The organism is Mucilaginibacter sp. OAE612 (assembly GCF_041806395.1).
Lineage (GTDB): Bacteria > Bacteroidota > Bacteroidia > Sphingobacteriales > Sphingobacteriaceae > Mucilaginibacter > Mucilaginibacter rubeus.
This window is the reverse complement of the sequence record NZ_JBGMUW010000001.1, coordinates 1,671,893-1,787,235: the sequence shown is the minus strand read 5'-3', so window position 1 is coordinate 1,787,235 and position 115,343 is coordinate 1,671,893. Positions and strand designations below refer to the sequence as shown.

Here is a 115,343-nt window from a genome sequence, read left to right as displayed (position 1 = left end):
TGCGTTGCCATTCCGCAAATGAGGTAAAACCCGTGTAAAGCGCCCCAAACAATAAATGTCCAATTAGCGCCATGCCACAAACCGCTGATCATAAACACGACAAATAAATTTAAATACAACCGGCCTTTGCTAACCCGGTTGCCTCCTAAGGGTATATACACATAATCTTTAAACCACGTAGAAAGTGAGATATGCCACCTGCTCCAAAACTCGCTTATGCTTTTTGCAAAATAAGGCCGTTTAAAATTTTCCATCAGCTTAAAGCCCATCACCCTGGCACTGCCTATCGCAATATCCGAGTAGCCCGAAAAGTCGCAATAAATCTGGACTGCAAAAAACAATGAAGCAAGCACAATTGTGGCCGAGCCGTGTTCAGGATAATTGTTGAAAACAGTTTTTACATATATAGATAACCTATCGGCAACTACAACCTTTTTAAAAAAACCGATGAGCATTCGTTTTAGCCCTTCAGAAACATCCAGGGCATTAAAATGATGTTCGGTTTTAAATTGCGGTAACAGATTTTGAGGACGTTCAATTGGGCCGGCAACTAATTGCGGATAAAACATTACGTATAAAGCATAAATACCGAAATGTCGTTCGGCCTTTTGATGGCCCCGGTAAACTTCAATAGTATAACTCATGGCCTGAAAAGTGTGAAATGACAACCCTATCGGAAGCAGGATCTGTAAAAACGGAATCGGGTTAGTGTACCCCATCCAGTATAGCAATCCCGATAAATTGGCATTAAAAAAATTGAAATACTTAAATACCGCCAGTACGCCAATATTTGCCGTAAGACTTAATATTAACAAAAGCTTCTTCTTCTTAAGGTCATTAACTTTTTCCAGGTAAATGCCTGCGGTATAGTCGATAATTATTGTAAAAAACAGGATAAGGATATAAATGGCTTTAAAGAACATATAAAAATAGCAGCTTGCTATAAGCAGCAGCAGCCACCTAAATTTGTGGGGCACAAGAAAATATAAAGCCGTTACCACAGGAAAAAACAGCAGAAAAGTAAATGAGTTAAATATCATCGCCAGGTTCTTTTTGGTTAATTAAACCTAACTGAAAATAAAATGATATAAAATAGCGACACTGCGATCGTAAATCATTCTGTAAAATCACGCAACAAACTTCACAGCCAAAATCTGATCAGCACATTGCAAGTTCAGGAATACATACACTGTAACCCCAAAGTGAATTGATTCTCCAACCATTTGATAAAAAATCTTTAACCGGCTTATCATATAACACAACAACTAAAATGTAAAGCGATTTATATCCTTTTACAGTTTAAACGTGTAAAATGGCGTCAGATTTACAATTTACGGGCAATTGAACTTAGCTCATACTTTATTGATAGTCAATTAAATAATTTTACTCACCAAGTAACAAATAAACTTAATTTATCATTTAAAGACCTAAAACTATGTGCGGAATTGTTGGTTACATCGGATCAAGAGATGCGTGGCCCGTTGTGTTGAACGGCCTCAAACGATTAGAATATCGTGGTTATGATAGCGCCGGTATTGCTATCATAAATAATGTAGGCTTCAATGTGTATAAAAAAACCGGAAAAGTGGCGTGTCTTGAGGCTCACACAGCAGATAAAGACAAAAGCGGGCATGTTGCAATAGGACATACCCGGTGGGCCACACATGGCGCCCCATCTGATGCAAATTCGCATCCGCATAGCTCAAACGATAACCGCCTGCACATTATCCATAACGGGATCATCGAAAATTACCTGATCCTTAAAGAAGAACTACTTGCCCGTGGGCATACCTTTAAAAGTGAAACAGATACAGAAATCCTGATCCACTTAATTGAGGAAATTCAAAATATCGAACAAACTGATTTACTGGAAGCTGTCCGATTGGCTTTAAATACAGTGATAGGTGCTTACGCTATAGTTATCCTGGACCGGGAAAACCCCGATCAGCTGATTGCCGCCCGAAAAGGCAGTCCATTGGTTATTGGTGTTGGCCATGGCGAGTATTTTATTGCATCAGACGCCACTCCTATTATCGAGTACACCAAAAACGTAGTGTATTTAAAAGATAACGAAATAGTACAGGTTAAACCCAGTGGGCTTTTAATAAAGAAGCTTGACAATGTTGTTCAAACCCCATTGATCCAGGAGTTAGAATTAAAACTTGAATCGTTAGAAAAAGGCGGCTTTGAGCACTTTATGATGAAGGAAATCTTTGAGCAGCCGCGTTCTATAAGGGATTGCATGCGTGGTCGCATCTTTCCGCTTGAAGGCAAGGTTGAGTTAGGTGGCATTAAACAATATACCGACAAGCTTAAAAATGCCGAGCGGATAATTATTATTGCCTGCGGTACCTCGTGGCATGCCGGCTTAACAGGCGAATACCTTATTGAAGAATACGGACGCATTAAGGTAGAAGTTGAATATGCTTCCGAATTCAGGTACCGTAATCCCATAATTACTGATAAGGATATTGTAATGGCGGTATCCCAATCGGGAGAAACTGCCGATACATTAGCCGCCATTGAAATAGCTAAAGAACGGGGTGCAACTATCCTGGGGATCTGCAATGTTGTTGGCGCTTCAATTCCGCGCGTAACTGATGCAGGGGTTTACACCCATGCCGGCCCGGAAATAGGCGTTGCCTCGACAAAAGCCTTTACAGCGCAGGTTACTGTTTTAACTTTAATTGCTTTATATATTGCGCAGCACAAAGGTACTTTAACACCAGGCAGGCTCACTAATTTATTAACGGAGCTTGATACCATACCCGATAAAATACAAACGCTGCTGCAGGATAATGAATTGATTGAAGACATTGCCTGCAAAATAAAGAATGCCCCTAACTGCCTGTTCTTAGGGCGTGGTTTCGGTTTCCCGGTTGCTTTGGAAGGGGCTTTAAAACTGAAGGAGATCTCCTATATCCATGCCGAAGGTTATCCCGCCGCCGAAATGAAGCACGGGCCAATTGCGTTAATTGACGAGCAGATGCCGGTGATCTTCATCGCCACAAAAAACTCATCGTATGAAAAAGTGATCAGCAATATACAGGAGGTTAAAGCCCGGAAAGGAATAGTAATAGCTATTGTTACCCGTGGTGATGTTAAAGTGAAAAACATGGCCGATTACTGCATTGAAATACCCGATGCCGACGAAGCCTTTTTACCACTGCTGGCCACTATCCCGCTACAACTTCTCTCCTATCATATAGCCGTAAAACGGGGCTGTAATGTTGATCAGCCCCGTAATCTGGCTAAATCGGTTACAGTAGAATAATTTGGAATAATTAACCAACAAACTCCATAAAAAAAGCAGGCTCAGGCCTGCTTTTTTTATGTGCTGTTATTTCTGGGTGTAACCACTATTATATGAACGTGTAGCCCCAAATTCCCAACTCAGACACTTTTTTCTCATCCCTTTACACATGCCTGCATTACTGCTTTACATGTTCTGTAAAGACTAAGATACAGGTTTACAAAAAAACGGCAATCGACTAAAACCGTATACTATCGATGCCCAAATAGATAAATTTGACTAACCAAATAAACCAGTTCAAAATAGTTCCCTAAACTCTCTTAAACTATTGATGATGAAAAAAATTAATATATACTGTTTCATTACAACATTGCTATTGATAACCGGATGTGCCGGAAGTCGGGATCTTGTTTACTTCAGCAACATGGCAAATACAGGTGCAGCAAATAACAATACAAGCGGAACAGTAGTCATTCATCAGAAAGACATTTTAAATGTAACTGTTACCAGCTTAAATCCCGAATCGAATATGTTATTCAACGGTAACAAAAATGTAGGCTTAAACAATCAATCAACCCGCGGCGGATATAAAGTAAACGAAAATGGATTTGTGAATTTACCGCTTATAGGTGACTATAAAATTGAAGGGCAAACCATTGAGGAAGCACAGACTGAAATAGCTAAAAAGCTATCGGCTTTTGTTAAAAGCCCGGTAGTTGACATCCAACTCCTAAATTTTAAAATAAGCGTGATAGGCGAGGTTAACAAACCATCAACATTTATAATAACTGATGAAAATGTAAACTTACTTGAAGCATTAGGTATGGCAGGGGATATGACAGTTTATGGACGCAGGGAAAATGTATTGGTGATCCGCACAGAAAACGGACGCAGAACAATGAACCGCCTTAACCTTAATAAAGTTGAATCAATGGATTCGCCTTACTTCAACCTTAAACAAAATGATATTGTTTATGTGGAGCCCGACAAATCAAAGGCGGTTGAGTATAGCCAAAGCACACGCTTAGCACCAATAGTAGTAGCCTCAATTTCGGCATTGGCCGTATTGGCGGCGGTACTGTTAAGAAGATAAAATACAGTTTTAAAGATACCTAAGAATAGCTGACATGGATAATAATTTTATTTTAAAAGAACCTTTGCCGGGCAACAAGTTCAGGAACAACATTAAGCCTTATTTAAATGGCTGGTATTTATTCCTGATAAGCATGGTTATGTGTTTTGCAGCAGCCTGGACATACCTTAACTACGTTACCCCGCTGTATAAAATAACAAGTACACTGCAAATCCCTGACGATAAAAAAGGCGATGGTATTTTAAAAGCTACTGCTTTTAGTGACCTGAACATGTTTCAGGAAACTAAAACCGTGGATAATGAAATGGAGGTATTACGATCAAAAGATTTGATTTATAGCGTATTCAAAAAACTTAACCTGGAAACTTCCTATTTTGATGAAAGCGGCTTTAAAGTAAAAGAACTGTATGGTAATGAGCGGCCTTTCACCGTTACTGTAAAGAGAATAGGGAAAACCGGCTATTTGAAAAAACTATATATCCAGCCATATTCACAAAGTAAGTTTTTGTTAAAAGAGGAAACCAAAACATGGATTTACAGCTATAACCAACTGATTAATCATAAGGATTATTCCTTTAAAGTAGAAAAAGGGCCGGCCCTTGCAGATAATGACACGCCGATACTGATCCAGTTTAAAAACCTTACCGGGCTGGCAGCAGCTTACAGCGCCGGATCATTACAGGTTAACCCTGTAGTTAAAGAATCAAACACCTTAACCTTAAGCCTGGTTGATGCTGTGCCCGAAAGAGGGATTGATATTTTGAACAACATCATATCTACCTATAACGCCGAAAACGTTGTTAAGAAAAACGTTACAGCCGTAAACACCATATTATTCATTGATAAACGATTACATGATTTAGAACGGGACCTGTCATACACCGAAGGTGACATTGAAACTTTCAAGCAAAGGAATGGAGCTGCAGAGATCAATGCAAGCACACAGGTAAATCTGACAAAATCTGCAGAATATAATCAACTGCTTGAAGAATCAAATACTCAGTTGGGTATTGTGAATTCCATTGAAGCATATTTAAAAAACTCGGCTAACCAATACGATGCTGTACCCAGTACCATGGGATTGAAGGATCCGGCGTTAAATACACTGGTTAGCCGTTTCAACGACCTGCAGTTGGAAAGGAACCGCATGCTGGGCAGCGCAAACCCTGCCAACCCTCTTATTGAAAACTTGAGCAACCAGATAGCCAGCCTTCGTGTAAATATCATGGAAAACCTCAGTAATATTAAAAAAGGCTTCTCAATCAGCCACAAATTGCTCAGCCAAAATTCTGCCCAGTATGACTCCCGCATCCGCTCGGTTCCGTCGCTTGAACGGGGGCTTTTACAGCGGAGCCGTGAACAGGGGGTAAAAACTAATTTATACCAATACTTGTTGCAAAAAAGAGAAGAAACGGCGTTGTCGTTATCAGCTACAATTCCTTCATCGCAATTGATTGATAAACCTGCCGCTAATCCGATAGCTGAATTTCCTAAGCAACAGCTCACCTATTTATTCGCTATTATAGCCGGGTTATTTATGCCGGGAATTTACATCTTCCTGAAAGATAAATTTAGCCTGAAAATCAGGAATCAATCAAGCCTGCTGAATATAAAAGGCGTAAAGATCCTGGGCGAATTATGCCATAATAATGAAGGTCAGAGCCCTGTAGTTATATCTAACGGCAGTAATACCAACATTTCAGAACTGTTCAGGTATATCAGGAGCAATATTGGCTTCCTGAACCAGGGAACACAGCACAAAACCATGCTTGTTACATCGTCTATGAAAGGCGAAGGCAAAACCTTTTTCAGCATCAACCTGGGCTTAACGCTTGCCATGCTCAATAAACGGGTATTAATTATGGAGTTTGACCTGCGCAAGCCAGATTTGCTTAAAAACATCAACATGGAGCAAACCAAGGGCATTACAGATTTTTTAATGGGTGATACCAATTCACCGGCCGAATGCATCCAGGCTTATAATGAATCAGATAACCTTTTTGTAATGGGAAGCGGCAGTAAAGCAATTAACCCCGCCGAGCTATTGTCAGATAAACGGCTTGACCTGCTTTTTAACTGGTGCAAAACAGAGTTTGACTATATCGTGCTTGACACATCGCCTGTTGGTGCCGTTGCCGATGCTTTTAGCCTGGCTAAATACGCCGAGTTGAGTATTTATATTGTACGGTATAATTATACCAATACCGAGCAATTAAGTATCCTCAGAGATATTTATGATAATGATAAATTAAATAACCTTATGGTAGTGTTTAACGATGCGAAAAAAGAAAACCGGGAGGCGTACGCCTACGGTGGCTATGGATACGCATCGGCATATGGCAGTTGATAGCTATCATTTTTACAATGGCATAAGGTTAATGCTAATACGTGTTATAAACTTTTAGTTAGACTGTTTTACTGCTGTTCCATGTGACTGGATTGGCGGAGTCTTAAGCAACGTAAGTTGCAGTTGTTATGAACCAATAACCGGGTAACCGGAGAACGATATAAGCCGTTAGCTTGCTTTTTTACGGTTTGGCCAGTGTGACTGGATTGGCGAAGCCGCAGAGAGACTAAGACACCTGTTATATTTTATAGTAAACGGGAAAAACCGGCGAATATTATAAACTATTAGTTCGATTATTTTTTATTAACCGCCTAACCATGTGACTGGATTGGCGGAGCCACAGCCAGCACAGGCTGCGTCCGTAATAAATCAGATAACCAGGTTAGTAATTTTCAATTACTATTTTTTAAAACCATCATCACTTGCGCCATGTGAGTGAGTTGGCGAAGCTATAATAAGCCCTTATTAATTCCCCGATCCAACTTTATTCATTTTATGGAAACCCAATTAAGAACACCGCAATTTCGCATGACAAATTATCATGAAAAAAAATGGCTTGTTATTTACACCAAGCCCCGATGGGAAAAAAAGGTGGACAAGCTTTTAAAGCAAAATGGCATTGAATGCTATTGCCCGGTCAGAGATGTAGTAAGCCAATGGTCTGACAGGAAAAAGGAGATCAGTGTTCCTCTGTTTAGCTCCTACGTATTTGTTCATGTCGATGCTTATGAGCAGTCAAGGGCGCTTTACGTAATGGGGGCGTTAGGCTTTGTTTACTATATGGGTAAACCTGCTGTAGTGAGGGACAACGTAATAGACGAGATCAGGACAAATCTTGTACGCTACAAAGACATGGAAATTGTGAGCCTTAACAACCTCAGTATTGGTGATACAGTTAAAATAAAAGATGGCGCTCTTGTAAATCAAATGGGTAAGGTGTTGCAGATACAGGGTAAAAATGTATTAATGATTTTTGAAACCATCAATTGCGCTTTGGTAACACGTGTTTCAATCCAAAACTTATCAGTTCATAACATCAGCAGAAATCATGAAAATTGAGAATTACCAACCTAAATTAGGCATTATCGGTCTTGGTTATGTAGGCTTGCCCCTGGCCGTTGAATTTGCAAAAAAATACAAAGTTATTGGCTATGACATTAATGTAGATCGCATTAATGAGCTCAAATCGGGCATTGATCACACCTTAGAGATCGACCCCGATCAATTAAATGCTGTAATTACCCCTGTTTGTACAACCGCAACCGGTTTATACGTTACTGATGAAATTGAAAAACTACAGCAATGTTCCATATTCATTGTAACTGTGCCAACCCCTGTTGATAAAAATAACCGGCCTGATCTCTCACCGTTAATAAACGCCAGCAGGGTTGTAGGCAAAGTGTTAAAAAAGAATGATATCGTGGTTTACGAATCAACCGTATATCCTGGGGTAACAGAAGATGAATGTATGCCTATTTTAGAAAAAGTATCGGGGCTTACCTATAATGTTGATTTTTTTGCGGGCTACTCGCCTGAAAGGATCAATCCCGGAGATAAATTACATACCGTTTCAAAAATCCGCAAAATTACATCAGGCTCTACTCCGGAAACAGCCGAAACTGTAGATAAGCTTTACCAATCAATTATTACAGCCGGCACATTTAAAGCGCATTCGATAAAAGTAGCTGAGGCTGCTAAGGTAATTGAAAATGCGCAACGCGATATAAATATTGCATTTGTGAACGAGCTGGCCATGATCTTTAATAAACTGGGTATCGATACCCATAAAGTATTGGAGGCGGCGGGCACTAAATGGAACTTTCTGAATTTTCGCCCGGGCCTTGTTGGCGGCCACTGTATCGGGGTTGACCCATATTATCTTGCACAAAAGGCCCAGGAAGCAGGGTATCACCCTGAAATTATTTTGGCTGGCCGGCGTATCAATGACTCTATGGGTGCATATGTTGCCGATCAGTTTATTAAACAGATGATTTGTCGCGGTACTTCAATAACAGATAGTGAGGTGCTGATACTTGGTTTCACATTTAAAGAAAACTGCCCCGACGTAAGGAATACCCGTGTGATAGACATTGTTAAACGGTTGAAGGAGTATAAAGTAAAAGTGCATATCCATGATCCCTGGGCCAACGCGGCACATGCCAAAAAAGAGTATGGCATCATCTGCGAAAACGGCGAATCAAAAACCCGTACCTATGACGGGGTTTTACTTGCTGTTGCCCACGAAGAGTTTAAAGAAATGAATGTAAAAGCGCTTTGCAAACCCAATGCAGTATTGTATGATTTGAAGGCATTTTTACCAGAAAACGTTGTTAACGCCCGGCTTTAAAAATTTATGACCTACAAACAAAGAGCCGTGTCCGGCATAGTATGGGCGCTGTGGCAGCAATTAAGTTCAAAGGTGGTGAGCTTTGGCATATCCATTTTTCTGGCACGGATCCTGGAGCCGTCACAATTTGGTTTGATAGCTATGCTGTATCTTTTTATATCGATAGGCAATAGCCTTTTGGACGGCGGCCTTACAGCCTCGCTGATCCGAACCACCAATGCAGATCAGCGCGATTATTCAACCGTTTTCTATTTTAATATCATTGGCAGCAGCATTCTTTACCTGATACTTTTTATAACTGCGCCGCTCATCGCCGCTTTTTATCACCAGCCACTGTTAACCTCTGTTGTGCGCGTTTACACCTTAATTTTAATTATAAACGCGTTTTTTGGGGTACAAAGCACCTTACTGGTCAAGGATCTGAAGTTTAAAAAACAAACCAACATTCAAGTCCCGTCGGCCATTGGCGGCGGAATATTGGGTATCATACTTGCAAAATTAGGATACGGAGTTTGGAGCCTGGTTTGGATGGGCTTATGCACATCTTTTTTATCAACGGCCATACATTGGATCACTTCAAGCTGGCGACCGGCACTGATATTTGATAAGGCTTGTTTTAAAAAACATATCCATTTCGGCTACAAAATGACATTATCAGGTTTAATTGATACCGTTTATCAAAACATTTACCTGATAATCATAGGTAAGTTCTTTTCGGCAACCCAGCTTGGCTACTACAGCCGGGCCGATTCGATAAGCCAATTACCGATAAGTAATATTTCAGCAGCTATAAATAAAGTTACTTACCCAATGTTCGCAGAGATCTCAAACGACCCAATACAACTAAAAAATGTATATAAACGGCTTATGCAGCAGGTAGTATTCTGGAACGCACCGGCACTTATATTGCTCAGCGTTATTGCCAGGCCTTTGTTTCACATTTTGTTGACCGACAAATGGCTGCCAGCCGTTCCGTTTTTCCAGTTGCTATGCATAGGTGGCATCATGTACCCGCTTCATTCATACAACTTAAATGTTTTGAAAGTAATGGGGCAAAGCGCATTATTTTTAAAGTTAGAGGTTATTAAAAAGGTTTTAAGTGTAGTCGGCATCCTGCTCTTTATTCCCTTCGGGATTTATGGGTTATTATACTTTCAGTTACTTTTTAACATAATAGCCTACTACATCAATTCCATTTACAGCGGGCGCTTAATTGACTACCCGGTTACCGAACAGGTGAAAGATATTTTGCCAACAGTAACGTTGGCCGGAAGTATCGGCCTCTGCTGTTATTTTCTTGACAAGTTGCTGATCAATGATTTTTTCATCCCGACTATGCAAATTGGCATATTACTCATAGTATTCATTGCGGTTTATTATGGTGCCAGTTTATTAATTAAGCTCTCCGCTATTAAAGATTTTAACCAATTAATCCTAAAAAGATGATTCCAGTAACCAAACCATTTCTCCCTGCCGAAAAGGAGTTCAGAGCCTATGTTAAAAGTATCTGGGAAAGGCAATGGCTCACCAACAACGGCCCCCTTGTGAACACGCTCGAATTAAAGTTAAAACAATACCTGGGCGTTAGTCATATGCTGTTTGTTACAAACGGTACAATAGCTTTGCAACTGGCCATCAAAGCCCTTAACTTAAGCGGAGAAATTATCACAACGCCATTTTCATTTGTTGCTACTACAAGCACTATTGTATGGCAGGGTTGCGAACCTGTATTTGTGGATATCGACCCTGAGACGCTGAATATTGATCCGGCTAAAATAGAAGCAGCCATCACACCCAACACATCGGCTATACTGGCAACACACGTATTTGGTAACCCATGCGATATAACAGCCATACAGGCTATTGCTGATAAACATAACCTTAAGGTGATCTATGATGCCGCGCATTGCTTCGGTACTTTTTATAAAAACCGCTCCGTATTTGAATATGGCGACATCAGTGTAACCAGCTTTCACTCAACCAAATTATATCACACTATCGAAGGCGGCGCTGTATTTACCCAGGATCCGGAGTTATTAAAAACCATGGCACTGATGCGCAACTTCGGATATTCAGGTGTTGATACTTTCTCGGAGGAAGGCATCAACGCCAAAAACAGCGAGTTTCATGCAGCAATGGGTTTATGCAACCTGCGCCATGTTGACGAAATACTTAAAAAAAGAAAGTATTTGTATGAGCAATATCTGCAGCGCCTGGAAAACCTGGATGTTCAGTTTCAAAAACTTGAAAACGAACAGGATTACAATTATGCATATTTCCCCGTTGTTTTTCAAACAGAGGCCCTCATGCATCAAAGTAAAGCAAAATTAGAGTTGGCACAGATTTATTGCAGGAGGTATTTTTACCCCTCACTGTCATCATTGCCATACGTAAAAAGCCAACCAATGCCTGTTTGCGATTCCATAGCGTCACGGGTGGTTTGTCTTCCTTTATATCATACGCTGTCGCTGTCAGATCTCGACCTTATTTGCAGGTTGTTGCTCCGCGCACAAAACTTCGACAACAACTTTAAACCGAAACATTTTGGCACACTGGTGACAGATAAAATTGAATCTGAAATAAATGTAAGGGCAGCGAATGTAAATGGAACGGTATGAATGATGAAGAAATAATGGTAAGTGTTCTTTGTATTACTTACAACCATGAAAAATTCATTTCCGAGGCTATCCGAAGCTTCTTGATGCAGAAAACCAACTTTAAGTTTGAGATCATCATTGGCGACGATTGCTCGACAGATAAAACCCAGTCAATAATTAAATTTTACTCAGAAACCTATCCCGGCAGGATCAAGCTTATAGCCTCCCCTACCAACTTAGGCACGCATAAAAATTTAATTAATTGTGTTACACAGTGCAGGGGCAGGTACATAGCTCTTTGCGAGGGCGACGACTACTGGATAAATGAATATAAACTGCAAAAGCAGGTTGATTTTTTAGAAAACAATGCCGACTTCGTTATTTGCTGCCATTACCACAAAGTGATAAACGTTAATAACAAAACACTTTACGTACATCCTAACCCCACACCGCTAATACATACATATGCCGATTTGCTGGCGGGGAAACAGGAAGAAACAAAAACGGCAACAGTTGTTTATCGCAATATTCCCGAAACTCATCAGTTGTTCGCTGCCCCCTGGTTTTTTGAATGTTTTGCCGGCGATAAAATGTTTAAGCTATGGGCCACCCAGCATACCGGCGGTAAAATTTATGTAATACCCGAGGTAATGAGCTGTTACCGCAATCATGAAGGAGGTGTGTGGAGCATGATCAACGCCAAAGCACGCATGGAAATGGTTATAAGTGATTTCAATTTAATCATCAAGAATTTCACATACTCCGCGATCGCTAAAAAAAGACTTTTGCTGCTTTACATAAAACGCTATCTGCTTTTTGAATTACAAAACAAGCGGTTTCGTAAAGCTTACGATACGGTAAAATACCTGCTATAACTGCCCAGCGCATTTAACATTAACATGAACATACAAGCCGCCCCTTTTTCAAAACCCGTTCTGTTTTTCATTATTCCGTCGCTTAGAGGCGGAGGAGCAGAAAGAGTTATCATTTCGCTTGCTAATTATTTTAATAAAAACAACTTCCAGTCGGTACTTATTTCTTTAAACAATGATGTTCCAGCATATGAAATTGATAATGATGTTAAGGTATTTTACCTTGCTGACCGTCAAAAAAATTTGTTTGTTTACAGGTTATATCATATTGCCGAAACTTTTTTTAAACTTATCAAGTTATTGCGGGCTCAAAAACCGGTGTGCGCTTTATCATTTATCACATCCGCCAATGTTTGGACTGGCATTACCTGTTGGTTTACCCGGGTGCCTTACATTGTTTCAGAGCGCACTTCGCCCGATAGAAGCGTTATCAGGTTTAACTATTTGCGTAAACAACTGGCTTTAAACTTATATAAAAGAGCCGAAGCGGTTGTAGTAAGTGCTAAAGGAGTTGAGGACTGCCTGCTTAAGGACAAAGACTTTAAAGTGCTCACAAACATCGAGCGCATAACAAATGCTGTTACTATTTTCCCATTACCGTCAGAGGAGAAGGTTCACCATCGGAGGTTTATTTTGGGAGTTGGCCGTTTGGCCTATGTAAAAGGCTTTGATATCCTTATTGAGGCCTATGCAAAATCAAGCCTTACCGACGTCGATCTGATAATCGTTGGCGATGGCGAAGAACGTGCTAACCTCGTTTGCCAGATCTTTAATCTGGGGTTAAGAGAACGGGTATTGCTACCTGGAAGCAAAAACAACCTTCAGGATTATTACAACCAGGCCGAAATGTTTGTCTTACCATCGCGCAACGAGGGATACCCTAATGCTTTAGTTGAGGCTATGAGCTTTGGATGCCCTTCCATAGCAGTTGATTGCAATTTTGGACCTTCGGAGATCATCAACAACGGCCAAAATGGGATATTGGTAAAAAGAGGATCAATAAGTGATTTAGCCGATGCAATGCACCGTTTGGCCAACAATGAGGTTGTAAAAACAACTCTTGGAAATCAGGCCCGCGTCATATCTAAAACCAACCATCCTGATAAGATACTGGGAGAATGGGAAACGTTAATCAAAAAGCACGTCGCTGCAACTGCAACAGCGGCACAACTAACAAACAGCCAACCAGCTTTATAAAACTATCAAACTGTTAATATGCTACAGTACTTAATTCGTTTGGATGATTTATGCCCGACAAATAACCTCCAAAAATGGCAACGTTTCTTCACCCTGTTTGACAAGTATGGCATAAAACCCATAATTGCTGTTATACCGGCAAATAAAGACCCAAAGTTAAAAGCCTGCGGTAATTTCAATCCTTACTACTGGCAGTTGGTGCGCGAGCTTCAAAATCAAAATTATGTGATAGGCATGCACGGTTTTGATCATTATTACATAAATCACAACTCCGGCTTGCTGAAGATGAATAACCGGTCGGAATTTGCAGGCTTACCATTGCAAACACAAAAAGAAAAAATAAGAAAAGCGGCAGAAATTTTCAAACGTGAAAATATCAACCCCACTGTTTTTATTGCTCCTGCACATACTTTTGACCGTAATACATTGCTTGCTTTACACGAATACACCAACATTAAAATAATAAGTGACGGCCTGCTTAAGTCACCTTATGTAAGATTTGGCTTTAATTGGGTGCCTGTTCAACTATCAGAAGTTGAACAAAAAACAAAATACACCTGGACATTCAATTATCATCCCGAAACCTGTTCTGACAAAACGTTTGCTGAGCTTGAAATTTTCATAGAAAAAAACCATCATCTTTTTGTTTCATTGGATGACCTCGATTTTTCAAATTATACCTGGGCAGATGCTCTTGCTGAAAAATATTGCATTTATAAACGATTAGCCCGTGATTACGCTCAAAAAGCAATCGCTTTTTTGGAACGGGTCCCTGCCGGAAACTAACTCTATTAAACCTGATATGAAAATTTCTTTTGCGCCACCTTACATTGACCAGGCTGTTATAAACGAGGTTATGGACACGCTTAATTCTGGCTGGATAACCACCGGGCCCAAAGTAGCCGCACTTGAACAGCAAATGAAGCAGCTTACAGCTTCGGATGCAGCTGTTTGCGTAAACTCCTGGACATCAGGAGCTATCCTGATATTGAAATGGTTCGGCATAAAGGAAGGCGACGAGGTTATCATACCAGCATACACCTATTGTGCTACCGCCTTAAGTGTACTGCATTGCGGGGCTACGCCGGTGATAGTTGATGTTGATGACGACTGCTGCATCTCCACAGAAGCTGTGATCAAAGCAATAACCCCAAAAACAAAAGCAATTATCGCTGTTGACATAGCCGGCTGGCCATGCAACTACGAAAAATTAAAGGCGATTATCAATAAACCGGAAATTAAAAAACTATTTGTTACTGAAAGTCCCAAGCAAAAGATTTTAGGTAGGATCCTCTTAATTGCCGATGCAGCGCACTCAATCGGTGCAACCATAAATGAATTACCGGCAGCAAAGTATAGTGACGTATCGATATTTTCTTTTCACGCGGTAAAAAACATCACTACAGCCGAAGGAGGTTGTATCTGCATCAATTTACCTGCCCGCTTTAATTCGGCTGAAGAATACCGGTATTTAAAACTATATACTCTTAACGGCCAAACCAAAGATGCCTTCACCAAAAGTAATGGCGGCGGCTGGAAATACGATATCCTGTTTATGGGCCTCAAAATCAATATGCCCGACATTTGTGCCGCGATAGGCCTCGGCCAGCTCAGAAATTATGAGGCCAGCTTGCTCCCTATGCGCAAGCATGTTGCATCCGTATATTGTGACAGGTTCAAATCAATGGACTGGTTTGTTGAACCGCCACTAAAAAACGAGCAAAGGGAATCATCCTACCACTTGTTTGCCCTGCGGGTCAAAGGCATATCAGAGACACAGCGTGACCAGATAATTGAAAGTATTATGGCTGAAGGGATCATGGCCAATGTACATTTTACCCCGCTGCCAATGCTTACTCTTTTTAAAGATCTGGGTTATAAGATCGCTCAGTATCCATCAGCTTATGCTCTTTACGCAAATGAAATCTCGCTGCCCATTTATCCTCAACTTACCGGCGAGCAGATTGATTTCATAATTACAACCGTCATAAACTCGGTTAACACTGTGCTGGATGAGTGTAAAGAACTTGCAAAAGTGGAATTATAAAATAGAGTTATGATTAAACGGCTTTTTGATATTGTCATATCACTTATAGCACTGATAATGTTGCTCCCATTGTTTATTTTAATTGCCATAGCTATTAAAATAAATTCGAGGGGAAGCGCATTTTATAAACAAACAAGGGTTGGGAAAGATGGAAATGAGTTTGAACTGTTCAAATTCCGGACCATGTACATAAACTCGGACAGGGCCGGATTATTAACCATAGGCAGTAAAGATTACCGGATCACCAGTGTTGGTTACTGGCTCAGGAAATATAAACTTGATGAACTGCCGCAATTACTAAACGTGTTAAAAGGTGACATGAGCTTTGTTGGCCCGCGCCCCGAAGTACGGAAATATGTAAACCTGTATACACCTGCTCAACTAAGGGTATTAAGTGTTAAACCGGGAGTAACAGACTGGGCATCCATCAAATATTTTGATGAAAATGATATCCTGGCCGGCAGCGATGATCCTGAAGATATGTATATCAAGGTAATAGTTCCATCAAAGATCAGCAAGAATCTCGAATACATCGACAATCAGGATCTTTTCATGGATCTGAAGATAATACTATCTACAATAAAACGAATTTTTCAATAGTTCCACTTTATTATGCTGCTTAAAAAGTGCCTCTTTTATGGTTTAATGCTCTTCTATCTGTACACACTTGCTTTTAACATTTTCATGACAGATACTTTGAGGATTCCTGCGCCTGTAATTTTTTGCATGCTGCTATTCTTTGTGCAAAAACCTTTGCTGGATTTCGGCTATACCAAGGAGTTAATAATTTTTTTAATCGGCGTTTTTTTATATCAGGTAGTAGGGATGAACAATTATATTACCTTTTTTGCCATTCTCCTTACTATAATACCATGTTCGTTATACTTCAACTATTTTGTTGGTGCAAATAAATCGCGCTATTACGCTTCAATATTAATGTTTTTCTTTCTGCTCATGTGCTCTATGATCATTATGGTACTTGATCACAGCATGGCAGGCATCATTGATCCGATCAGGAGCATGCTATTGGGCGAGCCGGTTAAACAAAGTCCAGCTGGCCTGGCAGTAACGCAATTCAACTTCGGGTACCAGGTTGTAGCCATTACCACGTTTGCCTTTATTGCATCATGCACTACCGGGCAATATCTTATAGTAAGAGCATTGGTTTTAGCGGCCTGCATTGTTTGCATTTACCTTGGCATGAACAGGTCGGCATTTATAAGCTTTGGAGCCGGTGTAACGCTCTTCCTGTTTATTTACTATCGCTATAGAGCCGTTTTCCTGGTTGCAGCTACAGTGATCATATGTTTTGGGTTGTACACTTATGTATTAAAAGATAACACTGATGACAAAAACAACATCCTGTCAAAAAATCAGGCTAAAGAGGCAAATGATTTTAACAGGGCCGACATGGCTGCCGAAAACCTTAAAATATTTGCTGACTATCCTTTCGGACTTATATTTTATGGTAAAACCTGGAACGACGTAACTTACCGGAACCCCTTGTTCACTTTCGGATTATCATCGCACAATGCCTACCTGATGTTTATTACCCTGCTTGGCCCGTTTTTGGGGCTGGGGTTGCTATGGGCCATATATTACAAAACTGTCCGACTGTTTTGGCAAACTATAAAAAACGTAAAGCATAAAGGGAGTGCAATTTATGTAGCTATATTTTTCACTTTTATAGCAATTTCATTAAACGCGCTGTCACATAACGGGTGGCTGATGAGCGTGGACGGCCCTACTATATTTATTTATTTCGCCGTATTACACTACAACAGGTTGAAAGACCCTGTAAAACAAACCGAACCAGTGCAGGAAGAATTAGCTGTCGCTTAAAACTTGATCCAGATTTTTATTTATAATGAGAAAAAAGATTTTCCTTGTTCTTGGCTCGCTTGGCACAGGTGGTTCTGAGCGTGTTTACTGGCTGTTATCGCAATATTTCAACAAACCCGATTATGAGGTAGTTGTAGTATTGCTTAATGGAGACGAGTGCAGTTTCTCAACAGAAATAGCAGGTATCAGATTTTTAAACCTGAAAACAATAAAGGCTTCACGCTCATTTTTTAAACTTCGCAAACTGCTGAAAGATGAAAAACCATACGCTGTTTTTTCAACTACCGATCATATTAATATCCTGGTAGCCTTTGTTTCAATGTTTGTTAAAGTGCCTAATTTAATAGCCAGGGCATCTAACAATCCGCAGCAAATGGCACAGTTTTATGGGTTTAAATCCCGTTTTTACAATTACTTTTCCAGGTTTTTGTTTGTACGCTTTAACTCAATAGTTTGCCAGTCGGAAGAAATGAAGCAATCCATTGCCCGGTTTTATAACATCAACCTAAACAAGCTTATTGTTATTCATAACCCGGTTATTATAACGAATGCAATAAAACCTCAAAACCAAATTTCGGGACTAAAGAGGCTTATTGCAGTTAACCGGCTCATCAAAGAGAAAGGATTATTTCGCTTGCTTGAGGTTATGAAAGCACTGCCTCAAAACTATGTTCTAACTATAGCCGGCAAGGGCCCGCTGATGGATACCTTAAAAGCAGAGGTACAAAATATCGGCCTCAACGAACGCGTGAAGTTCATCGGTGAAATTAAAAATGTTGCCGATGTTATTTCTAAGCATGACTTACTGGTTTTAAGCTCATTTACCGAAGGCTTCCCTAATGTAGTGCTCGAAGCACTGTCGGTAGGCGTTCCGGTAGTTACATTCAGAGTTGGTGGTGTTAACGAACTGATAAGGGAAGGCTTTAACGGTTTTATAGCCGAACAAAATGATCTTTGCACACTACGCCATCAAATTATCAGGGCATGCAATCAAACCTGGCAGCATCCTAATATCAAAGCCGATATCGTTGATCGCTTTAGTCTCGAGAAAATAGGCATGGAATATGAAACCCTGCTTGCTAATTAAACAAAACTATTAACCCCTTAGCGTTTTTTTATGTGCGGCATTTACGGATCAACAGTGAGATATGACGATAACATCATATTTCAAAAACTGGCAAGGGCCGATTTCAGGGGGCCCGATTATTCTGGCTTTGAACACAATGGTCCGGTTACCCTGGGCCATAACCGGCTGGCTATTGTTGATCTGGACCACCGGTCAGATCAGCCCTTAACTTACAATCACCTTAAAGTTGTATTTAATGGCGAAATCTACAACTATAAAACCTTAAAGGTAAAGCTCACAGCCCTGGGTTACAGATTCCTGACCGATTCCGATACAGAGGTTATTACAGCCGCCTATCTTGAATACGGCGAAAACTGTGTCAACCATTTCAACGGGATGTTTGCCTTTGTAATTTTTGACACCCGTACGCTCCAGCTTTTTGGCGCCCGCGACAGGCTTGGCAAAAAGCCGTTTTATTATACCCAAAATGGTTTAGATTTTGAATTTGCCAGCCAGCCATCGCAAATATGTATAGGCCGGAATGTAACTATCAATGAACAGGCTATTAACGAATATTTTGTATGGGGATACGTTCCCGAACCCAAATCGGCCTGGAACGAAATCCAAAAGCTTGAGGCCGGGCATTCATTTTGTTTTGATTGCAACACCGGCAGTTTCAGAAAAAGAAAATACTGGGAACTGGACTTAAACCATGCCGAACGCTATGAAGGAGCATATCAGCAAGCACAAGCCGATTTAACCCGGCTGATTACCAACGCTGTTGATATACGCATGCATGCCGATGTGCCCCTTGGAGTATACCTTTCAGGCGGTATCGACTCATCACTTGTTGCGGCTATAGCTTCAAAAAACTATGATAATGTAAAAACCTTTTGCATAAAATTCAGAGAAAAAGGTTTTGATGAAAGCGTTTTTGCACAAAAAATTGCCGATCATTTAAAAACAGATCACCATACAATTGAATGTAATAAAGAAGAGGGCCTTGAACTAATTGAGAGTTTCGGCCGCTATTATGATGAGCCTTTTGCCGATTCAAGCGCCATCCCATCCCTGCTGTTAAGTAAACACACCAAAAAACACGTTACCGTGGTTTTAAGCGGTGATGGCGGCGACGAAAGCTTTTTAGGATACAGCCGTTACAAATGGTTTAATATGGTTAACCAGCTGTTTAAATGTCCGCTGGCGCTGCGTAAAAAAATAGCCGATGTAATTAGCATCTCTCCTAACTATCGTCATAAGCTAATTGCAATGGGGATCTGCAATCCCGAGGTTAAATCACTTTACGGGCTTATGCTGGGCGGCCTGGAATACTCCTGGCTCGAAAATCCTAACATTGGCCTGCAGGTTCCCTTCATGGACATCTGGTCGTCAAAATCAACAAGCATGCTTCAAAAGCTGTCGGCATTTGATACCAAGACCTATTTAAACGGTGATATAAATACTAAGGTTGACAGGGGCACAATGGCCTTTTCGTTAGAAGCAAGGGCGCCGCTTATGGATTACCGGGTAATTGCATTTGCGCAAACCTTGCCCGACAGCTATAAATTTAAATACGGCATTCAAAAAAGGATTTTGAAAGATATACTATACCAATATGCGCCGGCGCAACTGTTTGACAGGCCAAAATCCGGCTTTACAATGCCGCTAAGCCATTGGTTTAAAAACGAACTGAGAGATCACGTGATGGATCATCTTTCAATCAGCGAGCTAAAGAACATCCCCGGTATTAATGTACAAAAATCATTTGCTATGATAAACGATCACATGAGCGGCAAATGGAACAGGGCAACCCAGATCTGGAAACTGCTTGTGTATACACAATGGCTTAAAGATCAGCGTTCAAAAGCAATTTCAACATACCAGGTAGCTTAAAACATTCTAACCTTATGATCCAGATTAACAACAGGGCTATGCGTATAGTACCATACACAGTTGTGTGGTTTGCCGCTAAGCCCAATTTATGGGGTTGCCTGTTAAAATACTATAAACAAAGTAAAAGCAGCGAAACTGTTCCGGGATATCGTAAAGAGGATTTTTTTACAAAAATAATTGATATAACCGTACCTGTACCTGCTATTGAAGCCAATTTTGACAAAAACACAACATACGAAATACGCAGGGCCCTTAAAGATGGCGTATCAACCGTGATGGGTACCGGCATTAAACCCTTTATTGACTTTTACAATGCATTTGCAGTTACCAAGGGCCTAAAAAAAATCAATAAAGAATTTTATAAATACAAACCGCACCTGTTTATCTCCAAAGCGGTTTACCAGGACCAGGATATTGTTATGCACGCTTACATCCGCGATCATTCATCGCAAAGAGTAAGATTATTGCATTCGGCTTCCCTGTTCAGAAATGAAAATGACAGCCAGTTAAGAGCTGTCACAGGCCGGGCAAACCGCTTGCTGCATTTTGAAGATATCCGCTTTTTTAAACAGCTTGGGTTTAAAATATATGATTTGGGCGGCTATGCTTACAATACATCGGATGCCGAACTTTTAAAGATCAACAAATTCAAAGATAGTTTTGGTGGAAGCCTGCTGCAGGAAACCGATTATCTGCCTATATCACTAACGCTCCTGTCATTTTTAAAAAAAACATTTCGATTATGAAAGACCTTATCTCCTCATTCATTTCATTTATTCACAGAGTGTTTAGTTATGACAAATGGAATATAGGTTATATATCACAATCTCCAGAAAACCTTATCCACACTCAACAGCTAAACGGAAAAATCAATTGGTTATCAGAAGATAAGGCGGATTATACGGCCGATCCTTTTACTGCAAATATCAACGGCCGTTTACATCTCTATTATGAAGAGCTTAATTTCTGGAAGGGAAAAGGCGAAATCATGATGACGGATAACATGCATTTCAAAAATAAGAAAAAAGTAAATGGCATCATGGAAGACGAAATACACCTCTCTTATCCTCACATGTTCACTGATAGTAACCGGCTATACTGTATTCCGGAAACAGGCAGAGCTAAACAGGTGGCTCTTTATCAAATTGATATGAACAACCCTTATAAGTTTGAAAAGATCAGGGTATTGCTGGAAGGCCAGGCATTTGTTGACAGTTCCATTATCCATTATAACAACAAATATTGGCTCTTTACAAGTGTTTCGGGTGAACAGGGTGTACTGTACTTATTTTATGCCGACACACTCGACGCTCCATTTAAGGCACATAAACAAAACCCGATAAATGTGGCGTCAAACGTGAGCCGGTCGGCAGGGAGGCTATTTGTAGTTGGGCAAAAACTTTATATGCCCAGCCAAAACCCTAAAAGGTGTTATGGAGGCTCGGTAATGATCAATGAAATAACCACTATAACCGAAACAGATTTTCAATACCATACTGCTTTTGAACTACTTCCCCAGGCACCTTATGACGAAGGGTTGCATACTATAAATTTTGAAGATGGATTGTTGATTGTTGACGGAAAACGCAAAGTATTGAGTGCAATGGGCCCCTTTAAAAAAGTGATCAGGAAACTGAAGACCCTTAATAACGCTAACTAATGCCCAAGATGAAGCCTAAATTACTTTTTGTTTCAATTACCAACAAGGCAAACGGCGCCGAGAACATACTGCTACAAGCCGCCCGTGCGAGTAACGCTTCTCTGCTATTTTTAAAGAAAGTTGAAAGCGGCGGGTTAAATATTCCCATCGATCAACAAGTGGAATATGTGAGCAACGGAAGCATATTAAGTGGCTTTTCAAGGTTAATAAAAAGCTTAAGCCCTTACCGCACAGATCATATTATTTTTAGTACACATCCTTACTTAAATGCTTTCCTGGGTTTTTTAAAGCGCATTGGATATTTAAAATCAAAACTCATAGTAAGGGAATGCTCTTCTGTTTTAACCCGGTACAGCGGTTTAAAAAAATTGAGTTACCAGATAGCATATTGGCTTGGCTACCCCGGGGTAAATTTGGTTGTATGCCAAACCAACAGCATGCGGGATAGCTTTGTACAGCATCTCCCATACATCGACAAGCGAAGGGTTATCATTCAGAAAAACCCGATCGATATTGAACAAAACCTAATAAAGGCCGAAGAAGCACTGCCCGCTGCCGATGCCACTGCTGAATTTATTTGCGCAGCCGGGCGGCTGATTCCTGAAAAGGGTTTTGATATACTAATTATGGCTTTTGATGAAATTAAAGCTTCCCAGCCCCATTTGCAGCTCCTGATATTTGGCGAAGGCCCGGAGCAAGCTTCGCTTCAGAAACTGATCAGTGAATTAAAATTGGAAGGCCGGGTAGTATTAAAAGGATGGGTCGCAAACCCAATGCCTTATTTTAAGCATGCAAAAGCCTGCGTTATATCATCAATAAAAGAGGGCTTTCCGAACGTATTGTTGCAAATGATGATCCTGAACCCTGTTGTAATCAGCACCAATTGCGCGGGAGGTATCGATGAGATCCCGGGCATTTACCTGGCTGAAGCCGATAATGTAAACTCGTTAACAACAACGGTAAACACCGCCCTCAGCACTAATAGCAATCATAAAGACCTTATAATGCAATACGTAGAAGACCGCACCCCCGAAATATTCATCAAGTCGATACTGAATGCACTGGTATAAACAGCCCCTGACTTATACATAGTAGCGCAACAACTTTAACTAACTAAAATAAAATTTTTATGAAAACAATTATTAAATCCACCCGAAATGTTGTGTTGCCTATAATAACAATTGTAGCCATGCTATCTGCTATTAACGGCTGTAAAAAAGCCGACCAGCCAACACCAACTCCAACACCGCCTACAACTACTCCTCCGGTTACAACACCACAGGACGAATCTATCAAATCGATAAGCTTGATAGGGTTGAGAGTAGATAGCGGCTTTTGTTACAAAATTGGCTATGATTTACCTGAAATTGGGGATTCAAACACCTCTCCAACTGTTTCAAAGCTCAGGCTGTTTGAAAATGGCGTTGAACTGGGGCCGGCCCACTCTACCCACCATGATATCCGCAGTTTTGGACTGGGACAATTTAGCCATTGGGGCAACACATTGTATTTCTCAACGTCGGACAATAGTAATCCACTTACAAACGGGAGAAAATACACTTATACCATGAAGTAAGATTTATCAAATCACACTCAAACGCGCGCAATTTGATAAACTCCTTACTCAAAAGTATTCTGCAACAAGTACATCTACCTCCTTTTTCGTTACCATTCCTGATTCTTTTTCATACAGGCATTTACAATTAGTTAAGCGTTCGCGCTTATAATCAACCAATAATCAACGCCTTTCTCTAAGGCTTTCATTTAAACCTAATTTCACTTATTTATGAAAATTTTAATTACCGGCACTGCGGGATTTATCGGCTATCATTTAACCCAAAAATTACTTAAACGCGGTGACACCGTTGTAGGCATTGATAATATTAACGATTACTACGATGTAAAGCTAAAGCACGCCCGATTGCTGGATGCCGGCATAAAAGTATCAGGAATGGTTTATAACAAACCTGTTTGCAGCACAAAACATCCAAACTATACGTTTATAAAACTGGATATAACGGATAAAGAAAATCTGCAGCAGCAATTCCAAAACTATCAGTTTGATGCCGTTTGTAACTTGGCCGCACAGGCCGGTGTACGCTACAGTCTTACTAATCCTGATGTTTATATTGACACAAACGTAAAAGGATTTTTAAACATCCTGGAATGCTGCAGGCATTTCAAGATTAATCACCTTGTTTACGCCAGTTCATCAAGCGTTTATGGTTTAAACAAAAAAATGCCCTTCAGCGAGCATAATATTGCCGACCATCCGGTTTCATTATACGCAGCATCAAAAAAAGCCAATGAAATGATGGCCCATACCTACAGCCATTTATTTAATCTGCGAACTACGGGGTTACGTTTTTTTACAGTTTACGGGCCGTGGGGCCGGCCGGACATGGCTTTATTTATTTTTACCAAAGCAATTCTGGAGGGCAGGCCTATTGAAGTTTTTAACAACGGCAATATGCTTCGCGATTTTACCTACGTAGATGACATTGTTGAAGGCATTACACATGTTATTGATCAACCGGCTGAGATCAATTTTCTGTGGGATGCCAAAGATCCCGATCCGGCTACATCATCTGCACCTTTCAGGGTGTTTAACATTGGCAGAGGAGCACCGGTTAACCTGCTTGATTTTGTAAGCGAAATTGAGGCACAGGTGAACAAAAAAGCAATCAAAACACTAATGCCGATGCAGGATGGCGACGTTGCCGAAACCTGTGCTGATGTTTCAAATTTAGATGAAATGCTGAACTACAAGCCCCAGGTTTCTGTCCATACAGGGGTTGAGCGATTTATTGCATGGTATAAAAAATATTACCATATTAAAAGCACCAGCCCTGAGCCAGTCCTTGTTCACTAAAATACATCCCCGATAACAGTGCATTGTCTTTGACCAGCATTACATCCCCAATTAAATCCTCGCTCATAACCTATTGCTTATTATACCATCATGGCAAGCAAAAAAGTGCTGATCGCCTGCGATTCGGCCAAATCGTTGATTGATTTTAGAGGTAAATTAGTTGAGCTGATGCGGAGAGAACATACTGTTTATGCTTTTATCCCTGCGATACCGCCCGAGCAACGCGCAAAACTGGCTTTGTTAAACATCGTTTTATTTGAAAACAATCTAAACGGAAGTAATGTATCGATCTTATCTGATCTGAAATATGCGTTGAAACTTTACCGGCTCATCAAACAGCTAAAGCCGGATGTTTTTTTTCCATACACCCTTAAACCGGTTATATATGGAACACTTGCAGCCAAACTGGGCGGCGTGCGAAAAATAACCCCAATGCTTTCGGGCCTTGGTTATAACTTTGTTAGCGGTAACACATCTTTAACAAGCAAAATTACCCGCTTCCTGCTTAGGTTCAGCCTTAAAAACAGGCAGGGGTTGTCTGTCATATTTCAAAATAAAGATGATGTACAAACTCTGCTTGATTCTAAAATAATATCAGCAAAACATCAAACCGCAGTAGTTAACGGATCGGGAGTAGACTTGAGCTACTATACCCCTACCCGGCCGGACATTAATAACATAAGCTTTATCATGGTATCCAGGCTAATCAATGCCAAAGGGATCCGCGAATATTTTGAAGCAGCGCAAATTGTATTCCTAAAGCATCCGCAGGTAACGTTCAAGCTAATCGGATCCTATGATGATAATGTTGACGCCATTCACCCCGACTTATTTTCGGAGATAAAGCACCGGAGTGTAATTAACTACCTGGGTGCCGTTGATGATGTAAGACCATATATAAGCAGTTCGTCTGTTGTGGTACTGCCTTCATACTATCGGGAAGGAATTCCACGGTGTTTACTTGAAGCCATGGCTATGGCGCGTGCCATTATAACCTGCGATTCTGTTGGTTGCAGGGAAACTGTTGATGCGTCACCCAACAGCAATGGATTTTTAATACCCGTAAAAAACACAGCCGAACTTGTGCACAAGATGGAGTATTTCATAACCAACAAGGAAGCTATCAGCAGTTTCGGGCTTAACGGACTGGCCTTGGCAAAGGAAAAATTTGATGTGCATAAAGTAAATGCTATGATGATGCAGATTATGGACCTGAATTAATTAGCCGAAAATCAACAATACAAATTCATGAGAAATAGACTTAACTACGGAGACAGGCATTTTGAAGATTTCCGCGTTGCGATGCGTGATTACGGATGGGTTATTTTTGAGAATGCATTAGACAGCGATTTTGTTGCAGTTATTAATGAGGATTTAAAGGAAGCGTACGTAAAACGACGAGCCATTCAGGAAAAAAATGGGATAAGCTCTAACATGGCCGGCACACTTCATCACCTTGTTGAAAAGGACAATTTCAGCTTGCCGTTTATTGAAAAAATGTATTGTGCCGATGAAATAGCTTATTTTTTGAGTGGTAATTATATACTGAATGGTTTTAATGCTGTAATACACACCCAGCAGCAACATCCTTATGTAAGTAACATGCACCGTGATGTGCGCACATTTTTAGGCGATACGAAATTATTAGTGCAAATGATAGTTACCCTTGATGATTTTACCGCAGAAAACGGTGCTACCTATTTTCTGTCGGGCTCACATAAAACAGATATCAAACCTAACGAAAATTATTTCTACGAAACCGCCGAAAGGGCTGTAACACCAAAAGGAAGCATCATCCTTTTCGACTCCAACATATGGCATGCTGCCGGAGAAAACAAAACAATTAAGCAACGCCGGGCATTAACACTGGGATTCACCCGCCCTTTTATTAAACCACAAATGGACTACCCAAGGGTATTAGGTTACGACTTTATTGATAAGCTTAGCTCTGATCAGCGGCAGGTATTGGGTTACAATTCACGTATCCCGGAAAGCCTGGAAGAATATTATCAACCCATTCATTTAAGAATGTATAAAAGCGACCAGGGATAACAACTTTATTTTTCACACTCAATTTACAGTCATGCAAAAAAATAAAGCCGCGTTAAAACCGATAGGCGGGTATTTGGAGCTGGAACTGCCCAAAGGGAATGAATACTATCCCGATTTGGTTAGGTTAAACACAGGACGTAATGCGTTAGAATACATATTGATACAAAAAAAATATCATAAAATTTATATTCCTTATTTCACCTGCGATGTACTGCTTGAACCAATTGCACGAACAGGTATTCAATACCAGTTTTATCATGTTGACCGGCAGTTAGATCCCATCATCGATTTTGAGATCGAGCCTGACGCCTGTTTTTTATATACCAATTACTTTGGCATAAAACAAACAAAAGCATTAGAGCTTAGCGGCAAAATCAAAAATCTTATAATTGATAATTCGCAAGCCTTTTTTTCAGAGCCCCTTGCCGGCATTGATACATTTTACTCGTGCCGTAAGTTTTTTGGCGTTCCAGACGGCGCATACTTAAGCATTAAAAGAAAACTTACTAAAAAGTTGCCCATAGATAGCTCAGTAAACCGATTTTCGCACCTTATAAAAAGTATAGACGCAGGTATAGAAGCCGGGTATTCTGACTATATAAACAACAGCAAGGATCTGGAAAACAACGAGATCAGGTCCATGTCGTTATTGACCCGAAAGATACTTACAAGCATCAATTACAACGAATGTGTATTTGCAAGGCAACGAAACTTTAATTTTTTGCATAAGCACCTTGCTGAATTTAACCTGCTCAAGTTTGATGCCGCTGATGAGCACACAGTACCGTTGGTATACCCTTTTTTAACTAATGACCGGCACTTAAAAGTACATCTGATCCAGAAAAAAATATATGTTGCTACCTACTGGCCTAATGTATTTAAGTGGACTAAGAAAAACACCAACGAAAATTACCTGGCCCGGTGCTTAGTGCCATTACCAATTGATCAACGGTATGACCTTCAGGATATGTTTTATATGTTAAATACGCTAAGACTTTTTTTATGACCATTTCAGTTTACATACGCCCCCTTGTAATAGAAGATGCGTCCGTATCTTACGCATGGCGTAACGACCCATTGATATGGGTATATACAGGCTACAAACCCACTCATTATATTAGTTCGGAAATAGAAACAGCCTGGTTACGTGAAAAGCTGGCCAAGCCCGATCAGCTTAGATTTGCAATTTGTGTTAAAGAACTTAATACATATATAGGGAATATACAACTGCTCGATATTACTGATCATGACGCAGAACTGCACCTGTTTATTGGTAACAAACTTTACTGGGGTAAAGGAATTGGTTACCAGGCAACAGTGCAGATGATACGATATGGCTTTTTAATAAAGGAACTGGATGAGATTTATTTAAAGGTACACCCTGCAAATATCGCGGCAATCACTGTTTATGAAAAGGCCGGATTTGAAATTACAGGTAAGGTAAATGATTTGATTACAATGAGTATTACCAAAAGTAAATTTGTTTGCCTTCAAAATCAACAATCATAATTTACTATCTCCTAAACTTTAATTCAATGATTAAGATCTTTACCCTGCTCAATAAAGAGGAATGGATTTCTTACGTCGGTAATTCGGCCGAATATGATTTTTATCATACATGGCATTATCACTCCCTTGAAACAGCGGGAGATCCTGTTCTATTTATTTATGAGGAGTCAGATACCTATATCGGCTTCCCCCTGCTGCAGCGAAAAATTCCGGGTTCTGATTATAGCGACCTAACCTGCGTATATGGTTTTTCGGGCCCGTTTTCAAACAAAAGAATTGATGAGATAGATGAGGAGCTGATGGAAAATTTTAAAAGCGCTTTCAACAATTTCCTTATAAAGGAAAAGTACGTATCTGTTTTTGTAAGACTTCATCCTTTTTATAAGCAGCAAAAATTACTGGATAAATTTGGAGGTGTTCACGAAAACGGAAAAACGGTAGTATTTGACCTTTCAGTGCCTATTGATGAACAGCGCAAAAAATACAGGCAATCAACCATGGATGCTATTAAGCATGCATGGAAAAGGGGGTTTAAAGTAAAGGACGAAACAAATGCTGACGGCATAAACACCTTTGTCGAAATTTATACCGAAAACATGAAACGCGTTGGCGCCAGCAGCTACTACCTGTTTAACGAAAAATACTTTTCAGAAATATTAAACACATCTGAATATGAAGCCCGTTTGCTAACTGTTTACTACAACGACATTGCAATTGCAAGCACTATAATAACCTTTACAAATGGCATTATTCAAGCCCATTTAGTAGGTGCCCGCGCAGAATATTTACATCATAGTCCAACCAAATTTCTGGCCGATTGCATAACGCAGATAGGCAGAGAAAAAGGAATGAAATATTACAACCTGGGTGGTGGCCTTGGATTTAAAAACGACAAGCTCTTTGACTGGAAATGTGCCTTCTCCGACCTCCATCTTGACTTTAAAACATGGAGATATATTGCCAATCCCGAAATATACCAAAAGCTTTTGCAGGATAAGGGCATTGAAGAAAATGCCGAAGTAGACTTTTTTCCACTATACAGATACGCTTAAGATAATACCTAAATAAACCAGTTATGATATACCTCAAAAATTTGTTGTTCCAGGATAAGTTCCATTCAAGATGGCTAATCCTGGTAATTGACCTGATGGTAGTTTTGTTATCATTATGGACATCACTATATTTTAAAAACCGGCTTCAGTTTGATCCCATCAGTCTTTATTATATGCTCTTTTATTGCAGCAATGCGGTGTTGGTTTTTATGATAATGAAAATACATACCTGTATTATCAGGTATTCCAACACACGCGATATGATGCGGATTTTAATAACCGTACTGGCAAGTAACGTTACTTTTCTGCTGTTTTATCATTTGTTCTTCGCTTTCTATCTTAAAATAGATGTCAGCGGATTGATGGACGTGCTGCTGATCAATTTCTTTATCACTTCGTCTATGCTTATGTGTATGCGTATTATTATCAAGGATGTTTTTAAATACATTGAGGCAACAAGCTATAAAGTTGAAAAAGAAAATGTACTGATCTACGGCTCCAACGAACCTTCCATACTAATTAAAAATGCCCTTGAAGCGCAAAAAGGATTTATACTCAATGTTCAGGGCTTTATCGACACCGGGGTTGACAGAATATCAAAATGCATTGAGCAAAAGCAAGTTTATCCTATCAAATCAATTGATATGCTAAAAAAACGCTACGATATAAAGTCAATGCTGATAACATCCGAGGATATAAAAATCGATGGAAAACGAAAAGCGGTTGAAAAATGCATTGAACTTGGCATAAAAGTAATTATTGTGCCGTCATCAGACCAGTGGATCAACGGCAAGCCAAACCTAAATCAGTTTAAAGACTTAAAAATAGAAGACCTGTTGGAGCGAAAACCCATAAAAATCTGCAATGAACATATTTTAGATGACATTAAAGGTAAAAGGATTTTGATCACGGGTGCTGCCGGTTCAATAGGTTCTGAGCTGGTAAGGCAAGTGTTAATGTATAGTCCCGAATTTGTTGTATTATGTGACAGGGCCGAAACCCCGCTGCATGATATTCAAATGGAAATTGAAGATGGTTTGTACGGTAACCGCACCAGGATCTTTATTGCTGATATTCAAAATGCCGGTCGTATAAAAACACTATTTAATTTATACAGGCCTCAAATAGTATTTCATGCGGCAGCTTACAAGCATGTACCGATGATGGAAAATAATCCAACCGAAGCTATTTTAACCAACGTATGGGGCACAAAAATCCTGGCAGATATTTCAATAGAATTTAATGTCGAAAAATTTGTAATGATCTCAACAGATAAAGCGGTGCGTCCAACAAACATCATGGGGGCCTCAAAACGGATAGCCGAAATGTATATTCAATCGTTAAATAACCTGTTGTTTGAAGAGCATTTTTTTAACTCCGATCCGTCAAAAGGCAACCAAACCAGGTTTATAACAACCCGCTTTGGCAATGTCCTTGGGTCAAACGGCTCCGTGATCCCTCGCTTTAAAGCACAAATTGAAAAAGGTGGGCCCGTCACTGTTACCCATCCGGATATCACAAGATACTTTATGACTATACCCGAAGCTGTACAACTGGTACTTGAGGCAGCCGTAATGGGCAAAGGAGGTGAAATATTTTTATTTGACATGGGCGAGCCGGTAAAAATCGCCGATCTGGCGGCGAATATGATAAAAATGGCTGGTCTTGTTCCGGGAAAAGATATCCAGATTGTTTATACCGGATTGCGGCCTGGCGAAAAACTATATGAAGAGTTGTTAAACGCGGAAGAAGAGGTAATACCTACTTATAACAAAGACATCAAAATCTCCAAAAATATCCCGGTTAGTTACGCTAAGATCAATAATTTAATAAAGGACCTTTTGGAACTTAACCTGCATAATGAAGTTGATTTGATGGTATCGAAAATGAAAACCATATTGCCTGATTACATCAGCAACAACTCCCAATATGAAAAGCTCGACATAAAATTGATTGATAAACAAATGGTAAATTGAGCTTTTTTTTAATTTATATGATTTATCTTATAGGTTATCAATAATAATTTGCAGATTTAAGCTAATTAAAACCTAAGATCCCATTTACATCACGATGGGTAAAGCTGATGATTGTTATTTTTAAAGAGGAAATCTAATGTCCTTTGATCCGAATTCTGATTTTTTTGAGATAGCGTTCAACGTGACGGAGCATACAGAGGCTATGCTGGCTTATTGGGATAAAAACCTGATTTGCCGCTATGCCAATAAAGCTACCGCCGATTGGTTTGGGATAACCCCGGAGCACATGATCAATAAATCACATCTTTCAGAAATTTTAGGAACATTATTTGAAATACAACTTCCTTATATTAATGGTGTGTTAGGCGGTAAAATACAGGTTTTTGACCAGGTAATTCATTTGTATTCAGGCAGAGCAAAAAATGTGCGGGTAACTTATCATCCCAACTATGTTGAAGGTGAAATAAAGGGATTTTATGCACATATGGCAGACATTAGCCCGCTAAATAATAAATCCCACGATAATAATAAAACAGGGGTAGAAAAACTACCGGAGTTTGTAACTCAAAATGACCAGCTCCTTGAAAATGTTGCAAAAACACTAAATGAGAATGTGTTTATCGGATTTCCGAGTATCTCTGCACTTTCAAAAAAACATTTTGTATCCGAGTCAAAATTAAAAAGGGATTTTAAGCAAAGTTTCGGCAGAACTATTTTTTCCTATTACCGGTATCTGCAAATGGAAATTGCAGACAGGTATATCAGGGAAAAGCGCTGCAATAAAAACCAAATGGCAGTAATGCTTAATTTTTCCAATCCGTCGAATTTTTCGGCATGCTACCATAGATATTTAGAAGAAAAATCATCCGATAGTGAGCTCATCGAAACACAAAAAGAAGATAATACGCATAATAAAATGCTTATAGAACAGGCCCCTATTGCTATTGCCATGTTCGATAACCAGATGCAATTTATTGCGGCTTCAAAAAGATGGATTGCCGAATATAAACTTGAAAACACAGGTTTTATTGGAAAAAGTATTTATGAAGTTTTACCGGCTACAAAAAAGAAATGCGAAAAGCTCCATAATCATTGCTTAAAAGGTAATATATATCAATGTGATGGCCTGCTCTTAAAAAAGAATGATGGTACCCGCGTTTGGTTAAAGTGGAATATTCACCCATGGTTTACAACTTCGGGAGAAACAGGCGGACTATTTATCCATACCGAAGATATCTCCAAAATTAAAGCCATAGAGAAAGAAAACAAACAGGCCGAGAAGCTTTTAAAAAGAGCTGCAACCTTGTCAAAAATAGGTACCTGGACTCGGGATCTGCTTACCCATACTATGCAGTGGGATAACGTTATAAAAAGCATCCTTGAAGTACCTGAGTACTTTGTACCTGATATAAAAACGATATGGAAGCTTTTTAAACAAGGTAAAAGCGAGCGGCTTAGTAAAAAAGCTTTAAAAGACGCATTAAAATACGGAAGCTCTTTTGATATTGAAGTTGATATGATAACCGCCAAAGGTAATTCAAGAAAAATAAGAATTATTGGTTATCCTGAATTTCAAAATAATAAGTGTAAAAAGCTATCTGGAATATTACTGGATATCACTCCTCTTTCACCTTTTAAAACGGCCAACTTTTTGACGGATTGAGCTGTTTAGAAAAATACTTTATCGTGATGATCTCCAACCGGAAGACAAAAAAAATGATAATTCGCCATTATTTTATGAATTTATGCGTTTGCATTAGCTCCATGCGCTAAATTTATCTTATTTTGAAATAAATTACACCATTAGTAAAATTAACTAAAATAACACTTCATTGGATGGATAACAGTTTAATAACTTAACTACCACTCACAAAACCTGGCAAATATTGGCCCCAAAAACGTGCAGAGCCATTTTTACCATTCCCAATTAGTGTATATTAACGCCTTCTACAGGTATAATTTGGCCTTTTATAGGTTGAATTAACAACGGAAGTATACATAAATTTAATTCACAAACGATGATACGAATTATCAAATAAGGCCATCGTTTGTTTATTGATAAACAAATGTGAAGCACTAAATACTAAACAAATGAATAACCTAAACTCAAATCATGATTCAGAAAAAGCCGAGAACCGATATTTACGATCATAAGTATCTATAAATAACTTGCAGTTTATTATAACCTAAATTTAATTATGCTAACCAACTAAAATTGACACCTAATCGAATCTAATCTTATGCACAGCAAAGTTTATTACCCTGTTAGCTCATATATCAATAATGATCAAAGATCTATTGGTATTAATGACACTCAAGATTTACATTTTGGCAAAATTGTAGAGCGAATTGTTAGACGTGACCATATGGGGATAAGTGAAATCGCCCGGAAACTCAACGTAAGCCGCAGAACCTTATACAATTGGTTCAACACCAAAAGGCTTAGCTTTGATATAATTTGTCAGATCGGAATTGTTATCGAACATGATTTTTCAAAGGAATTTCCCAACGAATTTGCCTTGAGATTTAACTCGCCGAATGCCGAAAAGGATATCGAAACCCATGAGGCAAAAGACGCTCCGCTTGATGCCATATATTATTGGATGGACAAGTATATTAAATTGCTTGAAAAATTCAATGAAGCCTTGCGTAACGAGAACACATTAAAACCAGATTGACAGGTCCATCGGTATTACAAAATTATTATATTGACAAAAGACCTTTACTTTTTTATATTGTTATAAGTTGGTTGTTGTAAACAGCAATCAATTTTTTGTTGCTTTTTTATACATCTACCTCCACCTATTTTCCAGCCTCTGTACTTACTAAATATTCCTAAGTCAGCCACTTTGGCTATTTTTTAAAATTCACCATCATGCTTTTTAATTCCTTTGGGTTCGGAATATTTCTGATTGTGGTTTTTGTGCTTTATTGGTTTGTACTTAACCGAAAACTGCAACAGCAAAATTTGTTACTGCTCGCTGCAAGTTATTTTTTTTACGCATGCTGGGACTGGCGGTTTCTTTTGTTGTTAATTTTTTCTACCCTTTTAGATTATTTTACCGGGCTAAAAATGTACCATGCAAAAACACATGGCCTAAAAACCTTTTGGCTTTGGTTAAGCATATCTGTAAACCTGGGTTTTTTGGGTGTTTTTAAATACTACAACTTCTTTGCAGCATCGCTTGCCGGCCTATGCGCCAGTATAGGGATTCATTTAAGCCCGTTTACTCTAAATGTAATCCTGCCTGTCGGTATCTCTTTTTATACATTTCATGGTTTATCATATGTAATTGATGTTTATAAAAACCGTATTAAAGCCGAACGGAACTTCATTGACTATTCATTGTTCGTAAGTTTTTTTCCGCTTTTGGTGGCCGGCCCTATCGAGCGGGCAACACACCTTTTGCCCCAGGTAAAAACCAAGAGAGAGTTTAACTACCAGGAGGCAATTAATGGGCTGCGGCAAATTCTATGGGGCCTGTTTAAAAAAGCTGTAATTGCCGATCAATGTGCCGACTATGCCAACATGATATTTGCAAATAGTTCGCATTATCCAGGCAGTACCCTGGTTTTAGGCGCTATATTTTTTGCATTCCAAATCTATTGCGATTTCTCGGGGTATTCTGATATGGCATTAGGCATAGCAAAACTTTTTGGATTTGAACTGCTGAGAAATTTTGCATTCCCGTACTTTTCAAGAGATATGGCCGAGTTTTGGCGCAGATGGCATATCTCACTATCGTCATGGTTTAGAGATTACTTATACATACCTCTTGGGGGCAGCAAAACAGGCACCTGGCTCAAAGTAAGAAACACATTAATCATTTTCTTGGTTAGCGGTTTTTGGCACGGCGCCAACTGGACCTTCATCATCTGGGGCCTTCTAAATGCTTTATTCATTCTCCCTTCTATCCTTTTAAAAACAAACAGAAACCACCTCGAAATTGCAGCCAAAGGCAAAGCTATGCCAACGTTCACCGAATTCATGCAAATGGGAGCCACATTTCTGCAGGTAATTTTTGCTTGGATCTTTTTTAGGGCTGATAGTGTTACACAAGCCTTTAAATATATCGGCCGGATTTTTTCACGATCGCTTTTTTCCATACCTCAATTAGATGTTAACAAAGCACAATTGCTTGAAGTGATCATTCTTATCCTATGTTTTATAATAGTTGAGTGGCAGGGGCGGGAAAACCAATATGCCATTGAGAAGTTAAGCTGGTTAAGAAAAAGAGGGTACAGATTGACCTTTTATTATACATTGGTTGTGGTGATTTTTTTATTTACAGGAAAAGAGCAGCAGTTTATTTACTTTCAATTTTAAGCAATGCACCGCTTTTTAATTAAAACCATATCATTTGTTTTAATGAGCTGCCTGCTCATATTGGCTATTGCCCTGATTCCGGGTTATATGGTAAATAAATTTTCAAAGTTTAGTGTAAAGAAAGACAATACTATTGCACTTTTTGGTCATTCACATTCAGAATGTGCCTACAATGATACCCTGATACCCAAACTAACCAATCTGTCGCACTCAGCCGAATCTTATTTTTACACCTTTCAGAAGGTTAAAAAATACCTGTCGCAAAACCCTCAGATAACCACTGTACTTATAGAATTTTCAAATAACCAGATTGACACAAAAATGGATGACTGGACATGGGGGTACACCTACATGTCAAATATGTTTCCGCAATATGCCTCTTTTATGAGCCTGGCCGATTTTGAATTGCTGGCTAAGCATAATTCAAAATATTTTATGAATTGTGTAGGCATAGCTGCGCGTACCAATTTTATTAAAGCACTTTCATTCAATTATGATTACACAGGAAAAACAGGAGGATATTTCAAAATAGAAGGTTCCAGGCCTTTACCTTCAAATAATCCGGCGGGTAAAATTATTAAAGCAGCATCGAATAAAAGTGCAATCTCAACAACCAATATTCAATATCTAAGGAAAATAATAGATTATTGCAACGGCATGCATAAAAGTGTTTTCCTGATCAGGAGCCCGCAACATCCATTGTATGAGTACAGAAATAATGAGGCAGAGTTTTCGCGGATCCGTGAGCGTTACTTTAGCGATATAAAATTCCTGGACTTCAATAACTTTCCGCTAAAAAATGATGACTTTGCCGATTTTGGGCATTTGAATTTCAAAGGAGCTTTAAAGTTTTCAGCGTACATCAATCAGCGCATTATGAACGGGATGCTTAATACCGTTAATACCGCATCCCTAAGTCAGCTTGATAATAAAACGGTCAGCGGCAATTAATAATAACATATCAAACAACTAACTAACAGCGCCTGGTACAAATGTATCGGGCTTTTTTTTGTCTTATAAGCTATCCGACGAACTATTACAGGAGGTTGCCGGCAATTTTAATAGCAGGTTAATAATAAAACGCCGATCAGGGACGGAGCTTTATTATTAACTAAACTGCATTTAAATAAGCAACATTATAAATCAACAACGTAGATAGCCAGGATATTAAAAACCCCGCTTCCTCCATCCTTAGTAATCCCGGCTTTGCCGCACTTTATTTAGCCGGGGCATACGCGCCGGTTTTTAACCAGGTAAGCCAGGCTTTCTTAAATGCTGCGTGGCTCATTGGTGGAAGTTTACGGCCCTCCCCCGGTTTCCAGGCCCAAAGCACCAGTCCATCATCTGCATGTGCAATGAGCTTCTGCATGTCCTTATGTCCGTTTTGCTTCGGATCTATGATTTGTTTTGCCAATTGGCGGGGTGTCCTCCCCTGGAAAACCATTTTCATATCGGCCGGTGGGAGATGCCAATTGGGATTGCCCGGGGGCGTGTGCAAGCCCGAAGTATTTGTTGGCTGATGGCAATTGGCGCATTTCATGGCATAAACACCCTTACCATCCACCCCTCTTTTGGGAAACATGGTGTGCAAGTGATTATCGTCGCCCTGCAGTGGTATATTACCTGATGGATGACAATTCATACAGCGGGCACTCATCAATACAGTGTAAACTTGTTTAAAAGCTGCAACAGAAGCCACACTATCTTTAGGTAGTGCAGCATAATTAAATGTTGATTTTTCCTCTTTGAACGATAATATGACCGCACTTGACATAAACAAAACGATCATGGTGATTATTAGTTTTTTCATGCCTGTTTTTCGAGTCGGTTGTTAACGATAGGTAAATTGTAAATCCGTTTTCCGGTTGCTGCAAAAATTGCATTAGCTAAAGCCGGTGCTGTTGGGGGAACCGCGCATTCTCCGGCACCCCCCATTTTTTCCTTGCTATCCACAATGTAAACATTGATCCGGGGTGCCTCGTGCATCCGGGTGATCCGGTAATCATAAAAATTATTTTGTTGTAATTCTCCATTAACGAACGTCAGCTCGCCGTACATTGCCATCGAGATACTGAAAATGATCCCGCTTTCCATTTGGGCTTTTACACCGTCGGGGTTCACGGCCAGGCCGCACTCAATTGCACAATCTACCTGATGTACTTTCGTAACTCCTTTTTCAACGCTTACTTCGGCTATAATCGCTACAACACTGCCAAAAGCCTCATGTACCGCGATGCCTTTAAACCGTCCTGGAGCCAGTGTTCGGCTCCAATCGCCTTTTTCGGCCACAAGGTTAAGCGCAGCCAGGTGCCTTGAATGATTTTTAAATAAGCCGCGGCGGTACTCCACAGGGTCGATACCTGCATTTTGGGCAAGCTGGTCTATAAGCGTTTCCATTACAAATGCAGTGTGCGTACCACCTACAGACCGGTACCACAAAACAGGCACTACTTCTTTAGTGGTGTGAAGGCCGACAAAATGATTTGGTATCTCGTCCAGATATGGTGATCCTTTTACGCCTTCCACCGTTGTATCATCTATTGCCGGAGGCGGACCAAAAAGCACTGCCGCATCCGCCATAATTGACTGACCTGCAATATTATGGTTCCAGGCAATGGTAAGACCGTCCTTATCTACGCCAATCTTTACATTATGGACATAAAAAGGCCGGTAAAAGCCGCTCTTCATATCATCTTCGCGTGTCCATACCATTTTTACCGGTCTACCGCTTGCTTTCGCAATATGAACCGCCTCCGAAACAAAATCGCAGGCAGGTGTAGCACGTCTGCCAAAGCCTCCCCCAAGGAATGGTATATTTACTTTTACCTGCTCCGGCTTATATCCAAGAATTTTTGCTGCGGCAGCCTGTTCTCCGCCTGGCAACTGTGTACCTGTCCATATCTCGCAGCTATCATTTTCAATCTTTACTGTGCAATTCAGTGGTTCCATAGGTGCGTGGGCCAGGTAAGGAAAAACATATTCTGCCGAAATGGTTTTTACCGCTTTTGTAAACGCTGCTTTAACATCGCCTTTTTCCTGAACCGGGAGGCCATCCGATGCAGCCAGTTTTCGGTAAGCCGCGGTCTGCGTACCGGTATTTAACTGCACGCCGGCGCCATAATCCCAGGTTATCTGTAAGGCCTTCCGTCCCTGTTGGGCGGCCCAGAAGTGGTCGGCAATGACAGCCACACCCGTCGGAATTTGTACAACCTCCCTTACGCCGGGAACTGCTTTCGCCTTACCGGCATCAAACGATTTAACTTTACCACCAAAAACAGGTGCGTGGGCAACAACTGCGGTAAGCAATCCGGGAAACTGGATATCCAAGCCAAATTTTGCGGTACCATCAGTCTTTACTCGGGCATCCATCCGTTTGCTTCCTTTGCCGATGTATTTCCAGTCGGCGGGTGAACGCAGCGGAACCTTTGCAGGTACAGGTAACTTTGCGGCATCATTAGCTAACTCGCCATAAGTGTATCTTTTGTTCCCGGCAATAACAAACCCATCTTCCGTTTTGCAGCTTTCAATAGCAATCCCCGAACGGGTAGCGGCTGTTTGAAGCAAGAGCGTCCGTGCGGTTGCGCCGGCATTACGATACCTGTCAAACTCAGACCAGGTAGTACTTGACCCGCCGGTAATTTGAGCACCGTAAATAACATGGTTAAACGCCTTATTGGCACCGCCATGTTTAATATTGATTTTTTTCAGATCCACATCAAGCTCATCCGCGATAAGCATGGGCAGTGTAGTCCAGATCCCCTGCCCCATTTCCACATGGCTCAGGTATACCGAAATGCTGTTGTCTGTACCTATATTTAAAAATGCATTAGGGGCAAACACATTTAAATCAGCCGTACCTGCAAGGGCAGCAAGCTTATTGGCCTTCGGAATAGTAAATGAGATGAGCAAGCCACCGCTCAATAATGCACCTGATTGTATAAAGTTACGCCTGTTCATGATTTTGCTCCTTCCCGCTGCAGTTCTGCCGCTTTGTGTATAGCCAACCGGATGCGGGGATAAGTACCGCAACGGCAAATATTACCTGACATCGCATCATCAATATCCTGATCTGTTGGGTTGGGATTTTCCCGCAGCAAAATAGCTGCAGACATGAGTTGACCCGACTGGCAATAGCCACATTGCGGAACATCGAGTTCGGCCCAGGCAATTTGCAAAGCGTGGTCATTTAATTTAGACAGTCCTTCAATTGTAGTGACCTGCTGCCCTGCCGCACGGCTCACTTTTGTTACGCATGACCGTACAGCTTCGCCGTTCAGGTGTACAGTACATGCTCCGCACTGCGCCACACCACAACCGAATTTGGTGCCGGTAAGGCCTAAAAGGTCACGAATAACCCACAATAAAGGCATGTCCGGGTCAGCGGCAACCTCCCGCTGTTTCCCATTGATTGTTATCGCTATCATATTGAAGAGTTTAAGTTAGGCTTGAGATCGGGAATTAATAATTAAATTTAAATATTTCTACCAGGAATACCAGTGTAAATCAAATAGTTATTTTTCTTTAGATCTATTGCAGGTTAAATCTGGCGCCAGGGTGAACCGCCCCGGCCGTTTCTCAATTCAATGTTCTATATTCCTGGCGTGTTTGGCCGCTTACCTTTTTAAATGCCGGTGTAAAATGCCGCAGGTACTTAAATCCTAAGCTATAGGCACTAACCAGCTAATTTCATATCGGCCAGGGGAAGATATCTCAAACATCGCAACGCTCTTTATATGTACTGATAATAAATCATTGCCCTTGGGCTCTGTTACAACCTGATGGCCTGTTAATATTACCGGAGCAGGCAGATTTATTTGCTCAACACATTTTAACATTTGCCGGCATATTATTTATCTTCACAACAAATACACATTACCCATGTCAAAACCAATCAAACCCTTGTTAGTTACCTGTGCAATTGCTTCACTTTGCTTTTTGCTTGATATTGCGCGGGCTGTTGCCCAGTCACTGCCGCCCGTTGAAACGCAATCACCAACGGCCGACTACAAGCCCGCTTTTCCGGGGCAGACAAGGGCCCCTGGTGCACAAACTAAAACCAAACTCAGTGTAAACGTGATCAATCATGAGCTGAAGCAACCCTTTGCTTTACGCTGTCTGCCCGACGGGCGCTTTTTAATTACAGAAAAAGGCGGCACCATGCGGATATTAAAGGCTGATGGAGGTTTAGACAAGAATATTCAAGGTTTACCGACAGTAGCGGTGGGTGGCCAGGGAGGCTTGTTAGATGTTAATTTTGATGCTTCTTTTGTAAAAGACCGGACTTTATTTTGGTCATACTCCGAAAAAGTTCCTGAGGGATTCCAGTTGGCTGTCGCCACTGGTGTACTTTCGTCAGATTACAGCAGGCTCGAAAACGTAAAGGTGATCTATCATGCTAAACCCGCCTATAACGGTCACCTGCAATTCGGCTCACGAATCGTTTTCGATAAACAGGGTAACCTGTTTGTAAGCACAGGCGAACATGGGGATGATGAAATGCGTGTCAAGGCCCAGGACCTGAATACCGCAATCGGAAAAGTATTGCATATAACCCGTGACGGGAAACCGGTGCCTGGCGGACCATTTTCGCAAAAAGCCGGCGCTTTGCCCGAAATTTATGCTTATGGCTTAAGAAACCCCGAAGGTATGACGATGAATCCAAATACCGGCGAATTATGGGAATCAGAATTCGGTCCGCGCGGAGGTGATGAAATTAACATTATCCGGCCGGGAAAGAACTATGGCTGGCCGGTTATTACTTACGGCATCGAATACCGGGGTGTAAAAGTTGGCGATGGAATACAGCAAAAAGAAGGCATGGCCCAACCCATTTATTACTGGAACCCAAGCATTTCACCGTGCGGCATAACCTTTTATACGGGCAACCTGATTCCCGAATGGAAAGGAAATCTATTTGTAGGCGCCTTAGGTGGATCACATATCATCAGGCTTATTATTAAAGACAATAAGATTGTAGCGGAAGAACGCCTGCTGAAAGACAAGGGCGAACGCTGGCGTTCTCTTGTTACCGGCAAGGACGGCGCATTATACGGTGTTACGGACAATGGCAATCTTTACAAAATAAGTAAGCTTTAATGTGAAAAGTTTATGGGAGAGTAATTTTGCTTAAATCGATCAGCGCTGCTTAATATAGCGGAACCGCCTGTTTACAATTCGGGAACGGGATATACAATTACATCAAAGGTTAGCGCTTGTCTTTTTAATTGGAAATTGAAAGTTTGAGTTTCATAACTTTAAGTCATGGACAATAAAATAGCGAGATCGGTTTCTCTCTTTAACAATGACCTCAGGTTAAAAGGCTTCAATGTTTTCCAGATAAAAGAAGACGATCAGGCTGTTCGGTTTTACAGTAGAAAAGACTTTTACAAAATTTGTTTAACTACAGGCAAAAGCAAGATTCACTATGCCGACCGCAGCTTTGAAGTGGAGGGCACTGTTTTGTTTTTTGGCAATCCGCATATTCCATATTCCTGGGAAACTATCTCAACCACTTATGTGGGTTATACCTGTCTCTTTTCCGAAGAATTTCTGTGCGTTTCAGAACGTACCGATATGCTGCAGCAATCACCCTTTTTCAAGATCGGCGGCACACCGGTACTAAAGATCACTGAACAGCAAAGAGCGTCTCTGAACATCCTCTTTCAGAAGATGATAGATGAGCAAAACAGTAGTTACGTATATAAAGACGCACCTGATACGCAGTTACATCAACCTGATCATGCATGAAGCGATGAAAATGCAGCCCTCTGAAAATTTTGATCAGCATAAAAACGCTGCCTACCGGGTCGCTGCTGTATTTATGGAATTGCTTGAAAGACAATTTCCTGTAGAAAGCCCAAATAAGCCGTTGCAGTTGAAGACGGCCCAGGACTACGCCCAAAACCTCGCCCTTCACGTAAATTACCTCAACCGTATGGTAAAGGAAGTTACCGGCAGGCCAACATCTGCGCACATTGCAGAGCGGATTATCAGCGAAGCAAAAGCACTGTTACAACATACTGACTGGAACATAGCCGACATTGCTTATGCACTTGGCTTTGAATATCCCAGCTACTTCAACAACTATTTTAAACGCATGACTGGCACCAATCCAAGTTCGCTTCGCACCATGGAAGTTTGATTTTCATAAGCATTGGTTTGATTTTCTTAAACAGCAAAGTTGGCAACAGCACTAACTTTGCAAAATGAAAAACATCGGCAGATACAAAACTTCCATCATACTGCAGCTGATGATTTTAGCTGCAGGTAGTCTGTTTTCACTAAGTGCCACGGCGCAAAAATTTCTACATAAAGGTGATGTGGTCACCATTTCGCCGGGCATCTTACACTGGCATGGTACTACGTTCCAAAACAGCTTTACGCAAATAGCAATCAATTTCAATATAGAAAAAGGCATTGCGATATGGCTACATATTTCTGATAATGAATACAATAGCGTTAAATAAAAACATTATTATGAAAGATATTTTCGAACGGTTGAAAGCAGGGGAATTTGTTCCGCTTACTGACCCGGAATTTTACAAGGTAAATGATGTGGTGGCCCGCACTCTGGCGTTGTCGCCTGCACTCAATGCAGCTACCACCGTTGAGCAGCTCCGCGAACAGCTTAGCAACATTATTGGCGCAACAATAGACAAAAGCACCACTTTGTTCGCACCCTTCCATACCAACTTTGGCCGTTTCATTAGTATTGGCAAGCATGTGTTTATTAATCATGCCTGCTCGTTTCTTGACATGGGCGGTATTACGCTGGAAGATCATGTACTCCTCGGCCCTAAGGTAAACCTGATCACTGAAAATCATCCACTCGACCCGGTTAACCGGCGGGGTATGATTTGCAAACCTATCGTTATCAAGCGCAACGCATGGGTTGGCGCGGGTGCCACTATATTGCCGGGTGTAACCATTGGAGAGAATGCAGTTGTTGCCGCTGGTGCGGTTGTAATCAAGGACGTACCGGCAAATACTGTTGTCGGGGGTATTCCTGCAAAAATTTTAAAAACCATTGAATCATAAAGAATAACGGTGCAGCGGCATATCGGAAACTTAAAAAGTTAATTCCTGTACAGACAATAACATTTATTCACAAATACAGGTTATTAAGGCAGAATAAGTTAATGAAGCCAGGAAAATACAATGGCTGAAAAAGCACGCTATCGTTATGTCACTGATGTCAAAACCATATAAACTCTCTCAATCTATTTATTATGGAAATAATTAAAAACGGTGCGCAAGCATCAGTAAAAGGTCCGGAAGCCTGGTTTACCGGCGCCGTGCGCATAGATCCCCTGTTTGCAAAAAAAGAAGCTACCAAAGGCGCGGGCGCGTTGGTCACCTTTGAGCCTGGCGCCAGAACAGCCTGGCACATTCACCCGGCAGGTCAAACACTTATTGTTATTTCCGGTCTTGGCCGGGTACAACGCGAAGGTGGGCCGATCGAAGATATAGGGCCGGGTGATGTAGTTTGGTTTGAACCAAACGAGAAACACTGGCATGGTGCATCGCCGAGTAAAGCTATGAGTCATATAGCCATTCAGGAAGCTGTTAACGGCGAGGTGGTTACCTGGCTGGAGAAAGTAAGTGATGATCAATATTCAAAATAAACGATTATGAAAACAACAACAGTAAAAGCATACGGTACTGAAGCTGCAGATGCGTCGATTCATGATTCCAATCTCAAATCGGCCGGCATCCTGCCGACCGATTCAGTAGAGAAAGCCGGTTATGGCAACTTTGTACATTTGATGGACCCCGAGGGCAACAAAATTGAACTATGGGAGCCTAATGATGTGGAATATGCCAAACTGGGTAAATTAACAACTAAATAGTGGTATCACGCCAACATGGGTCAACGGCTATCAGAGGCCTGCTGTAGGGCTGCGACGTCAACTTTCTTCATCGTCATAAAAGCCTGCGTAACGCGTGCAATTTGTTCGGGGCTGCCGTTTTTCAGTGTTTTTAACATAACTGTTGATGCAACCTGCCAGGACACGCCATATTTGTCCTTCAGCCAACCGCATTGGCCGGGTTTGCCATCAGCTGAAAGCGCTGACCAATAATAATCGATCTCTTCCTGTGTTTCACAAGGGATCAATAGCGACACCGCGTCGTTAAAACTAAAACCGTGTGGATGCGCGCTGTCCATCGCTGCCAGCCAGGTTTGGTCGATATGAAAATCGGCAAACATAAGCGTGCCGGCTTTATCAGACCCTATATCCTCGGGGCGCGGCGCCGTAATACCGCGTTTACCGTCTTTAAACACAGAGCAATAAAAATCGATGGCTTCATCCGCTTTACCGGCCACCTGGCCGGTATACATCAGCGACGGAACGATCACCGGTCTTTCTTCACCTGCCGGATTGGTCAGTATCAGTTGCCATGACACACCATATTTATCGCTCACCCAACCGTAGCGCTCGCTGAAAGGATACCGGTCGAGTGGCATCATTATCTTTCCGCTTTCTGATAGTTTGCTCCAAACTTCGTCAATACGCCCTGCGGCATCTGGATCACGCGACGGATCAAAATTGATCATAAAAGAAATAGAGGGACTGATCTTTAATCCATCCCCGGCGCTGATGCCCAGGAATGGCTGGCCGGCAAAGGCAAATTCAACTATTTCGCACTCCCCGCCGGGCATTGGGAAATGATTAACATAGTTTAAAGCCAAATCAGGCATTAAAGTTGCATAGAACTCGGCAGCTTCCCGGGCTTTATCCTGGTCGAACCAGATGTGTGGTTTGATGGGTAACATGGGTAAATGATTTTAGTGGTGATATATAATAAGAAATTGTAAGCGTTAATTGTTTTTACAGGCAGCACCGCCGGTTAAGGCTTCACCTTGCAGCCTTTATCGGGAATAAGAACTCAAGATCCTAATCTGTTCTGATTTTTCTTATTCAATACCTCAAAACTAATTGGTTTTTCATGGACAGACAAGGTGCATTAGTGACATTTAAGCGGCATATTATGACATGAGTTCGTTCACCGTCGGTCTGCCAAACCAAATGAAAAACCCTTTATTTTCATCAGGGTGCACTATATTGCACATTCATTGAAAAACTATGAAAAAAACCGTGCCATTTGACTTCCTGCTCGATTACTTGCCGACAGGTATAATCATCAAGCCGGCGGTAGGCATGTTCTATATCTATTTCGATAAAAAGATTGTGCTGATCTTCCGAAAGGTTAGTAAAAATCCGCAGCATAACGGTATTTGGATCTCTACCAGGCGGGAAAATCATGCCAGCCTCAAAGGGGAAATACCGGCCATCACTGATTTTGTATTAGACGAGGGCTTTGATACGGCCTGGCTCCTGCTTAGTGACAGCCACGATGATTTTGAGAATTCGGCAATCCAGCTTTGCGAACTTGTTTCGCGCAGGGATAAAAGGATCGGTAAAGTAACCCCTAAAAGCACAGCGATGTTTTAATAGCCTCCTTAACAATTTAATCGTTGTCAGCATCAGCTTCTTCGGGATGATCTTTAAAATATTCCCGTGCCTTTTTTAAACCTGTGGCTATGGCAATGCCTTCATCGCCGCTTTCCTTCAAAATTTCATTGGCAATTTCTACCGCCTTTTCCCGCAATTTGGGAGGTTGATTTTTGTAAGATGGCGGGTAGTCTCCGTTATACCAGGGCATGCTTCCTCCTTTTTAGGCAACAACAATTATAATGAAGATTTGATTGAAAAGAGTGTTGATTGAGCGACAAGAAGTTCAAAGCGTTTCTTCAAAAGATCATTTGACCTACTCTTTCAAATACTTGCGAAGCCAATATCCTTACGAGAGAAGCGGCCTGATTAAAAGTTAAATTCTGATAACGTTTTTCTATTAGCATGCATTTACATCAGCTTACTTTAAAAAATTGTTCAGATAGGTCAAAACCGTTGTTGTCTGCATCATCAGGCTTACATGTCCTTGCGAAGGGACTATGGCCAATTGCGATTTTGGCATTGGCGCTAAATCAGCAGAAACGCCCCCGCCTAATAATTTATATATTTTTGCCAATTCAATTTTGTCCAGCCCATCGTTATCACCGGCTATGATCAATACCGGAGCAGAAATTTTCGAAATATTGTCATCACCGAAGTCGAACGGCTCCTGCGCGAAAGCGATCATCTGCCCTATAAACTTTGTCCATTTTGTTTTATCTGGTGCTATTGCATCGTATGCGGTTTTCATAGGAGTATTCATAAAAAGCCCGGGCTTCCAGGATTTGAAAGCATTGGTTATTTCAGGCAGCCATCCGCTACTTTTATAAGTAGAAGAAATGATCACTAATTTTTTTAACCGTTTAGGGCTTTGTAAAGCAAACTTGTAAGCCACAGAGCCACCCATACTATACCCTGCTACGTCGGCACTGTCAATTTTCAGGTAGTCCATAACTCCTTCCACATCATTAGCTAAGGTAGCATATGATAACTTTCTATCCGAAAACGGTGTATGCCCGTGTCCCTGTAATTCAATGGCAATTACTTTCCTGTTTTTTGATAGTTCGGGGATCAATTCGGCCCAGTTTCCTTCAATTGTCATAAAAGCACCATGTAGTAAAATGAGCGGTTTACCCTCGCCATATACCTCATAATAAACTTTGATACCGTTCACAGGCGCGTAGCCACCTTTGGAAGGCTTGATTTGTTGTCCATTTGATCGTGATGTTGCAAACATAATTACAATTAACAGTATTGATTTAAGAGGGTTAAGTGCTTGGAGTAAATTTTTCATGGCGGTTAAGTTTGATTTTATTAACAATACAAAGATGGAACTCATTTCAGGGTTTGATAGCGTACAAAAACGACTACTTAGGGGACAATTGCGACAAAATATGCTTGTAAGCGAGGAAATGATTCTGCCTGCTCCCCGTTAAAGAAGATCAAGCATGGAAGCAAGTAAACATGAATCTGTAAAAAGAAAACCCTCTAAAATTGTAATTTAGAGGGTTTGATACTTGATATCGCTTTCTGTCGGGATGGCAGGATTCGAACCTGCGGCCTCCACATCCCAAATGTGGCGCGATACCGGGCTACGCTACATCCCGTTTTTTTATTCAGCCTGCGCTGGCATACTATTTCGCCAATCAGAAAAGAAAACCCTCTAAAATTCAATTTAGAGGGTTTTGATACTTGGTATCGCTTTAGTCGGGATGGCAGGATTCGAACCTGCGGCCTCCACATCCCAAATGTGGCGCGATACCGGGCTACGCTACATCCCGTCTCCCTGATTGGGTGTGCAAAAGTATGATTTTAAATTAAGTTGCAAAATTTTTTTTGAAAGATTTTGCAAGCCTGCCTATAATCTGCTCATTAACAAAATATTGCCTTAAATTAAATTCTTTATGGTTTCTCAAAATACTGAATAACCCTGTTATTACACTTGATTTCCCTCCAAAAAACTTAAAAAAGGATTGCATGTTGTTATGCTATAGCTGTTCAAATCCATGAATTTATATGAACAACAGCCTTACTGGCTAATAAAAAATGGCATAATTGCCTCCTACCCTTCTCTTCAAAAAGATTTGAAGCTGGATGTGGCCATTATTGGGGCCGGCATCAGCGCCGCTTTAACAGCCTGGCAGCTCCGCAACTCGGGTTTAAGTATAGCTGTTTTTGATAAGCGCCACGTTGGTATGGGCAGTACCGCGGCCAGCACTGCGTTCCTGCAATATGAAATTGATACGCCCCTTACATCTTTAAAACACCTGGTTGGCGAAGCAAATGCCGTAACAAGCTATCAACTTTGCCGCAAAGCTATTTATGACATTGCTGATTTATGTAAATCGCTTAAACCCGCCTTTGATTTTAGCTTGAGGCCAAGTTTGCAGTATGCCAGCTTCAAAACACATACAAATTCACTAAATCAGGAATATAACTTCCGTAAAAAGCATGGCTTTGAGGTACAATGGCTCGAAGCTGATGAAATTGAACAGAAATTCGGGTTTAAGGCTTCCGGGGCTATTTTCTCTGCAGATGGCGGGGAGGTTGATGCATATCTGCTTACCCATGCTTTACTTACAAATTTTGCCAAAGCCGGTCATAAAATATACAGCAATACCGATATTAAAACCATTGAGCATCATAAACAAGGCATAACGCTGCAAACCGCCAACGGCTCAGTTATCAAAGCTAAAAAGCTGATTATTGCATGCGGTTATGAAAGTTTAAAATACGTCCCTAAAAAAATAGCCGAAATTAACTCAACTTACGCACTGGTTTCGGAGCCTTTGCCCGATGTAAGTTTCTGGTATAAGAACAGTTTGATTTGGGAAACTACCGTACCCTACATGTACTTTAGGGCTGTAAGTGAAAACCGCATCCTTGTTGGAGGCCGCGATGACCAGTTTCATCATCCGCATATACCGCCTTCTGTTATTAAACGAAAGGCGGACATGCTACAGCAGGCTTTTCTCAAAAAAATGCCGCACATCCCATTAAAAGCTGATTTTAGCTGGGCCGGTGCTTTTGCGATCACTAAAGATGGCTTGCCTTACATTGGCTGCATTCCCGAAAGACCGAACACTTATTTTGCGCTTGGCTTTGGAGGTAATGGTATCACTTTTAGCGTAATTGCTGCCGAAATTATCCATGATCTTATCCTGGAGAGAAAGAACGAACATGTTCAATTGTTCAGTTTTAACAGGTAGCGCGTTTTCAAATAATAAAAGCCGATATTTAACCTTGAAATGACGGATCAATTACCTAAAATATACCTTTACCGCAGGCTTATACAGGCTAAGTTGTTCATTGATAAAAACTATCATGAACCGATCGACCTGAACGATATTGCCGACGAGGCCTATTTTTCCAAATATCATTTCATCAGGTTGTTTAAAAACATCTATGGTAAAACACCACACCAATACCTCATCCAGGTGCGGGTTGAAAACGCCCGGCTGCAATTAAAAAAAGGCCTTCCCATTGCTAATGTTTGTTATGCTGTAGGTTTTGACAGTGTTACTTCATTTTCTGCGTTATTTAAAAAGATCACCTCCCGTTCTCCTGCAAACTACCAGCAAACAGAACTTAAACGGCAGGCGGAGATGCAGCAATCGCCCCTCAAATTTATACCCGGTTGCTTTGCCCGGGAAAAAGAATGGCTGCGAAATCGCAATTTTCAATAAGCCCGGTTCTTTTTTGATAACGACTTTTGGTTTATCAAACAACATTAACATGATAACCAAATTAAACCATGTAAGCGTATTTGTACTTGACCAGAACAGCGCTTATGATTTTTATGTAAACAAATTAGGCTTTACCGTAAATACAGATGCTGCCATGGGGCCGGGAATGCGCTGGCTTACTGTATGTCCTCCCGGGCAGCCCGAATTGGAAATATCACTCATGGCTGTAACGGAGGGAATGATGTTCGACGCACAGTCGGCACATCAAATGCGCGAATTGGTACAGCGCGGCACCTTTGGGTTCGGGGTTTTTGAATGCAACGACCTTATAGCTACTTACGAAGAGTTAAAAGCGAAAGGCGTTGAGTTTACTAAAGCCCCCACTAAAGAGTTTTACGGCTTTGAAGCCTTATTCAAAGACGACTCGGGTAATTGGTTTTCATTAGGTGAAAAGAAAAGATAAACGCCTGCACATACGATGGCGCAAAACTACCCCAATTATGGCACAAACGACAAGGTGTAAATTTTGATTTTGCATGGAGATTTGTATTAATCAATCTTCAAAACATCATGGAAAATCAAATAACCACCACCCTCCAAACCGATGCACGTATTAACTTACTGGCAGTATTTGAGGATACTGCCAGCAACCTTTTATCAACCATTGCTTTATTCAATGAGCAACAAATTAATATTATACCACCCCACGGCGGATGGACAGCCGGACAGATAGCGGAACATGTTTTTAAATCGGCTTTACAACTTGTTCCGGTACTTACCGGCTCCGACAAACCAGCAGAAAGAGACCCGGCCGAAAAAGTCAAAATGATAAAAGACCTGTTTCTTGATTTTGAGGCTAAATTCAAATCAGCACCAAACATATTGCCATCAGACGGGCCTCACAATAAATCTGAGCTTATCGAATTATTACAAACAGTTATCATCCAGGTTAGAGAAATAATTAACTCCAAAGATCTTTATGCCATTAGTACTGATCTGGTAGTTCCTTTTTTTGGTGAGCTTACCCGGTTAGAATGGCTCTATCTTATTTGCTATCATACTCAAAAGCACATTCACCAGTTAAAAAACGTCGGGCAGTCTTTATGATTCATTTAATGATACCTGCATGTTCCTGGCTACCGAATTTACAACGTAAATAATGAGCCATAGCAAACCGATTAAAGCATACATACTAAGTATAACAAGCGATAAAGTGCTCACGGAAGCGCCTTCATCGCTTGTTTGCATAAAAAGTGTGAGTATAGACAAACCTACTCCGGCACCTAAAAAGTAAGCGGTAGTACCCAGGCTTGATGCCAACCCGTAGTGTTGTTTGGGGATGTTTTTTACAGCAAGTACCGACAAGCTTGTAAAACAGATGGTCATACCTAAACCGGATATAAAAGCAGCGGATAACAGCAGTAAAGCGAGAGAGTAACCTGTAAATACCGCGCAAATTAAAACCAGTCCCCCGGTTAACATACAACTCATACCCAACAACCCGGTTTGTTCGGTTGTTAACCGTTTCATGATGCCGGGTAGCATAAACTTAGCCACAATAGCTGATAAAAAACTAAAAGGTACCAGTAACAAGCCTGACCGTGCTGCGGTGTAATGCATATCTTTTTGCAATAATTGAGATATAATGAAAAGGTAACCGGTAAAAAATGCGCCTAATAAAATGAATACGCCATTTGCGGTAATAACTGATGACGCTTTAAAAACTGAAAGATCGATCAGCGGATTTGCACTCCGGGTTAAACGGACATATAAGAGCCTCATGCAAATAACCACGCCTATGGCACAAAGCATAATAAAAGTATATTGTTGTTTGATATCTGCAAGCTGGTGCACACCATAACTAAGCATCAGCAAACCTATCACCAATAAAATACCCGAAAACAAATCGGGGGATGGCTGCTTTTGTTCAGGAGCGTCATTAGCCAGGGACAGCCAGCCTATAACAATAATAAAAACCAGTATTGGCACGTTGATCAAAAACACCCAATGCCAGCCTAAGTAAGTGCTGATGATTCCGCCAATGGAAAGACCGCTTCCTGAACCAACCGCCGCGAATGAGCTAAAGATCCCGATAGCCTTGCTCCGCTCCAGTTCTTCGGTAAAAGTATGCGTTACTATGGAAAGTGCTGATGGTATGATCAACGCTGCTGCCAAGCCTTGTACAGCCCTCGATAAACTAAGAAACACAAAAGTACCTGATAAGCCGGCACCTAATGAAGTTACCAGGAATAATACCGCACCGGTAATAAAGACCTTCTTTGGTCCGGCAACATCAGACAGCTTCCCTCCTATAATCAGGAAACCACCGTACAATAGCACATAGAGCGTTTGAAGCCATTGAACTTGGTCGTTAGTGACCACAAACTGCTTTTGTATTGCCGGAATGGTGAGGTTAATGATGGCGATGTCAAGCGCTTCGACAAATATGGCCATAGAGGCTATGATCAGGACTTTGTTCTTTTTTTGTGCCATAATTTTGATTTTTGTCCTTTCAAAACTATGTTAATAGAAATTAACAATATTATTTATTATAATTTTGGAACATAATTAAAAATTAAAGCGCTTTAAAAGAACAAACGCCCAATTAACACACCGTTATGGCCCCACAAACAGAACAAGAAAAAGCCGGCATCCAGCTTGATGAAAAAGATTACGAAATATTACGGCTGGTTGAACGGAATGCCAAGCTTACTGTGCGGGAAATAGCTGTTAAGATCAACCTAAGCCCTACGCCTGCGCACGAACGCATTAAACGCCTTGAAAAAGCGGGGGTTATTAAAAGCTATACCGCCATTTTAGATAAGCGGATGCTGAACAAACGCATCATGGTTATTTGCATGGTAACCCTGCGCGAACATAGCCGCAAAGCAGGTGCCGATTTTATTAACGCTGTATTGGAATTTGACGAAGTGATAGAATGCTATAACATATCGGGCGATTTTGATTTTATGCTCAAAATTGTTTCTGAAAGTATGGATAGTTACCATTCGTTTTTTGTAAATAAACTAAGCGAAGTAAAGGGTATTGGCCACTCAAAAAGCACTTTTGTAATGGATATTATCAAAGAAACCAATCATTTGCTTTAACTTACACAATAGCAGCGTTCTCCGTCCGTTTATATGTCCGGATAATTAATCGGTTCAACACCCAGTTTTATCGATTCATTAACCCGGTATATCAAATTGTTATCTTAATTTTAAGCTCAACTAAAACGGCACTTTTATCGTAATTATTACCAACCGGGTTTATATACAGACATATATGACTGCAAAACATTTACTTTTTACTTCCAAAATTATTGGTTGTTTATTAATAACGGTTGCCTTTTTTTCCTGTAAAAAAGATAAAACCGCAGCGCCTCAAACACAAGTTAATCCTGTTACACTTGGTTTATATGAATACGCCAGCGGGGTAAACAAACGGATCTTTTTACCCATTACGCTGGTAGGCACAAAAGCAGTGACTTATTATACCGTGTTTGATACGGGTTCATCGGGGATGACGCTTGATGCCGCAGGTATCCTGCCTGCATCAATGATCACATCGTCAGGCATCCAGTTTACCGGGGACTCGGTAGTTGTGAACGGTATTACGGTTACTAATACCAAGGGCACAATAAGCTTTGGCGACCAGTTAAGCTCCACAAAAGAATACGGCAATTTAGCCTACGCCAATATCACCATCGGCGACGCACAGGGCAACCTTACGTTAAAAAGGGTGCCATTTTTTTTATACTACAAAATAGTTGATGAAACTGGTGCGCAACTATCGGCCCATGCCAGCGATGTTTTTGGTGTTGGCCCCGGTACAAGTTATATAACCAGTCTGATTCAGAGCCCGTTAAGATCCTTTAGCACCGGCACAGGTCTTACAAGCGGATTTAAGCTGGCCACGTTAAATAAAAGCTTATTTTCCACCAGTGGAACTTATGTAAGCAATCTGTTAACTATCGGCTTAAGCAACAGTGATCTTTCATCATCCGGATTCATTATGCACCCGCTTTCTTATTCAAACAGCGGCGGATACTCACCTAATATCCCTGCAACTATCACTTACAATGGAAAGACCATCTCCGGACAGATTTTGTTTGATACCGGAACCCCATCAACTACTGTAATTGAAGACAGGCTGGCAACCAATTCAATAGGCAGCCTTCCCGCAAATTCGACCGTAACCATAACTACCAACAAGGGCTTTGTTTATACTTATACCACATCAAGCACCGGAAACCTAACAGAAGTGCAAAATCCCAATAATACGGGTGATTACCGTACCATTTTCAGTCTCGATTTTTTCATCAGTAATGAATACCTAACCGATTATGGCAACCATCAGATCGGGTTAAAAAACAACTAAACATTAATGCTTAAGGTCGATACCATTATCTTCAAAAACCATACCCTCATAATTTCAACTCCTTTTTATACTCTGTCACGAGGTGAGTTTTTCAATGCGCTACAAATTTACAGCGACGCTTTTTAAATAAATCAAAGGATATTAAAAGTCTATTTTTTATTACAGATCTCTGTAACAGCAGTACGGCGGGTGGCAGTGTAAACTATTCCATTTACCATTTCATAGCCAGTAGAAACGCTTTGCGAATAGCGTTTTAAAATAACCCCGGTGTTGTTATCTATGAGCATTGATCCGTTTATCCGGCTATTTAAGCTACCGCCTAAAACCGAAGTTTTATAGGTAACAACGGTAGTTGTGCTGCTTATAGCATAAACTGTATAGTTGGTTTCGGCCGATGAAGTAGTCACCTTCCATGAATAGCCCTTTTTAAGCGCGACGCTTACTGGAAAATCAACCATTAACTGTAGTGTGGTCCCTGGCGACAACCGTTCGGGCTGGATGCCGGCAAAAGATAAAAGTGTATCATTGGCAACAGCCGGGCGTTTTAAATTCAGGATCTCGCCTTTGTTGTTTACTGAAACTATCGATTGATTATTGAACATCTTTTGCAAACCAACCTGGATAACAGAATTTGGGTCGGCAGGTTTACCTGAGTTATATACCAGGTTCTGGTTCATTGCATTTATGGTATCGATAAGCTTATCAGTAGTAATAGTAAAAGAGGCCCCCCTTTCAGAAGCATCGGTTACCTTGTACGTTTTAATAACTATTGAAACCGAACCAACACGCAAAGTTTGGCTGCCGCGCTGTAAAACACAATTTGACTTTGTATTTACCTGCCTTTGAAACTCATCTCCCTGTTTAAATCTGCCCTGGGCATAGGTAACACCGCTCGCAAAAGCTAATATTATAACAAATATATATTTTAACTCAATTGGGGTACTTTTCATTTTGGTATTCTTGTTATAATGCCTTTAATAATTTGACATTATGTCACAGTTAGTGTTTTTTCCTGTTTGATTGGGGTTTGCCTTTTAACTTATCATCCTTCGTTCCCGCAGGCGATATCATTTTAAAGCTCTCGCTTTCGGGAATTTCCGGGATAGACCAGGGTGTAAGATTTTCGGAAGGCTGTAAAAGCGGCACCGTACTTGTTATATCGGGCATTATCGGAATGGGGCCTTTTATAATATTCACCTGGCCTGATACGGTTGGCTCAACAGGCGCAGGCGGCAATTCCGGCGATTCTGGCAAAGGGAGGTCCATAACAGCTGAAAACTGAAGGTCCTGCATTGTTTGCTTTGGCAAATGTGGAGCCTCGGGCGCTTCAGGCGATGGAATTTCAGGTAACCCCGCAGTTGAACCATTAACATCGGGTTGGTCGGGTGCATCAACCACAGGTGGCGTTGAGCCAACTGCAGCCAGCACAGGCATTTGAGTTGCTGAAACAAAGGGCTGAGCAACTACGGGGATATCCGTAAGCGTAAGTACAATCGGCTTACCCGCCGAACCATTGCCTTGAGTGTTTCCTTTGGTAATTGTACCAGGCGTTAACGGCGGCGGCACGTTCCAGTCCGACTGATTATTGCGGCTCTGGGCCATAGTATTACTTAAGCCCCCCCAGGCAACTAATAACCAAATAAAGCATGGTATTAAGCTGTTGAGTCGCCGGTTTCTCTTCTTTTTTTGGACGATGTATGACATTTCCATTTAATTATCTTTATGCAGAAAGCGATTGCTTTCAATACAGTCAGTCAGTTTTATTTGGTGAATAATAGCTTATTAATTTAATTTTTATCGATTGTTAATGAGCAATAATGATTTTAGGTATAGGTTAGAATTATATTGCAAAATCATTATTAAAGTTAATCCTTTTTATCGATTACGGCACACGGTTTTCCAATATATGCTATCTGTATAATACTAAATAGTGTTTCTACATGATATACTTACCTCCAATATTTCATCTGTAAAAATAAGCTTTATGGTGTTACTCCAAAATACCAACTGCTTTGTATTGTGTGAATTTCGGCCTCTCCATAAAATTGTACTGTCAAGCACGATGGTGAAATAATATAAAACAAAGCCATAATGGTTTTGACCAAATTAATTCATCGCGTTTCATCTAAATTAAAAAAACCATGGAAAGTACTTTAAATTACCTCGCGGGCTTTGTTTCCCTAACTTTTATGGGATTATCGGCTATGTATAAATTTAAGCTCGACAAATTGCAGGGAACAGGCAAAATACCCAACATTATCAGTGCCAGGCAACGGCAAATTATGTTTTTCGTGTTAGCCGTATTATCTGCTTTAATAATATTCATCTCCAGATTTTAAAAACACATTAACCGGTAACAACCCCAAGCCCAACGGCTTTTGCTGATAAATATCAAATTGCTATCTTTAACCGGGACCAAAAACCCGGACATGAAATACCCTTTGTTTTTTCTGCTTATTTTGGCTGTAATTCCGTGTTGCGGTCAAAATATTGACAGTTTAGAAAAGGTTGTTTTCAGCAAATCACCTATACAAAAACGCTTAACCGCCGCTACTCAGATTGCCAACTATCCGGCTGAAAAAAATCCGACTAAAATCATTATAGTTGCAAAAGAAGGATTGAACCTTGCACATAAGCTAAACAATAAAAAAGCAATTACTTTACTATCGCAAACTTTAGGAGAAGCTTATTTCCAAACTAACCAATATGATTCCGCATCATATTATTACAACCTTGCCGCGGTTGCACTCAACAAAATAAATCAACAGTACATTTTAACCGATGGTTACTACAGGTTAGCGAAAGCGTATGTAAAATTAAAAAATCATAAAAAAGCGCTTGAATTTTGCATGCTGGCAATTTCGTATGCCCAAAAAACCGGCGACCGTACAGAATTGATAGAAGCTTTAAACCTGGCCGCAACGTTATATGAGGCAAAAAACAATTACCGGGAGGCCTTAAATTACTCCAGGCAGGCTTTCGACATAAACGACTCTTTAAACCTTGCCCGGCAAACAAATGAAAACACCTCTGAAGCCTACAGCCATAAATTTATGGGGGATGTTATGGGAAGTATTAAACCAAACGATTCAGAGCAGGAAATTTTAAAAATCATCGATGTCAAAAAATCATTAAATGATACCCTTGCGCTTTCAATTAACTATTTTAACCTTGGCGTATTGTATAAAAACAAACGGTTATATCTACAATCTCTCGATGCATTAAAAAACAGCCTTCAGTTTGCCACACAAATAAATTATGCAGATATGCAAAGAAGCGCCACAAATGAAATAGCTGATTTGTATGAGCAATTGGGCGACTATAAGCAATCGCTAATTTACTTAAAAAAGCATGCAGCAATTAAAACCTCAGGCAACAGCACCATTGATGAACTACAGGCAAAATACGAAATAAAACAACGTGAAGATCAGGTACTGCAACAACAATTTGAAATAACAAAGCGTAATTACTGGATGGCGGGTATCTGTGTTTTTATACTTTTAATGTTCTTTACAGGCTTTTTTTACTATAAACAAAACAAGCTAAAACAGCGCAATATGGCTATGCAGGCTATAATTGCAGCTGAAGAAAGTGAAAGGCAAAGAATTGCCAGGGATTTACATGATAGTGTGAGCCAAATAATATCGGCGGCAAAAATAAACCTGTCAGTTATAGGCAGTGAATTAGCTTTCATAAACGAAGAGCAAAGAACCCGTTTTGAAAAAGCAATTAACCTTGTTGATTATGGATTTAAAGAGGTAAGAACGATATCACACAATATGATGCCCTGGGCACTTCATAAAACAGGGTTAGCACAAGTAATTAAACAATTTATTGAGAATATCAAGAACAATAATATTGCAATAAACTTTTTTTGCCAGGGATTTGATTCGCCGTTTGACGATACCATCGAGATCATTTTATACCGGGTATTACAGGAAAGTGTAAACAATGTAATGAAGCACGCTCATGCCGACAGGGTTGACATTTCACTTATAAGAAGCGATGAAAACATCAGCCTCACTATTGAAGATAATGGCATAGGCTTTGACGCAACCAATCCTGATATTTTTAAAGGCATGGGCTTAAACAATCTAATGTCGCGGATAAATTTTTTAAAAGGCATGGTTGAATTTGATTCGCATCCTAACAGGGGCACACTTGTTTCTATTTATATCCCACTCACCAATAAACCTTTATAAGTTATATTGCATGATAAACCGGTTAAGCTCAACCGGATTTTTCAGATTAAGCTTTTGCATAATATTTTTACGGTGTGTTTCAACAGTATAAATACTTAAGTGAAGATGATCGGCCATTTGCTGGTTGGTAAAATTCTGTTTTATAAATTGTAAAAGTTCAGTTTCCCGCTTAGTAAGCTGGAACTGCTTTAAAAAAGGGTCTGGTTCATTAAGCATGGAATTAACAACCGGCTGTTTGCAGGGAAAACACAGTTGCCCTTGCGCTACGGAGCGCATTACCTGTAATAGTTCAGCCTTCCCGACATTTTTGAATAAGTAGCCGCTGGCACCTTCAGCCTTTGCTTTTTCGATCAGGTGCTCCTCATTATATGTAGAAAGCATGATTACCTTAATTTTAGGATAGTAATCCTTTATACGCTTAAGTACGTCGAACCCGTTCATACCCGGCATATTGATATCAAGCAATATGAGGTTGGGTGTTTGGGTGTGTAACAAATGCAATAATTCCTTACCGTTTGCTGCAACGCTCATTACCTCTATATCTGGCTCTCCCTGCAACAACATGTGTAAGCCGTTTATAAATAAAGTATGGTCATCTGCTATTATTACTGATAGTTTTTCCACGGTGCTTTCCATATAATAAATTCACTGTAAATCTATATTTTATCTTTATTTCATAAAATACCAACTGATTTGTATTGTGCATCCCAGCCTCTGTTCATAAAATTGTTCTACCGAAACAAACTTAAATAAATGAAAAGCCATCGCACATCTTATTTATATGAATTACGCTTACCCGGTTACTGTATCCAATATATACCGAAATCTATTAACAGAAAAAGTGATGGAATACTTTATTAGCACATTTATAATAATGCTGATTTGTATAATCGCATTATTGCAGGATAAATCTTATGACAACGGGATAGTTTTACCAAGGCCTCAGAGCAAACTTCCAGACCGAAGAGAGTACCGGCTACTTAAATATAACAAAGCCCCTCACTTTGTTTCGGGGATATCCCCTCAATTACCTGTTAGTGAATATGAACCTCAAACAGATGCATTAGCGACATCATCAACAGCCAGGCTCGTCTATCCTTCAAATTTTAACGGGACAACAGTATTACAACCAAAGCCTAACCCAACTATGCAATCAAATACTGAAAAAGATACAAATGTCGCAAACGCTTTTTGCTCACAATGCAATTTAAGCTTCTTTGCTCCTGCCTGCAACTATTACAAACAATCCTTTAAGGTTGCATAACCGGCAGATGACAACTTCATGGCAACGGATATTTGCTACCTGACAATTAATGAAGTAATTAAGCTGCATTGAAGTGCTAAGTGCCACCCCCATTTTTAGTAAACCACAAAAATTCGATTAATTGGGGTACAATCAAAATACCTTGCTATCACAGTTTGACAATTAAATTCCTTTTAAAACATTTTATTTAAAAACAGAATCCGACAAAAAATAATAATATATACAGAATACAAAATCACTAAAAACCTAACAGTCAATTAATTAAATATTCACAAAGGCAATTCGGGTATTACAAGCAAAAGCTTTCACCAATTATTTTTTTAATATTCAGCCATTTGTCACTTTCTTTTTACAAAAAATATTATTATTTTTAAAAAGTAAACTAAAACGTTTTTCTCAAATGTATATTTAGTTTTTAAATTAAAAAAAAGAACACGCTTTTTCAATTATTACTTACATATCTCATTAATATTGACTTTATAAAGTAATATTTCACGTCATTTTCCATAAACATCGTGGCAACCGCCTCAAAAATTAAAATTCATATAGATTTTATATGAATTTCATATAAAGAATTCAAAAAAAACCACATTTCACTTATTTTGCATTAACGTTTTATCAATTTTTTTATAAATATTTTAATATATGCAAAAAACTTTAAAATTTTTTTAACTTTTTTTTCATTTTATTACAAAAATTGTAGTTTTGGATATTAACTAAAACTGATTTTTTAACAATGAAAAAACTCCTACTCGCAAGCTGGTGTTTGTTCATGCTATTTATTAGTGTGGTACATGCACAAAACAAAACGGTTACCGGCCGGGTAACTTCAAAAGACGATGGACTACCGCTGCCAGGCGTGTCCGTAAGAGTTGTAGGTACCACGCTCGGTACACAAACAAATGCAGATGGTAAATTTTCTTTATCTGTTCCTGCCTCTGCAAAATCTTTAGGCTTTAGCTTTATTGGTTTTACATCTCAAACTGTTGAAATAGGTTCGGCTCCCTTAGATGTAAAATTATCAAGCAGCGCTAACAAATTATCAGAGGTTGTTATCTCTGGTGCTTACGGAACAAAGCAATCATCACGTTCTGCATCATATGCGGCGCAAGTTGTAAAGTCCGAAGAATTGAACACTATTAGGCAGCCCAACATTAACAATGCCTTAGCTGGTAAAGTAGCCGGTATACAAGTTCGCAGTCAATCAGCTGCCGCCCTGGGCCGTAGTACCAATATTAGACTACGCGGTGCTGTTGGTTTTGGGAGCGGTAACAATCCGCTTTATGTAGTTGACGGCACTATTTTACCTAACTCAGATGATCTTAACCCTGATGATATGGAATCGGTGAGCGTACTGGAAGGTCCTGCCGCTTCAGCACAATTTGGTTCACAGGGAGCATTTGGCGCTATCGTTATGACCACCAAGAAAGGAAAAAAAGGTCGTGGCATTGGACTGGAAGTTAACATAGGAGCCAACTTTGACAAGGCCTACATCATGCCTAACTACCAAAACACTTATGGAGGTGGTGCATCTGCCGATTTTATCCAGTATCACTGGAAAGATGGCGATCCGGAGGGCTGGAAAGCGTTAGATGGTAAATACTATCCGGACTATACAGATGATAGCAGTTGGGGCCCCAAAATGGTTGGTCAGGAATATATTCCATGGTATGCATGGGCAGCCGGCACCAAATACTCGTTCAAAACCGCGAAATGGCTACCACAACCAGATAATGCGAAAGACTTCTTTCAAACCGGTGTAAGCTTGAACAATAGTATTGCATTTAGCAAAGCTGGGGATGACTACAACATCAGGATGTCATACAATAACCAAAATGTACGCGGTATAGTGCCTGAGACCAAGCTAACTAAAAACATATTTAACTTAAATGTTAACTATGACCTTAACAAACATTTTAGTGTAGGCGCAAATATTAATTTTGTAGGCACACAGCTAAATGGCCAGATCAGTGACGCTTATGCAAGCGCGACCAGCGGATCATTTAACTCCTGGTTCCACCGTGATTTGGATATGGGCATCATGAAAGAATTACAGGACCTGAAATCACCTGATGGAACCTATGTAAGCTGGAATCACCAAAACCCTAATTCTTACGATGCTTCAAACCCATCGCAGTTTTATGCCGGCAACTATTGGTATAACCCATATTTATGGCAAAAACAATGGCAAAACCTCAATCAGCGTGACCGTTTCTACGGACTTATCTATTTCCAGTATAACATCATAAAAGACTTGAGCTTTAAAGTTACCTACCGCCGTAACCAAACCAATACCTGGAACGAAGGAAGGATCTCTTCAGAAATTCAGGCCAGTGGTACCCAAACCGGTCAAAAAGCCGCTTATGGCACTTCCAACACATATTCAAACCGCGAAAACTACGAAACCTTACTAAGCTATAATAAGCAGATAAAAGATTTTCACATTAACGCAAATGCAGGTTCAGATATCTATAATTGGAGTTATAAAGATGTTTCGGCCAGTACCCAAAATGGGCTAAGTGTGCCGGATCTTTATACTTTATCAAACTCGGTAGATCCTATCGCATACGGTAACGGCCGTACGCAGGAACAATACCGCGCTTTATTTGGCAAAGTTTCGCTGGGTTACAAAGCAATAGTATATGTTGACGGAACATTACGTAACGACTGGTATTCTACCTTATCTTCAGCCAACGGCGCCAACTCTGTATTATCAAAATCATTCGGTAGTTCATTTGTGTTCAGCGAATTGCTTCCCGAATTTAAAGACTGGTTAAGCTTTGGTAAGGTAAGGGCATCATGGGGCCAGATCCCGCGTGCCTTAAGTAATGGTACTGAAACATTTGGCGCTTACGTAAATAACACTGTTTATAACGTAGCAGGCAGTAAATTCAATGGCTACCTTTTAGAAGCCGGGCCAAATAACTTTGTTGATCCAAACTTACATGGAAGCACAACAGAAACAACTGAAGTTGGCTTTAACCTTGGCTTTTTTAACGACAGGCTGAACTTAGGGGCTACCTATTATGCGGCAAAAGACAAGGATTTTCCTACTTCTCTAAGTGTAAATGCTGCCAGCGGCGTATCATTCATTCAAACCAACGTAGGTTCGATCAAGAGAAAAGGCCTTGAATTAATGGCAGGCGGTACCCCTATAAAACTACCAAATTTCAGTTGGACTATTAATGCAAATTTCGCTCAGCTGATAGATAATACGGTAGTAGAGATCAGTGATAAATATGGCGTTAACCGGGTAAATGTTGCAGGTGTTTGGGGTTCAGACATGCCTTTGCTCATCAATCAAAAGGGTAAATGGTGGGGACAAATCTATGGTAACGGTATCAAACGTAATTCTAAGGGAGTTCCAATCCTTACTTCGTCAGGCATGTATATAAACGATCCTAACGTGTATTTCGGAAGCGCGCTACCAAAATATACAGGCGGTTTGCAAAACTCATTTAGCCTATTTAAAGATTTTGTCCTTAATGTTAATATCGACTATCAGTTTGGCGGTAAATTCGTATCCCTTTCAAACAGGTGGGGCCAGTACAGCGGTTTAACTGCCAATACCGCAGCGCTTAATGATAAGGGCTTATCGGTACGTGACCCTGTTGCTGACGGTGGCGGTGTTAAAGTTAGCGGTGTTGATGCTAACAACAATCCGGTTACATACTATGTTGACGCGAAAGCATATTACCAGGGCTTAACCAACAACAAAACTTACGACCCGTATATCTATGACCTTACTTTTATTAAACTTCGTGAGATAGCGTTTGGTTACAACCTTCCTATCAAAAAATGGGGTTTAGGTAAAGCGTTGCAGTCTGCAAGATTTGAACTAACCGGCCGCAACTTATGGCTGATGTACGCAAAATCTAAAGATTTCGATCCTTCAGAGATTACCGCAACAGAAGGTGAAACAGCGCAATACCCCGGCACGAGGGGCATTGGTTTTAACCTGAGAGTAACATTCTAAGATTAACGGATATCAGAGAGAAAAAAAATGAAAAAGATATATTTATATACCATATCAAGCGCGCTTATTTTCTTAGGTGCCGGCTGTAATAAAATTAAAGACTTCGGTGATGTTAATAACAACCCCGGAGCAACAGTAACACCAATTCCATCGGCTCTATTATCGGCTGTGGAAGCAGGACTTGGGGGGTACGCCTCCACCGGAACAGAAGCCATCAGCGGCGGTCAATATGCACAGTATTTTACCGAAACGCAATATTCTGGTACCTCTCTTTATAATTTACCACAAAACTCATTTACCGGCAACTATGGAGGTAACTTAAATAACCTGCAGATCATTGTTAGGTTAAACCCTAATAAAAACATGGTAAACGTAGCTAAGATCCTTCAGCAATACATCTTTTGGGTTGTTACTGATTCATGGGGAGATGTACCTTACAGTGAAGCATTACAGGGTTCAGCGAACATATTGCCCAAATATGATACCCAAGAGGATATTTACAAAGGCATGCTCACCACTTTAACAACTGCTATAAACTCGTTTGATTCATCACCTATATCAGGCGACTTGATCTATGGTGGCGATGTAGCCTCATGGAAAAGAATGGCAAATTCACTCAAATTACTCATTGCCGTTCAGATGTCGAAAGTTTCAAGTGTAGCAAGTTTAGCTTCAGCGGCCGCGAAAGAGGCCGTTGCATCGGGAGTTATAATCGATAAAGATCAAAACTTCGTAATTAAATATCCGGGAAGTTCATACAAAAGTCCTTGGTGGAACCTGTATAACGGCAGAAAAGATTTTGCTGAATCAAAAACACTAACTGATTACACAGCAAGTACAAACGATGCCCGTCAGGCCGCGTTTGGAGGCGAAAGCGAACAACCAGGTAATCTTAATACATCAAGTGTTGGAGTACCTTATGGTTTAGCACGCTTAGCGGTAACCGCATTTACCGATGCTAACCCAAAATGGGCGCGTGTATTGCGTGGTGACTTCAGGCTTGAAACCGGAACCGTTGTATTGATCAGCGCAGCTGAAACGTGGTTAGCAAGAGCTGAAGCAGCTAATTTAGGCTGGGTCAGTGAAAGCGTTAGCGACGATTTCCACAAGGGTTTAACCGAATCGTTTGCGCAGTGGGGCGTTGGTAGTGTTCCTGAATCTTTCGAAAGTCAGTTTAAGATAACAGCTGGTCCGAGCATCGACAATATCAAAAACCTGTCAATTCAACGTTGGGTGGCAAGTTATCCTGATGGCCATATGGCTTGGAATATATGGCGAAAATCAGACTATCCGAAACTTACTCCTGCCCCTGATGCAACAAACGCTTCCAAGCAAATTGTTCGCCGATTCGTGTATTCTACAACTGAATACAGTACAAACAGTGCAAGTGTAAACGCCGCGGTAGCAAGATTATCAGGAGGTGACACTCAGGATTCACGTGTTTGGTGGGACGTTAAATAATTAATTAAAATTAACACACAAGATGAAAAAGAACATTTCAAAATATTTACTTCTTGCCTGTATCGCATCTGCAATCGTTTTTTCAGGCTGCCGGAAAGAAACTGTTGCCGACAAGGTTACAGGGCAGGCTATGGACAATGGCAAGTCGTTCATCGGATTCCCTGACGGACTTGAACAATCCCACTTCTTTGATCCGTTTACCAACATTAAGACCGTTGATGTATTTTCGATCAAACGCGATGCAAAAAGCACGGCGGATTTGCAAAAAGATCAAACTGTGGTTTTGAAATCAATCCCCGATGCAATCACTAAATACAACGATGATAATGGCACCGAGTATGAGTTACTGCCAACAAGTCTGTATACAATAAGCAGCACCAAAGTTACTGCCGGAACTTCAGGAAACCTTAATGCTAAATTTGCTCCCGGGGATTTCCAGAACTATTTCACTATCAAATTGGATGGAAGTAAGTTTGATCTGACCAAAAAATATGCGCTTGCTTATATAATCAGTGACGCTGCCGGTTTAACCGTACATGCTGAAAGCAAAGACACTTTATATGCTTTCTTTGCTATTAAGAACAAGTATGACGGGGAATACCACTCAACCGGAATCTTCCACCATCCTGTAAACGGCGACCGCGCAATAGACAGGGATAAAACCCTTACTACAGCTGGTGCTACAGCCGTAAGCACAGAAATTGGTGATATCGGCGGATCAATGACCCTGACCGTAAATGAAGCTACAAATGAGGTAACTGTTTCTGGTAATGTTAGTGCAACCCAACCGTTATTACCTGTTGCCGGAAAGAAAAGTACTTACGACCCTGCCACTAAAAGCTTTATATTGAATTACAGATATCCAGCCGGTACGGGCGACCGTGTTGTTGAAGAAACTATCAAACACAAATAATAAAAAATCAAAAAAGAGCCGTTTTGCATTGCATAATGCGGCTCTTTTTATATCCTGTTACATCACATAATTGATGACATACTGACCTTATTAAACTAAACAAATCCGTATTGAATTGGGGTTTTAATAATTATTATAAAACACCAACACTTTTAACTGCAGCTTCGTTCTTTTAGTTAATAGTTACAACAAGAAACCGTACACAGTAAGCTCGTGTACGGTTTTCCCTATTATATTCGGTTGTCAGAAATTCGGATCAAAATTAAAACAGATCGGGTTTGACAATCCTACCATATTACCGCTCAGTGCTGCTGATTGCGGCACCTGAGGGTAAGGCGTAGACGGCCCTTCAACCGTAACCCGGTAATAAGTACGGCCGGCTATTGCCGGTGTATCGGTAAATTCAATCATGGGCATTTTTCCTTCCATTTTAAAAGCACCAAACGGGTTGCCGTTTTTTACCACATTGATAGTGTAGGTAGTATCCTTTATACTGTTCCCGGTTAACTGAACTTTAAATTTAACCGGCTTACCTGTTGCCTTCACATTATCACCCATCATCATATCCATTTTATCGTCGCCATTTAAATCAGCATAAAACTCAACACGGGGAGCATATGGGTTTGAACTTATAGATACCCGTCCGTTGGTTAAGGCGTCAATAACAGCTTGCTTAGTACGTGCAGTTGCAAATACCCAGGTAGTAGGCGTTCCTGCATAATTGGCTTTAGCCTGGTAAGTATTAGGGCCCGGTTTTTCATCCCCTACAGGCACGCCGTGATGTGCATCGCTCCCTCCCCTGCCGGTTAGCTTTCGGCCCGATGACAGCATATCATCCCAGATCATGATCGCATTGGCATTTTTTGACCAGATGGCCGAATTCCATACTTCAATAGAATTAACCATATCATACGAATACCCAAAATGATCTTTACCGCTGGGATGGTTTGCCGACAGGTGAATACCAAGTTTATTTTTTATGCGCCCCACCACAGTATCGCGCTGATCGCGCACGTCAAATAACTGTTGATGATCATAAGGCCTGGCCGAAAAGGCGTTGCCATGGCCTCGGGTAGTTGTCCATTCGGCAGCGTAAAGCAGCAATACCGAGTCTGATTTAAACTCCGGATCAGCCCAGGTATTGTGAGCTACGTCGCCTTCTACATGATTATCGTGATCGGTAATAGCCAGGAAATCGATCCCTACTAACCTGCAAAAAGTGATGATCTTGCTGATTGAATTATTTGACGACTCCTTGCTATGCCTGGAGTGCATATGCAGCTCGCCTTTAAGCCAGACACCCTGACTGAGACTGGCCGGCGGCGGCAGTGTGCCCAGCGGTTTGGGAGCCCAGGGGTTTACATGGGCCGATTGCCCCAATGCCGAACCGCTGATGCAGCCCGCAACCATAATTATTAAACCGGTTTTAATTAACAGTCCAATGTTCCTGTTAGTGCTTAGTACCATAAGTAATTTTGTCGATCTTTTTATTTTGTAATACTTTCGGCAGCCAACTTAGCCCACTCATGTTAGCTCACCGTTAACAGGAACAAATGATATAAAAATGTGACAGTGAAGCAAAAATTGAGGTGTCCGCTTTAATTTTTATTTGACTGAAAATTAAAGCTAACATCCCGCAAAACATTTGTAATTTAGGATTAAGCGATTTAACTCAACAAATTACACCTATGAGCAACCCGACAACAACACGCTGGCCCAGGCTCGATTACCATGATCTTAAAGATACCCTTGCAAGTGTTCATATGTGGACTCAAATCATTGGTAAGGTAAGACTAAAGCAAATGCCCTGGATCAATCATTCATGGCAGGTAACCCTTTATGTAAGTTCAACCGGTCTAACTACCGGAAGTATGCCATTTGAGGGCGGCGTTTTCCAGATAGATCTTGATTTTATCAGTCATACCCTGAATATATCCACCAGTACCGGAGAAAAACGATCGTTTGGGCTCGGTACCGGAAGCGTGTCCGCCTTTTACAGTTCTCTGATGGATAACATTGCTTCAGTTAATGCAGGCGTAGAAATATATGCAGTGCCGAATGAAGTGGAGCCGGCTATTCCTTTTGCCAAAAATCATACGCCATGTAACTATAATGCTTCCATTATGCATGATTACTGGCAGGCGCTGGTAAGGATCCATAATGTTTTCACAGAGTTCAGGGCCGGGTTTCAAGGAAAAAATAGCCCGGTACATTTCTTTTGGGGAGGATTTGACCTAGCGGTCACCCGCTTTTCGGGCAGGCCTGCACCAAAACACCAGGGCAGCGTTCCCAATATGCCCGCGATAGTAATGCAGGAAGCCTATTCGCAGGAAGTAAGCTCATGCGGCTTTTGGCCAGGCTCAGATGCCTTCCCTCATCCCGTTTTTTACGCATATTGCTACCCCACTCCCGAAGATTTTGCCAAACAGCAGGTATCGCCTCCCGAAGCATTTTACAGCGGGGAAATGGGTGAGTTTTTATTGACCTACGAAGTTGTTTCCCGATCGGCCGACCCGGAACGGACTTTGCTTCAATTTTTGCAATCCACGTATGACGCCGCGGCTAAAACGGGTAATTGGGATAAAGATCTGCAATGTGATTTGTCGGCATTAAAGAACGCATGAGATAAACATTGAGAGGACTCTTTCGACAGACCCTGAGGAAGCTGTTCTAAGAACCTGGAAATACATTTCAATTTGCTATTATGCAAATTATAAGTTAACTTTATTTAGCAATAATTATTTGATTATGAGCCAATTTCCAGATCCTGACGAAACCCCAACCCCTGAAGAAGACAGTGGAAATATCCCTGATATATGGGATATCAAAACATCGGGCAAGGGCCGTGTGGGCAGATCAGACATTAACCTGGATGAGGCCATGCCTTGTGCCGAAGACAGCGAGCCTTATTTGGAAGGGGATATAGGTACACCCGGTTTATGGGATGATAACGACCTGTCATCGTCTGATCAGGCGGATTATCTGGGATCGGAATAGTCAGGAAGCTATAGTTGCAATAGCAAAAACTATCCCCATAACTATGGGCGAAAAAAATATTGCCCGTAAACAAAGTACGTAAATATTCCATCTATAATCGTTTTTCTTTGTGTTTTGCTCAATCCGTTCCTGGTAATTGATGATCTCAACTTTGTAAAACCTCAGGATCCTTTCATCATCAGCAATATCCTTATGGAAAAATGCCTTATCAAAGTATATTTTGGGGCTTGTACCTGGCAAAAGATATTCGCTTGGGGTTAAACCTTGCAGTACAAACATTAAACCTACTATCAAAAAATAAAAGATCCCTACAATTGCTGTAAATAACAAACTATCCAAGTGAGGTGTATCCTTCCATTTTCCGATAGCATAAGCCACAAGACCAATTAAAACACCTGAAACCAGGGTTAATAATCCGTTTGATCGTTCATAAATACCCTTTGCCGTTTCTATGGTGTAGTTATATGATTTTTCGGCCTGTTCAAATATGAACTTTGCATCTTCCAGGGTCAATTTATTGAGCCATTCCTTTTTTTCCTGCCAGAAGTTTTCCATATGGATACTTTTAACCTAATTTAAACTAAATCTGGCGTAATTCATACAAAATCAAGCAAATAGATATTAAAACATCCACTTAAAGCTTATTAAGTGCCGGCAGAGTAATGATCAAGCTACGAGATTAATTAAGCAGGTTTAAGAGGCAAAGGATATTTTTATCCTTTGCAAAAGGTGTACAGATACTGAGCGGACTTTCATTGATGTTTAAGCGTTACGCGCCGTTTCGGCCTTGATATTATCCTCGATCAGTTGGAAGTTCACCATGAAATCGGTTGGGAAATAAAAAGGCATTAATGCCTGCAATGGAGCTATAAGAACTAAAGTTTATTAAAAAATTCACCAAAATGCCAGAGGATTCCGGAAGGGTCATGTAAAAAACATTCCCTACCCCATTGCTCTACACGGATTGGGGTTAATCTTACTCCGGCATATTTTGCAGGCAGATCAAGACCCAGCAACTCGTTCCAGTAGCGGGCAACATCATCAACTTCCAGAAACAACATGGTGTTATCTATCCAATCTTTAACATATGCGTTTTGAAGATAAAATGCCAGCTGACCTGTCTTGAACACCGACATATTAGGATCCAACACAACCTCCTCAAAACCCAGGTCACGATAAAAACTGCGAGAGGTTTCAAAATCTTTTGCACCGATGAACGGCCTGAGTGATATAGCTTTGTGTTGCATATTTGTGGCTTTAGATTTCGACCTGCAATCTACGTAAACATAACGCAGATTGCAGGTTAATTAGATACCAAGATACTTCATGGCCGTTGATTTTCAAATAACTAATTAATTCGCTTTTAATGTCAATTTTTTTGCTGAGATAGAAAAGTAACCAGTGAGGCAAATTCATCATATGATAATGCATTGGCAAGCCCTACAGGCATCATAGATGTTTTCAGTTCCTTCCTGGTAATCACATCGCTGGATTTAATGGTAAATACATCTCCGGTAATGTTTCTCATCACTATTTTTTGGGCAGACTCATCTGTAATAAATCCCATATAATTTTTATTTCCTTTAGCTGTGATCATCACCGTGGCAAATCCCTGCGAAATAGAAGCGCTGGGTTTTAGGATGGATTCGGCAATTTGCTGGCGGTTCATAATAGATCCTATCTGCCCCATAAACGGGCCTTTTAATTTTTCGCCACGGGTAAGGCTATGGCAGGCTACACAACCTTGCTGCGTAAAGAGTGCCTTTCCTTTCTTTGGATCTCCTTTAACTTTGGCTAACATCAACATCACATCTTCAATAGATGAATTACCGATCTGCCCTTTTTTGTTCAGGATCTTTGACAAATCTACTTTAACCTCTTTTGTTGGAACACTTTTTTCTTCACCGCCAAAAGCTGTAATTCCCATTTGGTGGCGCTCATTCAGGTCGGCATAAAATTGTTTGCCCGCAGCGCCTGCTTTGCTTCGTTCAAGCGTCAGGAACTTCTCGATACGAGCCGAGCCTTCCCAGGTTATACCTTTGTAAATTGGGCCATGTGAATCGGGCCGGGTTCCCCACCACCAGGATGCATCATAAGGAGCTTCCTGCTTATAAAGGCGTGCCAGGGTTACCAATATTTGTTTCTTTGTTTTTACATCTTTGATTTTAGGGTAAGCAGCAATCAAACCATTTACCGCTTTAGTATCGTACATATACCGCAATGCCCATAATGCTAATGTTGAATTGGTAGTTCCAATTGCACCAACGCACGCATCAACCGCATTTATGCTTACAAGTGCCCTCACAGCCAGGTGGGGCAGTATTATGGCCGAATTTGGCGTGGCGTGCGGTCCTTCGGTATTTTTAGCAGGCGCTGCAAAACTTGCAGGAACTTGTGTTTTAAGTAATTCAGAAGCTGCCTCTAAACGGCCAAGACGACCCAAACCTATAATTGCCGCAGCCTTCACGCGCGGAGACGGATCTTTCAGCCCGTTCAAAAAGGGAGCTATTGGCACTTGTGCTATTCCTTCTTTCCTGTCTGTTAAGGCTCGTAATGCAAATTCCCTCAAAGCATTATCCTCCGTAAGTTGTACAAGGTTAGCTATTCCGCTCTCCCGGGCAATTTGTCCGTAAGTAAAAAGAGCAGCCACCCGTGCATATAAAGCAACACTTGCATCTGATGCTACGGCAAAAGCTGCCTTGCTGCTTTCGTCAGCCGGTCTTGTAATAAGTTCCTGTGAAGCATTTAATCTCGCCACTGCGCTTTCTGATTTTAACATATTGGCCAAATCAGCTACGGCCAGCGCTTTAACATCAGGAAATGCTTTATAGTTCCATCCATTAGGTATAGCCCTGATAACATAGCCCTTTGATGCACTGCCCGAATATCCCGCGCCATCCCAGGCTGAAAGATAAAGCCGCCCCGAACCATCAACATCCAGGTCAGTGATCTGAGGTAGTTCAATAAACGGTTCCTCAGTTTGTTTAAAACTGGCACCATCTGGTTTTATCCTATTAATATAAAGTTCGCTCCGTCCCCAGTCTGCCGTCATAGGTACATGGTTATATTTTTCGGGCCAGGTAGGTTCATCCATAAACAGCGAACCTGTGCCTGAACCGCCGCCCAAATCAACCAGGGCGGGCAGAATCTCATCTGTAAAATGCTGAAATAATAAGGGGTAACCATATTCTCCCGATTGAATATGATGCGAAAAACGGATGTTCCAGCCGCCGCCATCATTGGTATTGTCTCGGGTAAATACATTCATGTACGGATCTATGGCAACATCATAAATATTGCGGGTACCATGAGTATAAACCTCCATTTCTTTGCCATTAGGCCTTACCCTTATAATGCCGCCGCCAAGCATGGTCAGTTTTTTACCATCGCGGTCGGTAGCATCATGAAAGCCGAAATCGCCAACAGCTATGTAGATCCATCCATCAATCCCCATACGGATGCCATTAGTAGCATGGTCTGTTCCGCGTTCAACCAGCATGTGAGCATTACTCAGGTGCTCGACGAGTGGTTTTGGCGGCCCGTCGGCTATGCCATCATGATCTTTATCTTCAAAAACTTCAAGGATCATACCGGTCGCCTTAAGAGTTTCTTTTGAAAAAACTGTATGGAGCACAAAAACCTGGTCGCCCATGATGAGTATACCGCGCGGGTCATCAACATCAGCAAAATCTGTATGCTTATCTAATTTACCATCATTATCGCTATCGATAAGTTTAATTATCCGCCCTTTCCCGGGATCTTTACCCAGCGAACCAATCATATCAACGCCAACAAACACCTCGCCTGTGGCAGCCACAGCTAAACAAGCCGGACTTGGTGTAAGCTCAGGTCCGGCAAACCTGGTGATTGTAAAGCCGGCTGGCCAATGGAGCGAATCGCTCTTAGAATGACTTTGTCCTCGTATTGAAGCCAAAGTATTTGATTTAGTGGGTCCCGCTTCGTTACTGTGGATATTTGCAAAATATTTGAACGTCAAAATGAAAGAGAAACAGAGGAATAGGGTTAAGGAAAACTTTAACATTGTTATTTTTTAATTATACAGGTAAAAGGCAGTCAAATTAGTCTTTTTATTTTATTTATTGTTTAGGAATCCGTTTCTCAGCGGTCAACTGCTTAATTACGTCGGCTAATTTCTGAGGATCATGCGCGTATTTTTCAAGATTAACAATTTCAACTTTCCTAAACTCAACTGGATGGCTTTCGCTTTGCAGGGAAATTGTACCGCTTTTTAACAACGCACCTTCCTCTGCGCTGCCAACGGGATCTAATTGCGGACGCTGATAACGTAACACTTCTTCTCCGTTTACATAATGTACCACCAGCGAATCGCCCAAAACAAGGGCCTCCACCCTAACCCACTGATCGCCATGAAAGGTTTCCGATTTTGAATCCAGGCAATGACTTTTAACTACCGAGTTATTTAAAACGTACTGTGTACCAGGGGTGCACACGTTCGCCGTCGGCCGTTTATCTTTACCATTACCGCCCAATAACTGAACCTCAATGGATATTGGAAAATCCTGGTCTACCTTCATTGTTTTAGGATCCTGCCCGTGTATCATAATTCCGCTGTTGCGGAACGCCCATCCGGGGCCGCCTTTTACCTGGTTACCTGTGAAACGATACTCTACCCCTATCAGGTAATAAGAAAAAGGCTTTTTGTAAAACAAGTGCCCAAACTGGTCATCAAATTTTTCATATTGATCATAACTTACCTGGATCTTATGATCAACAACCCTGAAGGTGTTACCAAAATTTTCATTTAATTGATGTTTCCTGATTTTAACAGTCCAATCCGTTAAATCCTTTCCGTTAAAAAGCTGTTCCCACTTAACTTTCAATTTTGGATCCGGGCGTTTAAACGCCAGCAATATGGGCAGGCTTATTAAAAATAAAACATTCAATATTGAAAAAGTGAGTCCACGCTTTATCATGACATATTTTTTTATTATCTAACTATTAGTTTATTGCCCGAAAAATAAAAAAGCAGATTGCTATATAGGTTTAACCGGCTGCTGATCAAAAATGCAATAATAGAATTAGAAAAAAAGGGGGTAAAGCCCTAAATTTAAGGGGGTAAAATAAATTGCATGTAAAAATCAAGATACAGAAACCTATCTGGTAGTATAGAAGCAATTAGCTTATAGACATATACTCAAAACAGCACCCTGAACACTACCCCTGCCCTTGCTTTGTAACATTATCACATGGATTAAAAAACAAGACACTTTTGTAAATCATTTTGATATTTTTACTTACCAGTTATTAACTAATAATTTATAATGCATAGTAGGATAAATAACATCTTAAATCCGAAAATATACTTTAGTTTCCTGTTCCTTTTCGTTTACCTAAATGTTTTTGGTTTCACAGCCGGGCAGCCCGTGCGGTATCTTGGTATCGAAAACGGACTATCTAATAATGCGGTTACCTCTCTCTACCAGGATCAATATGGTTTTATGTGGATGGGTACTTATGATGGCTTAAACCGGTATGACAGTGATGAATTTAAAGTCTACAGAAACGAGTGGAACAACAACAAATCCCTCCCATACAATCATATAAGCGCCTTAAATGGTGTTGGTAACAAAATATTGATAGGCACACAACGCGGGCTTGTTTTTTATAATTACCCCAACTCTTATTTCTATCCGGAATATTTCCGGGAGCACAACAGCGGGCACCGGTTAAAAATAGCTTCAAATATCAATGTTATTGTAACCGGTAAGGACAGTAGCATATATATAGGATCCGATGAGCTGGGATTATTGAGATATGATAAAACCAGGAAACTTTACCTGCAAACGGGCCTTACCAACCAATATGATTATAGCGTAAAAGCATTATGCCTCACCCGGGCAGGGGTTTGGGTATTTGTAAAAAACCGCGGACTGGGTTTATACGATCCAAAATCTGATCGTATAAATATCATCAATACTCAACTTTACAGTGCCAGTTGCCTGCTTTCAGATAAAGCGGGTAACCTTTGGATAGGCACCGAAAACGGCTTGTTTATATTTAACAGTAAAACACTAGCTATCAAGAGGTTTAACCAGGCTATTGATAAACTTACAAGCGATAACATATCCAATTTAACTCTCGACGAAAAAGGTAATATCTGGATAGCTACCGACGGTGGCGGCATCAATATTTTAAATACAGATAGCGGCAAACTCACTTTTATTACCAATGGTAACAAAGCAGGTTCATTGCGCAGCGGGGCTGTTACCGCGGTTTATCATGACAGGGAATCAAGAAAATGGATAGCAACCCTGCGCGGCGGGGTTAGTGTCGTAGACAACTTTAAAAAGCCGTTCGCACTTTTTAACAATGATCCCTTCAATAAAAACAGCGTGATCAACAATTTTATCCTTTCATTTTGTGAAGATGAAAAGCATAACCTATGGATAGGCACAGATGGCGGCGGGCTTTCTTACTGGGACATAAAAAATAATTTATACACCGGTTATACTCATGCATCAACCGGTGGGGGCCTGAGTACCGATTTTATCGTGAGCATACTTAAAACCTTCGATAATAAAATATGGGTGGCTTCTTTCAACGGTGGTATTGACCAGTTTAGCAAAGCTACCGGCAAATTCAAGCATTACAACTGCTATAATACATTAACTCAAACAACCGATAGAAACCTATGGAAACTTTTTGAAGATTCCAGGCACCATTTATGGGCAGGTACTACCAGGGGCGGCCCATTGTATCTTTATAACCGAAAAAATGACCGCTTTGAACTATTTGATGAAAACCTCGTTAACATACATGCTATATTTGAAGACAGTAATGGAAACTTGTGGGCAGGCAATTACACCCGGCTCATTAAAATAGATACCGTTAAGAAGGCTCATCATTTTTTTAATGTGGGTTATGGCATCAGAACCATAGCGGCTGATAATTCAAATCATTTATGGGTTGGAACTGAGGGTGGTGGATTGCTAAAATTCAACCTTCCTGATATGGTCCGTGTGAGGTATACCAAGGCCAATGGTTTGCCGGGTAATTCCATCCTTAATATCCTTATCGACAATAAAGAAAACCTATGGTGCAGTACTTACAATGGTTTAAGCAGGTTTTCCCCGGCAAAAAATAAGTTTACAAATTATATTGTTTCTGACGGTTTGCAAAGCCTCCAATTTAATTACAACGCGGCTATCCGGCTTCAATCGGGCAATATGGCCTTTGGAGGGATTAATGGATTTAACATTTTTAATCCCGACAGCATACAGGTAGCAGACCATAGGCCCGATCTTCGCATTACCGGCTTGAAAATTGACAATTCAGAAACCGATGGCTCCAGCGAATTGCTCAAAAATCAATCTGTAGCGGATCTTAAAACAATCCGGCTTAATTATGAACAGGCTGCGCTTACCGTTCATTACACGGCGCTCGAATATTCGTTTCCGGATAAAATTGAATACGCTTATTATCTTGAGGGATGGGACCATGGGTGGAACTATGTGGGCAAGGCCAAATCTGCATATTACACTCATTTAAATGAAGGCAATTACAGGCTAAGGATCAAAGCTACAGACACCCGGGGAAACTGGATGCCGAAACAGATCAGTGTTAAAGTTATTGTGTTTCCGCCATGGTACAGAACGTTGTGGGCCTACGGGGTATACCTGGTTATTATCTTTGGGATAATATACCTTTATTTCTTATATCGGGTAAAGCAGGCAAAGCTTAAATTTGAAATTAACCTGGCTAACTTAAAGGTTGAAAAGGAAAAAGAACTGAATGAAAAGAAGCTCGCTTTTTTTACCAATGTTTCGCACGAGTTCAGAACGCCGCTTACGCTGATCATTAATCCTATCAAAGATCTGCTGGACAAAAATAAAAGCCATTCGGACGAGCTAAATACGGTATATAGGAATGCCCGGCGCTTATTAGGATTGGTAGATCACCTACTGCTGTTTCGCAAAACTGAAAGCGAAAACGCGCAGTTAAATATAAGTGAGATAAATTTTGTGCGGGTATGCGAAGAGGTATTTTCCTGCTTTGCACATCAGGCTAAAATCAAAAACCTGAATTTTAATATTGAAACAACCAGCAGGAATATTACGGTATTTGCCGATGTCGAAAAAATAGAGATTTCATTGTTTAACCTTATTTCGAACGCCGTTAAGTTTACACCAGATCACGGCACCATCAAGATTTTTGTAGAAGAAGATGACACACATGTTTACTTTAAAATAACAGATAATGGCATTGGCATCAATACCGAAACCGGCGATAAACTGTTTGATAAATTCTACCAGGTAAAGGATAATAATTACTTTAAAAAGGGTTTCGGTATCGGTTTGTACCTGGTTAAAGTATTTATTGATTGCCATAAGGGCACAATAAACTATTTAAATAATAAAAATGGCGGAACAACCTTTACCTTAAAGCTATCAAAAGGAATAGAACACTTTTCGGCAGAGGAGATAAATATTGTAACAGCTCCTGACTATAATTTTGTAAATGACCTTATAGATCATGGCAGTAAAGATCTGATTGAAGAAAATACTGAATTGCACAAGCTTGAACTGTTTAGCCAGGAAAAGCATACCCTCGTTGTTATTGACGATAATGAACAGATAAGGACATATATCAAAAAAATATTTTTTGCCGACTATTTAGTTCTTGAAGCAAAAGATGGAGCAACCGGTCTTGAGCTGATTAAAAAATACATACCAGATCTGATCATCAGCGATATCCTAATGGACGGAATAAACGGGTTGGATTTATGTAAAATGATTATGGATGATGCGGCCATAAAGCACATCCCGGTTATTTTGCTCACCGGCGATACCACACCCGATATTATGGTTAAAAGCCTTGAACAAGGTGCAATAGACTTTTTGCGAAAACCATTTGATAAAGAATTGCTCACAGCAAGGGTTAAAAGTGTATTGAGGAATAAAACAAAACTTCAGCAATATTTTTATAAGGAGGTTACGAAGGAAAACATAGCCATTAATATTTCGCGGGAAAATAAAGACCTGCTCAACAACTGTATTGCTGTTATTGAGCAAAATTTCAACAGCGACAATTTTGATGTTTATGCCCTTGCAGATGCAGTCGGCATTAGTTATCCAACATTATTTAAAAGGATCAAAAGCACTACCGGTCAGTCTATCAACAACTTTATCAGGTTTGTTCGCCTGCGTAAAGCCGCCGAGCTCCTGATCCAAACCAATTGTAATATCAATGAGGCGGCAATACAGGTAGGTATCAGCGATATCAAATATTTCAGGGAACAATTTCACAAACAATTCGGCGTCAATCCATCAGAATTTATCAGAAAACACCGGGCAAATTTCCAGGTCTCCTATCGCTTAAACGAGTTTGAAAAACCTCCCGTAAATTAAATATCAATGGTGCAAAGTTCGGAAAGAGAAACATCAGGCCGTCTTAAAAACAGCTGAACAGCCTGAATACAATTTTCTCTCCCCTTTAATTTATAGTTTTGTCCCTCCTTTATACTTTAAACTATGCCTTATTTTGTTTCGGACGAAATCAATAAGATCATTTAAGATTTATAATTATTTCATTATTATGATTACTAAAATAATTACTGTCCTACTGCTGATAGCAATTCCGCTCGTCGGTAAATGCCAACAGGATACGGTGGGCGGCTATAAATTGATTTGGGCAGATGAGTTTGACGAGTACGACTCTCCAAATCCGGATAACTGGCGGTTTGAATCGGGATTTGTACGCAATAACGAAGATCAATGGTATCGGGAACAAAATGCAATTTGCCGCCACGGCAAATTGATAATCGAAGCGCGAAGGGTACATTTGACAAATCCTGGGTACGTACCTAACAGTACCAACTGGAAACAGAAAAGACAATTTATAAATTATACATCGTCAAGCATCAATACAATGGGCAAGCACAGCTTCCAATACGGGCGGTTTATTATGCGCGCCCGGATCAATACGGACGCCGGGCTGTGGCCAGCTTTTTGGACCCTGGGTGTCGAAAAGCCCTGGCCTGCCAACGGAGAAATTGATATTATGGAATATTACCAGAATAAGCTTTTGGCTAATATTGCCTGCGGTACAGAGGTTCCATATAAAGCCAAATGGTATAGTAACGCCAAAGCCCTCCATACTTTCAAAGCCAACTGGAGTAAGAAATTTCATATCTGGCGCATGGACTGGGATGCCACAGCTATAAGTTTATATGCAGATGATAGCCTGCTCAATCGTGTCGAGCTAAAAGATCTTGTTAACCAGGACGGTACTCAATTTAACCCTTTTATGCAGCCTCATTATATATTGCTTAACCTTGCAATAGGTGGTGATAACGGTGGCGACCCATCTGCCACAAAATTCCCTAAACGGTTTGAAGTTGATTACGTTCGGGTGTATCAAAAAAATTAAAGCGCCGGATCAGTACATTTTGTTTGCTGCCTTTTAAAATTGTCATATATACATTATTCCTCACCAAAAACAGGGACATAAGACCGTTTTATTTTAAAAACGTTGCATATAATGGATTTTATCCCCTTTTTTTTACAGCTTTGCCCCCTTTTTTTCCAAAAAAATAGCGCTTAATTGTGGTTACCAATTAACATAGACTGTTCGTTAAAACCTCTGCAAATATTATAACGGCCTGTTTGTACAGATTTTTTATTTATTAAAAGTTGCTTGCTGCTGCTGTGAATAATATAGCCTCAAATGTTTATGAAACACAGGGCTATACTATTAACGTCAGATTAAGACGGAAAGCTACCATTGTTCTTTGAGATTACTGCCTGAATTGCACCCAAAATTTAAACTGTTGTTTTAACAATTATTCTATTAACTCATTTCATAACCTAACAAAAAATTATGGCAAGACAGAAAAACTAAAAAGGAAAACGGACCATGATCCAGACGCATTAACTAATGCCAAGTTTTAAATTCTAATCACTCCCAATTATGCAATATTTTTTACCTGATAAAATATCTTTGAGAAGAAAATCCGGATCAGTAGTTTTATTACTGATCCTGCTGATAGCTATGCAAACAAGCAGCTATGCAGCTACTGCCTTTAACTCCTTCAGCGGAATAAAACTTAACCGATATACAGCCGCCGTACCCATTAAAGGTAAAGTAATTGACAAAACCACCGGTGAAACCATCATAGGCGCATCTGTAAAAATCAAAGGAACCAGTACAGGTGCCGTTACCGATGTAAATGGTAGTTTCACTCTTAATGCCGATCCTAATGCTATATTGATAGTTAGCTATATAGGTTATGAACAGGCGGAGTTTCCTTTAAACGGACAAACTTCAGTAACCATCAGGTTGCAGGTGAACGCAAAAAACCTGAATGAAGTTATCGTTGTAGGTTACGGTACTCAAAAGAAAACATCCTCAACCGCAGCCGTATCAACCATTCAAACCACCGAAATTGCAAAAAAACCGGTGGTTAACTTAACCAACAGCCTTGTTGGTCGTGCCTCTGGCTTAATCATAACCCAGGGTAGCGGCGAACCAGGTTATGACGGTTCAAACATATTGATCAGGGGCATCGGATCAACCGGCGGCAGTTCTCCCCTGCTTATTGTTGATGGTGTGCCACGCGATTTCAGCCGTCTTGATCCTAATACTATCGAAAACGTATCGGTATTAAAAGATGCTGCTGCTGTTGCTCCATATGGTGTGGCGGGTGCAAATGGCGTAATACTGGTTACTACCAAAAAGGGTAAATCAGGCAAACCAACGCTAACTTATAACGGATACTATGGTATCCAAAACCCAACCAAGGTGCCCACATTTGTAGGCTCGTATGAGTATGCATTGCTGCGTAATGAGGCCAATGCCAATGATGGTCAGCCACCGGCATATACAGCAGATGATATTCAAAAATTCAAAGATCATTCAGATCCCGATGGGCACCCCGATGGACATCCTTTGCAGCAAATTATCCAGAAAAACCGTCCAATCACGTATCATAATGTGACACTTTCGGGAGGTACAGAAGACATCAAGTATTTCGCAGCCCTTGGATATACTCACCAGGCAGGTATGTGGAGCACAACCTATCTTGATAAATATAATGGTTCGTTAAACTTAACTGCAAACGCCACTAAAACCACAACGGTATCACTCTCTGTTAACAGTTATGTAGAAGATCAGCACTTTCCATCCCAAAGTGCTGCCACAATTATTGGACAGGCTCAACGCCAGGCGCCGACAACGCCTATTTATTACAGTAACGGGTTATGGTCCGGCTATATCGGTCAGTCGCTTATAGGCGAAATTTATCACAGCGGTTATCAATTCAATGAAAATACCGCTGTATTATCACAGTTTACTGTGGATCAAAAATTACCGATTAAAGGGTTAAGCTTAAAAGGCGTAATCAGCTATGATAACGGGCCTGATCCGTTATTCACAGGAAATCAAACTTCGTTCCAGCGTATTTACACCACACCCATACCTTTCTATAACGTTGATGTAACTACTACTCCTTATACTTACAAACAAGGGATCCAGGGAAATTCAAAGGCGACCTTTGCGGAAAATTATAGTCAAAACCACACATTAACCATTCAGGGGTTACTATCTTATTCGGGTTCTTTCGGTAAAAGCGATATCACCGCTTTAGGCGTTTTTGAGAGCCGCCGCGTAAAGTATCAAACATTTGGGGCCACTAAATATAACTACAACCTTGATATTGATGAACTGGATTTTGGCGGTCCGGCAGCAGCGGATGCAACTAACTTCGGTCATTCTGAAGGCCAAAAACAAATTGGTTATGTGTACAGGATTGGCTACGCCTATGACAAGAAGTATCTGCTTGAAGCATCAGGAAGATATGACGGCAGCTATCTATTTGCCCCAGGCCAGAGATACGGCTTTTTCCCTGCTTTTTCTGCTGGTTGGCGACTATCTGAAGAAAAATTCATCAAAGATAATATCCTCTGGCTTGATAATTTAAAACTTCGGGCTTCTTGGGGAAAATCGGGAGCTTATCCGCGTGATGGTGGTGCTATACAAACATATCAGTATTTAAGCCCTTACAAACCTTACGCAAACTCGGCCGTTATTAACGGTAGTGCTACCCAGGGTATTTATGAATCTTTACAGGGCAATCCTGGAATTGGCTGGGAAAAAGCGACCAAAACCGATATTGGATTTGAAGCGACATTATGGAAGGGCCTATTAAGTATTGAGGCAGATTACTTTTATGAAAAAAGGGGGAATATGCTCGTGAAGGTTCAAAATACATTACCTGGTGAATATGGTCTGGGTTTAGGGCTTGTTAATGGCGGGATCATGAGCAATCACGGTATCGATCTTACACTACAAAGTTCTCATAGCTTTTCAAAAGACTTAAGGCTGGACGTTACGGGAACATTCACCTTTGCCAGAAATAAATTATTACAAACTTACGAAACAAGTGCTACAGCCGATAATCCCAACAGAAGAACCACCGGCCGGCCATTAAATACCATATTCGGGTACCAGGCCTTAGGTTATTTCAAAACAACTGATTTTAATGCTGACGGAACGCTAAAAGCCGGGTTGCCAGTTCCTTCTTTCGGGCCGGTTAAACCAGGTGACATCGAATACGCCGATTTAAGCGGTCCTAACGGCACGCCAGATGGTAAGATAGATGCCAATGACCAAACCGTAATAGGGCACCCTAATACCCCTGAAATCATCTATGGCTTAGAGCCCAGACTGACCTTCAAAAACTTCGATCTTGATGTTCTGTTCCAGGGTTCGGGAAACAGCAACATTGTTATCAGTAACTATTTCGCATTCCCTTTCAATGCATCTGGTTCGGCCTCTCAATTGGTGTATGATGATCATTGGACACCATCTACCCCTAATGCCTTATATCCAAGGGTTACCGGCACACCAACCTCAAATAATACACAAACCTCGTCCTGGTTCGTCAGAAATGACTCTTACATCCGCTTAAAAAGCTTTGAACTTGGTTATACGCTGTCAAACAAACTATTAAAAAACAAGGTCCAATCCATAAGGATCTATGTTGCAGGGCAAAACGTCATTAACCATTTACCTCATGTAAAGGAAATTATTGACCCGGAAAATAGCGGCAATAACACCAACTACTATCAGCAGCGTGTATTTTCATTAGGTTTAAATGCCACATTTTAACTAAAAATAAGAAAGCGATGAAACAGATTTTTATAAAATACCGAGAACTTTTTTTACTTGCTTTGCTTGTTGTAAGTATTAGTGGATGTAAAAAAGATGATTCTTTGAATGTCATTAACAAAGGATTTCTTACTGACGTAGCAACATTTAGTTCTCAAAACAACGCAGACCTCTTTATAAATGACATTTATAATCAAATCCCGGATGTCAATAACGATTACCAGTTAACCGAACAATATGCTGATAACAGCTTTTGTGGAGCGGCCTGGGAAAACGGTCAGGCAACTGTAAGGGCAGGTTCAATTGGGCCAAGTAATGTACCTACCGGCCCTGGCGGTATGTGGTCATGGGAAGGTAACTATACCAAAATACGAAAATGTAATGTATTTCTGCAGCAGGCAGCCTTAAATAAAGCCAAGTATACCGACGACTGGTATAAGCAACGCGTTGCCGAGGTTACGTTTCTAAGAGCTTATTTCTACTCACTATTGTTCACAGCTTATGGCGGGGTGCCTATTATTACTGTCCCGCTTGATAACCGGAACGGAACTGATATTTTTACTGCCCGTGGTACTATTGATGAAACAGTCGCTTTTATTGAAGCTGATTGCGATGCCGCGGCCGCTGTTTTACCCACAAAAGCAGCACAAACCGGGAGAGCCACAAAAGGCGCTGCACTAACACTTAAAGGCTGGGTAGAGCTTTTTGCAGCCAGCCCGCTGGTAAACACGGCCAATGACGCGGGAAAATGGAGTAAAGCAGCAGCTACCAACAAATCGGTGATGGATATGGGTACTTATAGCCTGTTCAACACTTCGGCTACTTCTTATGCCGACCAGTTTCTATCGGCAAACAACTGGAATGTTGAAACGATATTTGCCCGTGGTTATGCTACAGGGCCTGCAAAGGGCAGTCACCGGGAAGGTTACCTGGGCCCGGTATACGTGAATGGTGTTCAGCAATCGTGGGGGAACCTTGCTCCAACACAGGGCCTGATTGATGATTACTCGATGGATAATGGCTTGCCTATTACAGATGCGGCTTCAGGTTATAATCCTCAAGCCCCTTACACGCATCGTGAGCAACGTTTCTATCAGTCAATCTTATATGATGGTGCAACATGGCAGGGAGATATCATAAAAACGCGCATAGGCGGCAGTAACCAAATAGATCTTGGCTCTTCAAGCGATATCACCAATACCGGTTATTACGCCCGTAAAACGCTTGATGAAAGCATCACCGGGCAAACCAGTATCAACCTGGCGCCAAGCTTTGCCAATTACATTATTTTCCGTTACGCGGAAGTGCTGTTAAGCTATGCCGAAGCGCAAAATGAAGCGGTTGGACCGGATGCGTCGGTTTATGACGCGGTTAATAAGGTGAGGGCGAGATCTGCCTTGCCTGCTGTAAAAGCCGGCTTAACAAAGGATCAAATGCGTGCATATATTCGTCGCGAACGGCGTATTGAGCTCGCATTTGAGGATAAGCGATGGTTTGACATCCGCAGATGGCTGATAACTACCGGCACAAACGGTGTGCTTACCACGCCGGAATATGGTATGAAGATCGAAGCCGGCGGCTCAGGACTAACGTATACCCCGGTTAAGATATTTACCAATACCTTCTTCGAGCGGCAAAACTGGATGCCAATTCCGCAAGCGGAAATTGACAAGAATAAAAAACTGGTACAAAACCCAGGATACTAAAAGATTAATACCTTGATTTTACATAACCCCGGGGCAAATGTCCAGGGGTTATGTATTTAAAGACAACTCTCACCGATTAATATTTTTTAGCTTTAAGCTTTGTGCATTCTGTTTTTAGCTTTTGTATATTAAACGCCTTTTAAAATATTCATGAATAATAAACCTGATAGTCACCGTCCTGCAAAAAATCGCAAAGTTGTAATTGTTGGTTCGATTGTTTTGGTCATAACCGTTTCGGTAGTTTATTCAATATGGCATTTCTCTGAAAACAAACAGGATAATGCTGGTACAGATCTACGTACCGATTACCCGATGGCAACCCTTCAAAGCATTGCCAGGGGTAAGATATTATCACAACAATATTGCCGCTCGTGCCATATGCTGCCCGAACCAGCCTTGCTTAGCAGGTTTAAATGGAAAAATGTATTTCCGCAAATGGGTTTACGTATGGGCATTAAAGCCCACAGAGGTGAGTCATACGTAGGGACAATTAAGGGCGACGATTTGATTGTGCCCGACAAGCCCGCATTAAATGAGGAACAATGGCAGGATATTATCGATTATTACATGAACACCGCCCCTATCGCCTTACCTGTACAAAACAGGCCCATGGCTATTAAACGGGAACTCCCCTTTTTTAACATCCAAAAATCACAGCAATCATTTGACGGCAAACAAGTGCTGGGCTGCTATGTAAGAATTGACAACAGTGTTAAGCCCGCTCGTGTTTTTGTTGCCAACGGGCAAACAAAAAAGCTTTATCTTTTATCAGGTCAATTAAATATCATCGATTCGGTATCAACAACCGGCCCTGTGGTTGATATGCTTTTTGATCATGGCAATACCATGATCTGCACCATAGGCAATGAATTAGGTGCCAACAGCGATAAACTGGGGACTATAACCCCATTAACCATTTCCGCCGAAGGCAAAATGCAATTAGCATCTCAGCCTGTATTCAATAAGCTTGGTCGCCCGGTTCAAATATTGGCGGCCGATTTGAATAACGACAACAAAACCGACTATGTTATTTGTGAATTTGGGAGTATAACCGGTGAGCTTTGCTGGATGGAGAATTTGGGTAACGGCGCTTTCACCAAACACGTGATAAGTAATTTACCCGGAGCTATAAAAGCGTATATCGATTACCAGGATAACAAGTTACCCGGCCTGTACGTGCTTTTTGCCCAGGGCGAAGAAGGGATTTTTCACTTCGAAAATAAGGGCGGTGGCAGATTTGATTCAAAGGAAATTTTAAGGTTCCCTGCAATTTACGGGTCGTCCTACTTTGAAATGGTTGACATGAACCATGACGGTTATAAAGACATTATTTATACCTGCGGCGATAATGGAAATGCAACGCTGGTATTAAAACCTTACCATGGTGTCTACATTTTTTTAAACGACGGGAAAGGCAATTACAAACAGCGGTATTTTTATCCCATAAACGGCTGCTATAAAGCTATCGCTAAAGATTTTGATGGTGACGGGATTATTGATCTTGCAACGATCAGTCTTTTTACTGACGCAAAGCAACCCGAAGAAGGTTTTGTATATCTAAAGAACACCGGCAACTTAAACTTTGTACCATATGCCTTTCCTGCCCATACAAAGTTTGAACGCGCGGTAACTCTTGACGCCGGTGATATAAACGGTGATGGAAAACCCGACCTGCTGATCGGGAATGCTTTTTTTGATTTTGGCCCTTTCAGTTACAATATCAATGAGCCGCTTTTTTACGTTTTGAAAAACGTTTCTAAATGAAATCAACAACTAAATTTTCAATGCAAATAGATCAGGATTATTTGAGGAAACTATAGCTGTTTTTCAAACACCATATATACATTGTTATTACCCACATATGTAAAGCCTAACCTTTTACAAATATTTACTGCTTTAATGTTGTCAGCATTCACCTCGGTGCGGCATTTTTCAAATCCCTTCATTGTTAAATCTTTTAATGCAAATTCAACGAGCCTTCGGCCATAACCCATCCGTTTTGTAGAAGGATCAATGATCAGCATGGAGATAAACCCAACTTTATTCTCATAATCATTTGCATAATAAGCCAAAAAACCCTGTAAAGCATCCTGTGCCATAATAGTTATGATACATGCTTTTTCAATTAACTTATCAATATAACCATCCAAATCGCCTACTTCAAACAACCCGCTTTCATCGTTGATCATCAGGTTCATTAAATCATAAATTTTCGACTTTAGGTAAGTTCCCTGTTCAATCATGATTGGTATAAAATTTATTTTACTTAATTAAAATCGGTTATATCAGCCAGGTTGGCGACAAGTAACAGAGCAGATTAATACATATTAACCCTTTATCGAAAATCAAATAATGCCGATATAAAAGTGACTGATATTTAGATTACAGAACCAATTTATAGGTATGTTTTTAAAGAAACAACAAGAGTAAAATAATGGTATTAAATTGTATATGACTGCACATAAGGTTTACACCATTTGTAAATCGTTTTTTAAAGTTCTATCAATAGTCCTTTATGATGCGAATTAATGGAAATTTTGAGTATTTGACATAAAAATAAAAGCCTGCAATTATTTTATTTACAAACTTTTAAATAGCCCCACATCAACATCAGCAGAGTGAATGGAAACCTGTTAGAACACCTGGAAGGGATTTTGGAAATTGTAAAAAGTATTAAGAAAGTGTAAACTCAGTCGTGCTTTTAGTACTTGCCTACCAAATCGTGTATAAATTTATTGTATTCATCCCGCATGGGCAATTCCATGTTTATATAAAGTGTACGTCGGTTAATTAACACGTGTTCATCGGTCTTCGGATTAAACCCTTCCTTTTTTAAATCCTTCCAATACAAACCTATTCCTCTTTTTTGCCAAGCGGGAAGATTGTTGAAATTTACGCCATACTGAAATAATAATTCATTTTTATTGGCAATGCTCATCCCCTCGATTTTTAAAGTTGCCTCATTCATGGTAAAACCATCTTGTCTTAGCCGCCAGTAACAATGTGCATTTAAGGCGTTTCTGTGTGCGTCTTCATTACGCCATCTAAAATAATCTTCCACTAAATTTCTATTGGGAAGCTCTGAGAGGCGGCAGTCAAAAGCTGCCACGCTGCCCAGCGATGCGGAGAATTTGGCGCTGGCTTCGCTTGCTAATATGGAAATGTATTTTCTGGTCTTTCGGCCAAAAAGATTTTCGTTTGGATGCAGGAGCAGTGATATTTCGTCACTTTCGGTATAACCATATATCACATTGAAACCGCAATTCATCAGGTGTTTTACTGTTTCAACCATCAAGTCCCGAAATTTTTCGTCAAAAGGTGCTTCGAATTTGTGTGTTTCTTTTGTAAGTCTGGTGAAACTTCGTCCATCAATTCTGGCTACAATGTACATATCAGGGAGTACGCAGCGGTCTTGTGAGGTTTCGTATATCCTCATTTTTTCATCTAAATCATCAAACTTCATCTGACCATTTGTTTACTGTAAATGTATTATTTTCCGCTACTACATAATAAAGTTCATCAAAACCTTCTGCTATCTGCGGTAAGACAAGACGCTTAAAAGTTCCCCGTATGCCAATTTCAGGGATATTTTCTTTACCAACACGTTGATTATTCCGCTTTATGGCATCAGTTATCTTAGATTGAAAATAATATCCAATCACTTTAAAGTTATTTGCTTTCGCGATAGTTATATATTTTGCTCTTTCTTCCAGGGAAGAATTAGTGTTATCTATTACAAAAGGATGGGATGTTTGGAAGCAAGTTTCTATAAACCTCAATTCTTTATTTCTTGTGTTTAGCTGGTCTAAGGAAATACGCATGTGGGTGTTAAAAAAACTCTCTTTAAAGAATGTAGTTTTACCTGTCGCCTGAATTCCGCAAAATATTATAGCTTCCATTTGTGCAAATGTAAGCGTTTAATGGATGTAAGTAAACAGTATCGACTTTTATGACGGGACCTGTAGAAACAAAAAAGGACCGCAACTTGCGATCCTCTTGCGAAGCGGAGAGAGAGGGATTCGAACCCTCGGTACCGTTTCCAGTACGACAGTTTAGCAAACTGTTCCTTTCGGCCTCTCAGGCATCTCTCCGTTTTGTTTTTTAAACTATATCCCTTTTTTCAGGGACTGCAAATATAGTAATTCAAGTATCCCCGCAAAAAAAAATTACATTTTTTAATAATCTATTCTAACATGATAAATACTCATCAGCATGCGCTTAAAAATAGCCTTGATTGTTTCTATGTCTTTCAAAGTTATATTACTGTCTTTCAACTGGTTTTGATCAAGCTTGTATTTTACAATACGGTCTACCAGTACACTGATGGATTCTTCATCGGGCTCTTTTAATGAGCGCGATGCGGCCTCAACTGAGTCGGCAAGCATTAAAACGGCACCTTCTTTGGTAAAAGGAATGGGGCCGGGATAGCGAAATATGTTTTCGTTGATGAATTTTTCCGGGAAATTTTTCAATGACGACTGGTAAAAATAATCCACGCGGGTATTACCATGATGGGTACGGATAAAATCAATCACCACCTCGGGCAGGTTGGACTTGCGTGCCATTTCAATACCCCTGCTCACGTGGCGGATAATGATCTGGGCACTTTCTTCATAAGGCAGTTTATCATGCGGGTTAAAGCCCGAACTTTGGTTTTCGATAAAAAACAAAGGGTTTTCCATTTTGCCAATATCATGATAAAGCGCCCCTGCCCTAACCAGTAAGGCGTTGCCGCCAACTGCATAAATAGCGTTTTCGGCCAGGTTAGCTACCTGCAGCGAATGCTGAAAGGTGCCCGGAGCGTTAAAAGCCAGTTCGCGCAGCAATGGCGCATTGGTATTGGTTAGTTCGATGAGTGTAATTTCGGAAGTGATGGCAAAAACCTTCTCGAACAAATAAATAAGCGGGTAAGCCAGCAAGGTAAGCAGTACGCTAACTACAAACGGCAAAAAGTCCATCCAGTCGATGTTCAGGAAATCACCCTCACGAATAAAGGTAATCCCCAAAAATGCCACGAAGTAGGTAAAGATAATGATCACTGCCGAGATCAGAAACTGTTCGCGGCGTACCAGGTTTTTAATACTGTAGATGGATACCATACCCGCCGTAATCTCATAATAAGCAAACTCAAAACTGTTAGGTACAAAAAAGCCGGCTATCAGCACCACCAGCAAATGGATATTAAGCGCCAAACGGGTATCAAACAATATCCGAATAATAATAGGTACTATACAATAAGGGATATAGTACAAATTAGTCGGAAACTGGAGTTTTATAGCCAGCGATAAAGTGGCCAGCATGGTAGTAATTACCAGTAATATTAAACTTACCAACCTGTTATCAGCGTAAATATCCTTACGAAAAAGATACAGGAAAATCATGAGCAGCGAGATAGCTATAGCCACCAGGAAAAATTGCCCCAAGAGGACTAAGTTCCTGTTACCGTTAACACGGGCGTTATCCTCAAAGGCTTTTTTAAATGATTCCAGTTTTTGATAAACATCGTCATTAACTACCGAGCCTTTGTAAACTATCACCTCTCCTTTTTGCACCATTCCGCGTGTTACCGAAAGACCATCTACAACTTCCTTCTCCAGTCTTGAAGTAAGGTTATTATCATAGGCAAGATTATTTTGGAGGCGGTTGCTGATCAGATCGAGCAGGAAGGCTTTATCTAAATCAGTATGCCTGCTCAATACCTTATCACAATAAGCCTGCGCTTTTTCTTTGGTAAACAGTTCGCTGGTGTTTTTATCAGTGGCCACATTCCTGTCCAGGATCCGTATGGGATAATTTTCGGAGCTTTGCTGATATTTGGCATTGGGTTTAAAAACCCCTGTCTGGTAAATTTCGGTCAATAAATCGGTACCGACAGCAATGTACTTTGACTTAAGTTTATCGTTGATACCGGCATTGTGCCATTTAATTTCCAGGTCGGCTTTAAAACCTTCTATCTGCTGGTTTTGCATCCCTGCGTCCAGCTGGTAAATTGGCGTTATGCTTTCCAGTGCCGATTTTTGATCGGCCATGATTTCCTGCGGTGTTTTTAGTATTGCGAAATTATAGGGCGATACCAGGTCTTTCTGGTTCCAGATCCTCCCCTTTTCGTGCTCGTAGCTAAATTTTGCCTGCTTCGGTAAAAAGTAAACAATAAGCACGATACTGATCAGCATCATCAAAAACTTAACATTACGGGCGTATTTGCGCAGTAAAGCCTTTTGGCGCGAAGTGGATAGTTTTGCCATTTAAATGATTAACCTGCCAAAAATAATATAAGTTTCTGTTATATGCAGTTTTTCTTGCTTTTGTAAAAACAAATTTGATATCTTTATGATATCATTTCAAAATCAAACTAAATCATGAATACTGAAAAAATCATCAACCCGCCATCCGGCTTCTCTGTGTTTATTTTGGCTATTGCTTTGTTAGTTGCGGCCATTTTCTGCTTAAGCACCGGACTGGAAGCTATCGGTTTCCTATTAATTCCGGTGAGCCTCATATTTTTACTTCCCGGCATCATCGTTGTTAATCCCAACGAATCAAAAGTGCTTACCCTTTTTGGCAAGTATGTTGGTACTGTAAAAACTGACGGCTTTTTCTGGGTTAATCCATTCACTGTTAAAAAGAAGGTATCATTGAAGGCATTTAACCTTAACGGGCAGCAACTGAAAGTGAACGATAGCATTGGTAACCCTATTGAAATTGCCGCTGTTATTGTATGGCAGATCAAAGATACCGCCGCTGCCGTGTTTGCAGTTGAAAATTATATCCAGTATGTAAATATCCAGAGCGAAGCTGCAGTAAGGCACCTGGCCAACTCATTTCCTTATGATAACCTGGAGGATGAAACCGCAGCCATCACCCTGCGCGGTGGCGCCGAACAGGTAAGCTCCATGCTTGAGAAGGAATTGAACGAAAGGCTCGACCGCGCCGGCATTGAAGTACTGGAAGCTCGAATCTCGCATTTGGCCTACGCGCCTGAAATTGCACATTCCATGCTGCAGGTACAGCAGGCATCGGCCATCATAGCAGCCCGTAAGCTGATAGTTGAAGGTGCCGTTGGCATGGTTGAAATGGCACTGAACAAGCTATCCGAAAAAAACATAGTTGAACTTGATGAAGAACGCAAGGCGGCCATGGTAAGCAATCTGCTGGTTGTACTTTGCGGCGATAAAGCCGTTAACCCTGTTGTTAATACCGGTACTTTATACCATTAATACCATGGACCAATTCAGAAGCTTTGACCAACTCCGCGTGTCAGAATTACCAGTACTGAGGCATGGTTTTTGGCGGCCATGGTATGAACTTACCGACGGGCAGTTTAGCTATGGTAAGCTCACCTATACAGGAGCTTTAAAACGCGCTTGCTTACTGGAAACAGCGAATGGAAACTGGATAGTAAAACGCAAGAACTGGTTAGGCCGAAAACTTGTTATTGAGCAGTCCGATGGCATGGAAACAGGTTTGGTGACACCAGACATCTGGAACCGTAAGATAACGCTCAATTTAAACAATGGGCTCATGGCTACTTTTTATAATAAAAAGATCCTTTCACGCAGCTGCACCTGGGTAAACGAGCAATTGGGCGATATCCTGAATGTAGAAACCAAAATGTGGAGCCGGAAAAAGCCATTTATTGTAAAAATGAACCTCGATATGATCAAAAAAGTACCAGAACTACCGCTATTGGCGTTACTGGGCATAAATTTAGTTTTGTTAAAACAGGCCCAGGCAGCGGCCGCAAGTTGATATGGCCGAAAAAAAAGCATTTGTATTACGCATTAACCCCGACATGCTGAAGGAGATTGAGAGCTGGGCTGCCGAAGAATTCAGGAGCACCAACGGCCAGATCGAATACCTCATGCAACAAGCCCTGCATGCGAGGAAAAAAGGAGTTAAAAAGAAAAAGGAAGATAGTGATTAGTGGCAGTAGCAGTTTATAGTAGCAGTAGGTAGCAACTGTTTGCCGTTTATGGTTTGCACCTAGTATAAATTAATGTCCCGCTACAGAAGCCTTAATTTTACGTAATCAAAAAATGCCAACTGCAAACTAAAAACTGTCAACTGATTTAAAACCTGCTACTGCCACTAAAAAACTGCCAACTAATTTTATTATGCATGCATAGTATTTTCTTTCATCCAAATCACTAAATTTGCCCACCAATTTTAATGAGGGACACATGAAAGAAGTTGTAATAGTAGCGGCTACACGCACACCTATAGGTAGTTTTGGAGGCAGCCTGGCTGCTATCGGCGCCACACAGTTAGGCGCGGCAGTCATCAAATCGGCAGTTGAAAAAGCGGGCTTACGGCCCGATCAGGTTCAGGAAATTTATATGGGCAACGTAATGTCGGCCAATGTTGGGCAGGCGCCGGCAACACAGGCAGCTATTTTTGCCGGGCTCCCCTATTTGCCCGCAACTACCGTTAATAAAGTTTGTGCATCGGGTATGAAAGCTATTATGTTAGCCGCCCAAAGCATAGCCATAGGGCAAAACGATATTGTTGTTGCCGGCGGCATGGAAAGCATGAGCAACGTACCCTATTACCTGGATAAGGCCCGCAACGGTTACCGTTTAGGTAACGGGCAAATCATTGACGGTTTGGTAAAAGACGGTCTTTGGGATGTTTACAACGACTATCATATGGGCTCAGCAGCCGAACTTTGCGCTACCGACTGCAACATCAGTCGGGAGGAACAGGATGCATATGCCATCCTATCATACCAGCGTGCCCAAAAAGCACAGGCAGACGGAAAATTTAAAGATGAAATAACTCCTGTTGGCCTTAAAGACAAAAAAGGCGATATCACGATGTTCGCCGAAGATGAGGAACCCAAAACAGTTAAGTTTGACAAGATCCCCTCATTAAAACCCGTATTTAAAAAAGATGGTACGGTTACGGCCGCCAACGCCTCGACCCTTAATGACGGTGCCGCAGCTGTAGTGCTTATGAGCCGCGAAAAAGCGGATGAACTCGGTATAACCCCATTGGCTAAGGTGGTTTCCTACGCCGATGCACAGCAGGCACCCGAATGGTTTACTACCGCACCGTCAAAAGCCATTCCGCTGGCACTGCACAGGGCAGGCCTGCAAAACTCCGATATCGACTTCTTTGAGATCAATGAAGCCTTCTCTGTAGTATCAATAGCCAACAACCAGCTTTTGAACCTCGACCGGGAAAAAGTAAACGTTAACGGCGGTGCTGTTTCATTAGGCCACCCGCTCGGCGCTTCGGGTGCACGAATCATTGTTACCCTTTTACACGTATTAAAGCAAAACAACGGCAAATACGGCGCTGCCGGTATCTGTAACGGTGGTGGCGGTGCCAGCGCAATGGTTATCGAAAATTTACGTTAGTATTTTATAAATAACGTCATTATAAGCAAAATATATTTTAGTGATGTTGCGCGTGGGGCGCGTTAGGGATTGCAGTGAAAAGCCCACAGCGCAGGTTGGGTCGCGGGCATGCAAAGCGAGGACTTGTAACGGAAAGCCCGGGCCTCAGGCAACGCCCATATTTATAAAATAGAGTATAAATACAATACTAACCAACAGCTTACTATTACGTCATTATAAGAAACGAAACAATCTCATTCTATATAAAGAAACTTGCAAAGCCATCTCGCAAAGACATAAAAAATAAGCTCAACTAATTAAATTAAAATAGTGACAAAAAAAACCCTTCTTACTATCTTCTCCATACTGCTTTGCATGCAAACTTTTGCGCAATACCATGACGAAGGTACAAGGCTCAAAAAACTTAACGAATACCAGGATAGTCTCACTCGCCTTGGCAAAAAAATTGTAAATGATGAGAACGACATGGAGCGTAAAAATGCCAATTATCAGTTCATTAAAACACTGGTACAAGCGCTGAAGGTCAATAACTCATTCCTGTTCCCTTTTGATTCGGTTAAAAGCATCAGCATTGTCAACTCGCCCGATAACCGTTTTCGCATCCTGAGCTGGCATGTTACAAACCTCGATGGCAGTTATCGCTTTTATGGAACTGTTCAAATAAATACCGGCGGCCCGCTCAAAATGTACCCGCTCGAAGATTATTCGCCTTTATTGAAAAACCCAGAGGATTCGGTAACCGATAGCCATAAATGGTATGGTGCCCAATACTATAAGATAATGTCGGTGTACGGCCCCAAACCATTTTATGTATTATTAGGGTGGAAAGGTAATACCGTTAAATCCACAAAAAAAGTGATCGATGCAATTTCATTTAACAATGGTGTGCCGCAGTTTGGCATGCCCGTGTTTAACGGCAATGGCAAAACCCGCAGCCGTGTTATATTTGAGTACGCCCGGCAGGTATCGATGCTATTGAGATTTGTGCCAGAGAAAAATATTATTGTTTTTGACCATCTTTCGGCGCCAGATGGCCGGAGTAAAGACAAACCTGAAACCTTTGGCCCCGATTTGAGTTACGATGGCTACCAATTAAAAGATGGCCGCTGGACTTATATAGAAAACCTTGACATGCGCAACATTGCCGACGGCAATTCGGCCACCGATAACGAATATATTGATCCCAAAAAGCAAGCCGCAAAAGACCGCGCCCTTTTACCGGTAAAACATTAAGAAATTAAACAACAGCAATAGCCCCAAAATCAACACTTTTATTGTTTAAATTGTAACACTTTCGGTATTAAATTTCGGATTGGAAGATTTATATTACCTTTAGCAAATTTTAAGTTAACTGATGCAAGAAAAAACTGCTCCACTAAAATCAAAATTCCCCAAGAGCGTCCCTTACATTATTGGCAATGAAGCCGCTGAACGTTTTAGCTTTTATGGCATGCGTTCCATACTTACCCTTTTTTTGGTAAAACAATTCTTTAACCCTGCAGGTAATCCCGCGTTAGCCCAACAGGCTGATGCCCATGCCAATAAGCTGAACCATTTATTTGTTATGGTGGCTTACGCTTTACCATTTGTAGGCGGCATGGTGGCCGACTGGTTTACCGGCAAATACAAGCTCATCCTTTATATTTCTGTAGTATATTGCTTTGGACACCTGTTGCTGGCGATGTTTGATACAAGCCTTAGTGGCTTTGAGATAGGTATGCTTGTGGTCGCCATCGGTGCGGGTGGTATCAAATCGTGCGTTTCGGCCAACGTAGGCGACCAGTTTGATGCCAGCAACCAGGATTTGCTCTCAAAAGTTTACGGTTGGTTTTACTTTAGCATCAATGCAGGCTCTATGTTATCAACGATTGCTATCCCTACCATTTACAAATATTACGGCCCTAAATGGGCTTTTGGTGTTCCCGGGATATTAATGGGTTTGGCAACTGTTATATTTTTTATGGGCCGCAAAAAATATGTAAAAGTGCCTCCGCAGGGCGTAAACCGAAATAACCTGGTGTTTATTACCTGGTATGCAATTACCCATTTAAGTAAAAAGAAACCAGGGCAATCATTACTTGATATTGCCAAAGAAAGTTATGACCAGGAACGCGTTGAAGGAGTTAAAGCGGTATACCGCGTAATTTCTGTATTCTTTTTTGCGCTGGCGTTTTGGGCTGTTTGGGACCAATGCCTTTCAGAATGGACGCTGTATGCTGCAAAAATGGATCGAAACATCAATCTTGGTTTTACCTCATTCCAGATAGAACCAGGTTCAATGTCTACATTTAATACTGTTTTCCTTTTGTTATTCATACCACTGTTTAACTATGTAATTTATCCCAATTTAGATAAGATCGGATTAAAAACAACACCTTTGCGCAGGCTGGGTGCCGGCTTGGTTTTAACAGCATTATCGTTTGTAGTTATCGGTTTTACACATGTAAGTATTGATCATGGTGGCTCTCCGTCAATGTGGTGGCAAGTGCTGGCCTTTTTAATATTATCAGCTGCTGAAGTATTGGTGTCAATTACCGGTTTGGAATATGCTTATACCCATTCTCCAAAATCAATGAAAAGTACTATGTCAGGAATTTGGTTCCTGGTTGTTTCGTTTGGAAACCTGATCACCGCCCTTGTAAATGGTCTTATTGAAGACGGGGGCTGGTGGGCTGAAAATCTTAAGGGTGCCAATTACGAATGGTTTTTTGTGGTTTTCATCAGTGTATTCATCATCATATTCCTGATCGTTTCTCCACGCCTTAAAGAAAGAAATTACATTACCGACCCTTACGTGGAAAACCAGGTTATTGCCGACACTCATAACCTGTAAAATATTACCCAAAATTGCAGGATTGCGCAAGCTTTCCTGTTTTTTTGTTTTGATGCTCTGTAAATTGATTATTTTCGCACCTTAAACGTTTACATCATTTTTCAAAATACGATTCAGTGCCCGATAGCATAGTAATTATACCCACGTATAACGAGAAGGAAAATATCGAGCGGATGATCCGCAAGGTATTTTCCTTGCCTCATGATTTTCATATCCTGATCATTGACGACGGATCACCCGACGGTACGCCGCAGATAGTAAAAAGTTTGCAAGCTGAATATGACGGTCGGCTTTTTATGGAAGAACGAGCCGGTAAACAGGGATTGGGCACTGCCTATATACATGGTTTTAAATGGTGTATAGCCCGCCATTACGACTATATTTTTGAGATGGATGCCGACTTTTCGCACAATCCGGATGACCTGTTGAAACTAAGGCAAGCCTGTATTGATGGTGCCGACGCGGCAATAGGCTCCCGTTATGTAACTGGCGTAAACGTGGTAAACTGGCCCATGAGCCGGGTGTTGATGAGCTATTTTGCATCAGTATATGTACGTTTTATAACCGGCATGAAAGTGCAAGACGCCACCGCGGGTTTTATGTGCTACAAACGCAGGGTGCTTGAAACCGTTAAGCTGGATAAAATCAAGTTTGTTGGTTACGCTTTCCAGATCGAGATGAAATATACTACCATTAAACATGGCTTTAAGCTGGTAGAAGTCCCGATTATATTTACCGACCGCACTGCCGGTACCTCCAAAATGTCGACGCGTATTTTCCGGGAAGCATTTTTAGGCGTGATCCAGATGAAGATCAACAGCATTTTCAGGAAGTACCCGGAGGGGTGATTTTTTAAAGGTGAAAGGATAAAGGCGAAAGGTTAAAGGTTACATTACAAAACTTTAACTTTTTGTCTTTAAAGCAAATTAATCTATCCACTGAAAGAAAAAACCTTTTGCCTTTTAGCTTTAACCTTTCGCCTCCTCAAAAGAAACAAACCTTTTACCTTTAACCTTTCACCTTTGGCCTAAAAAATTACTAATTTCGTTGGCAATGAATGAGCATCTTGACCCTGAACGCGAACGTCTCAGTCCGGCCGAACGTGATATTGAAAAAGTATTGCGCCCGCAGCAATTTGAAGACTTTACCGGTCAGCATAAAATATTAGCTAATTTAAAGATCTTTGTACAGGCGGCCCGCCAGCGCGGAGAGGCGCTTGATCATGTATTGCTGCATGGCCCTCCGGGTTTAGGCAAAACCACCCTTTCACACATTATCGCCAATGAAATGGGTGTAGGCATTAAGATCACCTCAGGCCCTGTTTTAGATAAACCCGGGGATTTGGCGGGTTTGCTTACCAATCTTGAAACCGGGGATATTCTTTTTATTGATGAAATTCACCGCTTAAGTCCGCTGGTTGAAGAATACCTTTACTCGGCCATGGAGGATTTTAAGATAGATATTATGCTGGAGAGCGGCCCCAATGCCCGTTCGGTACAAATTTCGCTTAATCCGTTTACCCTGGTAGGCGCAACTACCCGTTCCGGCTTGCTTACTGCGCCTCTAAGGGCCAGGTTTGGTATCAACTCGCGCCTGGAATATTATGATGCCAAACTGCTTACCACCATTGTACTACGTTCGGCATCGATACTAAAAACACCTATTACTGATGAAGGTGCTTATGAAATCGCCCGCCGCAGCCGTGGTACCCCCCGTATTGCCAATGCATTACTTCGCCGCACACGTGATTTCGCCCAAATCAAAGGAAATGGCAAGATTGATACGGAGATTGCCCAGTATGCATTGAACGCTTTAAATGTAGATAGTCACGGACTGGACGAAATGGACAACAAGATCCTGCTTACCATTATTGATAAGTTTAAAGGCGGTCCTGTAGGTTTAAAAACCGTTGCAACAGCAGTTGGTGAAGACGAGGGCACAATTGAAGAGGTTTACGAACCGTTTTTAATACAGGAAGGCTTTTTAATGCGTACGGCCCGCGGCCGTGAAGCTACTGAAGCTGCCTACAAACATTTAGGAAAGATAAAGCTGGGAGGAAATCCATCCTTATTTTGAGATAAACGTATACATCGCCACCAATCATGAAAACCAAATTAAAACTACTGCTCACTACTACTACGCTCTTTTTAAGCTGCATAACTATCGCATCGGCACAAACAACACCACCGCCACCAGGTACAGCACCAGCCCCTTCGGTTACGGCACCTACCGATTCAGTTAACAAGGCAAAAAAAGACACCATACCCGTGATACACAAGCCCGTACCGACGCTAAAAGTAGGTATTATGGGCTTAAACCATGACCATATCCACCTCATATTAAGTGAGTACCGAAAAGGAAACGTAAATATTGTAGGCATTGCCGAACCTGATAAAAAGCTTTGGGAAAAATTTGGCAAAGCATATAACCTGCCCGATTCCCTGTTTTTTGATGACCTAAGGAAAATGTGCACCACCCGTAAGCCTGCTATTGTGTTGGGTTACAACGCTGTTGGCAAACATGTGGATATTGTGGAGACCTGCGCACCCTTAGGTATTTCTGTAATGGTTGAAAAACCGTTGGCCGCCACCCTTGAGCAAGCTAAACGTATGGAGTTTCTGGCTCTTAAATACTACGTCAAAGTATTAACAAATTATGAAACTACCTGGTACCCATCCTTTCAGGATGTTTATAATACCGTTAAGCAGGACAGCATAGGTTTGATCCGTAAAATGGTGGTACATGACGGGCACCAGGGGCCACGCGAAATTGGCTGCAGCGAAGACTTTTTGAGCTGGTTAACAGATCCCGTATTAAATGGTGCAGGCGCCCTGAATGATTTTGGCTGCTATGGCGCTGATTTGATGACCTGGCTAATGAAGGGCCAGCGCCCGATAGCAGTAACCGCTATCGCAAGGCATTATAAACCAAACGTATATCCGAAGGTTGAGGATGATGCCACCATATTGGTTGAATACGCCAATGCCACCGGGCAAATTGAAGCCTCCTGGAACTGGCCTTTCAGTATCAAGGATATGGAGATTTTCGGTGCTAAAGGTTATATCCATGCCTTCGATAAGGATAGTGTTGAAATAAAAGTTAATAACCGTGTAAGAGGTTATAAAGCTGCCCCACTGGTAGCACCAGCTGATGCGCCGGTAGCCTATTTTACTTCAGCCCTCGCAAATCCGCTCAGGCACCCGGATGACCGTTCATCATTAAAATACAATATGATTGTTATGCAAATCCTGGATGCCGCCAAGCGGTCAATAAAAGAAGGAAAGCGTATAGTTTTATAACAAACACAACAGGGCCGATGAAATACATAACTTTATTACTGTTATTTTCCTCGGCCTTGTTAAGCTGCAGAACCAAAAAAGACAAAGCACCCGCTGAGGTTTACCCAACGGTTAGTTACTTAAAGATCAAACTTGATGCTGCCGGGCACCTGCCTGCCAATCCCTACATCTTAAGGTTTAAAAACGACAAAAAGGAGATTGTTTTTTGTGGCGTTAACCATTTGCCGGATAACAACGACACCGAAAACCCGATGTTTAAGGGGATCGAAAAGGCATTTTTTGAATTCAGACCTGATGTATGTGTTAACGAAGGAGGAGATGTTTCAAAAAAGGTTTTCGCCTCAAAAAAAGAAGCCATTCAAAAAGATGGTGAAATAGGGCTTACCAAAACCCTTGCAGATAGCCTTAAAATTATAACCGTTAACGGCGACATGACCGATAGCCTTGAATTTAAAGAGCTATTGAAGAGATACACTACCAGCGAATTTTTAGCTTATATAGTTACCGAACGTTTTATGTGGGGCCAACGGCCTCCTGTTACCGATAGCGCGGCATTTAAAGCAAATTATGCTAAATTTATACAAGGCTATATCATGAAAACAGGTGGAGTAAAGCTTTCACCGGCTGAGCAAACCCTGGATTATTTTGAAGCCGCCTATCAAAAACTGCTTAACCGCCCTTTTAAGCTCGAGGAGCTGGAACCTACCAATCCGTTTGACCCCAAAGGAAAATTTCAGGAAATTGGCAGAGCCTCCAAAGAGATCAGGGATCAAAGCCTGCTTCGCACCATTGACAATCTGCTTAAACCCCATAACAAAGTGTTTGTAGTTTTTGGCGGATGGCACCTGCTTACATGCGAGCCGGGCCTGAAGCAGATCATCAATAAAAGCGAATAATTATCCGGTTATCATACTTAAAGTCTTAATTAATTTTGTTTACATCGCAAGGCTTGCGTGTTATATAATTATTATTTTAGCTGCCGTTAATTAAGGAATAAAACCAACCTATAATATGATAAAACAAACGTTAGCCATGCTGGCCCTTTGTGCTTTCGGCGCTGTTTCATGCCAGTCGAAGCCATCAGATAAATCAACTACTGCTGCCCCTGTTGCCGAAGTTCCGGCTGCCAATGCAACATCACAGGGTGATGCGGCCGCTATTTTAGCCCGCAAACAGGTACCTATCCTCTGCTACCACCAAATCCGCGACTGGAAGCCTACCGATTCAAAAAACGCTAAAGATTATATAGTTCAGGTTGCTGCTTTTAAAGAGCACATCAAAATGCTGGCCGACAGCGGTTACCATACCATACTGCCCGATCAGCTTTATGCATATCTTACCAAAGGCGCGCCGCTGCCTAAAAAACCTATCATGCTTACGTTTGATGATACCGACCTTGATCAGTTCACCATTGCCAATCCTACCCTTAAAAAGTATGGTTTTAAAGCGGTTTATTTTGTGATGACCGTATCGTTAGGCCGTCCGCATTACATGACCAAAGAGCAGGTAAAACAACTATCAGATGAAGGTAACGTTATTGCCAGCCATACCTGGGACCACCACCGTGTTGACCGTTACTCACACACTTCTAGCCTCAAAATCATTGGTAAAAACGGTAAAATAACCAATCGCCCGGTGGATGACTGGGTTACCCAAATCGAAAAACCAACCAAAACGTTGGAAGAGATCACCGGCAAAAAAATGGATTACTTTGCTTATCCGTTTGGTATCTGGAACAAAGCCGCTTTACCTGAACTTAGGAAACGTGGTTTTAAAATGGCTTTCCAATTAGCTGATAAACGTGATCAAGCCGATCCATTAATGACTGTGCGCCGGATTTTGGATAGCGGGTACTGGAGCACTAAAACGTTAAGCAACAGTATCAGGAACAGCTTTTAGCCCCCGCCCCCTTAAAGGGGAGATACGGAGGATATTTAAATAAGAAATGCCGGCTCAAAGAGTTGGCATTTCTTGTTTTCTGCCATCTATTTAGGCATAGCCATCAATTTAAGGACTAAAAAGCTGGGAACTTGCGATTCCCCTTTTGGGGGCGGACGGCTCACAAATCCTCACCCGCCGGGCCTTGCCCTTTGTTTGACGACGGCATTTTGCTAATATCCTTTTCGTCGGGCTTTAAATGAACTATCTCGGCTATTATGGTATCATCACCGGTATTTTCACCTAACTCATCATTGTGCAGATCTGAATCATCATTATTCATAGCTGCTCTTTCATCTATAGTTTCCATAATGATATTTATTTATTTCCTGTTATCCATTTTACGGCTTCGTCTAATTCTTCCAGCCTATAGCCTGCAAACTTGCCCGGTAAAATATATTTAAACAAATGACTGAACTCCCGAACACCGTCCTGATCGGTTACAACAGCAACTTTGTTCCACCGGGTAAAATATTTAAGGCCCAGCCTGATATTACCGCACCAGGCACCTGCTGTAAAATTTTTAATATTAGTTTCCAGCACCAGTAAAAAGTTTATCCGCCCGGTTTGTTTTACCTGTTGCTCAAGCAATGGTCGTAAAGCCCTTTCATAATCGCCAATAGTAACGTGGCCTGCTGCATGCATCCCTAACACATGCGCAGGCAAATATTTAATATGCTCAAGCATGCTATAAATTCTTATTTTTTAATCAGATACAAAAACTGAACCAATAGTAAACTTATAGCAAAACGGAGTAAAGTATAATAACGAATAATGTGCTTATGCAAGTATACAAACCTGATTGGGGGGCGTCTCTGTACACTCACCAATTTCAATTTATAGTATCTTTGCACAAATGCAGCAAAACAAATCAACATACAGTCAACTCATTAAAAACGAGGCGCAAAAACTTGGCTTTCTGTTTTGCGGCATCGCCAGGGCTGATTTTTTGGAAGACGAAGCTCCACGCCTTGAAGCCTGGCTTAATAAAAACATGCATGGCGAAATGGCGTACATGGAGAACCATTTTGATAAGCGCCTTGACCCTCGTTTGTTGGTTGATGGGGCAAAATCTGTCATCTCGCTTGGTATAAATTACTATACCGATCAGCAACAGGATGATCCGTTATCGCCCAAAATCTCTAAATACGCTTATGGAATTGACTACCACACGGTGATTAAAGATAAGCTGAGGCTATTACTGCAAATCATTAATGATAAAATTGGTGAAGTAGGCGGCCGTGCGTTTGTTGATTCGGCTCCAGTACTTGATAAGGCATGGGCACGTAAAGCAGGAATGGGCTGGATTGGCAAAAACAGCAACCTGCTCAACAAAAAAGCCGGCTCGTTCTTTTTCCTGGCCGAACTGATCATTGACCTTGAACTGGAATACGATATAGCCCCCACAGCCGATCATTGCGGCACCTGCACCAATTGTATCGACGCCTGCCCTACCGATGCTATAGTTGGCCCATATGTGGTTGATGGCAGCCGCTGCATCTCCTATTTAACCATCGAGCTTAAAAATGAAATTCCGCAGGAGTTTAAAGGCAAGATGGATAACTGGATGTTTGGCTGCGATGTTTGTCAGGATGTTTGCCCCTGGAACCGTTTCTCGGTGCTTAATACCGAGCCGGCCTTTACTCCGCACCCCGATTTGCTACACTTGAAAACTACCGACTGGCAGGACATTACCCAGGATATTTTTCAAAAAGTATTCAAAAACTCGGCTGTTAAACGCACGAAATTTAGCGGGCTAAAAAGGAATATTGATTTTTTAAAGGCTAAAGGCTAAAGGCTAAAGGCTAAAGGCTAAAGGCTAAAGGCTAAAGTTGAACGAATCCATGAAGCTTAGGTTTCAGAATATTATCAACAAAAAGCCCTTGCACAAATACCTGCAAGGGCTTCATAAAAAATCCTGAAAATCCTTTAATCCTAAAAATCAGGGTTCAGACAAATTTACCCCTTTTTAAACTTCAAAGCTAACTGAGCCAGCATATCATCGTTAACAGGCTGGGCAGGCTCATCCTTCTTTTTGAAAGGTTTGTTTTGATAATGTTGATTTTTAGTATGATCGGGCTTTGTGTATTCTTTTTTCTGATACTCAGGTTTGGGGGCAGCAGGTTGTTGATCGGCCGGTTTTGGCTGGGCTGCTTTGTTTGCCTGACGCTCGGCAACTTTTTTGGCGTTCCAGCGGGTATAAATTTCTTCGAGCTTGCGCTTGGTATAAAGCGGAAAATCACCCTGCATCATCCACGAATAATAACTTGGCTCGGCGTTTAATACGTCTTCAACACGTTTGCCTTTATGTTTGCCAAAGTTTATCAACTCCTCGCCCTGTTCATTATAAACCATACGACCGGCAAAATCAACCGGTTTGCTCAGGTTAGTAAATGCGTGCAGCGCTTCAACATCGCCCACAACAGGGATTATTTTATTGCCTTTTTTATCTTCCCACTCTACATTTTCATAACGCTCAATCTGCGCCAGCAAAACCTCCATGGTAGCGCGGGTATCTGCTTCGGCCGAATGGGCGTTTTCAATTACTTTATTGCAATAAAACTGGTAGGCCGCCTTTAACGTGCGTTGCTCCATTTGATGAAATATGTTCTGTACATCAACAAAATGGCGGGCATCCAGGTTGAAATCCACTCCGGAACGTAAAAATTCCTCCATAATCATGGGGATATCAAACTTATTTGAATTGTATCCGGCCAAATCACTATCACCAATAAAATCGGCTATTTCCTGTCCAAGTTCTTTAAATTGCTTTTCGTTTTGTATATGCTCATCATAAATGCCGTGCACCAGCGACGACTCGAGTGGGATAGGAATGCCCGGGTGAACACGCCACGTTTTCACTTCTTCGCTGCCATCAGGGTTAAGCTTGATAACAGATATTTCAACTATACGGTCGGCACCGATATTGGTACCTGTTGTTTCAAGATCAAAGAAAGCCAGGGGCCGTTTTAAATTTAATTTCATTTGTAAGTGTTCAGAGATGCAAAGGTCGCAAATGTCCTAAAATTAATCAGCAGAATAAATTTTTTAATTTATTTAATATACCAATTTATTATTTAATTTGATTATCCCTAATTATCACAATTTGCATGAACAGATTTCTTCTTATTCTTTTGATTTTCATTACCTTATCACACCTCGCGTCGGGCCAGGACTTTGAAACCGGTATAGAAGGACCGGAAATTGATATGGTTAAATATGATAAAGATCCGCAGGCCAACGCCGTTTTTTTAAACGAGTTTGGCAGTGTTCGTATAGATGAATACATGGACCATATCAGGCTCATTCACACCTATCATGCCAAAATTAAAATTTTCACCAAGGAAGGATTAACTCACGGTACTATAGCTATACCTATCCACAATGGCGATAACTCCGCAGAAGAAGTTAACAATGTTAGCGGGTTTACTTATTATAAAGATGATAACGGTATTATTCAAAAGGCCGAACTTGATTCCAAAAAGGTATTTACATCTAAAGATTATAAATATGGCAGCACTGTAAAGTTTGCGTTGCCGGCTTTACGGCCCGGCTGCGTTATTGAATTTAAATACGAACTTATCTCACCATATTGGGACAATTTCCGGGAATGGGCATTTCAGGACGATATCCCCAAAATAAATTCGCAGTATGAAGTACACATCCCGGGCTTTTGGACATTCAACGCTTCGTTACGCGGGGCGCTGAAATTAACCAAAAGTAGTTCGGAAGTTGAGCGTGAATGCTTTTCATCGGGAGGTGCAAAAGCCGATTGCTCACATATTACTTACAACATGAAGGACATTCCTGCATTTGTTGATGAAGATTATATGACCGCCCGTAAAAACTTTTTATCAGCTATATTTTTTGAGCTTGTTGAATACACCAACCCTTATAACAACGTCAAAACCGTTATGACAAAAGAATGGGGCGACGTTGACCATCAATTAAAGATATCCGATGAATTTGGCGTTCAAATGAAAAGGACCAGCTTACTTAAAGAACGCATTGGGCCGGTAATTGCAGGTAAGGCAAATGACCTTGACAAGGCAAAAGCTATTTATGCATGGATCAAAAGCCAAATAAAGTGGAATGATTATATAGGTATCTACAGCACCGATGGCGTAAAAAAATCATTGGATACACATGCCGGCAGTATCGCCGATATTAATCTGACACTTATTACCGCGCTAAGCGCCGCTGGCCTTAACGCCGATGCCGTATTGCTTTCAACCCGCGACCATGGAATGGTGAATAACCTTTACCCGGTACTTAGCGACTTTAACTACGTTATAGCCAGGTTAACTATTGGCGATCAAACCTATCTGCTTGACGCTACCGATCCGCTGCTCTCGTTTGGCTTGCTTCCCCTTAAATGTATCAATGATAAGGGCAGGGTAATCAGCCTCAATAAACCATCATACTGGATAGAGTTAAGCACCCAGCCCAAAGCAGCCACTACACGGATGTTCGATCTTACACTGCTTGATAATGGGAAGTTAAAAGGCACAATAACCAATTACTACAAAGGTTACGACGCTTACGAAAAACGCAAAGCCATTAAAAAGTTTAATACAGTTGATGAATACGTTGAAGATTTTGATGAGAAACAACCTAAATTAAAAGTATTTAAATCAGATATAGCAAATCTCGACAGCCTTGACAACCCGCTACGTGAAACCTTTGAAGTGGAGATAGATGCGTTTGATAATACCAATCATGATAAGCTTGCATTTAACCCTTACTTTTGGGAAAAACGCACTACCAATCCCTTCAAACTTGCCGAACGTGATTATCCGGTAGACTGGGCCTTTGCCTCAGACAAGAGGCTGGTTTTGGTAATGCACCTGCCTGCACAATATATCATTGAAACCCCGCCCCAGATAGTGGCGTTTTCATTACCAAACAAAGGCGGCATGTTTGCTACCACGTTTGAGAGCCAGGACAATAACAGTTTTACCTTTTCAAACATTACCCAGTTTAACAAGTCGGTTTATGATTCGGCCGAATACCCTTATCTTAAGGAGCTGTTTAATAAGATCATTCTAACGGAAAAAGGGGATATGATCTTCAGGAAAAAATAATGAAAGCATTTTTAACTACCCTTTTTATCTTTTTGGCGGTAACCTGTGTAAAAGCACAGGAAAACTACGACGTATCGCTCATTTCAAAAGACCTTTTGCCTTATGCCAGTTCAATAGTGCGTAATGAGGAAGTTACTGTTGAGGTTAAAGACTTAGATAACACACTTTGTCACGTAAAACAAGTAATAACTGTACTCAATAAAAATGGTGACGATGACGTTGATATAGCGATATGGCATGACAAAAGCCGGTATATCAAGGATATAAAAGGCGTTATTTATAACCAATGGGGCAAACCCACAGGCAAATTTTCAGAAAGCGATTTTGAAGATAATACCAACCGTGATGGCTTTTCGCTTTTTACCGACCTGAAGATAAAACATTACCGGCCCAGGGTAGCAGATTATCCTTACACCATCAGTTATGAATATGATGTAAAGTCGAAACAATCACTTGACCTTGAAGGCTGGCTCCCAATACCTTCGGATGGTATAGCCGTTGAAAAAAGCTCATATACATTAATCTGCAAGCCCGATTTTAAGATCAAATACAAACAAACCAATTTATCTGTTAAACCAACAATTGGTACAAATAAACAGGGTATGCAAACATACACCTGGCAAACTAATAACCTTAAAGCTTTAAAGCATGAGCCATATAGCCCTGTTTACCGATCAATAATGCCCAGCCTGGAAATAGTGCCCGAAAAATTCGTTTACCGTGGTATCAGTGGCTCATTTACCAACTGGAAAGAACTTGGGCAATGGCAATATGACAAGCTTAATGCAGGCCGCCAGCAGCTTTCGCCTCAAACTGTGGCAAGCATGAAGGAGCTTACAGCATCAATAACCGATCCTAAAGCCAAAGCGCGTAAGGTTTATGAATACATGCAGGGCAAAACGCATTATATCAGCATCCAAGTAGGGATAGGCGGCTTACAACCCTTCCTGGCTTCGGATGTTGACGCTCAAAATTATGGTGATTGCAAAGCCCTCGTTAACTACACACAGGCGTTATTAAAGGCTGTCGACATCGATTCATATTACTGCGTGGTGTATGCAGGATCATCGAAGGTAAATTTCCAGCCCGACTTTGCAAGCATTGACCAGGGCAATCATGTTATTTTATGCCTGCCTTTTAAAAATGATACCACCTTTTTAGAATGTACCAGTCAGAACATACCTTTTGGCTTTTTAGGTGATTTCACCGACGACAGGATCGTACTGGCCTGTACCCCACAGGGCGGCAAATTAATGCGTACGCCAAAATACACGGCCCAGGCTAATCTCGAACAGCGCAAAGCCAATTTTACATTGAGTGCCAACGGTAACCTGTCGGGTACAATGGTTACCAATTTCAAGGGCACTAATTATGAAGATCGCGACCATGTGATCTATGAATCGAAAACAGAACAGATCAAAGATCTGAAGAAGATTTATCCCATTAATAACCTTGATATTGAAAGTGCAGATCTGAAGCAGTTTAAAGTTGAACAACCATACACTACCGAAACGTTAAAAATTTCGGCTACAGACTATGCCTCGGTATCTGACGGAAAAATAATTTTTCTGGCCAACCCGGCCAACCGTGTAAGTTCGCCGTTACGTGAGGTCCGTAACCGACATAACGATGTTTACATTAACCGTGGATATACCGATGAGGATGAGATCACTTATACCCTACCCGCAGGATACAAGGTTGATATGCGCCCTAAAAAAGTAAGTATCGAAAAACCTTTCGGAAAGTTTGAATCAAGTGCAACTGTAAATGGGGATAAGCTGGTATACAGTCGCAAGCTACAGATCATAGATGGTACATATAGTAAAGACACCTATCAGGACCTTGTTGATTTTTACCAGTCAATTGCGGATGTAGATAATGATAACGTTACCTTAGTTAAAGGTAACTAAATATCACGATACCGAGGATAATACCAAGCACCATGATCACATAAAGCATGATCTCGGTGCCTGCGAACCGCTTGTACTTAGTCCAGAATGAGTAATCTTGTTTTTTGTCGGCCATAACAGCGCAAAATTATTGAAAATAAACACACCAATTGGGTCAAATTTTAACGAATTACACCAATGTGATTTAAGCTTAATATTGGTGTAATTCGCAAAAATCCTTCTAAAATTTGTGTTACTTAATTCATGCTGGTGGGCACATTTTCGATTGAGCCAGCCCTTGAAAAGTATTTGTATAACGAGGGATCGCGTAGTTTTACAATGATAACCCCGCGACGTGAGCTGGCATGCACAACATAGCCATTCTGCAAATAAACCCCAACATGGCTAAACTGCTTTCCGTCGAAATCGAAAAACACCAGGTCGCCTTCCTTTAGCTCATCTTCATATTTTCGTTTGATGACGGAGATCTGCTTGCTGGTCATGCGGGGAATGGTGACGCCATAGACCTGCTGTTCCAGCAGAAATGCCAGGCCGGAGCAATCAATACCATCTTTATCAAGTCCGCCAAATTTGTAAGGCGTACCCATCCATTGATCAATAAAAGCGTAAAGGCGACCATTTTGAATACTGCCCTTATCAACCTCCATAATTTCGGAATATTTTGAAGCGATATCAGGCGAGGGATTAACCACCTCACCCGGCTGGCCGCGCATAGCGGCCTTGCGCGAGTGACATGAACTTAATATAAATGGGGAAAGGAAAAGTATAAACAAATAAAAACTACGACGCAGGTATATGCTCATAAAGTAAAATTAACTTTAATGTTTATTGAGAGGATGCGGATGTTTTTAACATATTAACATGGGTGGAAGAAGTCTGCAAGTCCGATGTCCGAAAGTCCGGAAGTTAATTTCTTTAAATTAAAACCTTCACAACCTTCGACCTTTCTGACTCGCCGACTTTCGGACATCGGACTTTCGGACTTCGAAAATCAACTCTTCACCACCCTTTGAATTTCATCCAGTTTCATGAGTGCCTCAACCGGGGTTAGGGTATTTACATCAAGGTTGTTCAGCGTATCACGGATCTTCACCAGTACCGGGTCATCTATCGAAAACATCTGCATTTGTACAGCTTGTTTCTGCACCTTACGGATACTTTCTTTAATATGTTCGCCGCCGGTACGTTCGTTTTCCAATTTCTTTAGGATCTCATTGGCGCGGCTTAACACTTTTGAGGGCATCCCAGCCAGTTTAGCTACGTGGATCCCGAAGCTGTGTTCGCTGCCACCCGGTACCAGCTTGCGTAAAAATATGATCTGCTGGCCCACTTCTTTTACCGATACGTTAAAGTTTTTAACCCGGTTAAATGAGTTGCTTAATTCATTAAGCTCATGATAATGTGTAGCAAATAAGGTTTTAGCCCTCGCTGTTGGATGGTTATGCAGGTATTCGGCAATCGACCACGCAATGGAAATCCCATCATAGGTTGATGTACCACGACCGATCTCATCCAGCAGGATCAGGCTCCTGTCGCTCAGGTTATTGAGGATGCTTGCCGTTTCATTCATCTCTACCATAAAGGTTGATTCGCCGGATGAAAGGTTATCCGAAGCTCCCACCCTTGTAAAGATCTTATCAACCAGGCCTATTGACGCAGCTTTAGCCGGCACAAAACAACCCATTTGGGCCATCAGTACTATCAAGCCTGTTTGCCTTAATAAAGCCGACTTACCAGCCATATTGGGACCAGTAATAATGATGATCTGCTGGGTTTCCGAATCGAGGTAAACGCTGTTGGTGATGTACTCCTCGCCTATTGGCAGGTTCTTTTCAATAACAGGGTGGCGACCGCCCTTAATGTCAAGTACCTTACTTTCATTAATTTCGGGCTTAACGTAGTAGTTTTTAATGGAGATGGTTGCAAAGTTGAGCAGCACATCCAAACGGGCTATCAGTTGGGCATTCAGCTGGATTGGCTTAATATATTCGGCCAGTGAATACAGCAGGTCATTATATAATTGTGTTTCAAGCGCCAGGATCTTTTCTTCGGCGCCTAAAATCTGTTCTTCATATTCTTTAAGCTCGGGCGTAATGTATCGCTCGGCATTAACCAGCGTTTGCTTGCGGATCCATTCGGTTGGTACTTTATCCCTGTGGGCATGGGTAACCTCCAGGTAGTAACCAAATACGTTATTGAACGATACTTTAAGCGATGGGATCCCCGTTAATTCAGCTTCGCGCTTCTGAATCTCCAGCAGGTAGCCTTTACCACCGAAGGCGATCTTACGCAGCCTGTCAAGCTCTTCATTAATCCCCTCGTTCATTACAGAGCCTTTTACCAGCATCACCGGCGGCTCGGGGTTCAATTCCCGTTCTATCTTTTCACAGATCAACGCGCAGGGGTTAAGCTGCTCGCCAATGGCACGCAGCGGGGCACTTTGTGATGATTCGGCAATCCGCTTAATTTGTGCTATGGCAGTGAGGGCCTTTTTTAACTGGCAAACCTCACGTGGATTGGCTTTTTGTAAACCTATTTTTGAGATGAGCCTTTCCAAATCACCTATCTGGCGCAGGTAGTGGAGCAACTCTTCCCTCAGCTCTTCGTTTTCTATCAGGTATTCAACCACGCCAAGGCGGTCGTTAATTGCTTTGATCTGCTTCAACGGCATTACAATCCAGCGGCGCAATAAACGCGCGCCCATGGGCGAACAAGTATGATCAAGTACATCAACCAGCGTCATGGCATTTTCATTGGCCGGACCTACCAGTTCCAGGTTGCGGATGCTGAACCTATCGAGCCATAGGTACCTGTCTTCCTCTATCCTGCTGATGGCTGAAATGTGGCCCAGGTTGCGGTGTTCGGTTTCATTCAAATAATGAATAGCCACGCCGGCAGCGATGATGCCTAAATTCAGTTTATCAATACCAAAGCCTTTGAGCGATTTAACGCCGAAATGCTTGAGCAGCGTTTCGGTAGCGTAATCGCCGCTGTATGGCCATTCGTCAAGAGCATAGGTATAGAAGCGGTCGCCATAAGTATCTTTAAAATCGCGTGTACGGCTTTTGGGGTAGATCACTTCGCTGGGCGAAAAACTTTGCAGCAGCTTATCAATATAATCGCTGTTACCCTGGGCGGTCATGAACTCACCGGTAGAGATATCTATCAGGGCAATGCCTATCGTATTCTTTTCAAAATGCAGCGAGGCCAGGTAGTTATTGCTTTTTTGCTGAAGGATGTTATCGTTAGTGGCTACACCGGGGGTAACCAGTTCGGTTACACCGCGTTTAACGATGGTTTTGGTAGTTTTGGGGTCTTCCAGCTGATCGCAGATGGCTACACGCTGCCCGGCACGTACCAGCTTAGGCAGGTAAGTATCCAGCGAATGGTGCGGAAAACCGGCAAGCTCAATATGTGTAGCGGCGCCGTTTGCCCGGCGGGTAAGTACGATGCCTAAAATACCGGCAGCCTTAACGGCGTCTTCGCCAAATGTTTCATAAAAATCGCCCACTCTAAACAGCAGCAAAGCACCGGGGTACTTTACTTTGATAGCATTATATTGCTGCATTAAGGGGGTTTCTTTGGTAGTATCTTTAGCCAAGCGGTTACTCCTTCTGTTAATCGGGTAAAGTTAATGCATTGGCAGGTGTTTTAGGGCATTGTTGAAAAGTTGGGGGAGTGTGGATATGTGGGGTAATGACTCTAAATTTAATTAAGCATAAAATTGGCATTCATATCTAAAGGCTTTTATATTAAAACGGCAGTTACTCAAACCCCGGCTAATCCAAGCCAAGCCATTTCTCATCCAACTGAGCCAAAATAATAATTGAATTAGCATTACCAGTTAGTCTAAATCCATTAGGCCAATTATCATGTGGCACATTATTATAAGATTGTAAATTTAGAACAAATCTTTTTTTAAAGAATTCAAGCTTAAATGAATTATAGTCAAGAGCTATCTTGTTCCTTGAAATATTAGGTCGATGCTGTTTCATTTTTTGAAATTTCAAACAATCTTTAACAAAAACATAAGACAGCCAAACCAATGATATAAGAAAACAAAACAGTAATAAATATAATAGAACATCTTCCAAATTATATTTAGCTAAAAGTGTTACTAATAGATATATTAAGGCGCCAACAATACTGGACGCGATAAAGGCCGCCCCAAAAAAGGAAACAATCTTATTTATAAATTTCCTTGCTGTGAGTTTTCGCAACTTCAGTCTATCTCGGACACTTTTAATGGAATAACAAAAGTCAAAAGTTGGAAATAACATTACAACAGCCAACACAATTGAAAAGTAAATTAATATTTGAGGGAATACGTCTTTAACCCACCAATAACTATCAGCCATTTTATAATATTTTGCAAAGAACAATTTCGAAGCAGAATTACCCATGCCCTTTCCTGACCTTAAGGGCATGGAATAGGGAATGCTATATAAAATCATTAAAAAAGCCATAAATGGTCGTAACATCGTTAAAACCGCATTACTTCTCTTCCTATTTCGAACGATATTTGACATAAATTTCGCGGAAAAATAAGTCACGATGAGTAGCAGACCAACAGCTGGGTTTATTATGATAACAAATGCTACCACAGTAATAAATAACACAATATCAACATATCTAAATATAATATACTTTTTGATAATCCTAAATGATTCAGATAGAGACATCGCAAAAACCAACTCATTTTTCTGAAGGAGAAATTCAAAATAATCTGTATCCTTTACAAAAGCTAATATTTTATTTTCAAGCATTTTATTTATTGCTGATAAATACCGACAAGCTCCTATGGCTGTTTGATTTATCCACCAATTATTTATATTAAAACATAAATACAACGCATATTGCATTTTTTCTTGCTCAAGGATACCAGTTGCTTCTACTGCAATTTTTACTAACAATGGGTGCTGTTGATTGTCATAATCTTTTATAAGTTGGATAATTTGGTCACTTAATTCATTTCTAAAAGCACTCAATAAATTCAACCTTAGACGATAAGCTTCTATTATAAATCGCAAGCAATGCACGGATCGCTTAAATTGATTCGTATCTTTATAATCAATTATTTGGATTTCGCACCAGCAATATTCAGCAATTTTAACAGCCATATCTTCCGGTGCAATTTCGCAATAAAGGACTAGTGCATCACGGAATCGTGAATCAACAGGAATAGACTCAATATCTATTAAGGACGGATCTAATAAAAATTTCTGAACAACAAAGTATTCATTAAATCTTCGATGTACAAAGCTAAATCTTTTCTCTTCCCCCCGCCCAATCCTTCCGATTCGTGCATAAACCAGAATATCCAAAACCGTTTCTATATTTACTTCCGGAAATTGATCTTTAACTTCATCTAAAGATACTTCCAAGCCAAAATTTACCTTGTGTAACATATATAAAGCAATCTCGGTTGCGTATGTTTTTATAATATTTTGCGTTAAACCACTTCGTTTAATGTAATTAACTGATGATTTAAGTCTACTATCGATATAACTGGAAAACAAATCGGCCTGATTTTCGGGAAGTTTATTATCGTTATCTTTTAAATAAGAATGTATCAAACCAACAGCAAAAGGATTACTCGCTATCGGAAGCAGATCACTTCGTTGACTGAATATTAATTTAATAATTTCTTTGTCTATTGATATATATTTATTTAAAGCATCATTTATCTTTAAATGAGAAAACGGGCGAACATTAAGAACAGTACCTGATTTAA

98 protein-coding genes and 3 tRNA genes (2 of these 101 running past the window's edge) are annotated in these 115,343 nt (G+C 41.0%); 71 read left to right on the top strand and 30 right to left on the bottom strand.

Features of this window, described 5'->3' with window-relative positions:
• Positions 1 to 1,040, bottom strand: partial view of an MBOAT family protein gene (locus ABID99_RS07605; RefSeq protein ID WP_373613341.1) — the 5' portion only. Its footprint begins 391 nt before the window's first position; 1,040 of the gene's 1,431 nt are visible here — the first part of the coding sequence; it begins with the start codon at positions 1,038 to 1,040; the stop codon falls past the left edge of the window.
• Positions 1,041 to 1,435: 395 nt separating this feature from the next.
• Here ABID99_RS07605 and glmS point away from each other — a divergent pair, with 395 nt between their 5' ends.
• The 30 genes from glmS to ABID99_RS07455 all read left to right on the top strand — a co-directional run bounded on the left by glmS (position 1,436) and on the right by ABID99_RS07455 (position 36,953).
• Complete coding sequence (gene glmS / locus ABID99_RS07600; protein WP_090526820.1) at positions 1,436 to 3,274, top strand: glutamine--fructose-6-phosphate transaminase (isomerizing); 1,839 nt, start codon at positions 1,436 to 1,438, stop codon at positions 3,272 to 3,274.
• A gap of 403 nt (positions 3,275 to 3,677) precedes the next feature.
• Complete coding sequence (locus ABID99_RS07595) at positions 3,678 to 4,346, top strand: polysaccharide biosynthesis/export family protein (RefSeq protein ID WP_229701566.1); 669 nt, start codon at positions 3,678 to 3,680, stop codon at positions 4,344 to 4,346.
• 34 nt (positions 4,347 to 4,380) lie between these two features.
• Positions 4,381 to 6,693 carry a GumC family protein gene (locus tag ABID99_RS07590; protein ID WP_373613340.1) on the top strand — a complete coding sequence of 771 codons (2,313 nt, stop codon included), beginning with the start codon at positions 4,381 to 4,383 and terminating at the stop codon, positions 6,691 to 6,693.
• A gap of 495 nt (positions 6,694 to 7,188) precedes the next feature.
• Complete coding sequence (locus tag ABID99_RS07585; RefSeq protein WP_188832657.1) at positions 7,189 to 7,752, top strand: UpxY family transcription antiterminator; 564 nt, start codon at positions 7,189 to 7,191, stop codon at positions 7,750 to 7,752.
• On the top strand, positions 7,742 to 9,040 hold the full coding sequence (locus tag ABID99_RS07580) for a nucleotide sugar dehydrogenase (protein ID WP_090526815.1): 1,299 nt from the start codon (positions 7,742 to 7,744) through the stop codon (positions 9,038 to 9,040). Before ABID99_RS07585 ends, ABID99_RS07580 begins: the two co-directional genes overlap by 11 nt.
• A gap of 6 nt (positions 9,041 to 9,046) precedes the next feature.
• A complete protein-coding gene (locus tag ABID99_RS07575; RefSeq protein WP_090526813.1) occupies positions 9,047 to 10,486 on the top strand; it encodes a lipopolysaccharide biosynthesis protein in 1,440 nt (479 codons plus the stop codon).
• On the top strand, positions 10,483 to 11,658 hold the full coding sequence (locus ABID99_RS07570) for a DegT/DnrJ/EryC1/StrS aminotransferase family protein (RefSeq protein ID WP_090526811.1): 1,176 nt from the start codon (positions 10,483 to 10,485) through the stop codon (positions 11,656 to 11,658). Before ABID99_RS07575 ends, ABID99_RS07570 begins: the two co-directional genes overlap by 4 nt.
• Positions 11,655 to 12,512, top strand: a complete 858-nt coding sequence (locus tag ABID99_RS07565) for a glycosyltransferase family 2 protein (protein WP_090526810.1) — start codon at positions 11,655 to 11,657, stop codon at positions 12,510 to 12,512. Before ABID99_RS07570 ends, ABID99_RS07565 begins: the two co-directional genes overlap by 4 nt.
• A 24-nt stretch (positions 12,513 to 12,536) precedes the next feature.
• On the top strand, positions 12,537 to 13,706 hold the full coding sequence (locus ABID99_RS07560) for a glycosyltransferase family 4 protein (protein ID WP_373613339.1): 1,170 nt from the start codon (positions 12,537 to 12,539) through the stop codon (positions 13,704 to 13,706).
• Between the two features lie 18 nt (positions 13,707 to 13,724).
• Positions 13,725 to 14,492, top strand: a complete 768-nt coding sequence (locus ABID99_RS07555; RefSeq protein ID WP_373613338.1) for a DUF2334 domain-containing protein — start codon at positions 13,725 to 13,727, stop codon at positions 14,490 to 14,492.
• Between the two features lie 16 nt (positions 14,493 to 14,508).
• Positions 14,509 to 15,753: a DegT/DnrJ/EryC1/StrS family aminotransferase gene (locus ABID99_RS07550; RefSeq protein ID WP_373613337.1), complete on the top strand. Its 1,245-nt coding sequence runs from the start codon at positions 14,509 to 14,511 to the stop codon at positions 15,751 to 15,753.
• Between the two features lie 9 nt (positions 15,754 to 15,762).
• Positions 15,763 to 16,353, top strand: coding sequence for a sugar transferase (locus tag ABID99_RS07545; protein WP_090526802.1), 591 nt, complete (start codon positions 15,763 to 15,765; stop codon positions 16,351 to 16,353).
• A gap of 84 nt (positions 16,354 to 16,437) precedes the next feature.
• Positions 16,438 to 17,595 carry an O-antigen ligase family protein gene (locus tag ABID99_RS07540; protein WP_373613336.1) on the top strand — a complete coding sequence of 386 codons (1,158 nt, stop codon included), beginning with the start codon at positions 16,438 to 16,440 and terminating at the stop codon, positions 17,593 to 17,595.
• Positions 17,596 to 17,620: 25 nt separating this feature from the next.
• Complete coding sequence (locus ABID99_RS07535) at positions 17,621 to 18,682, top strand: glycosyltransferase (protein WP_090526798.1); 1,062 nt, start codon at positions 17,621 to 17,623, stop codon at positions 18,680 to 18,682.
• Positions 18,683 to 18,712: 30 nt separating this feature from the next.
• Positions 18,713 to 20,554, top strand: coding sequence for an asparagine synthase (glutamine-hydrolyzing) (asnB, locus tag ABID99_RS07530; protein WP_373613335.1), 1,842 nt, complete (start codon positions 18,713 to 18,715; stop codon positions 20,552 to 20,554).
• Positions 20,555 to 20,568: 14 nt separating this feature from the next.
• On the top strand, positions 20,569 to 21,300 hold the full coding sequence (locus ABID99_RS07525) for a hypothetical protein (protein ID WP_090526794.1): 732 nt from the start codon (positions 20,569 to 20,571) through the stop codon (positions 21,298 to 21,300).
• Positions 21,297 to 22,214 carry a hypothetical protein gene (locus ABID99_RS07520; RefSeq protein WP_090526792.1) on the top strand — a complete coding sequence of 306 codons (918 nt, stop codon included), beginning with the start codon at positions 21,297 to 21,299 and terminating at the stop codon, positions 22,212 to 22,214. Before ABID99_RS07525 ends, ABID99_RS07520 begins: the two co-directional genes overlap by 4 nt.
• A gap of 8 nt (positions 22,215 to 22,222) precedes the next feature.
• Positions 22,223 to 23,284, top strand: coding sequence for a glycosyltransferase (locus tag ABID99_RS07515; RefSeq protein WP_354483909.1), 1,062 nt, complete (start codon positions 22,223 to 22,225; stop codon positions 23,282 to 23,284).
• 59 nt (positions 23,285 to 23,343) lie between these two features.
• Positions 23,344 to 23,790: a hypothetical protein gene (locus ABID99_RS07510; RefSeq protein ID WP_090526788.1), complete on the top strand. Its 447-nt coding sequence runs from the start codon at positions 23,344 to 23,346 to the stop codon at positions 23,788 to 23,790.
• A gap of 210 nt (positions 23,791 to 24,000) precedes the next feature.
• Entirely contained in the window at positions 24,001 to 25,086 is a 1,086-nt protein-coding gene (locus ABID99_RS07505; protein ID WP_373613334.1) for an NAD-dependent epimerase, read from the top strand.
• A gap of 90 nt (positions 25,087 to 25,176) precedes the next feature.
• Positions 25,177 to 26,307 carry a glycosyltransferase family 4 protein gene (locus tag ABID99_RS07500; protein ID WP_176627552.1) on the top strand — a complete coding sequence of 377 codons (1,131 nt, stop codon included), beginning with the start codon at positions 25,177 to 25,179 and terminating at the stop codon, positions 26,305 to 26,307.
• 27 nt (positions 26,308 to 26,334) lie between these two features.
• Entirely contained in the window at positions 26,335 to 27,138 is an 804-nt protein-coding gene (locus ABID99_RS07495; protein ID WP_090526781.1) for a phytanoyl-CoA dioxygenase family protein, read from the top strand.
• 31 nt (positions 27,139 to 27,169) lie between these two features.
• Complete coding sequence (locus ABID99_RS07490) at positions 27,170 to 28,144, top strand: hypothetical protein (protein WP_090526777.1); 975 nt, start codon at positions 27,170 to 27,172, stop codon at positions 28,142 to 28,144.
• A complete protein-coding gene (locus ABID99_RS07485; RefSeq protein ID WP_090526775.1) occupies positions 28,141 to 28,647 on the top strand; it encodes a GNAT family N-acetyltransferase in 507 nt (168 codons plus the stop codon). Before ABID99_RS07490 ends, ABID99_RS07485 begins: the two co-directional genes overlap by 4 nt.
• A 26-nt stretch (positions 28,648 to 28,673) precedes the next feature.
• Positions 28,674 to 29,699, top strand: a complete 1,026-nt coding sequence (locus ABID99_RS07480) for a GNAT family N-acetyltransferase (RefSeq protein ID WP_090526772.1) — start codon at positions 28,674 to 28,676, stop codon at positions 29,697 to 29,699.
• A 23-nt stretch (positions 29,700 to 29,722) separates the two neighbouring features.
• Entirely contained in the window at positions 29,723 to 31,675 is a 1,953-nt protein-coding gene (locus tag ABID99_RS07475; protein ID WP_176627553.1) for a nucleoside-diphosphate sugar epimerase/dehydratase, read from the top strand.
• Positions 31,676 to 31,811: 136 nt separating this feature from the next.
• Positions 31,812 to 33,338: a PAS domain-containing protein gene (locus ABID99_RS07470; RefSeq protein ID WP_090526768.1), complete on the top strand. Its 1,527-nt coding sequence runs from the start codon at positions 31,812 to 31,814 to the stop codon at positions 33,336 to 33,338.
• 577 nt (positions 33,339 to 33,915) lie between these two features.
• On the top strand, positions 33,916 to 34,353 hold the full coding sequence (locus ABID99_RS07465) for a helix-turn-helix domain-containing protein (RefSeq protein ID WP_090526765.1): 438 nt from the start codon (positions 33,916 to 33,918) through the stop codon (positions 34,351 to 34,353).
• 395 nt (positions 34,354 to 34,748) lie between these two features.
• On the top strand, positions 34,749 to 36,002 hold the full coding sequence (locus tag ABID99_RS07460; protein ID WP_373613333.1) for an MBOAT family protein: 1,254 nt from the start codon (positions 34,749 to 34,751) through the stop codon (positions 36,000 to 36,002).
• A 3-nt stretch (positions 36,003 to 36,005) separates the two neighbouring features.
• Positions 36,006 to 36,953, top strand: coding sequence for a hypothetical protein (locus tag ABID99_RS07455; protein WP_373613332.1), 948 nt, complete (start codon positions 36,006 to 36,008; stop codon positions 36,951 to 36,953).
• Positions 36,954 to 37,218: 265 nt separating this feature from the next.
• Here the strand turns inward: ABID99_RS07455 and ABID99_RS07450 are convergent, their stop codons facing one another.
• Genes ABID99_RS07450 through ABID99_RS07440 form a run of 3 tightly spaced genes read right to left on the bottom strand, consistent with a single transcriptional unit; the run spans position 37,219 to position 40,426 of the window.
• On the bottom strand, positions 37,219 to 37,812 hold the full coding sequence (locus ABID99_RS07450; RefSeq protein ID WP_373613331.1) for a hypothetical protein: 594 nt from the start codon (positions 37,810 to 37,812) through the stop codon (positions 37,219 to 37,221).
• On the bottom strand, positions 37,809 to 39,959 hold the full coding sequence (locus tag ABID99_RS07445; protein ID WP_373613330.1) for a molybdopterin cofactor-binding domain-containing protein: 2,151 nt from the start codon (positions 39,957 to 39,959) through the stop codon (positions 37,809 to 37,811). The genes ABID99_RS07450 and ABID99_RS07445 overlap by 4 nt, the downstream gene beginning before the upstream one ends.
• Positions 39,956 to 40,426 carry a (2Fe-2S)-binding protein gene (locus ABID99_RS07440; protein ID WP_373613329.1) on the bottom strand — a complete coding sequence of 157 codons (471 nt, stop codon included), beginning with the start codon at positions 40,424 to 40,426 and terminating at the stop codon, positions 39,956 to 39,958. Before ABID99_RS07440 ends, ABID99_RS07445 begins: the two co-directional genes overlap by 4 nt.
• Positions 40,427 to 40,880: 454 nt before the next feature.
• On the opposite strand from ABID99_RS07440, the gene ABID99_RS07435 reads away from it, so the two are divergent.
• The 7 genes from ABID99_RS07435 (at position 40,881) to ABID99_RS07405 (ending at position 44,851) form a co-directional block, all read left to right on the top strand.
• The gene (locus ABID99_RS07435; RefSeq protein WP_373613328.1) at positions 40,881 to 42,098 is read left to right on the top strand and encodes a PQQ-dependent sugar dehydrogenase; all 1,218 of its coding nucleotides are present in this window, start codon (positions 40,881 to 40,883) and stop codon (positions 42,096 to 42,098) included.
• Positions 42,099 to 42,263: 165 nt separating this feature from the next.
• Entirely contained in the window at positions 42,264 to 42,749 is a 486-nt protein-coding gene (locus ABID99_RS07430; protein WP_373613327.1) for a hypothetical protein, read from the top strand.
• Positions 42,742 to 43,143 carry a helix-turn-helix domain-containing protein gene (locus ABID99_RS07425; RefSeq protein WP_373613326.1) on the top strand — a complete coding sequence of 134 codons (402 nt, stop codon included), beginning with the start codon at positions 42,742 to 42,744 and terminating at the stop codon, positions 43,141 to 43,143. The genes ABID99_RS07430 and ABID99_RS07425 overlap by 8 nt, the downstream gene beginning before the upstream one ends.
• Positions 43,144 to 43,207: 64 nt before the next feature.
• On the top strand, positions 43,208 to 43,468 hold the full coding sequence (locus tag ABID99_RS07420) for a hypothetical protein (protein ID WP_373613325.1): 261 nt from the start codon (positions 43,208 to 43,210) through the stop codon (positions 43,466 to 43,468).
• Positions 43,469 to 43,478: 10 nt separating this feature from the next.
• Complete coding sequence (locus tag ABID99_RS07415; protein WP_373613324.1) at positions 43,479 to 44,039, top strand: DapH/DapD/GlmU-related protein; 561 nt, start codon at positions 43,479 to 43,481, stop codon at positions 44,037 to 44,039.
• Positions 44,040 to 44,230: 191 nt separating this feature from the next.
• Entirely contained in the window at positions 44,231 to 44,626 is a 396-nt protein-coding gene (locus ABID99_RS07410) for a cupin domain-containing protein (protein WP_373613323.1), read from the top strand.
• A gap of 6 nt (positions 44,627 to 44,632) precedes the next feature.
• Positions 44,633 to 44,851, top strand: a complete 219-nt coding sequence (locus ABID99_RS07405; RefSeq protein ID WP_373613322.1) for a VOC family protein — start codon at positions 44,633 to 44,635, stop codon at positions 44,849 to 44,851.
• A 20-nt stretch (positions 44,852 to 44,871) separates the two neighbouring features.
• Here the strand turns inward: ABID99_RS07405 and ABID99_RS07400 are convergent, their stop codons facing one another.
• Positions 44,872 to 45,777, bottom strand: a complete 906-nt coding sequence (locus ABID99_RS07400; RefSeq protein WP_373613321.1) for a VOC family protein — start codon at positions 45,775 to 45,777, stop codon at positions 44,872 to 44,874.
• 310 nt (positions 45,778 to 46,087) lie between these two features.
• Here ABID99_RS07400 and ABID99_RS07395 point away from each other — a divergent pair, with 310 nt between their 5' ends.
• A complete protein-coding gene (locus ABID99_RS07395; RefSeq protein ID WP_373613320.1) occupies positions 46,088 to 46,456 on the top strand; it encodes a hypothetical protein in 369 nt (122 codons plus the stop codon).
• Positions 46,457 to 46,472: 16 nt separating this feature from the next.
• Here ABID99_RS07395 and ABID99_RS07390 read toward each other — a convergent pair whose 3' ends face one another.
• The 4 genes from ABID99_RS07390 to ABID99_RS07375 all read right to left on the bottom strand — a co-directional run bounded on the left by ABID99_RS07390 (position 46,473) and on the right by ABID99_RS07375 (position 48,237).
• Positions 46,473 to 46,667: a hypothetical protein gene (locus ABID99_RS07390; RefSeq protein ID WP_090526743.1), complete on the bottom strand. Its 195-nt coding sequence runs from the start codon at positions 46,665 to 46,667 to the stop codon at positions 46,473 to 46,475.
• A gap of 210 nt (positions 46,668 to 46,877) precedes the next feature.
• Entirely contained in the window at positions 46,878 to 47,750 is an 873-nt protein-coding gene (locus tag ABID99_RS07385; RefSeq protein ID WP_373613319.1) for an alpha/beta fold hydrolase, read from the bottom strand.
• A 239-nt stretch (positions 47,751 to 47,989) separates the two neighbouring features.
• Positions 47,990 to 48,063, bottom strand: a tRNA-Pro gene (locus ABID99_RS07380).
• 100 nt (positions 48,064 to 48,163) lie between these two features.
• Positions 48,164 to 48,237 (bottom strand) — tRNA-Pro (locus tag ABID99_RS07375).
• 225 nt (positions 48,238 to 48,462) lie between these two features.
• Here ABID99_RS07375 and ABID99_RS07370 point away from each other — a divergent pair.
• The 4 genes from ABID99_RS07370 (at position 48,463) to ABID99_RS07355 (ending at position 51,249) form a co-directional block, all read left to right on the top strand.
• Entirely contained in the window at positions 48,463 to 49,665 is a 1,203-nt protein-coding gene (locus ABID99_RS07370) for an NAD(P)/FAD-dependent oxidoreductase (protein WP_373613318.1), read from the top strand.
• 39 nt (positions 49,666 to 49,704) lie between these two features.
• Positions 49,705 to 50,142, top strand: coding sequence for an AraC family transcriptional regulator (locus ABID99_RS07365; RefSeq protein WP_090526739.1), 438 nt, complete (start codon positions 49,705 to 49,707; stop codon positions 50,140 to 50,142).
• A gap of 49 nt (positions 50,143 to 50,191) precedes the next feature.
• A complete protein-coding gene (locus ABID99_RS07360; RefSeq protein ID WP_090526737.1) occupies positions 50,192 to 50,605 on the top strand; it encodes a VOC family protein in 414 nt (137 codons plus the stop codon).
• Between the two features lie 107 nt (positions 50,606 to 50,712).
• Entirely contained in the window at positions 50,713 to 51,249 is a 537-nt protein-coding gene (locus ABID99_RS07355) for a DinB family protein (protein ID WP_090526735.1), read from the top strand.
• On the opposite strand, the gene ABID99_RS07350 is transcribed toward ABID99_RS07355, so the two are convergent.
• Positions 51,244 to 52,635, bottom strand: coding sequence for an MFS transporter (locus ABID99_RS07350; protein WP_373613317.1), 1,392 nt, complete (start codon positions 52,633 to 52,635; stop codon positions 51,244 to 51,246). The genes ABID99_RS07355 and ABID99_RS07350 overlap by 6 nt on opposite strands.
• 125 nt (positions 52,636 to 52,760) lie before the next feature.
• Between ABID99_RS07350 and ABID99_RS07345 the strand changes: the two genes are divergently transcribed.
• A complete protein-coding gene (locus tag ABID99_RS07345; protein ID WP_090526731.1) occupies positions 52,761 to 53,249 on the top strand; it encodes an Lrp/AsnC family transcriptional regulator in 489 nt (162 codons plus the stop codon).
• A gap of 175 nt (positions 53,250 to 53,424) precedes the next feature.
• On the top strand, positions 53,425 to 54,519 hold the full coding sequence (locus ABID99_RS07340) for a hypothetical protein (RefSeq protein WP_373613316.1): 1,095 nt from the start codon (positions 53,425 to 53,427) through the stop codon (positions 54,517 to 54,519).
• Between the two features lie 149 nt (positions 54,520 to 54,668).
• Here ABID99_RS07340 and ABID99_RS07335 read toward each other — a convergent pair whose 3' ends face one another.
• Both ABID99_RS07335 and ABID99_RS07330 read right to left on the bottom strand, forming a co-directional pair.
• On the bottom strand, positions 54,669 to 55,469 hold the full coding sequence (locus ABID99_RS07335) for a hypothetical protein (RefSeq protein WP_090526727.1): 801 nt from the start codon (positions 55,467 to 55,469) through the stop codon (positions 54,669 to 54,671).
• Positions 55,470 to 55,518: 49 nt separating this feature from the next.
• Entirely contained in the window at positions 55,519 to 56,121 is a 603-nt protein-coding gene (locus ABID99_RS07330; RefSeq protein ID WP_090526725.1) for a hypothetical protein, read from the bottom strand.
• A gap of 539 nt (positions 56,122 to 56,660) precedes the next feature.
• On the opposite strand from ABID99_RS07330, the gene ABID99_RS07325 reads away from it, so the two are divergent.
• Positions 56,661 to 56,858 carry a hypothetical protein gene (locus tag ABID99_RS07325; RefSeq protein WP_090526723.1) on the top strand — a complete coding sequence of 66 codons (198 nt, stop codon included), beginning with the start codon at positions 56,661 to 56,663 and terminating at the stop codon, positions 56,856 to 56,858.
• 90 nt (positions 56,859 to 56,948) lie between these two features.
• Positions 56,949 to 58,721, top strand: coding sequence for a tetratricopeptide repeat protein (locus ABID99_RS07320; protein WP_373613315.1), 1,773 nt, complete (start codon positions 56,949 to 56,951; stop codon positions 58,719 to 58,721).
• On the opposite strand, the gene ABID99_RS07315 is transcribed toward ABID99_RS07320, so the two are convergent.
• Positions 58,716 to 59,357 (bottom strand): response regulator, encoded by a 642-nt coding sequence (locus tag ABID99_RS07315; RefSeq protein ID WP_373613314.1) that lies wholly within the window; start codon positions 59,355 to 59,357, stop codon positions 58,716 to 58,718. The two genes, ABID99_RS07320 and ABID99_RS07315, sit on opposite strands and share 6 nt — an antisense overlap.
• 208 nt (positions 59,358 to 59,565) lie before the next feature.
• Here ABID99_RS07315 and ABID99_RS07310 point away from each other — a divergent pair, with 208 nt between their 5' ends.
• The 4 genes from ABID99_RS07310 to ABID99_RS07295 all read left to right on the top strand — a co-directional run bounded on the left by ABID99_RS07310 (position 59,566) and on the right by ABID99_RS07295 (position 66,335).
• On the top strand, positions 59,566 to 59,985 hold the full coding sequence (locus ABID99_RS07310) for a hypothetical protein (protein WP_188832678.1): 420 nt from the start codon (positions 59,566 to 59,568) through the stop codon (positions 59,983 to 59,985).
• 736 nt (positions 59,986 to 60,721) lie between these two features.
• Positions 60,722 to 63,961: a SusC/RagA family TonB-linked outer membrane protein gene (locus ABID99_RS07305; RefSeq protein WP_373613313.1), complete on the top strand. Its 3,240-nt coding sequence runs from the start codon at positions 60,722 to 60,724 to the stop codon at positions 63,959 to 63,961.
• Between the two features lie 27 nt (positions 63,962 to 63,988).
• Entirely contained in the window at positions 63,989 to 65,422 is a 1,434-nt protein-coding gene (locus tag ABID99_RS07300) for a SusD/RagB family nutrient-binding outer membrane lipoprotein (RefSeq protein WP_373613312.1), read from the top strand.
• A gap of 22 nt (positions 65,423 to 65,444) precedes the next feature.
• Complete coding sequence (locus tag ABID99_RS07295) at positions 65,445 to 66,335, top strand: BT_3987 domain-containing protein (protein ID WP_373613311.1); 891 nt, start codon at positions 65,445 to 65,447, stop codon at positions 66,333 to 66,335.
• A 243-nt stretch (positions 66,336 to 66,578) separates the two neighbouring features.
• Here ABID99_RS07295 and ABID99_RS07290 read toward each other — a convergent pair whose 3' ends face one another.
• Complete coding sequence (locus ABID99_RS07290; RefSeq protein ID WP_373613310.1) at positions 66,579 to 67,802, bottom strand: CehA/McbA family metallohydrolase; 1,224 nt, start codon at positions 67,800 to 67,802, stop codon at positions 66,579 to 66,581.
• A 221-nt stretch (positions 67,803 to 68,023) separates the two neighbouring features.
• Between ABID99_RS07290 and ABID99_RS07285 the strand changes: the two genes are divergently transcribed.
• Both ABID99_RS07285 and ABID99_RS07280 read left to right on the top strand, forming a co-directional pair.
• Entirely contained in the window at positions 68,024 to 68,959 is a 936-nt protein-coding gene (locus ABID99_RS07285; RefSeq protein WP_373613309.1) for a DUF5996 family protein, read from the top strand.
• A gap of 124 nt (positions 68,960 to 69,083) precedes the next feature.
• The gene (locus ABID99_RS07280; protein WP_354483939.1) at positions 69,084 to 69,332 is read left to right on the top strand and encodes a hypothetical protein; all 249 of its coding nucleotides are present in this window, start codon (positions 69,084 to 69,086) and stop codon (positions 69,330 to 69,332) included.
• Here ABID99_RS07280 and ABID99_RS07275 read toward each other — a convergent pair whose 3' ends face one another.
• The 4 genes from ABID99_RS07275 to ABID99_RS07260 form a co-directional block, all read right to left on the bottom strand.
• Complete coding sequence (locus ABID99_RS07275; protein ID WP_373613308.1) at positions 69,333 to 69,887, bottom strand: hypothetical protein; 555 nt, start codon at positions 69,885 to 69,887, stop codon at positions 69,333 to 69,335. It lies immediately after the preceding gene.
• 320 nt (positions 69,888 to 70,207) lie between these two features.
• Positions 70,208 to 70,579, bottom strand: coding sequence for a VOC family protein (locus ABID99_RS07270; RefSeq protein WP_373613307.1), 372 nt, complete (start codon positions 70,577 to 70,579; stop codon positions 70,208 to 70,210).
• Between the two features lie 122 nt (positions 70,580 to 70,701).
• Positions 70,702 to 73,266, bottom strand: a complete 2,565-nt coding sequence (locus ABID99_RS07265; RefSeq protein ID WP_373613306.1) for a c-type cytochrome — start codon at positions 73,264 to 73,266, stop codon at positions 70,702 to 70,704.
• Between the two features lie 163 nt (positions 73,267 to 73,429).
• The gene (locus ABID99_RS07260; RefSeq protein ID WP_373613305.1) at positions 73,430 to 74,287 is read right to left on the bottom strand and encodes a DUF1080 domain-containing protein; all 858 of its coding nucleotides are present in this window, start codon (positions 74,285 to 74,287) and stop codon (positions 73,430 to 73,432) included.
• Positions 74,288 to 74,635: 348 nt separating this feature from the next.
• On the opposite strand from ABID99_RS07260, the gene ABID99_RS07255 reads away from it, so the two are divergent.
• From ABID99_RS07255 to ABID99_RS07235, 5 genes are all read left to right on the top strand, one after another.
• Complete coding sequence (locus ABID99_RS07255) at positions 74,636 to 78,721, top strand: two-component regulator propeller domain-containing protein (protein WP_373613304.1); 4,086 nt, start codon at positions 74,636 to 74,638, stop codon at positions 78,719 to 78,721.
• Between the two features lie 187 nt (positions 78,722 to 78,908).
• Positions 78,909 to 79,742, top strand: coding sequence for a family 16 glycosylhydrolase (locus tag ABID99_RS07250; RefSeq protein ID WP_373613303.1), 834 nt, complete (start codon positions 78,909 to 78,911; stop codon positions 79,740 to 79,742).
• Positions 79,743 to 80,312: 570 nt separating this feature from the next.
• Positions 80,313 to 83,480: a SusC/RagA family TonB-linked outer membrane protein gene (locus tag ABID99_RS07245; RefSeq protein WP_373613302.1), complete on the top strand. Its 3,168-nt coding sequence runs from the start codon at positions 80,313 to 80,315 to the stop codon at positions 83,478 to 83,480.
• Between the two features lie 17 nt (positions 83,481 to 83,497).
• A complete protein-coding gene (locus ABID99_RS07240; protein WP_090526694.1) occupies positions 83,498 to 85,186 on the top strand; it encodes a RagB/SusD family nutrient uptake outer membrane protein in 1,689 nt (562 codons plus the stop codon).
• Positions 85,187 to 85,336: 150 nt separating this feature from the next.
• Positions 85,337 to 86,950 carry an FG-GAP repeat domain-containing protein gene (locus ABID99_RS07235; RefSeq protein ID WP_373613301.1) on the top strand — a complete coding sequence of 538 codons (1,614 nt, stop codon included), beginning with the start codon at positions 85,337 to 85,339 and terminating at the stop codon, positions 86,948 to 86,950.
• A 50-nt stretch (positions 86,951 to 87,000) separates the two neighbouring features.
• Here ABID99_RS07235 and ABID99_RS07230 read toward each other — a convergent pair whose 3' ends face one another.
• From ABID99_RS07230 to ABID99_RS07210, 5 genes are all read right to left on the bottom strand, one after another.
• Complete coding sequence (locus ABID99_RS07230; RefSeq protein WP_373613300.1) at positions 87,001 to 87,429, bottom strand: GNAT family N-acetyltransferase; 429 nt, start codon at positions 87,427 to 87,429, stop codon at positions 87,001 to 87,003.
• A 458-nt stretch (positions 87,430 to 87,887) separates the two neighbouring features.
• Complete coding sequence (locus tag ABID99_RS07225; RefSeq protein WP_373613299.1) at positions 87,888 to 88,649, bottom strand: tRNA(His) guanylyltransferase Thg1 family protein; 762 nt, start codon at positions 88,647 to 88,649, stop codon at positions 87,888 to 87,890.
• The gene (locus ABID99_RS07220; protein WP_373613298.1) at positions 88,639 to 89,085 is read right to left on the bottom strand and encodes an AAA family ATPase; all 447 of its coding nucleotides are present in this window, start codon (positions 89,083 to 89,085) and stop codon (positions 88,639 to 88,641) included. The genes ABID99_RS07225 and ABID99_RS07220 overlap by 11 nt, the downstream gene beginning before the upstream one ends.
• Positions 89,086 to 89,190: 105 nt before the next feature.
• A tRNA-Ser gene (locus ABID99_RS07215) sits at positions 89,191 to 89,277 on the bottom strand.
• Positions 89,278 to 89,361: 84 nt separating this feature from the next.
• A complete protein-coding gene (locus ABID99_RS07210; protein ID WP_373613297.1) occupies positions 89,362 to 91,431 on the bottom strand; it encodes an HD family phosphohydrolase in 2,070 nt (689 codons plus the stop codon).
• A 114-nt stretch (positions 91,432 to 91,545) separates the two neighbouring features.
• On the opposite strand from ABID99_RS07210, the gene ABID99_RS07205 reads away from it, so the two are divergent.
• The 11 genes from ABID99_RS07205 (at position 91,546) to ABID99_RS07155 (ending at position 102,576) form a co-directional block, all read left to right on the top strand.
• Complete coding sequence (locus tag ABID99_RS07205) at positions 91,546 to 92,403, top strand: SPFH domain-containing protein (RefSeq protein ID WP_354483960.1); 858 nt, start codon at positions 91,546 to 91,548, stop codon at positions 92,401 to 92,403.
• Positions 92,404 to 92,407: 4 nt separating this feature from the next.
• Positions 92,408 to 92,935 carry a hypothetical protein gene (locus ABID99_RS07200; protein ID WP_354483962.1) on the top strand — a complete coding sequence of 176 codons (528 nt, stop codon included), beginning with the start codon at positions 92,408 to 92,410 and terminating at the stop codon, positions 92,933 to 92,935.
• Position 92,936: 1 nt separating this feature from the next.
• Positions 92,937 to 93,110: an Arc family DNA binding domain-containing protein gene (locus ABID99_RS07195; RefSeq protein WP_176627589.1), complete on the top strand. Its 174-nt coding sequence runs from the start codon at positions 92,937 to 92,939 to the stop codon at positions 93,108 to 93,110.
• A 256-nt stretch (positions 93,111 to 93,366) separates the two neighbouring features.
• Positions 93,367 to 94,545: an acetyl-CoA C-acyltransferase gene (locus ABID99_RS07190; RefSeq protein ID WP_354483964.1), complete on the top strand. Its 1,179-nt coding sequence runs from the start codon at positions 93,367 to 93,369 to the stop codon at positions 94,543 to 94,545.
• Positions 94,546 to 94,854: 309 nt separating this feature from the next.
• A complete protein-coding gene (locus ABID99_RS07185) occupies positions 94,855 to 95,778 on the top strand; it encodes a hypothetical protein (RefSeq protein ID WP_373613296.1) in 924 nt (307 codons plus the stop codon).
• A gap of 121 nt (positions 95,779 to 95,899) precedes the next feature.
• Positions 95,900 to 97,378: an MFS transporter gene (locus ABID99_RS07180; protein WP_373613295.1), complete on the top strand. Its 1,479-nt coding sequence runs from the start codon at positions 95,900 to 95,902 to the stop codon at positions 97,376 to 97,378.
• Between the two features lie 116 nt (positions 97,379 to 97,494).
• Complete coding sequence (locus tag ABID99_RS07175; RefSeq protein ID WP_090526674.1) at positions 97,495 to 98,226, top strand: polyprenol monophosphomannose synthase; 732 nt, start codon at positions 97,495 to 97,497, stop codon at positions 98,224 to 98,226.
• A 205-nt stretch (positions 98,227 to 98,431) separates the two neighbouring features.
• Positions 98,432 to 99,454, top strand: coding sequence for a Holliday junction branch migration DNA helicase RuvB (gene ruvB, locus ABID99_RS07170; RefSeq protein ID WP_090526672.1), 1,023 nt, complete (start codon positions 98,432 to 98,434; stop codon positions 99,452 to 99,454).
• Between the two features lie 26 nt (positions 99,455 to 99,480).
• On the top strand, positions 99,481 to 100,677 hold the full coding sequence (locus tag ABID99_RS07165; protein WP_373613294.1) for a Gfo/Idh/MocA family protein: 1,197 nt from the start codon (positions 99,481 to 99,483) through the stop codon (positions 100,675 to 100,677).
• A 17-nt stretch (positions 100,678 to 100,694) separates the two neighbouring features.
• Positions 100,695 to 101,573: a hypothetical protein gene (locus ABID99_RS07160; RefSeq protein ID WP_373613293.1), complete on the top strand. Its 879-nt coding sequence runs from the start codon at positions 100,695 to 100,697 to the stop codon at positions 101,571 to 101,573.
• A gap of 115 nt (positions 101,574 to 101,688) precedes the next feature.
• Entirely contained in the window at positions 101,689 to 102,576 is an 888-nt protein-coding gene (locus ABID99_RS07155) for a polysaccharide deacetylase family protein (protein WP_373613292.1), read from the top strand.
• Between the two features lie 160 nt (positions 102,577 to 102,736).
• Here the strand turns inward: ABID99_RS07155 and ABID99_RS07150 are convergent, their stop codons facing one another.
• Positions 102,737 to 102,925 carry a hypothetical protein gene (locus ABID99_RS07150; protein WP_090526666.1) on the bottom strand — a complete coding sequence of 63 codons (189 nt, stop codon included), beginning with the start codon at positions 102,923 to 102,925 and terminating at the stop codon, positions 102,737 to 102,739.
• Positions 102,926 to 102,933: 8 nt separating this feature from the next.
• Positions 102,934 to 103,302: an STAS/SEC14 domain-containing protein gene (locus ABID99_RS07145; RefSeq protein WP_090526664.1), complete on the bottom strand. Its 369-nt coding sequence runs from the start codon at positions 103,300 to 103,302 to the stop codon at positions 102,934 to 102,936.
• A gap of 169 nt (positions 103,303 to 103,471) precedes the next feature.
• Between ABID99_RS07145 and queG the strand changes: the two genes are divergently transcribed.
• Entirely contained in the window at positions 103,472 to 104,410 is a 939-nt protein-coding gene (gene queG / locus ABID99_RS07140; RefSeq protein WP_090526662.1) for a tRNA epoxyqueuosine(34) reductase QueG, read from the top strand.
• A gap of 164 nt (positions 104,411 to 104,574) precedes the next feature.
• Here queG and ABID99_RS07135 read toward each other — a convergent pair whose 3' ends face one another.
• A complete protein-coding gene (locus tag ABID99_RS07135; RefSeq protein WP_176627595.1) occupies positions 104,575 to 105,600 on the bottom strand; it encodes a 3'-5' exonuclease in 1,026 nt (341 codons plus the stop codon).
• Between the two features lie 125 nt (positions 105,601 to 105,725).
• Here ABID99_RS07135 and ABID99_RS07130 point away from each other — a divergent pair, with 125 nt between their 5' ends.
• The gene (locus ABID99_RS07130) at positions 105,726 to 107,699 is read left to right on the top strand and encodes a DUF3857 domain-containing protein (RefSeq protein WP_373613291.1); all 1,974 of its coding nucleotides are present in this window, start codon (positions 105,726 to 105,728) and stop codon (positions 107,697 to 107,699) included.
• Complete coding sequence (locus tag ABID99_RS07125; RefSeq protein ID WP_373613290.1) at positions 107,699 to 109,609, top strand: DUF3857 domain-containing protein; 1,911 nt, start codon at positions 107,699 to 107,701, stop codon at positions 109,607 to 109,609. The genes ABID99_RS07130 and ABID99_RS07125 overlap by 1 nt, the downstream gene beginning before the upstream one ends.
• On the opposite strand, the gene ABID99_RS07120 is transcribed toward ABID99_RS07125, so the two are convergent.
• The 4 genes from ABID99_RS07120 to ABID99_RS07105 all read right to left on the bottom strand — a co-directional run.
• Positions 109,596 to 109,724: a hypothetical protein gene (locus tag ABID99_RS07120; RefSeq protein ID WP_255485375.1), complete on the bottom strand. Its 129-nt coding sequence runs from the start codon at positions 109,722 to 109,724 to the stop codon at positions 109,596 to 109,598. The genes ABID99_RS07125 and ABID99_RS07120 overlap by 14 nt on opposite strands.
• Before the next feature lie 121 nt (positions 109,725 to 109,845).
• Positions 109,846 to 110,412 (bottom strand): C40 family peptidase, encoded by a 567-nt coding sequence (locus ABID99_RS07115; protein WP_090526655.1) that lies wholly within the window; start codon positions 110,410 to 110,412, stop codon positions 109,846 to 109,848.
• 188 nt (positions 110,413 to 110,600) lie between these two features.
• Positions 110,601 to 113,210, bottom strand: a complete 2,610-nt coding sequence (gene mutS, locus ABID99_RS07110; protein ID WP_373613289.1) for a DNA mismatch repair protein MutS — start codon at positions 113,208 to 113,210, stop codon at positions 110,601 to 110,603.
• A gap of 178 nt (positions 113,211 to 113,388) precedes the next feature.
• Positions 113,389 to 115,343 carry the 3' portion of an NACHT domain-containing NTPase gene (locus ABID99_RS07105; RefSeq protein ID WP_373613288.1) on the bottom strand. Its footprint extends 829 nt past the window's final position, so only the last 1,955 of its 2,784 coding nucleotides appear in the window; the start codon falls outside the window, past its right edge; its stop codon occupies positions 113,389 to 113,391.

Coding starts and splice junctions, on each gene's coding strand:
- glmS (WP_090526820.1), top strand. CDS start 1,436: ATGTGCGGAATTGTTGGTTACATCGGATCAAGAGATGCGTGGCCCGTT.
- ABID99_RS07595 (WP_229701566.1), top strand. CDS start 3,678: ATGGCAAATACAGGTGCAGCAAATAACAATACAAGCGGAACAGTAGTC.
- ABID99_RS07590 (WP_373613340.1), top strand. CDS start 4,381: ATGGATAATAATTTTATTTTAAAAGAACCTTTGCCGGGCAACAAGTTC.
- ABID99_RS07585 (WP_188832657.1), top strand. CDS start 7,189: ATGGAAACCCAATTAAGAACACCGCAATTTCGCATGACAAATTATCAT.
- ABID99_RS07580 (WP_090526815.1), top strand. CDS start 7,742: ATGAAAATTGAGAATTACCAACCTAAATTAGGCATTATCGGTCTTGGT.
- ABID99_RS07575 (WP_090526813.1), top strand. CDS start 9,047: ATGACCTACAAACAAAGAGCCGTGTCCGGCATAGTATGGGCGCTGTGG.
- ABID99_RS07570 (WP_090526811.1), top strand. CDS start 10,483: ATGATTCCAGTAACCAAACCATTTCTCCCTGCCGAAAAGGAGTTCAGA.
- ABID99_RS07565 (WP_090526810.1), top strand. CDS start 11,655: ATGAATGATGAAGAAATAATGGTAAGTGTTCTTTGTATTACTTACAAC.
- ABID99_RS07560 (WP_373613339.1), top strand. CDS start 12,537: ATGAACATACAAGCCGCCCCTTTTTCAAAACCCGTTCTGTTTTTCATT.
- ABID99_RS07555 (WP_373613338.1), top strand. CDS start 13,725: ATGCTACAGTACTTAATTCGTTTGGATGATTTATGCCCGACAAATAAC.
- ABID99_RS07550 (WP_373613337.1), top strand. CDS start 14,509: ATGAAAATTTCTTTTGCGCCACCTTACATTGACCAGGCTGTTATAAAC.
- ABID99_RS07545 (WP_090526802.1), top strand. CDS start 15,763: ATGATTAAACGGCTTTTTGATATTGTCATATCACTTATAGCACTGATA.
- ABID99_RS07540 (WP_373613336.1), top strand. CDS start 16,438: ATGACAGATACTTTGAGGATTCCTGCGCCTGTAATTTTTTGCATGCTG.
- ABID99_RS07535 (WP_090526798.1), top strand. CDS start 17,621: ATGAGAAAAAAGATTTTCCTTGTTCTTGGCTCGCTTGGCACAGGTGGT.
- asnB (WP_373613335.1), top strand. CDS start 18,713: ATGTGCGGCATTTACGGATCAACAGTGAGATATGACGATAACATCATA.
- ABID99_RS07525 (WP_090526794.1), top strand. CDS start 20,569: ATGATCCAGATTAACAACAGGGCTATGCGTATAGTACCATACACAGTT.
- ABID99_RS07520 (WP_090526792.1), top strand. CDS start 21,297: ATGAAAGACCTTATCTCCTCATTCATTTCATTTATTCACAGAGTGTTT.
- ABID99_RS07515 (WP_354483909.1), top strand. CDS start 22,223: ATGAAGCCTAAATTACTTTTTGTTTCAATTACCAACAAGGCAAACGGC.
- ABID99_RS07510 (WP_090526788.1), top strand. CDS start 23,344: ATGAAAACAATTATTAAATCCACCCGAAATGTTGTGTTGCCTATAATA.
- ABID99_RS07505 (WP_373613334.1), top strand. CDS start 24,001: ATGAAAATTTTAATTACCGGCACTGCGGGATTTATCGGCTATCATTTA.
- ABID99_RS07500 (WP_176627552.1), top strand. CDS start 25,177: ATGGCAAGCAAAAAAGTGCTGATCGCCTGCGATTCGGCCAAATCGTTG.
- ABID99_RS07495 (WP_090526781.1), top strand. CDS start 26,335: ATGAGAAATAGACTTAACTACGGAGACAGGCATTTTGAAGATTTCCGC.
- ABID99_RS07490 (WP_090526777.1), top strand. CDS start 27,170: ATGCAAAAAAATAAAGCCGCGTTAAAACCGATAGGCGGGTATTTGGAG.
- ABID99_RS07485 (WP_090526775.1), top strand. CDS start 28,141: ATGACCATTTCAGTTTACATACGCCCCCTTGTAATAGAAGATGCGTCC.
- ABID99_RS07480 (WP_090526772.1), top strand. CDS start 28,674: ATGATTAAGATCTTTACCCTGCTCAATAAAGAGGAATGGATTTCTTAC.
- ABID99_RS07475 (WP_176627553.1), top strand. CDS start 29,723: ATGATATACCTCAAAAATTTGTTGTTCCAGGATAAGTTCCATTCAAGA.
- ABID99_RS07470 (WP_090526768.1), top strand. CDS start 31,812: ATGTCCTTTGATCCGAATTCTGATTTTTTTGAGATAGCGTTCAACGTG.
- ABID99_RS07465 (WP_090526765.1), top strand. CDS start 33,916: ATGCACAGCAAAGTTTATTACCCTGTTAGCTCATATATCAATAATGAT.
- ABID99_RS07460 (WP_373613333.1), top strand. CDS start 34,749: ATGTACCATGCAAAAACACATGGCCTAAAAACCTTTTGGCTTTGGTTA.
- ABID99_RS07455 (WP_373613332.1), top strand. CDS start 36,006: ATGCACCGCTTTTTAATTAAAACCATATCATTTGTTTTAATGAGCTGC.
- ABID99_RS07450 (WP_373613331.1), bottom strand. CDS start 37,812: ATGAAAAAACTAATAATCACCATGATCGTTTTGTTTATGTCAAGTGCG.
- ABID99_RS07445 (WP_373613330.1), bottom strand. CDS start 39,959: ATGAACAGGCGTAACTTTATACAATCAGGTGCATTATTGAGCGGTGGC.
- ABID99_RS07440 (WP_373613329.1), bottom strand. CDS start 40,426: ATGATAGCGATAACAATCAATGGGAAACAGCGGGAGGTTGCCGCTGAC.
- ABID99_RS07435 (WP_373613328.1), top strand. CDS start 40,881: ATGTCAAAACCAATCAAACCCTTGTTAGTTACCTGTGCAATTGCTTCA.
- ABID99_RS07430 (WP_373613327.1), top strand. CDS start 42,264: ATGGACAATAAAATAGCGAGATCGGTTTCTCTCTTTAACAATGACCTC.
- ABID99_RS07425 (WP_373613326.1), top strand. CDS start 42,742: ATGCATGAAGCGATGAAAATGCAGCCCTCTGAAAATTTTGATCAGCAT.
- ABID99_RS07420 (WP_373613325.1), top strand. CDS start 43,208: ATGAAAAACATCGGCAGATACAAAACTTCCATCATACTGCAGCTGATG.
- ABID99_RS07415 (WP_373613324.1), top strand. CDS start 43,479: ATGAAAGATATTTTCGAACGGTTGAAAGCAGGGGAATTTGTTCCGCTT.
- ABID99_RS07410 (WP_373613323.1), top strand. CDS start 44,231: ATGGAAATAATTAAAAACGGTGCGCAAGCATCAGTAAAAGGTCCGGAA.
- ABID99_RS07405 (WP_373613322.1), top strand. CDS start 44,633: ATGAAAACAACAACAGTAAAAGCATACGGTACTGAAGCTGCAGATGCG.
- ABID99_RS07400 (WP_373613321.1), bottom strand. CDS start 45,777: ATGTTACCCATCAAACCACACATCTGGTTCGACCAGGATAAAGCCCGG.
- ABID99_RS07395 (WP_373613320.1), top strand. CDS start 46,088: ATGAAAAAAACCGTGCCATTTGACTTCCTGCTCGATTACTTGCCGACA.
- ABID99_RS07390 (WP_090526743.1), bottom strand. CDS start 46,667: ATGCCCTGGTATAACGGAGACTACCCGCCATCTTACAAAAATCAACCT.
- ABID99_RS07385 (WP_373613319.1), bottom strand. CDS start 47,750: ATGAAAAATTTACTCCAAGCACTTAACCCTCTTAAATCAATACTGTTA.
- ABID99_RS07370 (WP_373613318.1), top strand. CDS start 48,463: ATGAATTTATATGAACAACAGCCTTACTGGCTAATAAAAAATGGCATA.
- ABID99_RS07365 (WP_090526739.1), top strand. CDS start 49,705: ATGACGGATCAATTACCTAAAATATACCTTTACCGCAGGCTTATACAG.
- ABID99_RS07360 (WP_090526737.1), top strand. CDS start 50,192: ATGATAACCAAATTAAACCATGTAAGCGTATTTGTACTTGACCAGAAC.
- ABID99_RS07355 (WP_090526735.1), top strand. CDS start 50,713: ATGGAAAATCAAATAACCACCACCCTCCAAACCGATGCACGTATTAAC.
- ABID99_RS07350 (WP_373613317.1), bottom strand. CDS start 52,635: ATGGCACAAAAAAAGAACAAAGTCCTGATCATAGCCTCTATGGCCATA.
- ABID99_RS07345 (WP_090526731.1), top strand. CDS start 52,761: ATGGCCCCACAAACAGAACAAGAAAAAGCCGGCATCCAGCTTGATGAA.
- ABID99_RS07340 (WP_373613316.1), top strand. CDS start 53,425: ATGACTGCAAAACATTTACTTTTTACTTCCAAAATTATTGGTTGTTTA.
- ABID99_RS07335 (WP_090526727.1), bottom strand. CDS start 55,469: ATGAAAAGTACCCCAATTGAGTTAAAATATATATTTGTTATAATATTA.
- ABID99_RS07330 (WP_090526725.1), bottom strand. CDS start 56,121: ATGGCCCAGAGCCGCAATAATCAGTCGGACTGGAACGTGCCGCCGCCG.
- ABID99_RS07325 (WP_090526723.1), top strand. CDS start 56,661: ATGGAAAGTACTTTAAATTACCTCGCGGGCTTTGTTTCCCTAACTTTT.
- ABID99_RS07320 (WP_373613315.1), top strand. CDS start 56,949: ATGAAATACCCTTTGTTTTTTCTGCTTATTTTGGCTGTAATTCCGTGT.
- ABID99_RS07315 (WP_373613314.1), bottom strand. CDS start 59,357: ATGGAAAGCACCGTGGAAAAACTATCAGTAATAATAGCAGATGACCAT.
- ABID99_RS07310 (WP_188832678.1), top strand. CDS start 59,566: ATGGAATACTTTATTAGCACATTTATAATAATGCTGATTTGTATAATC.
- ABID99_RS07305 (WP_373613313.1), top strand. CDS start 60,722: ATGAAAAAACTCCTACTCGCAAGCTGGTGTTTGTTCATGCTATTTATT.
- ABID99_RS07300 (WP_373613312.1), top strand. CDS start 63,989: ATGAAAAAGATATATTTATATACCATATCAAGCGCGCTTATTTTCTTA.
- ABID99_RS07295 (WP_373613311.1), top strand. CDS start 65,445: ATGAAAAAGAACATTTCAAAATATTTACTTCTTGCCTGTATCGCATCT.
- ABID99_RS07290 (WP_373613310.1), bottom strand. CDS start 67,802: ATGGTACTAAGCACTAACAGGAACATTGGACTGTTAATTAAAACCGGT.
- ABID99_RS07285 (WP_373613309.1), top strand. CDS start 68,024: ATGAGCAACCCGACAACAACACGCTGGCCCAGGCTCGATTACCATGAT.
- ABID99_RS07280 (WP_354483939.1), top strand. CDS start 69,084: ATGAGCCAATTTCCAGATCCTGACGAAACCCCAACCCCTGAAGAAGAC.
- ABID99_RS07275 (WP_373613308.1), bottom strand. CDS start 69,887: ATGGAAAACTTCTGGCAGGAAAAAAAGGAATGGCTCAATAAATTGACC.
- ABID99_RS07270 (WP_373613307.1), bottom strand. CDS start 70,579: ATGCAACACAAAGCTATATCACTCAGGCCGTTCATCGGTGCAAAAGAT.
- ABID99_RS07260 (WP_373613305.1), bottom strand. CDS start 74,287: ATGATAAAGCGTGGACTCACTTTTTCAATATTGAATGTTTTATTTTTA.
- ABID99_RS07255 (WP_373613304.1), top strand. CDS start 74,636: ATGCATAGTAGGATAAATAACATCTTAAATCCGAAAATATACTTTAGT.
- ABID99_RS07250 (WP_373613303.1), top strand. CDS start 78,909: ATGATTACTAAAATAATTACTGTCCTACTGCTGATAGCAATTCCGCTC.
- ABID99_RS07240 (WP_090526694.1), top strand. CDS start 83,498: ATGAAACAGATTTTTATAAAATACCGAGAACTTTTTTTACTTGCTTTG.
- ABID99_RS07235 (WP_373613301.1), top strand. CDS start 85,337: ATGAATAATAAACCTGATAGTCACCGTCCTGCAAAAAATCGCAAAGTT.
- ABID99_RS07230 (WP_373613300.1), bottom strand. CDS start 87,429: ATGATTGAACAGGGAACTTACCTAAAGTCGAAAATTTATGATTTAATG.
- ABID99_RS07225 (WP_373613299.1), bottom strand. CDS start 88,649: ATGAAGTTTGATGATTTAGATGAAAAAATGAGGATATACGAAACCTCA.
- ABID99_RS07220 (WP_373613298.1), bottom strand. CDS start 89,085: ATGGAAGCTATAATATTTTGCGGAATTCAGGCGACAGGTAAAACTACA.
- ABID99_RS07210 (WP_373613297.1), bottom strand. CDS start 91,431: ATGGCAAAACTATCCACTTCGCGCCAAAAGGCTTTACTGCGCAAATAC.
- ABID99_RS07205 (WP_354483960.1), top strand. CDS start 91,546: ATGAATACTGAAAAAATCATCAACCCGCCATCCGGCTTCTCTGTGTTT.
- ABID99_RS07200 (WP_354483962.1), top strand. CDS start 92,408: ATGGACCAATTCAGAAGCTTTGACCAACTCCGCGTGTCAGAATTACCA.
- ABID99_RS07195 (WP_176627589.1), top strand. CDS start 92,937: ATGGCCGAAAAAAAAGCATTTGTATTACGCATTAACCCCGACATGCTG.
- ABID99_RS07190 (WP_354483964.1), top strand. CDS start 93,367: ATGAAAGAAGTTGTAATAGTAGCGGCTACACGCACACCTATAGGTAGT.
- ABID99_RS07180 (WP_373613295.1), top strand. CDS start 95,900: ATGCAAGAAAAAACTGCTCCACTAAAATCAAAATTCCCCAAGAGCGTC.
- ruvB (WP_090526672.1), top strand. CDS start 98,432: ATGAATGAGCATCTTGACCCTGAACGCGAACGTCTCAGTCCGGCCGAA.
- ABID99_RS07165 (WP_373613294.1), top strand. CDS start 99,481: ATGAAAACCAAATTAAAACTACTGCTCACTACTACTACGCTCTTTTTA.
- ABID99_RS07160 (WP_373613293.1), top strand. CDS start 100,695: ATGAAATACATAACTTTATTACTGTTATTTTCCTCGGCCTTGTTAAGC.
- ABID99_RS07155 (WP_373613292.1), top strand. CDS start 101,689: ATGATAAAACAAACGTTAGCCATGCTGGCCCTTTGTGCTTTCGGCGCT.
- ABID99_RS07150 (WP_090526666.1), bottom strand. CDS start 102,925: ATGGAAACTATAGATGAAAGAGCAGCTATGAATAATGATGATTCAGAT.
- ABID99_RS07145 (WP_090526664.1), bottom strand. CDS start 103,302: ATGCTTGAGCATATTAAATATTTGCCTGCGCATGTGTTAGGGATGCAT.
- queG (WP_090526662.1), top strand. CDS start 103,472: ATGCAGCAAAACAAATCAACATACAGTCAACTCATTAAAAACGAGGCG.
- ABID99_RS07135 (WP_176627595.1), bottom strand. CDS start 105,600: ATGAAATTAAATTTAAAACGGCCCCTGGCTTTCTTTGATCTTGAAACA.
- ABID99_RS07130 (WP_373613291.1), top strand. CDS start 105,726: ATGAACAGATTTCTTCTTATTCTTTTGATTTTCATTACCTTATCACAC.
- ABID99_RS07125 (WP_373613290.1), top strand. CDS start 107,699: ATGAAAGCATTTTTAACTACCCTTTTTATCTTTTTGGCGGTAACCTGT.
- ABID99_RS07120 (WP_255485375.1), bottom strand. CDS start 109,724: ATGGCCGACAAAAAACAAGATTACTCATTCTGGACTAAGTACAAGCGG.
- ABID99_RS07115 (WP_090526655.1), bottom strand. CDS start 110,412: ATGAGCATATACCTGCGTCGTAGTTTTTATTTGTTTATACTTTTCCTT.